This window comes from Nocardia sp. NBC_01327 (genome assembly GCF_035958815.1).
Taxonomy (GTDB): Bacteria; Actinomycetota; Actinomycetes; order Mycobacteriales; family Mycobacteriaceae; genus Nocardia.
Window position 1 is genome coordinate 2,880,245 of record NZ_CP108383.1, and the last position, 115,343, is coordinate 2,995,587.

99 protein-coding genes (2 of these 99 running past the window's edge) are annotated in these 115,343 nt (G+C 67.2%); 58 read left to right on the plus strand and 41 right to left on the minus strand.

Annotated features, from left to right (window positions below; translation table 11 throughout):
- A protein-coding gene (locus tag OG326_RS12735; RefSeq protein WP_327144836.1) for an Lrp/AsnC family transcriptional regulator crosses the window boundary here: on the plus strand, positions 1 to 440 show its 3' end. It extends 622 nt beyond the left edge of the window; only the last 440 of its 1,062 coding nucleotides appear in the window; the start codon falls outside the window, past its left edge; it ends in the stop codon at positions 438 to 440.
- On the opposite strand, the gene OG326_RS12740 is transcribed toward OG326_RS12735, so the two are convergent.
- The gene (locus OG326_RS12740; RefSeq protein ID WP_327144837.1) at positions 403 to 936 is read right to left on the minus strand and encodes a helix-turn-helix domain-containing protein; all 534 of its coding nucleotides are present in this window, start codon (positions 934 to 936) and stop codon (positions 403 to 405) included. The genes OG326_RS12735 and OG326_RS12740 overlap by 38 nt on opposite strands.
- A 58-nt stretch (positions 937 to 994) precedes the next feature.
- Between OG326_RS12740 and OG326_RS12745 the strand changes: the two genes are divergently transcribed.
- On the plus strand, positions 995 to 2,296 hold the full coding sequence (locus OG326_RS12745) for an alpha/beta hydrolase (protein WP_327144838.1): 1,302 nt from the start codon (positions 995 to 997) through the stop codon (positions 2,294 to 2,296).
- Between the two features lie 7 nt (positions 2,297 to 2,303).
- On the opposite strand, the gene OG326_RS12750 is transcribed toward OG326_RS12745, so the two are convergent.
- The 4 genes from OG326_RS12750 to OG326_RS12765 form a co-directional block, all read right to left on the minus strand.
- Entirely contained in the window at positions 2,304 to 3,215 is a 912-nt protein-coding gene (locus tag OG326_RS12750; protein ID WP_327144839.1) for an SDR family NAD(P)-dependent oxidoreductase, read from the minus strand.
- 57 nt (positions 3,216 to 3,272) lie between these two features.
- The gene (locus OG326_RS12755) at positions 3,273 to 4,274 is read right to left on the minus strand and encodes a Gfo/Idh/MocA family protein (RefSeq protein ID WP_327144840.1); all 1,002 of its coding nucleotides are present in this window, start codon (positions 4,272 to 4,274) and stop codon (positions 3,273 to 3,275) included.
- A gap of 118 nt (positions 4,275 to 4,392) precedes the next feature.
- On the minus strand, positions 4,393 to 6,045 hold the full coding sequence (locus tag OG326_RS12760; RefSeq protein ID WP_327144841.1) for a sulfatase-like hydrolase/transferase: 1,653 nt from the start codon (positions 6,043 to 6,045) through the stop codon (positions 4,393 to 4,395).
- A gap of 93 nt (positions 6,046 to 6,138) precedes the next feature.
- The gene (locus tag OG326_RS12765; protein WP_327144842.1) at positions 6,139 to 7,560 is read right to left on the minus strand and encodes an MFS transporter; all 1,422 of its coding nucleotides are present in this window, start codon (positions 7,558 to 7,560) and stop codon (positions 6,139 to 6,141) included.
- 86 nt (positions 7,561 to 7,646) lie between these two features.
- On the opposite strand from OG326_RS12765, the gene OG326_RS12770 reads away from it, so the two are divergent.
- A complete protein-coding gene (locus OG326_RS12770; RefSeq protein WP_327144843.1) occupies positions 7,647 to 8,411 on the plus strand; it encodes an ArsR/SmtB family transcription factor in 765 nt (254 codons plus the stop codon).
- An 18-nt stretch (positions 8,412 to 8,429) separates the two neighbouring features.
- Here the strand turns inward: OG326_RS12770 and OG326_RS12775 are convergent, their stop codons facing one another.
- Positions 8,430 to 9,974: an acyl-CoA synthetase gene (locus OG326_RS12775; RefSeq protein ID WP_327144844.1), complete on the minus strand. Its 1,545-nt coding sequence runs from the start codon at positions 9,972 to 9,974 to the stop codon at positions 8,430 to 8,432.
- Between the two features lie 216 nt (positions 9,975 to 10,190).
- Here OG326_RS12775 and OG326_RS12780 point away from each other — a divergent pair, with 216 nt between their 5' ends.
- The 8 genes from OG326_RS12780 (at position 10,191) to OG326_RS12815 (ending at position 17,488) form a co-directional block, all read left to right on the plus strand.
- Positions 10,191 to 11,375, plus strand: a complete 1,185-nt coding sequence (locus OG326_RS12780) for a lipid-transfer protein (RefSeq protein WP_327144845.1) — start codon at positions 10,191 to 10,193, stop codon at positions 11,373 to 11,375.
- Positions 11,376 to 11,377: 2 nt separating this feature from the next.
- Entirely contained in the window at positions 11,378 to 11,836 is a 459-nt protein-coding gene (locus tag OG326_RS12785) for a MaoC family dehydratase N-terminal domain-containing protein (RefSeq protein WP_327144846.1), read from the plus strand.
- Positions 11,833 to 12,243 carry a MaoC/PaaZ C-terminal domain-containing protein gene (locus OG326_RS12790; RefSeq protein WP_327144847.1) on the plus strand — a complete coding sequence of 137 codons (411 nt, stop codon included), beginning with the start codon at positions 11,833 to 11,835 and terminating at the stop codon, positions 12,241 to 12,243. The genes OG326_RS12785 and OG326_RS12790 overlap by 4 nt, the downstream gene beginning before the upstream one ends.
- A 95-nt stretch (positions 12,244 to 12,338) precedes the next feature.
- Positions 12,339 to 13,169 carry an SDR family NAD(P)-dependent oxidoreductase gene (locus OG326_RS12795; protein ID WP_327144848.1) on the plus strand — a complete coding sequence of 277 codons (831 nt, stop codon included), beginning with the start codon at positions 12,339 to 12,341 and terminating at the stop codon, positions 13,167 to 13,169.
- 11 nt (positions 13,170 to 13,180) lie between these two features.
- Entirely contained in the window at positions 13,181 to 14,332 is a 1,152-nt protein-coding gene (locus OG326_RS12800; RefSeq protein ID WP_442790952.1) for an acyl-CoA dehydrogenase family protein, read from the plus strand.
- 43 nt (positions 14,333 to 14,375) lie between these two features.
- Positions 14,376 to 15,563, plus strand: a complete 1,188-nt coding sequence (locus OG326_RS12805) for a TetR/AcrR family transcriptional regulator (RefSeq protein ID WP_327144849.1) — start codon at positions 14,376 to 14,378, stop codon at positions 15,561 to 15,563.
- 237 nt (positions 15,564 to 15,800) lie between these two features.
- Complete coding sequence (locus tag OG326_RS12810) at positions 15,801 to 16,508, plus strand: hypothetical protein (RefSeq protein WP_327144850.1); 708 nt, start codon at positions 15,801 to 15,803, stop codon at positions 16,506 to 16,508.
- A 266-nt stretch (positions 16,509 to 16,774) separates the two neighbouring features.
- Positions 16,775 to 17,488 carry a hypothetical protein gene (locus tag OG326_RS12815; RefSeq protein ID WP_327144851.1) on the plus strand — a complete coding sequence of 238 codons (714 nt, stop codon included), beginning with the start codon at positions 16,775 to 16,777 and terminating at the stop codon, positions 17,486 to 17,488.
- A gap of 85 nt (positions 17,489 to 17,573) precedes the next feature.
- Here the strand turns inward: OG326_RS12815 and OG326_RS12820 are convergent, their stop codons facing one another.
- Together OG326_RS12820 and OG326_RS12825 are read right to left on the minus strand one after the other, a co-directional pair.
- Positions 17,574 to 17,885, minus strand: a complete 312-nt coding sequence (locus OG326_RS12820; RefSeq protein ID WP_297608755.1) for a hypothetical protein — start codon at positions 17,883 to 17,885, stop codon at positions 17,574 to 17,576.
- Between the two features lie 120 nt (positions 17,886 to 18,005).
- Positions 18,006 to 18,272: a DUF2631 domain-containing protein gene (locus OG326_RS12825; protein ID WP_327144853.1), complete on the minus strand. Its 267-nt coding sequence runs from the start codon at positions 18,270 to 18,272 to the stop codon at positions 18,006 to 18,008.
- A gap of 111 nt (positions 18,273 to 18,383) precedes the next feature.
- Between OG326_RS12825 and dxr the strand changes: the two genes are divergently transcribed.
- Positions 18,384 to 19,532, plus strand: a complete 1,149-nt coding sequence (dxr, locus tag OG326_RS12830; protein WP_327144854.1) for a 1-deoxy-D-xylulose-5-phosphate reductoisomerase — start codon at positions 18,384 to 18,386, stop codon at positions 19,530 to 19,532.
- A 22-nt stretch (positions 19,533 to 19,554) separates the two neighbouring features.
- Positions 19,555 to 20,757 carry a M50 family metallopeptidase gene (locus OG326_RS12835; RefSeq protein WP_327144855.1) on the plus strand — a complete coding sequence of 401 codons (1,203 nt, stop codon included), beginning with the start codon at positions 19,555 to 19,557 and terminating at the stop codon, positions 20,755 to 20,757.
- Here the strand turns inward: OG326_RS12835 and OG326_RS12840 are convergent.
- Positions 20,741 to 21,427, minus strand: coding sequence for an endonuclease V (locus OG326_RS12840; RefSeq protein WP_327144856.1), 687 nt, complete (start codon positions 21,425 to 21,427; stop codon positions 20,741 to 20,743). The two genes, OG326_RS12835 and OG326_RS12840, sit on opposite strands and share 17 nt — an antisense overlap.
- A gap of 206 nt (positions 21,428 to 21,633) precedes the next feature.
- Here OG326_RS12840 and ispG point away from each other — a divergent pair, with 206 nt between their 5' ends.
- The 3 genes from ispG to OG326_RS12855 all read left to right on the plus strand — a co-directional run bounded on the left by ispG (position 21,634) and on the right by OG326_RS12855 (position 25,611).
- Complete coding sequence (ispG, locus tag OG326_RS12845) at positions 21,634 to 22,767, plus strand: flavodoxin-dependent (E)-4-hydroxy-3-methylbut-2-enyl-diphosphate synthase (RefSeq protein WP_327146462.1); 1,134 nt, start codon at positions 21,634 to 21,636, stop codon at positions 22,765 to 22,767.
- Between the two features lie 69 nt (positions 22,768 to 22,836).
- A complete protein-coding gene (locus OG326_RS12850) occupies positions 22,837 to 23,700 on the plus strand; it encodes a GNAT family N-acetyltransferase (protein ID WP_327146463.1) in 864 nt (287 codons plus the stop codon).
- Positions 23,701 to 23,823: 123 nt separating this feature from the next.
- Positions 23,824 to 25,611, plus strand: a complete 1,788-nt coding sequence (locus OG326_RS12855) for a penicillin-binding transpeptidase domain-containing protein (protein ID WP_327144857.1) — start codon at positions 23,824 to 23,826, stop codon at positions 25,609 to 25,611.
- Between the two features lie 20 nt (positions 25,612 to 25,631).
- On the opposite strand, the gene OG326_RS12860 is transcribed toward OG326_RS12855, so the two are convergent.
- From OG326_RS12860 to OG326_RS12895, 8 genes are all read right to left on the minus strand, one after another.
- On the minus strand, positions 25,632 to 25,838 hold the full coding sequence (locus tag OG326_RS12860; RefSeq protein ID WP_327144858.1) for a hypothetical protein: 207 nt from the start codon (positions 25,836 to 25,838) through the stop codon (positions 25,632 to 25,634).
- A gap of 208 nt (positions 25,839 to 26,046) precedes the next feature.
- Complete coding sequence (locus OG326_RS12865; protein ID WP_327144859.1) at positions 26,047 to 26,559, minus strand: peroxynitrite isomerase; 513 nt, start codon at positions 26,557 to 26,559, stop codon at positions 26,047 to 26,049.
- 129 nt (positions 26,560 to 26,688) lie between these two features.
- On the minus strand, positions 26,689 to 27,510 hold the full coding sequence (locus OG326_RS12870) for an ABC transporter permease (RefSeq protein ID WP_327144860.1): 822 nt from the start codon (positions 27,508 to 27,510) through the stop codon (positions 26,689 to 26,691).
- Between the two features lies 1 nt (position 27,511).
- Positions 27,512 to 28,345 (minus strand): ABC transporter permease, encoded by an 834-nt coding sequence (locus tag OG326_RS12875; RefSeq protein ID WP_327144861.1) that lies wholly within the window; start codon positions 28,343 to 28,345, stop codon positions 27,512 to 27,514.
- A complete protein-coding gene (locus tag OG326_RS12880) occupies positions 28,342 to 29,349 on the minus strand; it encodes an ATP-binding cassette domain-containing protein (protein WP_327144862.1) in 1,008 nt (335 codons plus the stop codon). The genes OG326_RS12875 and OG326_RS12880 overlap by 4 nt, the downstream gene beginning before the upstream one ends.
- Complete coding sequence (locus OG326_RS12885; protein WP_327144863.1) at positions 29,346 to 42,497, minus strand: non-ribosomal peptide synthetase; 13,152 nt, start codon at positions 42,495 to 42,497, stop codon at positions 29,346 to 29,348. Before OG326_RS12885 ends, OG326_RS12880 begins: the two co-directional genes overlap by 4 nt.
- A gap of 33 nt (positions 42,498 to 42,530) precedes the next feature.
- Positions 42,531 to 42,926 (minus strand): AMP-binding protein, encoded by a 396-nt coding sequence (locus OG326_RS12890; protein WP_327144864.1) that lies wholly within the window; start codon positions 42,924 to 42,926, stop codon positions 42,531 to 42,533.
- Between the two features lie 154 nt (positions 42,927 to 43,080).
- Positions 43,081 to 43,941 carry a helix-turn-helix domain-containing protein gene (locus tag OG326_RS12895; protein ID WP_327144865.1) on the minus strand — a complete coding sequence of 287 codons (861 nt, stop codon included), beginning with the start codon at positions 43,939 to 43,941 and terminating at the stop codon, positions 43,081 to 43,083.
- Positions 43,942 to 44,203: 262 nt separating this feature from the next.
- On the opposite strand from OG326_RS12895, the gene OG326_RS12900 reads away from it, so the two are divergent.
- Entirely contained in the window at positions 44,204 to 44,563 is a 360-nt protein-coding gene (locus tag OG326_RS12900; protein ID WP_442791029.1) for a DUF4254 domain-containing protein, read from the plus strand.
- A gap of 281 nt (positions 44,564 to 44,844) precedes the next feature.
- Positions 44,845 to 45,207 carry a hypothetical protein gene (locus OG326_RS12905; protein WP_327144867.1) on the plus strand — a complete coding sequence of 121 codons (363 nt, stop codon included), beginning with the start codon at positions 44,845 to 44,847 and terminating at the stop codon, positions 45,205 to 45,207.
- 110 nt (positions 45,208 to 45,317) lie between these two features.
- Here OG326_RS12905 and OG326_RS12910 read toward each other — a convergent pair whose 3' ends face one another.
- The 6 genes from OG326_RS12910 to OG326_RS12935 all read right to left on the minus strand — a co-directional run bounded on the left by OG326_RS12910 (position 45,318) and on the right by OG326_RS12935 (position 51,403).
- A complete protein-coding gene (locus OG326_RS12910; RefSeq protein WP_327144868.1) occupies positions 45,318 to 46,115 on the minus strand; it encodes an ABC transporter permease in 798 nt (265 codons plus the stop codon).
- Between the two features lie 2 nt (positions 46,116 to 46,117).
- Positions 46,118 to 47,008, minus strand: coding sequence for a 2-aminoethylphosphonate ABC transporter permease subunit (locus OG326_RS12915; RefSeq protein ID WP_327144869.1), 891 nt, complete (start codon positions 47,006 to 47,008; stop codon positions 46,118 to 46,120).
- 166 nt (positions 47,009 to 47,174) lie between these two features.
- Positions 47,175 to 48,359: an ABC transporter ATP-binding protein gene (locus OG326_RS12920; protein WP_327144870.1), complete on the minus strand. Its 1,185-nt coding sequence runs from the start codon at positions 48,357 to 48,359 to the stop codon at positions 47,175 to 47,177.
- A gap of 26 nt (positions 48,360 to 48,385) precedes the next feature.
- On the minus strand, positions 48,386 to 49,453 hold the full coding sequence (locus OG326_RS12925) for a 2-aminoethylphosphonate ABC transporter substrate-binding protein (protein ID WP_442790953.1): 1,068 nt from the start codon (positions 49,451 to 49,453) through the stop codon (positions 48,386 to 48,388).
- 121 nt (positions 49,454 to 49,574) lie between these two features.
- The gene (locus tag OG326_RS12930) at positions 49,575 to 50,261 is read right to left on the minus strand and encodes a phosphonatase-like hydrolase (RefSeq protein WP_327144871.1); all 687 of its coding nucleotides are present in this window, start codon (positions 50,259 to 50,261) and stop codon (positions 49,575 to 49,577) included.
- A 26-nt stretch (positions 50,262 to 50,287) separates the two neighbouring features.
- Positions 50,288 to 51,403 (minus strand): TIGR03364 family FAD-dependent oxidoreductase, encoded by a 1,116-nt coding sequence (locus OG326_RS12935; protein ID WP_327144872.1) that lies wholly within the window; start codon positions 51,401 to 51,403, stop codon positions 50,288 to 50,290.
- Positions 51,404 to 51,501: 98 nt separating this feature from the next.
- Here OG326_RS12935 and OG326_RS12940 point away from each other — a divergent pair, with 98 nt between their 5' ends.
- Together OG326_RS12940 and OG326_RS12945 are read left to right on the plus strand one after the other, a co-directional pair.
- Positions 51,502 to 52,233, plus strand: coding sequence for a GntR family transcriptional regulator (locus tag OG326_RS12940; RefSeq protein ID WP_327144873.1), 732 nt, complete (start codon positions 51,502 to 51,504; stop codon positions 52,231 to 52,233).
- Between the two features lie 228 nt (positions 52,234 to 52,461).
- Positions 52,462 to 52,965: a hypothetical protein gene (locus OG326_RS12945; protein ID WP_327144874.1), complete on the plus strand. Its 504-nt coding sequence runs from the start codon at positions 52,462 to 52,464 to the stop codon at positions 52,963 to 52,965.
- Between the two features lie 55 nt (positions 52,966 to 53,020).
- Here the strand turns inward: OG326_RS12945 and OG326_RS12950 are convergent, their stop codons facing one another.
- A complete protein-coding gene (locus tag OG326_RS12950; RefSeq protein WP_327144875.1) occupies positions 53,021 to 54,034 on the minus strand; it encodes an LLM class flavin-dependent oxidoreductase in 1,014 nt (337 codons plus the stop codon).
- Positions 54,035 to 54,186: 152 nt separating this feature from the next.
- On the opposite strand from OG326_RS12950, the gene map reads away from it, so the two are divergent.
- The 3 genes from map (at position 54,187) to OG326_RS12965 (ending at position 57,445) form a co-directional block, all read left to right on the plus strand.
- Positions 54,187 to 55,050 (plus strand): type I methionyl aminopeptidase, encoded by an 864-nt coding sequence (map, locus tag OG326_RS12955; protein ID WP_327144876.1) that lies wholly within the window; start codon positions 54,187 to 54,189, stop codon positions 55,048 to 55,050.
- Positions 55,051 to 55,168: 118 nt separating this feature from the next.
- Positions 55,169 to 56,776, plus strand: coding sequence for a cobyric acid synthase (locus tag OG326_RS12960; protein ID WP_327144877.1), 1,608 nt, complete (start codon positions 55,169 to 55,171; stop codon positions 56,774 to 56,776).
- 105 nt (positions 56,777 to 56,881) lie between these two features.
- Positions 56,882 to 57,445, plus strand: a complete 564-nt coding sequence (locus OG326_RS12965; RefSeq protein ID WP_327144878.1) for an alpha/beta hydrolase — start codon at positions 56,882 to 56,884, stop codon at positions 57,443 to 57,445.
- Here the strand turns inward: OG326_RS12965 and OG326_RS12970 are convergent.
- On the minus strand, positions 57,425 to 58,474 hold the full coding sequence (locus tag OG326_RS12970) for an alpha/beta hydrolase (protein WP_327144879.1): 1,050 nt from the start codon (positions 58,472 to 58,474) through the stop codon (positions 57,425 to 57,427). The genes OG326_RS12965 and OG326_RS12970 overlap by 21 nt on opposite strands.
- A gap of 173 nt (positions 58,475 to 58,647) precedes the next feature.
- Here OG326_RS12970 and mqo point away from each other — a divergent pair, with 173 nt between their 5' ends.
- The 6 genes from mqo (at position 58,648) to OG326_RS13000 (ending at position 65,677) form a co-directional block, all read left to right on the plus strand.
- On the plus strand, positions 58,648 to 60,171 hold the full coding sequence (gene mqo, locus OG326_RS12975; RefSeq protein WP_327144880.1) for a malate dehydrogenase (quinone): 1,524 nt from the start codon (positions 58,648 to 58,650) through the stop codon (positions 60,169 to 60,171).
- Positions 60,172 to 60,209: 38 nt separating this feature from the next.
- Positions 60,210 to 60,662: a GNAT family N-acetyltransferase gene (locus OG326_RS12980; protein WP_327144881.1), complete on the plus strand. Its 453-nt coding sequence runs from the start codon at positions 60,210 to 60,212 to the stop codon at positions 60,660 to 60,662.
- A gap of 110 nt (positions 60,663 to 60,772) precedes the next feature.
- Positions 60,773 to 62,869, plus strand: coding sequence for a magnesium chelatase subunit D family protein (locus tag OG326_RS12985; RefSeq protein ID WP_327144882.1), 2,097 nt, complete (start codon positions 60,773 to 60,775; stop codon positions 62,867 to 62,869).
- A gap of 213 nt (positions 62,870 to 63,082) precedes the next feature.
- A complete protein-coding gene (gene cobO, locus OG326_RS12990; RefSeq protein WP_327144883.1) occupies positions 63,083 to 63,703 on the plus strand; it encodes a cob(I)yrinic acid a,c-diamide adenosyltransferase in 621 nt (206 codons plus the stop codon).
- Entirely contained in the window at positions 63,697 to 65,178 is a 1,482-nt protein-coding gene (locus tag OG326_RS12995; RefSeq protein WP_327144884.1) for a cobyrinate a,c-diamide synthase, read from the plus strand. The genes cobO and OG326_RS12995 overlap by 7 nt, the downstream gene beginning before the upstream one ends.
- 109 nt (positions 65,179 to 65,287) lie before the next feature.
- Positions 65,288 to 65,677, plus strand: a complete 390-nt coding sequence (locus tag OG326_RS13000; RefSeq protein WP_327144885.1) for a cobalamin biosynthesis protein — start codon at positions 65,288 to 65,290, stop codon at positions 65,675 to 65,677.
- 115 nt (positions 65,678 to 65,792) lie between these two features.
- Here OG326_RS13000 and OG326_RS13005 read toward each other — a convergent pair whose 3' ends face one another.
- Both OG326_RS13005 and OG326_RS13010 read right to left on the minus strand, forming a co-directional pair.
- Positions 65,793 to 66,893 carry a hypothetical protein gene (locus tag OG326_RS13005; RefSeq protein WP_327146465.1) on the minus strand — a complete coding sequence of 367 codons (1,101 nt, stop codon included), beginning with the start codon at positions 66,891 to 66,893 and terminating at the stop codon, positions 65,793 to 65,795.
- Positions 66,894 to 66,907: 14 nt separating this feature from the next.
- Positions 66,908 to 68,044 (minus strand): phosphotransferase family protein, encoded by a 1,137-nt coding sequence (locus tag OG326_RS13010; RefSeq protein WP_327144887.1) that lies wholly within the window; start codon positions 68,042 to 68,044, stop codon positions 66,908 to 66,910.
- Positions 68,045 to 68,369: 325 nt separating this feature from the next.
- Between OG326_RS13010 and OG326_RS13015 the strand changes: the two genes are divergently transcribed.
- From OG326_RS13015 to OG326_RS13030, 4 genes are all read left to right on the plus strand, one after another.
- Positions 68,370 to 69,719, plus strand: a complete 1,350-nt coding sequence (locus OG326_RS13015) for a DoxX family protein (RefSeq protein ID WP_327144888.1) — start codon at positions 68,370 to 68,372, stop codon at positions 69,717 to 69,719.
- A gap of 42 nt (positions 69,720 to 69,761) precedes the next feature.
- Positions 69,762 to 70,169: a PPOX class F420-dependent oxidoreductase gene (locus tag OG326_RS13020; RefSeq protein WP_327144889.1), complete on the plus strand. Its 408-nt coding sequence runs from the start codon at positions 69,762 to 69,764 to the stop codon at positions 70,167 to 70,169.
- A gap of 67 nt (positions 70,170 to 70,236) precedes the next feature.
- A complete protein-coding gene (gene cobA, locus OG326_RS13025; protein ID WP_327144890.1) occupies positions 70,237 to 71,493 on the plus strand; it encodes a uroporphyrinogen-III C-methyltransferase in 1,257 nt (418 codons plus the stop codon).
- 151 nt (positions 71,494 to 71,644) lie between these two features.
- Positions 71,645 to 73,105, plus strand: coding sequence for an MFS transporter (locus OG326_RS13030; protein ID WP_327146466.1), 1,461 nt, complete (start codon positions 71,645 to 71,647; stop codon positions 73,103 to 73,105).
- Between the two features lie 10 nt (positions 73,106 to 73,115).
- Here OG326_RS13030 and OG326_RS13035 read toward each other — a convergent pair whose 3' ends face one another.
- Positions 73,116 to 74,042 (minus strand): SMP-30/gluconolactonase/LRE family protein, encoded by a 927-nt coding sequence (locus OG326_RS13035; RefSeq protein WP_327144891.1) that lies wholly within the window; start codon positions 74,040 to 74,042, stop codon positions 73,116 to 73,118.
- A 540-nt stretch (positions 74,043 to 74,582) separates the two neighbouring features.
- Here OG326_RS13035 and OG326_RS13040 point away from each other — a divergent pair.
- Together OG326_RS13040 and OG326_RS13045 are read left to right on the plus strand one after the other, a co-directional pair.
- Positions 74,583 to 75,218, plus strand: a complete 636-nt coding sequence (locus OG326_RS13040) for an HD domain-containing protein (RefSeq protein ID WP_327144892.1) — start codon at positions 74,583 to 74,585, stop codon at positions 75,216 to 75,218.
- Positions 75,219 to 75,477: 259 nt separating this feature from the next.
- Positions 75,478 to 76,986, plus strand: a complete 1,509-nt coding sequence (locus tag OG326_RS13045; protein ID WP_327144893.1) for an HNH endonuclease signature motif containing protein — start codon at positions 75,478 to 75,480, stop codon at positions 76,984 to 76,986.
- 927 nt (positions 76,987 to 77,913) lie between these two features.
- Here OG326_RS13045 and OG326_RS13050 read toward each other — a convergent pair.
- Positions 77,914 to 78,750, minus strand: a complete 837-nt coding sequence (locus tag OG326_RS13050) for an alpha/beta fold hydrolase (RefSeq protein WP_327144894.1) — start codon at positions 78,748 to 78,750, stop codon at positions 77,914 to 77,916.
- 70 nt (positions 78,751 to 78,820) lie between these two features.
- Between OG326_RS13050 and OG326_RS13055 the strand changes: the two genes are divergently transcribed.
- Entirely contained in the window at positions 78,821 to 79,261 is a 441-nt protein-coding gene (locus OG326_RS13055; protein ID WP_327144895.1) for a MarR family transcriptional regulator, read from the plus strand.
- Positions 79,262 to 79,371: 110 nt separating this feature from the next.
- Positions 79,372 to 80,514 carry a metallophosphoesterase gene (locus OG326_RS13060; RefSeq protein ID WP_327144896.1) on the plus strand — a complete coding sequence of 381 codons (1,143 nt, stop codon included), beginning with the start codon at positions 79,372 to 79,374 and terminating at the stop codon, positions 80,512 to 80,514.
- A gap of 103 nt (positions 80,515 to 80,617) precedes the next feature.
- On the opposite strand, the gene OG326_RS13065 is transcribed toward OG326_RS13060, so the two are convergent.
- The 4 genes from OG326_RS13065 to OG326_RS13080 form a co-directional block, all read right to left on the minus strand.
- The gene (locus OG326_RS13065; RefSeq protein WP_327144897.1) at positions 80,618 to 82,030 is read right to left on the minus strand and encodes an NAD(P)/FAD-dependent oxidoreductase; all 1,413 of its coding nucleotides are present in this window, start codon (positions 82,028 to 82,030) and stop codon (positions 80,618 to 80,620) included.
- Positions 82,031 to 82,261: 231 nt separating this feature from the next.
- Complete coding sequence (locus OG326_RS13070; protein WP_327146467.1) at positions 82,262 to 83,731, minus strand: gamma-aminobutyraldehyde dehydrogenase; 1,470 nt, start codon at positions 83,729 to 83,731, stop codon at positions 82,262 to 82,264.
- Positions 83,732 to 83,753: 22 nt separating this feature from the next.
- Positions 83,754 to 85,124, minus strand: coding sequence for an aspartate aminotransferase family protein (locus tag OG326_RS13075; RefSeq protein WP_327144898.1), 1,371 nt, complete (start codon positions 85,122 to 85,124; stop codon positions 83,754 to 83,756).
- Positions 85,125 to 85,135: 11 nt separating this feature from the next.
- On the minus strand, positions 85,136 to 86,626 hold the full coding sequence (locus OG326_RS13080; protein ID WP_327144899.1) for a CoA-acylating methylmalonate-semialdehyde dehydrogenase: 1,491 nt from the start codon (positions 86,624 to 86,626) through the stop codon (positions 85,136 to 85,138).
- Positions 86,627 to 86,897: 271 nt separating this feature from the next.
- Here OG326_RS13080 and OG326_RS13085 point away from each other — a divergent pair, with 271 nt between their 5' ends.
- The 4 genes from OG326_RS13085 (at position 86,898) to OG326_RS13100 (ending at position 90,953) form a co-directional block, all read left to right on the plus strand.
- The gene (locus OG326_RS13085) at positions 86,898 to 88,496 is read left to right on the plus strand and encodes a PucR family transcriptional regulator (RefSeq protein WP_327144900.1); all 1,599 of its coding nucleotides are present in this window, start codon (positions 86,898 to 86,900) and stop codon (positions 88,494 to 88,496) included.
- 41 nt (positions 88,497 to 88,537) lie between these two features.
- Complete coding sequence (locus OG326_RS13090; RefSeq protein WP_327144901.1) at positions 88,538 to 89,056, plus strand: VOC family protein; 519 nt, start codon at positions 88,538 to 88,540, stop codon at positions 89,054 to 89,056.
- Entirely contained in the window at positions 89,053 to 90,009 is a 957-nt protein-coding gene (locus tag OG326_RS13095; RefSeq protein WP_327144902.1) for a MerR family transcriptional regulator, read from the plus strand. Before OG326_RS13090 ends, OG326_RS13095 begins: the two co-directional genes overlap by 4 nt.
- A gap of 371 nt (positions 90,010 to 90,380) precedes the next feature.
- Positions 90,381 to 90,953, plus strand: a complete 573-nt coding sequence (locus tag OG326_RS13100) for a methyltransferase family protein (RefSeq protein WP_327144903.1) — start codon at positions 90,381 to 90,383, stop codon at positions 90,951 to 90,953.
- 17 nt (positions 90,954 to 90,970) lie between these two features.
- Here the strand turns inward: OG326_RS13100 and OG326_RS13105 are convergent, their stop codons facing one another.
- Positions 90,971 to 91,813 carry an SCO6745 family protein gene (locus tag OG326_RS13105; RefSeq protein ID WP_327144904.1) on the minus strand — a complete coding sequence of 281 codons (843 nt, stop codon included), beginning with the start codon at positions 91,811 to 91,813 and terminating at the stop codon, positions 90,971 to 90,973.
- A gap of 272 nt (positions 91,814 to 92,085) precedes the next feature.
- On the opposite strand from OG326_RS13105, the gene OG326_RS13110 reads away from it, so the two are divergent.
- From OG326_RS13110 to OG326_RS13125, 4 genes are all read left to right on the plus strand, one after another.
- The gene (locus tag OG326_RS13110; RefSeq protein ID WP_327144905.1) at positions 92,086 to 93,474 is read left to right on the plus strand and encodes a purine-cytosine permease family protein; all 1,389 of its coding nucleotides are present in this window, start codon (positions 92,086 to 92,088) and stop codon (positions 93,472 to 93,474) included.
- Complete coding sequence (locus OG326_RS13115) at positions 93,471 to 93,929, plus strand: nucleoside deaminase (protein ID WP_442790954.1); 459 nt, start codon at positions 93,471 to 93,473, stop codon at positions 93,927 to 93,929. The genes OG326_RS13110 and OG326_RS13115 overlap by 4 nt, the downstream gene beginning before the upstream one ends.
- Positions 93,926 to 94,885 (plus strand): isopenicillin N synthase family dioxygenase, encoded by a 960-nt coding sequence (locus tag OG326_RS13120; RefSeq protein ID WP_327144906.1) that lies wholly within the window; start codon positions 93,926 to 93,928, stop codon positions 94,883 to 94,885. Before OG326_RS13115 ends, OG326_RS13120 begins: the two co-directional genes overlap by 4 nt.
- A 92-nt stretch (positions 94,886 to 94,977) precedes the next feature.
- On the plus strand, positions 94,978 to 95,655 hold the full coding sequence (locus tag OG326_RS13125; RefSeq protein WP_327144907.1) for an NADPH-dependent F420 reductase: 678 nt from the start codon (positions 94,978 to 94,980) through the stop codon (positions 95,653 to 95,655).
- A gap of 147 nt (positions 95,656 to 95,802) precedes the next feature.
- Here the strand turns inward: OG326_RS13125 and OG326_RS13130 are convergent, their stop codons facing one another.
- Positions 95,803 to 96,162 carry a DUF4189 domain-containing protein gene (locus tag OG326_RS13130; protein WP_327144908.1) on the minus strand — a complete coding sequence of 120 codons (360 nt, stop codon included), beginning with the start codon at positions 96,160 to 96,162 and terminating at the stop codon, positions 95,803 to 95,805.
- A 151-nt stretch (positions 96,163 to 96,313) separates the two neighbouring features.
- Positions 96,314 to 96,784, minus strand: coding sequence for a nuclear transport factor 2 family protein (locus OG326_RS13135; RefSeq protein WP_327144909.1), 471 nt, complete (start codon positions 96,782 to 96,784; stop codon positions 96,314 to 96,316).
- 45 nt (positions 96,785 to 96,829) lie between these two features.
- Here OG326_RS13135 and OG326_RS13140 point away from each other — a divergent pair, with 45 nt between their 5' ends.
- The 5 genes from OG326_RS13140 to OG326_RS13160 all read left to right on the plus strand — a co-directional run bounded on the left by OG326_RS13140 (position 96,830) and on the right by OG326_RS13160 (position 101,227).
- A complete protein-coding gene (locus OG326_RS13140; RefSeq protein WP_327144910.1) occupies positions 96,830 to 97,903 on the plus strand; it encodes an NAD(P)H-dependent amine dehydrogenase family protein in 1,074 nt (357 codons plus the stop codon).
- A complete protein-coding gene (locus OG326_RS13145; RefSeq protein ID WP_327144911.1) occupies positions 97,900 to 98,391 on the plus strand; it encodes a carboxymuconolactone decarboxylase family protein in 492 nt (163 codons plus the stop codon). The genes OG326_RS13140 and OG326_RS13145 overlap by 4 nt, the downstream gene beginning before the upstream one ends.
- A 150-nt stretch (positions 98,392 to 98,541) precedes the next feature.
- Entirely contained in the window at positions 98,542 to 99,225 is a 684-nt protein-coding gene (locus OG326_RS13150; RefSeq protein ID WP_327144912.1) for a PadR family transcriptional regulator, read from the plus strand.
- 161 nt (positions 99,226 to 99,386) lie between these two features.
- Positions 99,387 to 100,424: an ABC transporter ATP-binding protein gene (locus OG326_RS13155; protein ID WP_327144913.1), complete on the plus strand. Its 1,038-nt coding sequence runs from the start codon at positions 99,387 to 99,389 to the stop codon at positions 100,422 to 100,424.
- Positions 100,421 to 101,227, plus strand: coding sequence for an ABC transporter permease (locus tag OG326_RS13160; protein ID WP_327144914.1), 807 nt, complete (start codon positions 100,421 to 100,423; stop codon positions 101,225 to 101,227). The genes OG326_RS13155 and OG326_RS13160 overlap by 4 nt, the downstream gene beginning before the upstream one ends.
- A gap of 7 nt (positions 101,228 to 101,234) precedes the next feature.
- Here OG326_RS13160 and yaaA read toward each other — a convergent pair whose 3' ends face one another.
- Entirely contained in the window at positions 101,235 to 101,978 is a 744-nt protein-coding gene (gene yaaA, locus OG326_RS13165; RefSeq protein WP_327144915.1) for a peroxide stress protein YaaA, read from the minus strand.
- An 82-nt stretch (positions 101,979 to 102,060) separates the two neighbouring features.
- Here yaaA and OG326_RS13170 point away from each other — a divergent pair, with 82 nt between their 5' ends.
- The gene (locus tag OG326_RS13170) at positions 102,061 to 103,818 is read left to right on the plus strand and encodes a proline--tRNA ligase (RefSeq protein WP_327144916.1); all 1,758 of its coding nucleotides are present in this window, start codon (positions 102,061 to 102,063) and stop codon (positions 103,816 to 103,818) included.
- 79 nt (positions 103,819 to 103,897) lie between these two features.
- Here OG326_RS13170 and OG326_RS13175 read toward each other — a convergent pair whose 3' ends face one another.
- The 3 genes from OG326_RS13175 to OG326_RS13185 all read right to left on the minus strand — a co-directional run bounded on the left by OG326_RS13175 (position 103,898) and on the right by OG326_RS13185 (position 106,440).
- On the minus strand, positions 103,898 to 105,340 hold the full coding sequence (locus OG326_RS13175) for a three-helix bundle dimerization domain-containing protein (protein WP_327144917.1): 1,443 nt from the start codon (positions 105,338 to 105,340) through the stop codon (positions 103,898 to 103,900).
- 120 nt (positions 105,341 to 105,460) lie between these two features.
- A complete protein-coding gene (locus OG326_RS13180; protein WP_327144918.1) occupies positions 105,461 to 105,895 on the minus strand; it encodes a ferritin-like domain-containing protein in 435 nt (144 codons plus the stop codon).
- Positions 105,892 to 106,440, minus strand: coding sequence for a hypothetical protein (locus OG326_RS13185; protein ID WP_327144919.1), 549 nt, complete (start codon positions 106,438 to 106,440; stop codon positions 105,892 to 105,894). The genes OG326_RS13180 and OG326_RS13185 overlap by 4 nt, the downstream gene beginning before the upstream one ends.
- 294 nt (positions 106,441 to 106,734) lie before the next feature.
- On the opposite strand from OG326_RS13185, the gene rimP reads away from it, so the two are divergent.
- The 7 genes from rimP (at position 106,735) to OG326_RS13220 (ending at position 114,051) form a co-directional block, all read left to right on the plus strand.
- On the plus strand, positions 106,735 to 107,403 hold the full coding sequence (gene rimP / locus OG326_RS13190) for a ribosome maturation factor RimP (RefSeq protein WP_327144920.1): 669 nt from the start codon (positions 106,735 to 106,737) through the stop codon (positions 107,401 to 107,403).
- Positions 107,400 to 108,428 carry a transcription termination factor NusA gene (nusA, locus tag OG326_RS13195; RefSeq protein ID WP_327144921.1) on the plus strand — a complete coding sequence of 343 codons (1,029 nt, stop codon included), beginning with the start codon at positions 107,400 to 107,402 and terminating at the stop codon, positions 108,426 to 108,428. The genes rimP and nusA overlap by 4 nt, the downstream gene beginning before the upstream one ends.
- A 129-nt stretch (positions 108,429 to 108,557) precedes the next feature.
- Positions 108,558 to 108,893: a YlxR family protein gene (locus OG326_RS13200; RefSeq protein ID WP_327144922.1), complete on the plus strand. Its 336-nt coding sequence runs from the start codon at positions 108,558 to 108,560 to the stop codon at positions 108,891 to 108,893.
- Between the two features lie 108 nt (positions 108,894 to 109,001).
- Positions 109,002 to 112,118 carry a translation initiation factor IF-2 gene (infB, locus tag OG326_RS13205; protein WP_327144923.1) on the plus strand — a complete coding sequence of 1,039 codons (3,117 nt, stop codon included), beginning with the start codon at positions 109,002 to 109,004 and terminating at the stop codon, positions 112,116 to 112,118.
- 140 nt (positions 112,119 to 112,258) lie between these two features.
- Entirely contained in the window at positions 112,259 to 112,549 is a 291-nt protein-coding gene (locus OG326_RS13210; protein WP_327146468.1) for a DUF503 domain-containing protein, read from the plus strand.
- A 26-nt stretch (positions 112,550 to 112,575) separates the two neighbouring features.
- Positions 112,576 to 113,022 (plus strand): 30S ribosome-binding factor RbfA, encoded by a 447-nt coding sequence (gene rbfA / locus OG326_RS13215; RefSeq protein ID WP_327144924.1) that lies wholly within the window; start codon positions 112,576 to 112,578, stop codon positions 113,020 to 113,022.
- A gap of 33 nt (positions 113,023 to 113,055) precedes the next feature.
- Complete coding sequence (locus tag OG326_RS13220) at positions 113,056 to 114,051, plus strand: DHH family phosphoesterase (RefSeq protein ID WP_327144925.1); 996 nt, start codon at positions 113,056 to 113,058, stop codon at positions 114,049 to 114,051.
- A gap of 95 nt (positions 114,052 to 114,146) precedes the next feature.
- On the opposite strand, the gene OG326_RS13225 is transcribed toward OG326_RS13220, so the two are convergent.
- Positions 114,147 to 115,343 carry the 3' portion of an outer membrane protein assembly factor BamB family protein gene (locus OG326_RS13225; protein ID WP_327144926.1) on the minus strand. It continues 660 nt past the right edge of the window, so only the last 1,197 of its 1,857 coding nucleotides appear in the window; its start codon lies beyond the right edge, outside the window; the stop codon is at positions 114,147 to 114,149.

Genomic DNA, 115,343 nt, shown 5'->3' on the forward strand with positions numbered 1-115,343 from the left:
CGACCGAGGGTCAGGTCCGCCGCCAGCTCGCCGCACTCACCCGCCGGGGCATGCTGAATTTCCGCACCGATTTCACGCGCAGCGAAGGCGGGTGGCCCGCGGAACTGGTGCTGTGGCTTACGGTTCCGCATCATGAGCTCCAGAACGCCGGTGCGGACATCGGACTCTGGCCGGAGACAAGAATCTGCGTCTCCATTATCGGATCCGCCAACTTGCTGGTGATGGCCCAGGTGCACCGAATCGCCGACCTGTCAGAGATTTTGGATCGAATCCACCGCACCTTTCCCACGGTGGTGGTGGCCGATCAGCGGCTGGTGCTGCGCCCGTGCAAATCGTGGGGCCGCATGCTCGACAGCGACGGGCACGGTCACGCGGTGATCCCGGTCGACCCGTGGGCGCCGCTCACCGATCGTCCTCGATCGGAAACAGCACCGGACTGAGCAGGTACTGGGCGCGATCGGGTGCCGGTGTATTGCCCAGCTGCGGTGCGATCGCGGCGCGCATGCCGTCGATCAGCGCCTCGAGTTCGCTCGGACTGAGCCAGAGTGCGTGCTGGCGGTAGCCGACCAGATCGGTCAGCGGATTCGCCTGATCCCGATCGAGATAGGCATTGAACTCGGCCAGCAGCGCCGCCATGGCCACGGCGAACGTCCGCCGATGATCGTCCAGCGAGGCGGCCGCGAGCGTATCCGCATCGATCGACGCGTGTTCCTGGCGCAGCACGTACCGGCGTTCCACCGCGCCGCGCACCCGCTGCTCATCGGCCACCTCCAGGATTCCGCCCGCCGCGAGCACATCGACCTGCCGGTAGACGGTGGCCTTCGAGGCGTCCGGAATCCGGGCGCACAGCTGCGAGGTTGTCAGCGTCCGGCCGCCGCGCAGGGCGTGGACAATGCGCAGCCGCACCGGATGCGCCAGGAGTTCGAGGGTGTCCATGGTCCAACGATCTCATACGTGCTACCTTTCTCATGAATGAGAAAGGTAGGGGATTCCGATGAGCGTCGAACCGGGTGTGATCGCCACCGCTGTTGTCGAGATGGCCCGCGAGGGTCGATTCGCCGAGATCGAGAAGTTGTTCGCGCCGCGGCTTCGCGCGGTGGTCTCCGCAGAGTCGCTGCGGGTGGCGTGGGCGTCCGAGGCCGGGCGGTTCGGAACGGTGAGCGCTGTGGGCGAACCGGTCAGCGAGCCGATCGATGCGGAACTGGTGCGCGTGAGTGTTCCGGTGACCGGGGAGCGCGGCGGAATGACCGTGGTCATGTCGGTCGATGCGGCGGGACTGCTCAACGGATTTCGGCTCGCACCGCCGCCCGGCTCGGCATGGGAACCGCCCTCCTACGCCCGATCGGCGCGGTTCACCGAATACGAGGTCACCCTCGGGGAAGGATCACTCGCGGTGTCCGGCACGATCAGTGTGCCGCGCGGGCGCGGGGGCAAGCCCGGCGTCGTATTGCTCAGTGGCGGTGGGCCTTTCGATCGTGACGAGACCAGCGGGCAGAACAAGCCGCTGAAGGATCTCGCCTGGGGGCTGGCAAGTCGCGGCATTGCGGTGGCGCGGTTCGACCTCGTCACGTATGCGCATCCGGGCCTGGTCGCCGATCTACCCGGGTTCACCATGACCGATGAATATGTGCCGTATGCGGTCGCCGCTGTTCAACTGCTGCAACAACATCCGGCCGTCGATCCCGCACGTGTCTTCGTGCTCGGGCACAGTATGGGAGGCAAAGTCGCCCCGCGTGTCGCGGCCGCCGAACCGTCGATCGCGGGGCTGGTGCTGCTGGCCGCCGACGCCACTCCGATGCAGCGTTCGGCCATCCGGGTGGCGCGCTATCTCGCGGCGCTGAATGCCGGTGAGGCCGATGAGTCGGCCGTCGCGATGATTACCGAACAGGCTGAGCGCGTGGACAGTCCGGAGCTGTCGGCCTCGACGCCCGCCGCCGAGCTGCCGTTCGGCCTGCCCGGCGCGTACTGGCTGGATCTGCGCGGCTACGACCCGGTTTCGACAGCGGTGGAGCTGAACAAACCGATGCTGATTCTTCAAGGGGGCCGTGACTACCAGGTGACGGTCGAAGACGATCTCGCCCGGTGGCAGGCCGGTCTCGGCGCGCGTCCCGACGTCACCATCCGCGTCTTCGACGCCGACAATCACCTGTTCTTCCCCGGTGCGGGCCCTTCGACGCCCGCCGAATACGAACCGGCACAACACATCGACCCCGCTGTGATCGCTCAGATCGCAGAGTGGCTGGCACCGGCCCGGGGAAGGTTCGGGCGGCTCCTGGCGGTTTTCTCCCGCAGGTGACCGCGGGTCAGTGCCGCACCTTCTCGATGAGTTCGACGCTGGTGTCCCACAGATCCGCGGCGAGAGCGAGATCGTAGGAGTCGTCCGAGGATCGGATCTCCCGCCGTCCCGAGAAGTACCGCCCGGTGGTTTCCGCCAGTGCGGGATCGAGCACCAGCCGGGCGAGCGCGGCGGCGGAGCGCTTCGGCGTATGAATATTGAGTCCCGGCACCAATGTCATTGCGGGCAAAAGGAATCGCCACGCCAGCCGTTGAATGCCGGGATAGTCGCGGCCCAGTCCGGTGCCCGGCATGAGTCCTGGATCGAAGGCATTGACGGTGATCGGCGGCATGTCCTCCCCTCTCCGCCGCGCCATCTCATAGGTGGTCAGCACATTGCAGAGTTTCGAGGTGGTGTACCGCCGCCGACCCGCCGCTGCGGCCGCTGCCCCCTGGTCCTCGGGATAGGCCAGTGCCATCGCGCTGCTGTAGTCCGGCGCGGGCATGCCCGTGGGCTTCTTCGGATCGTGAGTATCGCTGGCGACGAAGACAACTCGCCCGGGCGTCGCCAGCACCGGTAGCAATTCCTGCACAAGCAGAAAGTGCGCCAGATGATTCACCCCGAAGGTCTGTTCGAACCCGTCCGCGGTGAACGTGATCCCCGAAACGATCTGCATCCCCGCATTGCAGACGATCGCGTGCAGCGGCGGCAGACCCGATCGCGTAATCGCGTCGGCAAACCGCCGCACACTGTCGAGCGAACCCAGATCCAGCGGCAGCCCCACCGCATTCTCCCCGAGTCGATGAGCCGCCGCCGCAACCGTTTTCGAATCACGCCCGGTGATCACCACATGCCGTCCCGCATCGAGAATCGCCGCGGCGGTCCGGTAACCGAGGCTCCCGGTACCGCCGGTAATCAGGACAGTCTGTTGGTCGGTCATCAGATCTCCTGGGGGGCTGGGGCATTCAGTTGTCGTGCGTGATCGATCGTACCGGCGTCAGCTCGGCAGGCGCAGCGGCAGACCTGCCGCCTGATAGATGGCGTCGATGACGGTCATATTGTCGACCGAGTCCTGCGGGCCGGTTTTCACCGGTTCGCCGTGCAGGACCGCGCCGGCGAAGGCGTCGAGTTGGAAGGCGTAGCTGGGCCGGTGGGTGAAGCGTTCGCGGCGTTTGCCGCGCTGGGTGCGGACGGTCAGCCAGTGGGGGAGTTGGGGCGCAATGGGATTGACGATGTGCAACTCGCCGTGCTCGCCGACCACCTTGACGCTCATGCGCAGCAGGTCCGACGACCACAGCGAACAGCGGATCAGGCCGGTGTGCCCGGACGGGAATCGGAGCTCGGCGGTCATGGCGCGATCGACCTTCGGATCGCGCAATTTCGCTGTGGCCGAGACGACTTCGGGATTCTCGCCACCGAATACGCGCGCCATATGCACGGCATAACAACCGGCGTCCATCAGCGATCCGCCGGCCAGCGCATAGTTGTATCGAATATCGGAGAACTTCGGCAGCGGAAAGCACATGGAGGCCTCCACCCGCACCAGCTTGCCCAATTCCCCCGACGCGATGATCTGCTCGGCCATCACATTCATCGGGTGATACCGGTAATGGAACGCCTCCATCACCACCCGCCCCGAATCCGCGGCCAGCGCCGCAACCTCCCGGGCCTCCTCGGCATCGGCCGTGAACGGCTTCTCGCACAGCACATGCTTCCCGCCCTCCAGCGCCGCCCGAGTCCACCGCCCATGCAACCCATTAGGCAGCGGAATATAAACAGCATCCACCCCCGGATCCCCGATCAGCGCCTCATAACTGTCATACGAGGTCTCGATCCCATACTTACGAGCGAACGCCGCCGCCCGCGCCCCATCCCGCGCCGCCACCGCCCCCACCACCACATCGGGATGCCCCTTGGCCGGATTGACGACCGCCATCGGAGCAATCCGCGCCGCGCCGAGAATCCCGATCCGCAGCGGTGATCCCGCACCATCATTCATCGTCGCACCATAACACCGGCGTATCCGCCGGGACGGTGCCTGGCCACCGCCGCTGAATCCCCGTGAATCGCAGCAATTTCCGTGTGAAGGGCGGCGGCGGATCGGCAGCTTCCGCCGGTCAGTGGGGGGTGGCGAAATCGTCGAGGAAGTCGCCGAGGCGTTCGGCTTTGGTGGCTAGGTTGCGCTGGGAGTCGAGGTAGTCGGCTATGCCCTGGTCTTGGGCGTCTTTCAGGTAGGCGGGGAGGGGCTGCTGGATTTCGGTTTGGATGACGTGGTCGAGGAGTTGGGAGGTGGTGGTGCGCAGGGGGTTTGCGGTGGCGGCCTGGTTGTCGAGTTCGAGTGTGCCGTTGTCGGTGGAGTAGTCGTAGAGCTCGAATTCCTGCTCTTGGTTCGGGTCTATCTGGATGCGGCCGTCGACCCAGGTCGAATAGGAGGCGAATTTGGCTTCGGGGGTGCGGACCATGGCGACGTGGCCGGGGGCATTGCGGTCGAACAGGATTGCGGCCTCTTCGATGGTCGCCTCATCGGTGGTGTGCGCGATCCAGGGGCGGCCGGCCGCGCCGGAATCGCGGCACAGGGCGGCCAGGTCGAGGCGGTCGCGCAGGTGTTCGTAGCGGCCGTCACCGCGCCAGGCGTTGCCGCCGGTGGCGATGGACAGCAGCAGCGGGGCGAGATCGACGCTGGAGGTCAGCTGGTTGCGGAGACCGGTTCCGGCGGTGGGGCTGTAGTAGCCGCGCGGATCGTGCACATAGAGCGGGACGCGGATCGCCTCGTCGTACGCACCGCCGCCCTTACCGTGCAGACCGTGCGAACCGGCGTAATCGCCGTGGTCGGAGGTGAAGACGATGACGGTATTGGCCGCGACATCCGGTCGCGAATTCAAGGTGTCGAGCACTCGCCCGATCTGGATATCGACCTGCTGCTGCAGCCACAGATACAGATTGCGCATATCGATCCAGGCCTGCCGGGCGTCCGGCGTACCGTACGGCGCGAGTCCGAATGCGGCGGTCGACACCTGCACCAGGGCCGTTTGCAGACGTGGTTTCCCGGCGAGCTGCTCGGGGGATTCGAAATTCGGCGGCAGCTCGGTCACCCACTGCGGGATATTCAGATTCGCCTGGTCACGGCGCGTCCAGCGCGGCCAGTACTGGATATCGTGCGGATTCACCAGTGATACCGTGGTGCACCACGGCGCGGTACCGGCATCGTGCTCGAACCAATCCGCGAACTGATCGACGATTTTCGGATCCATCTGCAGCCCTTGGCCCGGCGCACCGTTCGGGGAGGGGTAGGTGCCGCCGCCGAATCCGTAGGCGTCCAGCGCGCCCGGTGTGCGATCCGGATAGTGCCCGAGATGCCATTTGCCCCACCAGGTCGACTCGTAACCGTGATCGCGCAGCATCGAACCCCAGGTCGGGAATTTCGGCGACAGCGTCGATTCGGAGACCACCATGCATCCGGTCTGATGGGTGTACAGCCCGGTCACCAGCGCGCCACGCGAGGCGGTGCAATCGTTCGCGGCGGTGTAGTGCTGTTCGAAGGACACTCCGCCCTGCCGGATCCGGGCGAGATTGGGCAGCAGCCCGTCCAGCGCCCGCTGATCCGGGAACCAGACCGGTGCGCGCATCTCATCGACGAGCACCACGAGAATATTCGGCTTGTCCCGGTCCACATCGGCGCGAGCGCGACCCGCCGATGCGGCGGTCGCCGCGGCCGCCGCGGTGGTCGCCGCACCTGCCAGGAAACCTCTTCTGCTGACGGAACCGAGCACTGTGCCTCCCAGGACGATCGAGCGGGCGGCCGAATGGAATCGCTGATGGCGGCCCGACGCAGAGCAGCCTAGGTTCGGCGGCGGGCGAAACCATCACTCCACAGGGGGAACTCGGGTCCCTCGTACGGGGGACACGCCGTCCGCCGAGCCGTGTCGCCGTCCGATCCCATTGAGCGTCACGGCGAATGCCACCGCCCAGAGCACCGCGGCGACAACCGCGAGCACGGGGATCGCGTGCAGAAAACCGGGCGTGCCCGGCGCTCCGGCGATGGCGCCGAAAAGCGCTACGCCACAGGCGGTTCCGATCTGCCGAGCGGTATTCGACACGCCCGTCGCCAAACCGGACCGGTCCGACGGCGTGGCACGGACGACGGCCGCGACCACCGAGGTGGTCACCAGCCCCGCACCGACACCGAGCAGCGCGAATCCGGCCAGCAGCCAGCCGATTCCGGAGGACGGACGGACCTGCGTCAGCAGCAGCGAACCCAGTACGGCCGCACCGCAGCCGAGGGCGATGGCGGTGCGGGGCCCGCGCCGCGCGGTGAGACGCCCGGACACCGGGGCCAGCGCGACCAGCGGAACGGCGAGCGGCAGCACCGCACACCCCGCCGCGAACGGCGAATAGTGCAGCACATCCTGCAGATACAGCATGCTGACGAACAGCAGCCCGTTGAAGACCAGATTCATGGTCAGCGCCACGACATTCGGACTCAGAAAGTCTCTGCGCCGCAACAGATCCCACGGCAGGATCGGATGCGCACTGTGCCGCGCCGACCGCAGCGCGATACCGAGCGCGGCCACCGTCACGAGCGCCGAGACCGCCGAGAGCGTCGGATTCGAATGGTGTCCGGCCGAGATGACCGTGAACACCAGCCCGCTCAGACCCACGACAAATCCCGTCAATCCGACGATATCGATCCCGCCCGCCTGCCGATCGGCGGGCCGCGCGGGCACCACGACCGGAATCGCCACCAGCGCAAGGACGATCAGCGGCACATTGATCCAGAACACCGGCCGCCAGCCCAGCCCGCTGACCAGCAGTCCGCCCAGCAGCGGACCCGCGGGCAGCGCCAGCGACGAGATGGCGGCCCAGGTCCCCAGCGCCTTCGCCTGTGCGGCCCGATCCGGGAACGCGTCGACCAGCGCCGCCATGGTGCTGGGCAGCAGCAGGGCGCCGCCGATGCCCTGCAGCACCCGCCCGCCGATCAGCACCCCGATTGTGGGTGCCAGTGCGCAGATCAGCGAGGCGGCCCCGAACACCGCGAATCCGATCAGCAGGATGCGGCGATGTCCGAAGCGGTCGCCGAGAGTGCCGCCCGCCAGCAGCAGACCACCGATGGCGACCGCATAGCCGTCCACCACCCACTGCAGCGTGGCGGAGTCCGCGTGTAGTTGATGGCCGATGCTCGGCAGGGCCACGTTCACAATGGTCACGTCCAGCAGGACCAGGAACATGCCGGCGCACAGCACCGTCAGCAGCCGTCCGGGCCGCACCCTCGGGTCGGATTCTGTCATCGCGCGAGTCGATGTACTCATATCCCCAGTGTTTCCCCGAAACACTTCGTCCCCCGTCGAAGTGTGGTCGCGGCAGACTGGAGGGTATGAACGCACAGACTGCTGCACTCGGCTTCGCCGATATCGCCGGTGTGGGCGAGCTACTGGCCGATGCCAGCCGCGCCCGGGTCCTGATGGCCCTGCTCGACGGCCGCGCACTGCCCGCCTCGGTGCTGGCCGCGGAGGCCGGCGTCTCGGCGTCCACGGCCAGCGCGCATCTGTCCCGGCTCGTCGCGGGCGGGCTGCTCACCGTGGAGCCGTCGGGGCGTCATCGCTACTACCGGCTGGCCGGACCCGAGGTCGCGACGGTCCTGGAGGCGGTGGCCGCGCTCGCGCCCATCCGCCCGGTGCGCTCGCTGCGCGAATCGACCCGCGCCGCCGCCATGCGCAGCGCCCGCAGCTGCTACGACCACCTGGCCGGAAAACTGGGCGTCGCCGTCACCGCCGCACTGCTCGAGCGAAATGCGCTGACCCGCAATGACGGTGGCGTGCACACCGAACGCGCACCGTCCGACCCGATCGCCGCGCCCCTGCACGAGCACCCGTACGAACTGGGCCCGGCCGCCGAGCCGATATTCACCGAACTCGGCGTCGATCTGAACCAATTGCGTTCCCGCCGTAGGCCACTGCTGCGTTTCTGCGTCGACTGGAGCGAACAGCAGCATCATCTGGGCGGCGCACTCGGCGCGGCCGTGCTGACCCGCATGGAATCCGCCGAATGGCTGGAGCGCCACAGTTCCCGGCGGGCACTGAAGATCACGCCCGCCGGGACCCGGGCGCTCGACCGGATCCTCGGCGTCGGCATCGAATGACCGCTCGCGGCCCGGCGATCAATGCACCTGCCGGTCGCTCTCGCCCCAATACTGCTTGCGCAGTTCGCGTTTGAGAATCTTTCCGGCCCCGGAGACCGGGAGCGCCTCGACCACCTCGACGGTGCGCGGAGCCTTGTAACCGGCGATCAGTGTCTTGGCGTGTTCACGGATCTGCTCGGTCGTGACCGAAGTACCCGGCACGCAGACGATTACGGCGTGCACCCGCTCGCCCCACTCCGCATCCGGTACGCCGATCACCGCGCAGGCGGCCACATCCGGGTGTGCGGCAACGGCATTCTCGACCTCGGCGGAATACACGTTCTCGCCGCCGCTGACGATCATGTCCTTGATCCGGTCGACCACATACAGGTAGCCGCGATCGTCCATATAGCCGCCGTCACCGGTGTGCATCCAGCCGCCACGCAGTGCGTCGGCGGTCTCCGCGGGCTTGTTCCAATAGCCGAGCATCACATGATCACCGCGCACCACGATCTCGCCGACCGTACCGCTGGGCACCGGAATATCGTCCGGATCGACGATGCGGACCTCCGCATGCGGTGCGGCCCGGCCGGCCGAACGCAGCAGTCCCGCAGCATGATCGGCCGGACCGAGCAGGGTCGCGACGGGTGCGACCTCGGTCATGCCGTAGGCCTGGGTGAAGCTGGCATTGGGGAACACCTTCATCGCCCGCTCCAGCACGGCCTGCGCGATCGGCGAGGCGCCGTACATGATCGCCTCCAGGCTCGACAGATCGAACTCGCCCACCCGGGGATGGTCGACGACCAGCTGGATCATCACCGGAACCAGCAGGGTATCGGTAACCCGATGCACCGCAACGGCATTCAAGGTCGACACCGGATCGAACGACGGAATGATCACGTGCGTGCCGCCGAGCAGCACCTCGGCCATCCAGCCCGCCAGATCGGCGAGGTGGAACATCGGCGCCGTATGCAGGTAGGTGCCGCCGGGCTTGAACAGGTATCCACTGGCGATCGAACCCAGTGCCGAGGCGTACATATTCGCGTGCGAGAGCATGACGCCCTTGGGGAATCCGGTGGTACCGCCGGTGTAGAAGATTCCCGCCAGCTCGTCACCACCGCGCCGCGCGTCCTCGATGGGCGCGGAGTTCGCGATGAGGTCCTCATAGGACAGCGTGCCCTCGGGGGCCGGCCCGTTGCCGCAGTGGATGATCGTCGCCACTGCGGGGGAGCCCTGCTGAATGGCGGGCAGCGCGGCCGCGAAGGCATCGTCGACGAACAGCACGGTGGTGCCGGAATCCTCGAAGCTGTACACGATTTCGGGCACACTCCACCGGATATTGACCGGATTGAGCACCGCATTCGCCCACGGCACCGCCAGCAGATATTCGCTGTAGCGATCGGAGTTCAGCCCGAGCATCGCGACCCGATCACCGTCGCCGACCCCGAGTGCGCGCAGGGCTCCGGCCAGCCGGGCAACTCGATCGGCCACCTCCCGGAACGTCCGGGTCCGGTCCCCGTCGATGGTCATGATCCCGTCGGGGTTCTGCTGAACGGCCCGGTGCAGGCCCTGCGTGAGGTACATGGATGCGATCTCCGGATCCGGTGGGTTGCAGCCGTGACTGCGTCGTACATTATGTGAACAGTAGGTAGTGTAACAACGATCACAGATGGCGGCGCAACCCCCAGTTTTCCGGTGGCTATTCCGCGATAAACAGCGGTATGTGATCGACGGCTTGTGCATGTGGTGCTGCGTGAGGTTCACTAAGTGAATCAGCACTAGTAAGTCCAGGAGGTCTTGATGAGTAGACGCGTAGTGGTGGCGGGTGTCGGGATGATTCCCTTCACCACACCCAGCCGGACCGAGCCGTACGACGTCATGGGCGAGACGGCGGCCCGCAAGGCGCTGGCCGATGCCGGCGTCGACTACAGCCGGGTGCAGCAGGCGTACGTCGGATACGTGTACGGCGACTCCACCTCGGGGCAGGCGGCGCTGTACGGGCTCGGGCAGACCGGGATTCCGATCGTCAATGTCAACAACAACTGCTCGACCGGATCGTCGGCACTGTTCCTGGCCCGCCAGGCGATCGAGACCGGTGCGGCCGAGTGCGTGATCGCGCTCGGCTTCGAGCAGATGATGCGCGGGGCGCTCGGTTCGATGTGGAGCGATCGGCCGACCCCGTTCGGGCGCTTCGACACCCAGACCACGCAATTGCAGGGCTGGGACGAGCAGGCGCCCATGGCCGCGCAGTACTTCGGCGGTGCGGGACAGGCGTACGCCGACAAGTACGGCATGGATCCCGCGGTGTTCGCACAGATCTCGGTGAAGGCGCGCAAGCACGCGGCCAATAACCCGTACGCGGTGTTCCGCGATCCGGTGACCGTCGAGGAGGTGCTGGGCTCACCGCAGATCTTCGGCCCGCTGACCCGACTGCAGTGCTGCCCGCCGACCTGCGGCGCGGCCGCGGCGATCCTGTGCTCCGAGGAGTTCGCGAAGGCCAACGGCCTCAACACTTCCGTGGTCATCAAGGCGCAGGCGATGACGACCGACTACGAGTCGACCTTCACCACCGACATGATGCGGGTGGTCGGCTACGACATGGCCAAGGCCGCCGCCGATCAGGTGTACGAGGCCGCGGGTGTGAGCCCGTCGGACATTCGCGTCGTCGAACTGCACGACTGCTTCACCGCCAATGAACTGCTCACCTACGAGGGCCTGGGTCTCACACCCGAGGGCACCGCGGAGAAGTTCATCGCCGACGGCGACAACACCTACGGCGGCCGGGTGGTGACCAACCCGTCCGGCGGCCTGCTGTCCAAGGGGCACCCGCTGGGCGCGACAGGTCTGGCGCAGTGCGCGGAACTGGTGTGGCAGTTGCGCGGTCAGGCGCAGGCGCGCCAGGTCGAGGGCGTGAACCTGGCTCTGCAGCACAATATCGGGCTCGGCGGCGCGGCCGTCGTCACCCTGTACGAGAAGGTGAGCTGAGCATGGCCATCGATCCCGCGATTGTCGGAACCGAGCTTCCGGCAACAACTTTGACCGTCGACGCCGGACGGTTGCGCTTCTTCGCCAAGTCGATCGGCGAGACGAATCCGGTCTACACCGATGCCGAGGCGGCGAAGGCGGCCGGGTATGCGGACCTGCCCGCGCCCCCGACCTTCCTGTTCTCGATCGAACTCGAAAACCCGGACCCGTTCACGTTTCTCGCCGAAGCGGGCGTCGATCTGCGGTTCGTCCTGCACGGCGAGCAGACCTTCACCTATCACTCACCGGCCGTCGCCGGTGACGTGCTGACCGCCCGGCCGCGCATTACCGACGTCTACAGCAAGAAGGGCGGCGCGCTCGAATTCCTGGTCAAGGAAACCGCCGTCACCCGCGCGGACGGGTCGCCGGTCGCGGACCTGAAGTCCGTCATCGTCATCCGGAATCCGGGAGCAGGAAAATGACCGCATCACACACCGTCGAGGTAGGTACCGAGCTGCCGCCCTTGAAGATTCAGTCGATCTCGCGCACCACGCTGGCCCTGTTCGCGGGCGCGTCGGGTGACCACAATCCGATTCACATCGATCTCGATGTGGCGAAATCCGCCGGGCTCGCCGATGTCTTCGCGCACGGCATGCTGTCCATGGGCTATCTCGGCCGGTTGCTCACCGATTGGGTTCCGCAGCAGTCGATTCGCTCCTACAGCGTGCGGTTCGCCGCCATTACGCCGGTGCACGGCATCCCGACCGCCACGGGCCGGGTCACCGCCGTCGAGGAGGTCGACGGCGAACGCCGCGCCACCCTCGAACTCGCCGTAACTCTGGACGACGGCACGGTCACCCTCGTCGGTGACGCCGTCGTCGCCCTCTGAGCGTCATTCATCCACACCGCATTCATCCACACCGCATTCATCCACACCGCATTCATCCACACCGCATTCATCCACACTGAAAGGTTATGTCTCCCATGGGAACTCTTGATGGCAAGGTCGCCATTGTCTCCGGCTCCGGCCGCGGCATCGGCCGTGAGATCGCACTGAAGCTCGCCTCCGAGGGCGCCAAGGTCGTGGTCAACGACCTCGATGCCGATCCGGCCAAGGACACCGTCGCAGCCATCGAAGCCGCAGGCGGGCAGGCGGTTTCGTGTGTCGGCAGTGTCACCGACGTCGATTTCGGCGAGCGTTTCGTGCAGGCCGCCGTCGACAATTTCGGCGGCCTGGACATCATCGTCAATAACGCCGGCTACACCTGGGATTCGGTCATCCAGAAGATGACCGACGAGCAGTGGGACGCCATTCTTGACGTCCACCTCAAGGCCCCGTTCCGGATTCTGCGCGCCGCACAGCCGGTCATCGCCGCCGCGGTGAAGAAGGCCAAGGCGGCGGGGGAGCCGGTCCCGTGCCGCAAGGTCGTGAACATCTCCTCCATGGCCGGCACCGGAGGCAATGCGGGACAGGCCAATTACTCCTCCGCCAAGGCGGGCATCACCGGCCTGACCAAGACCCTGGCCAAGGAGTGGGGCCGCTACAACGTCACCGTGAACACGGTCGCCTTCGGCCTGATCAAGACCCGGCTCACCGAGGCGCCCGCCGGCGGCGACAGCACCATCGACATCGAGGGCAAGAAGCTCAAGGTCGGCGTGAACCCGGATCTGCTGTCCGCCATGGAGCAGATGGTCCCGCTCGGCCGGGCGGGCACCCCGGCCGAAGCCGCCGGTGCGGTCTACCTGTTCTGCCTTCCCGAATCCAACTACGTCAGCGCGCAGACTCTGCTCTGCGGCGGCGGCTTCAATATCTAGGACGGCACTACGTGACCACCCCTGTGTACCGCTCGCCCTGGGTCGATGACGAGATCACCGCCCTGAAGGATATGGCGACCAAATTCTTCGACGCCGAATTGCTGCCGCACCACGAGCGATTCGCGGCCCAGAAGTACGTCGATCGCGAATTCTGGAACAAGGCGGGCGATCTCGGACTGCTCTGCGCCTCTATTCCGGAGGAGTACGGCGGAGGCGGGGGCACCCTGGCCCACGACTTCGCCATCTTCGACGCCCAATACGGGCTCGGGGACACCGGTTTCGGCAATATGGTGCACAGCGGGCTGGTCGCACACTACCTCCTCGCCTACGGCACCGAGGAGCAGAAGCGGCGCTGGCTGCCCGGTATGGCCAGCGGCGCGATCGTCGGCGCCATCGCCATGACCGAACCCGGCGCGGGCTCGGACCTGAAAGCCCTGCGCACCACCGCGGTTCGCGATGGCGAGCACTACCGGCTCAATGGCGCGAAAACCTTCATCTCCAACGGCAAGCACGCCGATCTGGTGATCGTGGTGGCCAAGACCGATCCGGCCGCCGGGGCGAAGGGCATCTCGCTGCTGGTGGTCGAGACCGCCCATGCCGAGGGATACCGCGTCGGCCGGCTGCTCGACAAGGTCGGCATGAAGGGCCAGGACACCGCCGAACTCTTCTTCGACGAAGTGCGCGTGCCGGTTTCGCACCGGCTCGGCGACGAGGGCGCGGGCTTCGGTTATCTCATGAAGCAGCTCGCGCACGAGCGCCTGATCGTCGCGGTCTGCGCGGCCGCGGCAACCCAGGCCGCCGTCCGGCTGACGGTGCACTACACCAAGGAGCGTCAGGCCTTCGGCGCACCGCTGTTCGATATGCAGAACACTCGCTTCGAACTCGCCGAATGCGCCACGCTCGCACAGGTATCCCGCGTTTTCGTCGACAACTGCATCGAACGCCATCTGCGCGGTGAACTCGACGGCGCCACCGCGTCCATGGCGAAGGCGTACAGCACCGATATTCAGGGGCAGGTCGTCGACCGCTGTGTCCAGCTCTTCGGCGGCTACGGCTACATGCTGGAGTACCCGATCGCCCGCATGTACGCCGACGCCCGCGTCCAGCGCATCTACGCGGGCGCCAATGAAGTGATGAAGGAACTCATCGCCCGTTCGCTCTGAACGCGGCGGGACGAGTGACGGCACGGACCGGTAGAGGAGCGGTATGACGAGCGGCCCGGAGGCGACCACTGTCATCGGGCCTGCCCGTGGCACCCGCCCGGCCAATCGGCGCGAGCTGATCGTCCGGGCGGCCTCGGAGCTGTTCTACCGCAAGGGTTATGCCACCGTCGGTATGGGCGAGGTCGCCGCGGCGGTGGCCATCGGGCCGTCCGCGCTCTATCGCCACTTCCGCGGCAAACAGGATCTGCTCGCCACCGTGCTCGGTACTGCCCTGACCACCATCGACGCCGCCCTGGCGGAGACCGCCGCGGACGATATCGGCGCGAGCCTCGCCGCCGAAACCCTCGCGCACCGGCATGTGGGAGTGCTGTGGCGGCGCGAGGGCAGGCATCTGTCCGCCGAGCACCGGGCCGCGTTCCGCACTCTCACCCAGCGGATCCTCGCCCGCCTCACCGAGCTGGTGCGCGAGCGCCGCCCGGAGCTGAACGCGGTGGAGGCGGATCTGCTCGCGCGCTGTGCGCTGGCGGTGGCCGACAGCATGTCGTTCCACAGTCTGTCGCTGCCCGAACCCGGATTCACCGCGCTGCTGGACGAACTCGTCTCGGCGGCGGTGGACACCCCGATCGCGCTGCCCGAGGTCGCCGCGAATCAGGCCGGGAAGAAGCGTCTTTCGATGACCAGATCACGGCGCGAAGCGATTCTCGCCGAGGCGGCGAAACTCTTCGCTCGCCAGGGTTTCACCGGTGTGAGCGTGGACGATATCGGGGAGGCCGTCGGCATCACCGGGCCCAGCGTCTACAACCATTTCCCCGGCAAGGCCGATATCCTGCTGGCCGTGGTGTTCCGCGGCAACGAGTGGCTGCGGATGGATATGAGCCGCGCCTTCGCCCGGGCCTCCGACGCCGGTGACGGACTGGACCGGTTGTTGCGCAGCTATGGCGGCTTTGTCGCGGAGAATCCCGATCTGGTCCAGATCCTGGTCTCGGAGACCATGCATCTGCCCGACGCCGATCGGCACCGCGCCCGCGCCGCGCAGCACTCGTACATCGCCGAATGGGTGGGCCTCGCCCGCCGCGTGCATCCGGACTGGGATCCGATCGGCGCCCGTGTCCGGGTGCAGGCCGCGCAGACGGTATTGAACGAACTCGCCCTGACCACTCGCGTTCGAGCGGTGCCGGGCGCGGATGCGGCCGTACTGGCCGTCGGCGCGGTTCTACTGGCGATCCGATAGCCGATCAGCACTGAAGTGAGGCAGATCATATGTCAGAAAACCGGCCTATAACCGACTGAAAGTTTGTTCAGCAGTGCGGTTTTCGAGTCGTTTGACGTAGATCACTCTGATTTTCGGGCTCTTATCGACTTCTCAGCTACTCATCAGTAATCGCCTTGTTGGACACTTGACTAGAAGGCTTCACAAGCCTTCCGCTGCTGATAGGGGCAGTGTCCGCGCGACGAAAGCAACGATGTCATGAAGTTCAGCAAAGCTGCCGCGACCTCGGCCATGGTCATCGCGGCTCTCGGTATCTCCGCCGGCGCTGTACATGCCGCCCCGGCCCCCGCACCCGCGATCCCGGGTGTCTCCGACATCGTGAACGGCGTCAACCAGACGATCGATCAGCTGGTCCCGTCCATTCACTGGAATGCCGAGATCCAGGGCGATTCGGTGGTGCTGACCACCGATGCCGGTTCGCTGACCACGGTGAACGACCAGTTTCAGATGCTCGACAACAAGGGTGGTCTGGTGACCGCCTTCCCGCTCAGCTTCATCAAGGACGGCCTGCAGTATCCGATCAAGGCCGCCATCGACGGCCTGCGCGCCACGCTGACCCCGAATCTGGATCCGGCCGCCGCCCGCGCGGTCGACCTGCCGGTCCACGAGGTCGTGCAGCAGAAGGCCTTCGACGATGCCGTCGGCGCGGCCGGTGCGCAGTTCGGCGTCATCACCGCGATCGGCACCATGGTCGGCACGCTGGTCGGCGCCATCGGCGGTTGTGCCCTGGGCGCGTTCCTCGGCACTCCCGTACTGCTGCCGGGCTGGATCGGCGGCTGCATTACCGGCGCGCTGATCGGAATCCCGCTCGGCGCTGCGGCGGGTCTGGTCCTGACCGGCGTTCCGGCCGCGATCGTCGTCGGCATCGGTTTCTTCCAGAGAATCAACGATCCCGCGAACCAGTAGCGGTTATACCTGGGCAAACTGAGGGCCCGTTCGCCATCGAATCGGTGGTGGCGGGCCCTTTTCGTGCGCCGATGAGTCGACTCATTCCTGTGAAAAAGACCTGCTGCACGTTAAACGTAACGAAAACCGGCTCACTGACTCCATACCGCTATGGGACGGCAACATCACGGAAACATCACGGAACGACTCTTATCTCGGGTGCTCGACGAGAACCCGCACTCCTCGAAACGAGGTAGTGCGTCCGCTGCAGAAAGCGACGAAAAGTTATGCGCTTCAAGAAGTTCGCCGCCACCTCGGCCCTGGTCATCGCGGCTCTCGGTGTCTCTGCCGGCACGAGCTACGCGGACGTTGCGCCGGCTCCGGCCGCCGCGACCGCGATTCACTATGACACCAAGATCGAGGGCTCGTCGGTCGTTCTGAAGACCGATATCGGCTCGCTGACCACAGACGACGGTCAGCTCCAGGTGCGCGATCCCCAGGGCGGTGTGGTCACCGCGGTTCCGCTGAACTTCGTCAAGAACGGCCAGCTCTTCCCGGTCGCGGCGCAGATCGACGGCAATACCGCCACCCTGACCCCGAACACCGATCCGGCAGCCGCGCTGCCGCTGGATCCGGCCGCCCCGCTCATCAAGCCGGTCGACGCCACCGCGAACCCCAACTTCAACCAGGCGCTGAGCAACCTGTCCAGCACGGTCTCCGTGGGTGTTGCCATCGGTAGCCTCATCGGCACCGTGATCGGCGCGGGCATCGGTTGCCTCGCGGGCGGTCTCATCCTCGGTGCGGGCGCCACGGTTGCCACCATCGGCACCCTGACCGTTCCGGGCGCCATCGGTGGCTGCCTTGTCACCGGTGCGGCCGCGGCCGCCATCGGCCTGGTCGCGGGCACCATCTTCATCGGTGGACCCGTCGTCGCCGTCGGCCTGTTCCAGTTCTTCACCGATCTGGCCACCCCGCCGGCCCCGGCTGCTCCGACCAGCTAGTACCTGAGTAGCACTCAGCCACAACAGACTTCGGGCCGGATCGCATATGCGATCCGGCCCGAAGTCTGCTGCGAAGCGGTGGTTGCTACGACCCGACCTGGCACACGCCGTTGAGGATGGTCGAGGCATTGCCGACGCTGGCGACATCACCATTGGTCAGCGCGTGTGCGTAGTTGGCGATGGCCTGCTGCTCCTGGCCGCTGGCGTCGATGGCGAGCAGCTGATCGGAGATGGACTGCGTCAGAGCGGCGTCCGGGCCGAGGCTGCGATTGTTGTTGATCACGTCGCTGGCCTGGTTGCAGGCGGGGGACATGGCGCTGGCGGTGCCGGTGGGCAGCACCAGCAGCGCGCCGACGGCGGCAGCGGCCAGCAACGTGGAGGGCAGGATCTTGCGCATTCGTTTCACTCCCAAAACTCGTGTGCGTGTGTGCCACCCCGAGTTTGCCTGATGGTCAGGAGAAAACAACCACGGCCCCGCGAAAAAGTCTGCGAGGCCGGGTATTTGCGTGCGTGCGAACTAGCGCGGCTTGCGCTGCAGCAGGGAGTCGCGGATCAGGATGCCGGCAATGGCGACGGCGAATCCGACCAGGTAGATGTCCTCGATCTTGCCCTTGTGGTTACCGATCAGCATGGCGAGCAGAATGACGACGACAACCCAGCCGGCGGTGCGGAAGGTGCGACGCGACTCGCCGCTCCAGCCCCATGCGGCGGACGGAACCTCGGCGGTGTCGACCTTGGTGACGACTCCGGCGCTGTGGGCGGATTCCAGTTCCGTGGCGGCCACTTTCGCTCCTTATAGGGCTCGAATCGAATGCTGGCCCTTATCGTGACATACGACCCAGTGTCGTAGCCAGCAGGGTGGCGGCACAGCGGGTCGTTTTCGGAGCAGGGGAGAATGGGGCGCGTGTCCGACGTCGTGAAAGTTCTGCTGCTGGGCAGCACCGGTTCGATTGGTACCCAGGCGCTGGAGGTGATCGCCGCCAACCCCGACCGCTTCGAAGTGGTCGGATTGGCCGCACGCGGTGGCAATACCGAACTGCTCGCACAGCAGATCGCGGCCACCGGGACCCGCAATGTGGCGGTGGCCGACGAGGCGGCCGCGGCGAAACTGGGTGTGGCGCTTGCCGGCCCGGATGCGGCCACCGAACTGGTCCGCCGCACCGATGCGGACGTGGTGCTCAACGCACTGGTCGGGTCGCTGGGTCTGGCGCCGACGCTGGAGACCCTGCATTCGGGACGGCGGCTCGCGCTGGCCAATAAGGAGTCGCTGGTCGCGGGCGGCTCGCTGGTCACCCGGGCCGCTAAGCCCGGACAGATCGTGCCGGTGGACTCCGAACATTCGGCCATGGCGCAGTGCCTGCGCGGCGGCCGCGCCGACGAGGTGGCCACCATTGTGCTCACCGCCTCGGGCGGCCCGTTCCGCGGTTGGACCGCCGAGATGCTGGAGTCGGTGAATCCGGCTGAGGCCAAGACACATCCGACCTGGTCCATGGGGCCGATGAACACCCTGAATTCGGCCTCGCTGGTGAACAAGGGCCTCGAACTGATCGAGACGCACCTGCTGTTCGGCGTGCCCTACGACAAGATCGACGTGACCGTGCACCCCCAGTCGATCGTGCACTCCATGGTCACCTTCGTCGACGGCTCCACCCTCGCCCAGGCCAGCCCGCCGGATATGAAATTGCCCATCGCGCTGGCGCTGGGCTGGCCGGACCGGGTGCCGGGCGCGTCGGCCGCCTGCGACTTCAGGACCGCCTCGACGTGGACCTTCGAACCGGTGGACAACGAGGTCTTCCCCGCGGTCGAGCTGGCGCGTCAGGCCGGTAAGGCGGGCGGTTGCGTGACCGCTACCTACAACGCCGCCAACGAGATCGCGGTGCAGGCCTTCCTCGACAGAGTGATCCGATTCCCCGAGATCGTGCGCACCGTGGCGCGGGTCGTAGAGTCTGCCGACCGGTGGACCGCGGAACCCAGTACCTTGGACGAGGTGCTCGCGGCCGATACGTGGGCGCGAGAGACGGCGCGCACGATCGTGCGCGGCTGACTTCAGGAGGGTTCGGAACCGCATGGTCTACGCGATCGGCTTCGCACTGTTCGCCCTCGGTATCACCGTATCGGTCGCACTGCACGAATGCGGCCACATGTGGGCGGCGCAGGCGACCGGTATGAAGGTGCGCCGCTACTTCGTCGGCTTCGGCCCGAAGGTGTGGTCGTTCCGCCGGGGTGAAACCGAATACGGCCTGAAAGCGTTGCCGCTGGGCGGTTTCTGCGATATCGCCGGTATGACGGCGCTCGACGAGCTCGAGCCCGAAGAGCTGGACCGCGCCATGTACCGGCAGAAGACCTGGAAGCGCATGGTCGTCATGTTCGGCGGCATCGCGATGAACTTCCTGCTCGGCTTCCTGCTCATCCTGCTGCTGGCCGTGGTGTGGGGCCTGCCGCGCTTCGATCAGCCGCCGGCCACCCAGCTCGGCGCCATGAGCTGCGTCGCCAATCAGGCTGCCGACCAGTCGGTGCTGCCCTGCACCGGCGACGGTCCGGCGCAGCAGGCCGGATTGCAGCGCGGCGATATCGTGACCGCGGTCAACGGCACCTCGATCAAGTCCTGGCAGGATTTCCGCGACCAGACCGAGAAGCAGACCGGTCCCTTCACCTACACCGTGAAGCGTGACGACAAGACCCTCACCATCCCGGTCACGCCGCAAATGGCGGTCACCTACCCGACCAAGGACGGCGCCCCGAAGTCGGTCGCCAAGGTCGGTGTCGGCCAGGACTTCTACAGCCCCGTCAAGCACAACGTCCTGTCCGCCATCCCCGCCTCGGTCGCCTTCACCGGCCAAATCGGTTACCGCACGGTGCAGTCGCTGGCCCAGATGCCCGCCAAGGTCGTCGACCTCTGGCACGCCGTCACCGGTGGCGTCCGCGATCCGGAAACCCCCGTCTCGGTCTACGGCGCCAGCAAGATCGGCGGCGAAACCGCCCAGCACGGCCTCTGGTCCCTCTTCGTCCTCACCCTCGCCAGCCTGAACTTCTTCCTGGGCGCCTTCAACCTCCTACCCCTGCTCCCACTCGACGGCGGCCACATGGCAGTGGTCATCTACGAAAAGATCCGCAACCTCTTCCGCGGCCGCAAGGGCCTCCCCGACGGCCCCCCGGTCGACTACCTGAAACTGCTACCCGCCACCTACGTAGTCGTAGTAATAGGCGGCGCCTACATGGTCCTCACCCTGGTCGCCGACATCGTCAACCCGGTCAAGCTCTTCCCGTAACGCCTTCGGCGAGCAGTTGACGGCAGAGGCGGTCTGCGCGGCGGGTGGTTTCGGGCTGGCGGTATTCGGGGGTCAGTGAAAGTACTTGGGCGCAGGCTGTTTCCAGGTCGATCAGGTGGCCGATGGAGACGAAGACCGGTTTGACGTCGGTGCGGGTGCGGAGGGCGCGGCCTACGGGGTCGCCGTCGATGGTGATTTCGGTGGATGAGCCGCGCTCCGGGGCGGGCATCTCGTAGTCGCCCCAGGCGTTCTTGGCCACGCCGATCGTCGGGAGTCCGGTCAGCAGACCGAGGTGGCAGGCGAGGCCGAAGCGGCGGGGATGGGCCAGGCCCTGGCTGTCCGCGATGAGCAGATCCGGTGTGATGGTGAGGTTTTCGAGAGCTGTCAGGGTGGTGGGGAGTTCCCGGAAGGCGAGCAGGCCGGGGACGTACGGAAAGTCCGTGGTGCCCCGGGCGGTCGCGATGTCGACGGTCTCCAGGGTTTCGGCATCGAGCACCACGATGGCGGCGACGACATTGCCGTCCTCGTCGTAGGCCGAATCGAGCCCGGCTATCGTGCGGAAATGCGGTGGGCGCGGATTCGCGGCGCTGACGCGAGGGCGTAGTCGATCTTGAAGGGCGCTGGCCTCTTCCGGGTTGCGAGGCCAGGGATCGGTGTTCGCTACCTTCACAACGCGCACCGTATACCTTCACGCCATCTGCAACGAATAAGAAGAGCAGGCCCCGGCCGATTCCTGGCTGAGCGCCCGGCGCGGGTACCGTTGTCGCCGCCGTCACAGGGCGACCGGTATCCGAGCCTCGGTAAGCTCGGAACCGGAACGGGTGAGGACAAGACGAAAGCAGGCAACCGATCGTGAGCAGTGCCATCACATTGGGGATGCCGTCCGCACCGGCGGCCGTCCTCGCACCACGGCGTAAGACCCGCCAGTTGATGGTGGGCAAGGTCGGCGTCGGTAGCGAGTTCCCCATCTCGGTGCAGTCCATGACGACCACCAAGACCCATGACATCAATGCGACGCTGCAGCAGATCGCGGAGCTGACCGCGTCCGGCTGCGACATCGTGCGTGTGGCCTGTCCCACGCAGGAGGACGCGGAAGCGCTCCCCATCATCGCCAAGAAGTCGAAGATCCCGGTGATCGCCGATATCCACTTCCAGCCCAAGTACATCTTCGCGGCCATCGACGCCGGATGTGCTGCGGTGCGCGTGAATCCGGGCAATATCAAGGAATTCGACGGCCGCGTCAAAGAGGTCGCCAAGGCGGCCGGCGCCGCCGGCATCCCGATCCGCATCGGCGTGAACGCGGGCTCGCTCGACAAGCGCATGATGGAGAAGTACGGCAAGGCCACCCCCGAGGCGCTGGTGGAGTCGGCGCTGTGGGAGGCGGGGCTGTTCGAGGAGCACGGTTTCGGCAATATCAAGATCTCGGTCAAGCACAATGACCCGGTCGTGATGGTCGAGGCCTACCGGCAGCTCGCCGCCGTCTGCGATTACCCGCTGCACCTGGGTGTCACCGAGGCCGGTCCGGCCTTCCAGGGCACCATCAAGTCCGCGGTCGCGTTCGGCGCGCTGCTGTCCGAAGGCATCGGCGATACGATCCGCGTCTCGCTCTCGGCCCCGCCGGCCGAGGAGATCAAGGTCGGTGACCGGATTCTGCAGTCGCTGAACCTGCGTCCCCGCAAGCTCGAGATCGTCTCCTGCCCCTCCTGCGGCCGCGCCCAGGTGGATGTGTACACGCTGGCGGACCAGGTCACCGCCGGTCTGGACGGTCTGGAGGTCCCGCTGCGCGTGGCCGTCATGGGCTGCGTCGTCAATGGTCCCGGTGAGGCGCGCGAAGCCGATCTGGGCGTGGCCTCCGGCAATGGCAAGGGCCAGATCTTCGTCAAGGGCGAGGTCATCAAGACCGTTCCCGAACACCTGATCGTGGAGACCCTGATCGAAGAGGCCCTGCGACTGGCCGAGGAGATGGGTGAGGCCGCCGGCAGCGGTTCGCCGGTTGTCAGCGCCGGATAAACGACTGGTCGGCGTGCGGTCCGGCGCAATAGTGCGGCACGTTCTCACAAATTCTGGCAGGCTGTGAACGTGCGGAGTGTGCTGGAGCCGACTCGCCGGGGCAAAGCCTCCGGCGCTCAACAGCTCGCGAACCGCGATCTGACACAGGTTTTGCGCGTACTCGACACCGATCCGGTGGCGAGTTGCATGGTCGCGGCGCGGTTGCAGGACTACGGTCTGGATTCGCGCGGCGCCTACGGGGAACTGTGGAGTCGCGGCGGGCCCGAGGCGTCCCTATGTTTCTCGGGCGCGAATCTGGTGCCGCTGCGCGGCAATAGGGCCGATCTACGTGCCTTCGCCGAGCGAGCGGTCCGCGGTCCGCGGGTGTGCTCCTCGGTGGTGGGCCGCCGCGAACTGGCACTGCCGCTGTGGGAGTTGCTCTCCGATCACTGGGGTCCGGCCCGGGATCTGCGCGCCGATCAACCGCTGCTGGCCATGGAGAAGACGGCCGCCATCGCGCCGGATCTGCGGGTCCGCCGGGTGCGCCCGGAGGAACTGGACCGCTATCTTGTTGCCGCCGTTGCCATGTTCACCGAGGAGATCGGCGTCGATCCCCGCGCCGGAGACGGTGGCCGCGGTTACCGCCGCCGGGTGGCGGGCCTCATCGAATCCGGCCGGGCCTGGGCGCGATTCGAGGACGGCGAGGTGATTTTCAAGGCCGAGGTGGGCGCCATGTCGCGGCGCACCGGCCAGATCCAGGGTGTGTGGGTGCATCCGGAGCATCGCGGGACCGGTGTGGGCACCGCCGGCACGGCCGCGGTGGCGAATGTGGTGGTGGCCTCCGGTCGCACCGCGAGCCTGTATGTGAACTGCTACAACGAGGTTGCGCGCGCCGCCTATGCGAAGGTCGGGTTCCGGCAGATCGCGACATTCGCGACAGTGCTGCTGGATTGACGCGCCCTGTGCCGTTCGCCGCGGCCGGTAAGTGATCCTCAGCTCTGTGAAGTCTCCCTGAAATCCTTTCCGGCCCAGTGTGTCGCGCATGTTTGCCAGTAGTTGGCTCTACGATCTGTGCCGATGTCCACACGGGTCTTCACCATGCTGATCGCCGCCGCGGTGTCGGTTGCCGCAGTGGGTTGCTCCTCGGGACCACAGGGTCCCGCGCAGGCCGCCGACGCCTTCCTGTCCGCCTTCGCCGACCATGATGTGCAGGCGGCCGCCGACCTCACCACCCAACCCGAAAAGGCCGGTCCCGCACTGGCTTCCGCCTGGGATCAACTACAGGCCGAGAAGCTGACGGCCACCTCCGGCGATACCCGGGTCACCGGCGACACCGCGATAGTCGACTACACCTACGAGTGGAAACTGCCCAAGGATCGCGTCTGGAACTATCACGGACAGCTCCAGATGGGCCGCACCGAGGGCCGCTGGTCGGTGCGCTGGACGTCTGCTGACATCCATCCGCAGCTGGGCAATACCCAGACGCTGCAATTGCGTGCGCTGCCCGCGCCGCGCGCGCGGGTGAACGAGCGCTCGGGCAGTGATGTGCTGGTGCCGGGCGCGATCTACCGCATCAATTTCAACCGCGCCGCCGCCTCCGATCCGGTCGCGGTCTCCAATGCGCTGGCGGGGGCGCTGCAGCAGTTCGATGAACGGCTCACCGCCGAGGCCATTCTCACCGCCGCCCGCAAGGCCGACGGCGCCTACAACGTCGCCGTTCTGTCGGAGTGGGAGTACCAGGAGGTGAGCTCGGAACTGGTCGGTCTGCCCGGTGTCACCTTCGGCCGCCAATGGGATCTGGTGCCCACCGACCGGCATTTCGCCCCGGACCTGCTCGCGCAGATTCGCAAGACGGTGATCGACGAGGTGGACGGCAAGGCCGGCTGGAATGTGGTCACCGTCAATTCCAATGGCGCCGATACCGATGTGCTGAAGGAGGTCGATCCCCAGACCTCCCCGTCGTTCTCGCTGAGCGTCGACCGCAATATCCAGAATGCCGCGCAGCATGCCGTGGACGCGCGCGAGGACCAGGCCATGATGGTGGTGATCCAGCCGTCCACCGGTGCGGTGCTGGCCATTGCGCAGAACGCGGCCGCCGATACCGACGGTCCCGTCGCCGCGTCCGGTCTCTACCCGCCGGGTTCCACCTTCAAGACGGTCACGGCCGCCGCCGCCATGAAGGCGGGCCACATCACGCCGGATACGGTGGTGCCGTGCCCGGGCCGGATTGTGGTGGGGGAGCGCACCATTCCGAACTACGACTTCTTCTCACTCGGTGACGTGCCGGTGGCGACCGCGTACGAGCGCTCCTGCAATACCGCGTTCGCGAAGATCGCCTCGGAGCTGTCCGGCGATGAGCTGCAGACGGCAGCGTCGACGCTGGGTCTGGGTCTGGACTATTCGGTGGTCGGTCTGCCGACGGTCTCCGGTTCGGTGCCGCAGGACGATGATCTGGTGCAGCGCGCCGAGGACGGCATCGGTCAGGGCAAGGTGCTGGCGAGCCCGTTCGGTATGGCCATGGTGGCCGCCTCGGTGGCGCGCGGTTCGGTCCCGGTGCCGTATCTGATCTCCGGTCATCCGACGCAGGTCTCCGGCGATCATCCGGAGCTGTCGGCCGATGTGGTGAACGGGTTGCGGCTGATGATGCGCAAGGTGGTGCTCGGCGGTACGGCCGAGCGCATTGCGGATCAGGGCGAGGTCTACGGCAAGACCGGTGAGGCGGAGGTGGACGGCGGTTCGCACGCCTGGTTCATCGGCTACCGCGGGGATATGGCCTTCGCGACGCTGGTGGTGCGCGGCGGCAGTTCCGACAATGCGGTGGCGGTGACCCGCGACATGCTCACTGCCCTGCCGTCGGGGTACTGAGCGTCACCACCGGGTGAGCTTCAGCGGTAGACGGGGGCCTGTGCGAGATGGACACAGGCCAGCGGCTGGATTTCCCCCGAGGCCGGATCGGCGATGTAGTGCTGCTGGGCGAGTGTGCGGGCGGCGGGCGGTCCGACGCTGGAGGCGTCCCCGAGGATTTCGGTGACGCCGGCGCCGGCGAGGATCATGCCGGCGGTGGTGATGAGCAAAAGGGCCGAACGCTTCATGGTCCAACTCCCTTGTTTAGGGGGATGAGTAGGCGTTCCGAACGGTCAGTTTCGGAATACCGGTGCTCATTAAGGTTGGCTGATTGTTTGCCACCGTAAGGAACGGTAATCCGACAGTCGCGTTCGATGCAACCCGCAGGTGTGATCCCGCACACTTATCAAAGGAAAGTGTCGCAGGTCACGAATGGTTGGACGCTGTAGAAGTTTTTCAGTTCTCCCGCTGCATGGTTGATGCCAGATGATGCTGCAGCGGTTGCTCGACCGCCGCCATGCGCAGGGTGTAGCTGAGGGTGTTACCGGTCAGCATGATCGTGCGCCCGAGTGCGGTCACCGCTTTGGCGCTGCTGCTGAGGCCGATCGAGGTGGAGTCCAGCTCGAGGCGCAGGCCCTCGTCCTCGGCGATCAGACTGCCCTCGCAGATCTCGGTGATGCCGGTCGGATGCGCGAGAATCAATTCGACCCGGTCCCGCGGCAGCGCGCGCAGATATCCGGTCTCGCTGTGCATGGGACGCCCGTCGTCGGCGGCGCGAGTGCGCTGCCGATAGGTGAGGAAGGGTCGGCCGACATGACCGAAGTGCACTTCCTCCAGATACTCGAAATTATTGATGGTCGGATATTCGCCCTGTCCGCGTCCGCGCCAGGTACCCAGCAGCGGTGCGAGATGAGCGATATCCGGATGGGGCGCAACGGGTGATTGGGGTTCGAGCACGGCGGCCAGCATAGTGCGCCCCGCAACCTCCGGCGCGCGCTCGACGCGCCGCAGGTCCGGTATTTAACGAAAGGGGGCTGGATGGGGGGATTGTGTTGCGCCCTTTGGGGGTACGAGATCCGGACATCGCACGCAAAGGGGTCATCGGCGGCTGGCCCGGCGGTAACCGTAGGCCGCGGGAACGGCGAAAACGATGATCATGCCGAGTGACCAGATAATCGTGAGCATGAGCGGACGGGCCAGCGCACCGCCCTCCGCGAGCGAGCGCATGGTGTCCACCGCGACGGACATGGGCTGGTTGCGCACCACCGGCTGAATCCAATTCGGATACGCGCCGAGCGGGACGAAGCCGGTGCTGAAGAACATGAGCAGCGACGACAGCAGCGCAACACCCTCCACCAGTGTGGATTTGGCGGTGAACACCGCAATCGCGGTCACCATGGTGGCGAAGGCCAGCCCGAACAGCACCGGCAGCCACAGGAAGGCGAAGGCGGCCAGCGGTCCCTGGTGGAATCGGAAGCCCAGCAGCATGGCGAAGCCGATGATCACGACGGTGCCGCAGAAGATGCGGCAGCCCTCGGCCAGAATGCGCGCGGCCAGTCCGGAGCCGCGATGCACCGGCAGCACCCAGAACCGGGCCAGCAGTCCGGCATCGCGCTCCCGCCCGAGCATGACGCCGCTGGCGACGGTGCCCGACAGTGCGCCCACCAGCGTCACCATGGGCACCGATCCGTAGAGGGCGCTGTGGCCGGAGAACTTCTGAATCTGGCTGCCCACAACGATATTGAGCATCATCAGCAGCAGGCACGGGACGATCAGGGTTTCGAGCAGCGTGATGGGGTCGCGGCCCCAGCGCAGCAGCAGCCGCTGGGTCTGAATCCAGGTGTGGCGCAATAGCGCCGGGGCCGAGGATTCGGGCGGGCGGAGGGTGTCGGCGTCGGTGTGTTCGGCGAGGGTGGCCATGTCACGACCTCTTCATATTCAGCCGGACGGTGCAGATGAGTGAGAATACGATGATCGCGGCCGCCCACAGCAGCGGTGGTGTCATGAGCGACCAGGTCACCTCACCGGCATTCCCGCGGGTGTCACCGCCGAGCGCACGCAGCCCGTAGGCGAATTGCGAAGCGGGCTGATTGCGCACGAAAGCCTGTACCCAGTGCGGGAATTGGCTCGCCGGTGCGAGCCCGGTGGAGAGCATGCCCAGGATCAGCGGCGGCAGCACCAGCATCTGGGTGGTGGCCTCCGGGCTCTTGGTCACGGTGCCGATCACATCCGCGCCGATACTGAAGGCGATGCCGATGAGCATGGCGAACAGCAGGAAGCCGAGGGTGTGCGAGGCGGGTCCGTGGAAGCGGAAGCCGATCACGTACACACTCACCACCGCCGAGGCCAGCCCGACGAGCATGCGAAAGAGGTTGGCCGCCATACGCGCCGCGGTGGGGATGAGCGGATGCATGGGCATGGCGTCGAAGCGCCGATCCAGTCCGGACACCATATCGGTGGCGGCGCGGAAGGCGGCGGAGATGGCGGTGAACGCGGCCGCCTGCAGCATGACGATGGGTGTCATGAACTGCGCATACGAGCTGAATCCCGTTCCCGCGAAGGACATTACGCGATTGAGCGGAATGTAGAAGCTGATGGTGAAGGTGATCGGCGCGAGCACCGCGGTAATGATCTCACCGGTGGTGATCGCGGGCACGATGAGCCGGATGGTGAGCACCCACCACTGCCGCAGTGTGGCCGGGGTGGCCCGGGCGCTGGTGAGCCAGACCGCGGGTGCGGCCGTCCCGGCGGTCACGACTGCGCCTCTTCCGCGACGACCAGTTCGGCCGGATGGCCGGTGAGCTGCAGGAAGACCTCGTCGAGCGAGGGCCGCCGCAGCGCGATATCCACCAATTCCATTCCGGCACTGTCGAGTCGGCGCAGCGCCTCGGCGAGTGTCTTCGCGCCCTCCGGTGCGGGAATCGCCAGTCGATCCGAATCTCCGGTCAGGGCGACCCGGGTCGAATCGGGGATCAGATCGCCGAGGGCTCCGGCGATGGCGGGCAGATCCTCCATGCGCAGCGGCACGATCTCGCAGTAGCTGCCGCCGGTCCGCGCCTTGAGCTCATCGGGCGTGCCGCTGGCGATGACCACCCCGTGGTCGATGACGATGATCCGATCGCAGAGGGCGTCGGCCTCCTCCAGGTACTGCGTGGTGAGCAGCGTGGTGATGCCGTGCTTGCGGAAGCCGCCGACCAGATCCCAGACCCCTTGGCGGCTACGGGGATCGAGCCCGGTGGTGGGTTCGTCGAAGAATACGACCTCCGGCCGCACGACCAGTCCGCACGCGATGTCGATGCGCCGCCGCATACCGCCGGAGTAGGTGCCGACCCGGCGCTTCGCGGCGGCGGTGAGATCGAATTCGTCGATGAGTTCATCGGCGCGGGCGCGGGCGGCGCGCTTGCGCAGTCCCATGAGCCGCCCGAACATGACGAGGTTCTCGTATCCGCTCAAAGCATCGTCGAGCGCGGCGAATTGGCCGGTCAGCATGATGCTGCGGCGCACCTCGGCGGCCTCGGCGACCACATCGTGCCCCGCGACCGAGGCGCGCCCGGCATCGGGTGCGATGAGCGTGGAGAGAATATTGACGGTGGTGGTCTTCCCGGCGCCATTGGGTCCGAGAATGCCGAGTACCTCACCGGGCGCGGCGTGGAAGGTGATGCCGCGCAAGGCCTGTACCGCGCCGAAGGATTTCTCGACGCCTTCGACGATGACGCCGTCACCGGCTTCCGATGGCACCGCGCTGCTGTTTGTGGTCATGGTGTCCCTCCGAGGTTTTCGTCGAGGATGCGGGCGATCGCCGCGAGCGCATGGGGTGCGGTCAGTTCCTCGTGAGCGACTTCGATGTCGTGATTGGTGATGTCTCCGGTGATCCACGGTCGCCAGCCGGCGGGCCCGAAGATCTCCGAGGTGTCGACGGTGGCGCTGAAATACAGTGCGTCGCCGTGGAATACCGGCCGCTGATACCCGGTGCGGGTGCGGGCGGAGGCGTTGTAGGAGGCGGCCATGCGCTCGAGGGTGGCGGCGTCGATCAGCGAGATGCCGCCCATGCGCTCGCGAATGAGTTCGGCGGCCTCGTCGGCGGTGGCCTCCGCCGGCACGTCCTCGATGCCGAAGACCCGGCCGAAACTGGCCACGAAGGAACCGGCGGTGAGCCTTTCGATGCTGTCACCGTCGATATCGGTGCTGTCCGCGTCGAGCAGCGTCAGAATGCCGATCCGAGCCCCTGCTTCCTGGAGTTTTGTGGCGACGGCATGTGCGATGAGACCGCCGAAGGACCAGCCGAGCAGATGGTACGGGCCCTCCGGTTGCAGACGCCGGATTTCCTGCACGTAGCGCTCGGCGAAGTCGTCGATGCTGTCCGCGTGCGGTGCGCCGGACAGATCAGGGGCCTGCAGACCGTAGACAGGACGGCCGGGGCGCAGGGCGTCGGCCAGTCCGAGGTAGGTCCACGCCATGCCGGAGGACGGGTGGATGCAGAAGAGCGCGGGTTCGTCGCCGCCGAGCCGAATGGGCAGCACCACGTCCAGGCCCAGCCCCGGCGGTGAATCCTGTTGTGCGGCAGTGAGTGCGGCGCGCGCCTGTGCGGCCACATACCGCGATTCCGCCTCGGCGGCCGTGCCGGCCGCCGGGGTATCGGCGAACCAGGCCGCGGCGGTGAGTGTTTCGATCCACAGCCAGGCCAGGGCCGCGACCTTCGATCGTGGCACCAGCTTTTCGGGATAGCTGAAACTCGCCTGCAACCGGTCCCCGGCGACCACGGCATTGATCTCGATCTCGGCGGTGACCGGCACATCCGGGTTCTCCGTCGCGTGCAGATCCCCGAACTCGTCGGTGGGCAGCCAGCCGAGTCCCTCCAGCCCGGCCGGAATGTCGGCGGCGGCATAGCGACCTAGATAGTTGAAGCCGATGCGCCCCGGCAAGTGCTCCGGCAGCGCCCGCGCGGTCTCCTGATCGAGATAGCGCAGCAGGCTGAAGCCGATGCCCTTGTCCGGCACGGCGAGCAGCTGATGCTTGACCGCGCGAATCGCCTCGCCCATGGCGGGACCGCCCTGCAGCGCGTCGTCGATATCGATGCCCGGCAGCCGCAGTTCCACGGGATAGAGGCTGGTGAACCAGCCGATGGTGCGCGAGAGATCCGCGCCGGGCACGATCTCCTGCTGCCGCCCGTGGCCCTCCATGCGGATCAGCACCGAATCGTCATCGCTGCGAATGCGCCAGTGCCGCACCGCGAGGGCGAGGGTGGCCAGCAGCGCGTCCTCGACACTGCCGCCGAACAGGGCGGGCAGGGTGGTGAGCAGGGCGGTGGTGACCTCGGCGGGCGCTTCGACGTCGACGGCGCGCACGGTGCCGAGGAGGTCGATCGCGGGATCGAGTTCGCGGCGGCCGATCGGGGGATCGGGGGTGGTGGCGACCTCGCGCCAGTAGTCGAGTTCGGCGGTGCGGGTGGCGCTGTGGGCCTCCTCCCGCAGCGCGTGCGCCCAGCGGCGCATGGACGTGCCGATCTCCGGCAGCACGGGGGCCGCGCCGCCGGAGATCTGGGCCCAGGAGGCGATCAGATCCGGTATCAGGATGCGCCAGGACACACCATCTATTACGAGATGGTGGGCCACCAGGATCAATCGTCCGGAGCGACCGGTCGGTCCCGCCGGATCGAGCCATACCAGCTGCAGCATGACCCCGGCCGCCGGATCGAGCCGCTGCAGCGCCGAATCGAGTTCGGTCGCGGCGTACTCGCGCAGCTCACTGGTACCGGCGGCATCGAATTCCACCCGGTGCAGCAGTGCATCGACATCGACGGCCCCGGGTTCCCGGGTCCGCAGCCGCCACTCACCGTCCGCAGCACTGAGCTGGGCACGCAACATATCGTGGTGATCGACCACCGCGCCGACCGTGGCGACCAGCTGTTCACGTGTGATCCTCGCCGGCATCTCCAGTACGGCGGTCTGTGCGAACCGGCCGAAGTCACCGCCGCGCTCGATCATCCAGCGCATGATCGGCGTGAGCGGCATATCGCCGACACCCCCGCCCGGCAGCTCCTCGAGGACGACGGCCTCGCCCGCCGCATCGGCCAGTGCGGCCAGCGCGGCGACGGTGCGGTGCTCGAAGATCTGCAGCGGTGTGAGCTCCAGTCCGTGCAGTCGCGCCCGCGAGACCAGCTGGATGGCCAGAATGCTGTCCCCGCCGAGCGCGAAGAACGAATCGTGCACGCCGACCCGTTCGCGCCCGAGCAATTCCGCCACCAGCGCGACCAGCGTGGATTCGGTACCGGTGGTCGGCGCCCGGTATTCGGTCTCGGCCTCGAATACCGGCTGCGGCAAGGCTTTCCGATCGAGTTTGCCGACGGCATTGAGGGGGATGGCATCGAGCACCACGAAGGCCGACGGCACCATATAGCCGGGCAGCCGATCGGCGGCATGCGCGCGCACGGCGGCGATATCGAGCTCCGCATCGTGCGCGGGCAGCAGATAGGCGGCCAGTGCTGTGGCCCCGCCCGGTCCCGGAACCCCCAGCGTCACAGCGAATTCGACGTGGTCGGCGCGGGTCAGCACCGCGTCGATCTCACCGAGTTCGATGCGCTGGCCGCGCACCTTGACCTGGAAGTCGGTGCGGCCCAGATATTCCAGCCGGGGCGCGGTGAGCGCACCGATCCAGCGCACCAGATCGCCGGTGCGGTACATGCGTTCGCCCGGCTCGCCGTACGGGTCGGCGACAAAGCGGCCCGAGGTCAGGCCCGGGCGCGCATGGTAGCCGCGAGCCAGTGCGGGCCCCGCCAGGTAGAGCTCACCGGCCACACCCAGGGGTACCGGCCGCAGCCGTTCGTCGAGCACCACGGCGGCCGCACCGCGGATCGGGCGGCCGATGGTGACCTGCCGATCCGCCCGCAGCACATCCGAAGTTGTTGCCCAGATGGTGAATTCGGTCGGACCGTAGAGGTTCACCAGCATCCGGTCCGCCGCCCAGCGGGCGACAAGATCGGGTCCGATCGCCTCACCGGCGACGGCGAGCACGCGCACGCTCGGCACCGCGGCCGGATCCATGGTCGCCAGTGCGGAGGGTGTGATCACCAGGTGGGTGACCTGCTGTGTGGCAATGAGTTCCGCCAGCGCGTCACCACCGAACACCTCCGGCGGCGCGACCACGGCGGTACCGCCGGCGCCGAACGCCATGAGCGCCTCGAAGGCCGAGGCGTCGAAACTCGGTGAGGCGACCTGCAATACCCGTGACTTCGCATTGAGCCCGAGCATGTGGTGCTGGGCCCGCACCAGATCGGCGATCCCGCGATGCGAGACCGACACGCCCTTGGGCGTTCCGGTCGATCCGGAGGTGTAGATCAGCCAGGCGGGGTGATCCGGGTGTATCTCGCGATAGGTCTCTTCCCACGGCGCTTTCGCTCGTCCCGGAGTCGCGGGCTGATCCAGCTGCACCCAGCGAATGGTGTCGGGCAGCAGCGGCCGGTGCACGCTGGTGGTCAGTCCGAGCACCGCACCGGAGTCGGACAGCATGTGATCGATGCGATCGAGCGGATGGCGCGGGTCGATGGGCAGGAAGGCCGCACCGGTCCTGGCGATGGCCAGCAGTGCGATGAGCAGCTCCGCGCTGCGCGAAAGCGCCAGGGCCACCACGGTTTCCACATCGGCCCCGGCGGCCGTGAGCTGTTCTGCCAGCCGGTCGGCGGCGGCCTCGAGCTCGCCGTAGGTGGTGGTCCGCCCGTCGGCCACAATGGCCGGGCGATCGGGGTGGAAGGCCGAGGCGGTCGTGAGGATCTCGGCGAGCGTGCCGGTGCCGCCGGTGCGCGGCCCGCGCAGCGGCACCAGTGCGGCCCGTTCGGCCGTGGCCAGCAGATCGATATCGGAGATCCGGATATCGGGATCGGCGGTGATGGCGGTCAGCAGCTGCTCCCATCTCGCCACCAGCTGCGCGGCGGTGGCCGCCTCGAACATATCGGTGGCGTAGGTGAGGGTTCCGTCCAAACCGCCCGGTGCCGCACCGGGATTCGGGTCGCGCAGATCGAAGGTCAGATCGAACTGGGAGGTGTCCCGGTCGAACGGTTCCACCGTCACCCGCAGTCCCGGGAATTCCAGGGCGGGGGTGCTGAAGTTCTGCAGGGACAGCGAGACCTGGAAGAGCGGATGGTGTGCCGTGGAGCGCGGCGGATCCAGCACCTGCACCAGGCGTTCGAAGGGCACCTCGGCGTTCGCGAAGGCGTCCAGGTCCGAAGTCCGTACGGTGGACAGGAATTCGCGGAAGCCGCGTCCGGTGTCGACCGGTGTGCGCAGGGCGAGCGTATTGACGAACATGCCGACCAGATCGTCCAGTGCGGCCTCGCCGCGCCCCGCCACGGCGGTGCCGATGAGGACGTCCGGCGTGCCCGCGAGCCGTGAGAGCAGCACCGCCAGCGCGGCATGCACCACGATGAACAGGCTGGATTCGGTCTCGGCAGCCAAAGCCGTGAGGGCACTGTGCAATTCGGGACGGAGGGTGAAGGCCAGATCGGCGCTGCGCATGCTCTGCACCGCCGGTCGCGGCCGATCCGCGGGCAACTCCAGGGCGTCCGGCGTCGCGGCCAGCCGCTCCGACCAGTACCGGATCTGCTGTGCGGCAGCGGAGTCCGGGTCCTGCTCGTCGCCGAGCAGCTCGCGCTGCCAGATCGAGTAGTCCGCGTACTGCACCCGCAGCGGCGGCAGCGCGTGGTCCGCCCCGCTACTGCGCGCCAGGTACGCGGCCATGAGGTCGGTGGCCAGCGGCGCCATGGAGGTGCCGTCCGCGCTGACGTGGTGCACCACCAGCACCACCACATGTGTCTCGGACTCCGGCGTGATCCGGAAGAATCCGATGCGCAGCGGCGATTCCCGGGTCAGATCGAATCCGGCGCCGGTGACCGCCGCGATCCGATCGGCCAGTGCCGCACCGTCTTCGGTCTCGACGACGCGCAGTTCGGGCGCGGCCGACTCCGCGCCGACCACCACCTGCCGTGGTCCGTCGGCATCGGCCGGATAGATGGTGCGCAGCGTCTCGTGCCGGGTCACCACATCGATGACGGCCTGCCGCAGCGCCGGTACATCCAGTGCACCCGTGAGCCGCAGCGCGACGGAGATATTGTAGGCCGCCGACTCCGGATCCAACCGGTTCATCACCCACATGCGCTGTTGCGCAGGGGAGAGCGGAATCCGATCGGGCCGGATGCGGGCCGCCAGCACGGGCCGTCCCGTGCCGTCCCCGGCGGGCACCACCCGCGTCGAGAGCTGGGCGACGGTCGGTGCGTCGAACAGATCACGCAGCGCAATGGTCGCGCCCAGTGCGGAATTCACCCGCGCCACCACCCGGGTCGCGCTGAGCGAATTGCCGCCGAGTTCGAAGAAGGATCGATCGATACTGACCTTCTCCACTCCGAGCACCTCCGCGAACACCTCGGCGACCGCGGTCTCCACGGCGGTGCGCGGCGCCAGATACCGCTCCAGCAGACTCGCGAAATCCGGTGCGGGCAGGGCATTCCGGTCGAGTTTGCCGACCGGGGTGAGCGGCACCTCATCGAGTTCGATGAGGTAGCTCGGCACCATATATCCCGGCAGGGCCGCGGCGACGCGGGTGCGCAGCAGTTCGGTATCCAGATCGTGCTCGCCGAGTCCGACCACATAGGAGACCAGTACGGTCTGCCCGCCGGGCCCGGGGCAGCCGATGGTGGCGGCGTATTCGACCTCGTCGTCGGCGCTCAGCACCGCGTCGATCTCACCGAGTTCGATCCGCAGCCCGCGAATCTTGACCTGGAAGTCGCTGCGCCCCTGGTATTCCAGCTCGAGCCGGGTCTGCGCGCCGTGTTCGGTCTCTACCCACCGCACCATATCTCCGGTGCGGTACATGCGCGCTCCGGGAGGTCCGTACGGATTGGTCACGAAACGTGTTGCGGTGAGCGCGAATCGGTTGAAGTATCCGCGCGCGAGCGCCGGCCCGGTCAGATACAGCTCCCCGGTCGTGCCCACCGGCACCGGTCGCAGCCAGGTGTCGAGCACCATGGCCGCGGCCCCGCGAATGGGCGTGCCGATGGTGATGGACTCCCCGCTCCGGAGTTCGCCGGGCCCGGTGGCCCAAATGCTGAATTCCGTTGGCCCGTAGAGGTTCACCATGCGCCGGCCCGGCGCCCAGGCCGCCACCAGCTCCGGTCCGGCCGCCTCGCCCGCCACCGTCAGATTCCGCAGATCGCTCAGTCCGGCCGGATTCATCGTGGCCAGCACCGACGGTGTGATGACCGCATGGGTCACCCGCTCGGTCCGCAGCAGCTCTTCGAGTTCGGGGCCGCCGTACACATCCGGCGGCGAGATGACCAGCCGCCCGCCCATGCCGTGCGCCATGAGCATTTCGTGCACCGAGGCGTCGAAGCTGGGGGAGGCCACCTGCAGCGTGCTGCACTCTTCGTTCAGATCGAGGAAGGTCTCCTGCGAGGACACCAGATTGGCCAGACCGCGATGGCTGAGCAGGACGGCCTTGGGTTTACCGGTGGAGCCGGAGGTGTAGATGAGATAGGCGATCTGGTCCAGATCGATGGGCCCGCCGCGCTCCGCATCGGTGATGGGCGCGTCCGAAACCGTCATGACCCGGCGAATGGTGTTGAGATCGTCCAGCAGCAGCCAGTCGATACTGCCCGGCAGTGTTTCACCGACCGAGCACACCGTCACCCCGATCGGTGCGCGCGAATCGGTGAGAATGTGCTCGATGCGCTCCACCGGATAGTTGGGATCCAGCGGCAGGAACGCCGCCCCGGTCTTGGCCAGCGCCCATACCGCGACCACCGATTCCACCGAGCGGGTCAGCGCCAGCACCACGAAGACCTCGCGGCCGACACCGCGGCGCAGCAGCATGCGGGCGAAGCGATTGGACCAGGCGTCGAGATCGCGGTAGGTCATGGTGAGGGTGCCGGAGCTGAGGGCGATCCCGTCCGGCGCGACTCGCGCTCCGGCGCCGAGGATTTCGGCCAGCGTGCGCATGGGCACCGGTCCGGCGCCGCGCACCGGAAGCAGGGCCCGCCGCTCGGCGGGATCGCAGTGCTGCAATTGCGCCACCCGCAGTCCGGGCCGGTCCGCGATCTGCCCGAGCAATTGCGCGAAGCGCTCCAGCAGTCGCCGCGCCTGCGCCTCGGGCAGCTGAGCGGTCATGAACTTCACGGTGAGCTGCAGACTTTCGGCGCCGTCCGGTGCGCGCTGCGGAATCACCATGAGATTGAGCGGATAGGGCGTGGCATCGGTACCGGAGACGTCCAGGATGCGCATACCGGCGATATCGAGCGCCTGGGACAGGGTCTCACGATCGATCGGGTAGGACTCGAAAACGGTGAGGGTGTCGAAGAGTTCGGACAATCCGATCGCCTGATGAATGGCGGCCAGCCCGACATGCTGATGGTCGAGCAGCCGGGTCTGCTCCGATTGCACCCGGGCCAGCAGTTCGGCCACCCGTTCGGCGGGATCTAAGCGCACGCGCACCGGCAGGGTATTGATGAAGAGCCCGACCATCTCCTCGATACCGGCCAGCTGCGGCGGCCGCCCGGACACGGTCCCGCCGAACACCACATCGGTGCGCCCGGTGACCATAGCCAGCAGCAGCGCCCAGGCGGACTGCACCGCCGTGTTCACGGTCGCACCGGCCGCTCGCACGGTCGTCTCCAGCCGTGCCAGCGCCTCCGGACCGAAATCGACTGTCACCATGCCGGATTCGGTACTGGAGATCTCCGCCAGGGACGGGACGGCGCGGGTCGGGGAATCCACGCCCGCGAGGGCCTCGGTCCACGCGGCCAGGGAGGCGGCCTCATCCTGCTCGCCCAGCCAGGCCAGGAATTCGCGGTACGAATGCGCGGGCGCGGCGGTGAGTTCGTGCCCGGTGACCGCGGCGAGGTATCCGGCCAGCAGCTCGCGCACCACCAATGGCGTGGACCAGCCGTCCAGCACCAGATGGTGATTGGTCATGAGCAGCGTGTACGCCTCGGCATCGGTGCGAATCAGGCTCAGCCGCAGCAGCGGCGGGCGCGCGAGATCGAACCTGGTGCCGGCATCGACGGCGATCAGGCGCGTCAACTCGCGCTGTCGCTCGTCGGCGTCCTCGATATCGGTGAGATCGACTTGCTGCCAGGGTATTTCGGCGGCACCGACCACCAGCTGGCGCGGTCCCGCCGCCGTTTCGGCGAAGGCCACCCGCAGCACCTCGTGCCGATCGAGAATGCTCTGCGCCGCATTCCGCAGCCGCACCGCGTCCACCCGGCCCGCCAGCGACAGCTGGGTCTGCACCGTATAGCCGTCGGCGGTATCGGTGTCGTACCGGGCATGGAACAGCAGCCCGTACTGCAGCGGCGACAGCGGCCACACATCGGTGAGCTGCGGATAGTCGCGCTCCCACACCTCGAGGTGCGGCTGCGTCACGGTGACGAGCGGGAAGTCCGACGGGGTGTGCCCGCCCGCGCCGGCCCGGCGGGCATGGGTGGTGAGCGCGGTCAATGCCGCCGCCCACAGTGCGGCGAAGTCGCGGACCTGAGTTTCGGTGACCAGTCGCGCGGCGTAGGCCCAGGTGATTTCCAATCCGGCGTCGGTGTGGAAGGCATTGATATCGACGGCCGCCGCGAGGGGTGCGTGATCGTCGTGGGTCGCCGCGAAACGGCGTGGCAGCCACGGTGTTCCGCCGCCCTCCTCGGTGCTGCCCGCCCCGGTGCGCCCCAGATAGTTGAAGCTGAGCTGCGGAACGGGCGCGGCCGCCAGCTCGGCGGCCGTCTCGGGATTCAGATAGCGCAGCATGCCGTATCCGACGCCCTTGTCGGGGATGGCTCGCAGCTGCTCTTTGACGGCCTTGAGCGCTGCTCCGGCGGCGGGACCGCCACGGAACGCCTCGTCGAGATCGATCCCGCCGAGATCCAGTGCGACCGGATACACGCTGGTGAACCAGCCGACGGTGCGGGAGATATCGGCTCCGGGCAGAATCGATTCCTCGCGGCCGTGGCCCTCGAGTGTGAGCAGGGTGCGGTGGCTCCTGCGCCATCTGCCCACCGCGAGGGCGAGAGCGGTGAGCAGTGCGTCATCGGCGCCGCAGTGGAAGCGCTCGGGAATGAGTTCCAGTGCCGCCGAGGTTATTTCGGCATCGATGGTGGTGCGCAGCTGCTCCATGGTGGCGGCGGTGTCGTGCGCGGGATCCAGTGCCCGCGCACCCAGCGCCGGATCGGGTGTCGCCAGAATCTCCTGCCACAGCGGCAATTCCGATACCCGCTCGGCGGCCTGCTCCTGCTGCGCGTGCGCCCAGCGCCGGAAGGAGGTGCCGATCGGCGCCAGTATGCCGCCGGAGCAGGCGGTCACCAAGTCGGGCAGCAGAATTCGCCAGGACACGCCATCGGTGACCAGATGATGCAGCACGATCCACAGCAGCGGATCGCGGTCCTCCCGCTCGAGGAGCACGAACCGGGCCACCACCCCGGCGGACGGATCGAGCAGATCCGCGGCGCGCTGCAATTCGACTTCCCCATCGCTATCGGCGGGTGCGCGAACCACCTCGATGAGCGCACCGGCCTCCACCGAACCGGGCTTGTCCACGAGCCATTCCCATTCGGACCCGGCCTGCTGGGTCAGCGTGCTGCGCAAGAGATCATGCCGGTCGAGCAGGGCCTGCACGGCCGCTCGCAGCTGGGACCGGTCGATATCGCGCGGCAGTCCGAGGAGCACCGCCTGGGCGAAGCGCGGCCAGCTGTCACCCTGATCGAGCATGGCGGCCACGATCGGAGTCAGCGGCACCCGGCCGATACCGCCTCCGGGCAGCTCCTGCACGACCGGCGCGGTCGCGTCCGTGGCCGCTCTGGCGAGCGCGGCAACCGTCTTGTGCTCGAAGACATCTCGCGCCCGCAGCCCCAATCCGGCGGCCTTGGCGCGCGCCACCAGCTGAATGGCGACAATGCTGTCGCCGCCGAGGGCGAAGAAATTATCGTCCGCGCCGATGGCGTCGGTACCGAGCACCTCGGCGAAAATCGCTGCGAGCGTGCGCTCCCGCTCGCCCTCGGGTGCGCGGCCGGTGCGGGTGCGCGCGCCGAATTCCGGCTGCGGCAGCGCCCGCCGATCCACCTTGCCGGCCGGGGTGAGCGGCAGCGTGTCCAGGACCATGACCACCGACGGCACCATATGCGACGGGAGCTGCTGGGCCACAGTCGCTTTCACCGCCTCCGCATCGACGATCGCCTCCGGTGCGGGCAGCACGTACGACACCAGCGCGATGGCTCCGCCCGGTGTGGTCGCGCCCACCGTGATGGCGGTCGCCACTCCGGCGTGCTGCGCGACCGCGGCATCCACCTCGCCCAGTTCGATACGGAACCCGCGCACCTTCACCTGGGTATCGCCGCGCCCCGCGAACTCGAGCTCGAAGCGCCCGCTTCGCCGCCGCCACCGCACCAGATCTCCGGTGCGATACATGCGCTCACCGGCGACGAAGGGATTCGCAACGAACCGCTCGGCGGTGAATCGGATGCGCTGGTGGTAACCGCGCGCCAATCCGGCGCCGCTCAAATACAACTCACCCGTGACTCCGGGCGGCACCGGCCGCAGCCAGGGGTCGAGGACAACCGCGCCGACCCCGCGGGCGGGTGCGCCGATGGTGATCGGTTCACCCGGTGTCAGCGGCGCGCTGAGCGTCGCGGTCACGGTGGTCTCGGTCGGTCCGTAGCCATTGAGCACCGCGCGCCCGGCCCAGCGCGCGGGCAGCTCCGGCGGGCAGGAATCGCCGCCGACGACCAGGGTCCGCAATCGCGGCAGCGTCGCCACCTCGAGTGAACCCGCCACGGCCGGAGTCACATTCAAATGTGTGACCTCCAGCGCGCGCAGTACGCGCGCCAACTCCTCACCGGCGTAGGCTGCGGGCGGCACCACCGCCACGGTCGCTCCCACCGCGAAGGCGACCAGCAGCTCCTCCACCGAAATATCGAAACTCGGCGAAACGGCATGTGCCATCACCGCATCCGAGCGCACGCCGAAGGCGGTGCCGGAACCGGTCACCAGATTCGACAGTCCGCGGTGCGTCACCCCGACGCCCTTGGGCAGTCCGGTGGAACCGGAGGTGTAGATGAGATAGGCGAGCTGGTCGATCCGCACCGGTGCGAGCCGGTCGGCATCGGTGACCGGACCGGAATCGACTGCGGCGAGCGCCGTTTCGGCGGCGTCGTCATCGATGACCAGCCATTGCACCCGGTCCGGCAGGGCTCCGCGGGCCGCGGCCACCGTCACTCCGGCCACCACCCGGCTGTCGGTGATCATGTGCTCGATGCGATCGGTGGGATATCCGGGATCGATGGGTACGAAGGCCGCACCGGTCCGCGCCACCGCGCACATGGCCAGCACCGACTCCGCCGAACGCGGGATCGAGATGGCCACGGCCCGTTCGGGTCCCGCCCCCGCGGCGATGAGCACTCGGGCCAGCCGATTGCTGTACTCGCTGACCTCCCGGTAGGTGAAGGCGGTCCCGTCGGCTCGCATGGCGATCGCGGACGGATCGACCTGCGCTCCGGCGTCGAGAATATGGGGCAGGGTGTGCGCCCGGGTACCGATCCGGCCCTGCGCGGGCACCAAGTCCCGGCGTTCCGCCGCGGACAGCGCGGTGACCCCGGCCAGCGGCGTGCTCTGCCCGCCCGCCAGGAATCGGTGCAGGAACTCCAGGAACCGCGCGTGCAGCGTGGCCAGTTCGGTGGCGTCGTAGCGATTCGGATTGGCCTGGAAGTCGATATGGGTCTGCTCCCCGCCGGTGCCGGGATAGACATTGACGAACAGATCGTCGATGAGGCCCGATGTCAGCACATGCAGCTGCCCGGTCACCCCGCCCAGCCGGATGCGGGTATCGGCCAGCATGAGATTCACCGTCGGACCGAAGCCGGCGATCTCGTCCATGGCCCAGCCCAGATCGCGGATGATGTCTTCCTGCCGGTACCGCTGCCGCCGCAGTGCGGCCACCAGTTCACCCTGGGTGGCCCGGATCAGCGCGCCCACGGTGGCGCCCGGCTGCGGATGCAGGCGCAGCGGCACCACATTGGCGACCATGCCGCCGGAGCGGCGCAGGGCGGCGGTGGTGCGGCCGGAGACCGGCAGGCTCAGCACGATTTCGCCGCTGCCGGTCATGGCGCCGACAAACGCGGCGAAGGCCGCCACCACCACGGGTGCGGGACTGGTGGACAGTTCGGCGGTGACGGCCTCGAGCGCGGCGGCGGTCTCCGCGGGCAGTGCGCCGCTGAGCAGTCGGGGATGGGCGTCGACCGCTCCCGCACGACCGCCGAGCTGCCGCGGTTCGGCCATACCGTCCAGATGCTGCTTCCAGTACTCCCGATCCGCGCCGAGCTTGTCCGAATTCCGGTAGGCGACATCGGCTTCCACTATGTGCTGCAGTGGTTCGGCCTTGCCCTCGGGTACTTCCCGCCCGGCGGCGATGGCGTTGTAGAGCTCGGAGGTGCGCTGCAGCATGGTGAGTGCGCCGACGCCGTCGAGCAGGATGTGATGCAGCCGCGAGTACCAGAACCAGCGCTCTTCGGCCAGCCGCAGCATGGCCACGGTGCACAGCCGGTCCCGGGTGAGGTCCAGCGGTGCGGTGTATTCCGCCCGCATCCACGCCTGCGCGGCGGCGTCCGGATCGGGCGCATCGCTCAGATCGACGGTGAGAATGCGATCGTCGAGGGTGGTATCGACGAGTTGCCATGGCAGTTCGTCGATTTCGATGAGACGCAGATAGCCGGTGCCGAACTCCCGCCCCGCCTGCCGGGCCACCCGGCCGAGCAGGTCCACATCGACCGGGCCGATGAACTCGACGTACTGGGCGATGGAGATGGGGGTGTCACGGGCCAGCTGCTGGGCGAACCAGATGCCACGTTGTGCAGCGGACAGAGCGAAGGCTGAGGTGGCAGAGCTGGAAGCCATGAAACATCCTGCGGGCTGGGGAGATTCGGCAGATCAGGCGGCGGCCGGAAGTGCCGGATGGAGCTCCGCGGCGGTGAGGGGCGCGTCGGAACCGGTCAGGTACTGCACCAGCGTGGAGCGATCGTCGAGCACCAGCCAGCGGCCGGTATCGATAGTGTGCTCCATGCCGGCCTTGGTGGTGATGCCGAAATCGGCCCGCGAGGCGGTGGTTTCGGTGGTGCGGGTCGCCGGGGTGGCGCCGGTCTTGATGATGGCCAGCCGGGCCACGATCGACTCCAGCTGCGGGGTGTGCACGATGGCGACGTGATCGCCGGGGCGGACGCCGCGGCGCACGAGCATACGAGCCAGGCGATTGCTCCAGCTGTCCAGTTCGGCCTGGGTCAGTTCGGAATCGGTGGTGGTGGCGGGCGATTCGACCGGCTTGCACATCGGTAATCATCCTCTCGGAGCTGCGGCTGCGTGGTGCTGTTGGCTATGTATCCAACTGTCGCCGCATTCGGCCGCCCCCGACAGCAACCTCAGTGCTGTCGATCACCGCTCCGAGGGGGGTGAGGTGTACACCCTGGGGTGGGTGGTGGCGCGGTTACTCCAGGTCACGCATGGTGTCGGAGATCATGTCGATGGAATCGCGCGGGCTCAGGGCCATGGCCCGCAGCTGATCGAACATGACACCGTAGCGGCGGACCTCGGGATGCCCCTCGATCAGTTCGTCGCTCGCGATGCCCTCCACGTACACCAGCTCCGGATCGGCGGGATCCGGAAAGTCCAGCAGCGTAAAGGATCCGAGCATGCCGGGGTGCGCGCCGGCGTCGAAGGGGAGGATCTGCAGGATCACATTCCGCTTCTCGGTGTGGTAGCGCAGCCGCTCGAACTGCTCCCGCATCACCTCCTTGCCGCCCACCAGTCGCCGGATGACGGCCTCGTCCAGCACCACCCACAGCTCCAGCGGATCATCCTTGGTGAGCACCCAGGATCGTTCCTCGCGCGCTCGAATGCGTTGCTCCACCACCTGATCGGAGATCTTGGGCATGGTGGTCTGGTAGACGGCGGTGGCGTAGGCGGCGGTCTGCAGCAGGCCGGGGACGTACGAGGCCTGGAAGAACCGCGCCGAGAGCGCCTCGGCCTCGAAATTGATGTACGCGCCGTAGACCTCGGACACCGCGTCCTCGAAGGACCTGGCCATACCGGGCTTGAGCGCGTCCACCAGCAACTGCAAGGCATCTGAACGCTGGGGCTCGGGAATCTCGTAGAGCTCCAGCATGGCCGTCAGGGTGCGGCGCTGTGGCCTGGCCTGTGCGGTCTCGATGCGGTACAGGGTGGTGACGTTGATACCGGTTTTGGCGCTGACCACCTCTTTGCTGAGTCCGGCTGTTTCACGCATCTCGTGAAGCATCGCCGCGAGTCTGCGCAAACGGACAGTAAGCACAGTTCGCTTGCCCGCCATGACAACCCTTTCGTCTTGCGCACTAGCAAGAACGCACTGTTGCGTTCTTGCATTTGTAAGAGCATGATTCGGCTAGCCTATTCGTGAACAACCGATCCGATGACCGGTATAGCTGATTTCGGAGACCAATCATGTTGGTGCGATTAGTGATGCTGTCAGGTACGTGTGGGGCGAGCCGATGACCATGTCGATAGCCGGCGTTCTGCCGACTGCCCCGCAATTGCTCTGCGCCTTCCAGGGGCGGCGATTTCAAGATCGAGTTCTGCTCCGGTCCGCGCACGCTCTCGCCGAACTGCACGAACGCCGAGCCGAGATCGGGGATTCCATGCTTGTTGCCGAGATCGATTGCCGGCGCATCGAACTCGTCGACGATATCAATGACTGGGTGGAACAGGAACTGCCACAGCACCGCAGCGGCGCCCTGCTGCACACAGAGAGTCTGGGGGCGGTCGTCGACCGCATGGCCAGGAGCTGGGTAGAAGCCAATCAGGTGATCGATCACGACGGTGCGGGCAGCGATAACACCCATAAACACTGGTACCATCTGGCCGAGTTGGTCGACGGTTACACTGATCTCGTAATCGACGTGGCCGGAGGCCGCCGCCGTTTACCAGAACAGTGATTCCAAATGCATTGACACAATTAATGCATTGGTACGGAGCCATTGTCACCAGCGGTGACGTCAACAGCCGTTCAGACGTCGCCCGCCATTAGACGGCGGGCGCAACGGGGCGCCCCGCCCGGTGTGCCGCGTGGTCGACTGGCGCGGCACACCCGCTCCGCCTCTTGTCTGTCATCCACTTCTTTGCCATCCACGATGTCGCTTTCCCTCCATGCCCGAGCTGACTTCGCGAAATTGCGAGTGAAATCAGGCATTTCACATTAAATGGACGGAGTTCGATCATGAATGCCGGAGAGACCACGGCTGATGCGCTGTACGACCAGGCGGCGGGCGGCGCCTTCCGCATGGATACGGCGCTCGCCCGCAAGTGTGCCGCAACCTTCTTGCGATTCGCCGATGCGCTGGACCCCCCACTGGACCACTCCCGCCGAATCCACACCCTCAGTGGCTTCGGCTCCTTCGATTCGTCCCGTCAACTACAGCACGGCTTCGAATCCAAAGCGGCAGAGTTGACCGAAACCCTTACCACCCTGCGCGATTCGGCCCTCCACCTGGCCGCCGCCCACCTCCTCGCCGCCGGCCTCATCCAGACCTCCGACGACACCCACGCCCGCACCCTCCTGGCGACCGCCGCGGGCCTGTAAAAACTTCAGGCCGATCCCTCCCTGAAGAAATAGCCGGACCGGTGCCGACCCTTCGGCACCGGTCCAGCTGCATTGCACTACACCCATTTCGCGGCCCGCGCGGCCGAGTCTCAGCGCAGGGCTGCGCGGCCGCGGAGGCGGCCGAGGATGATCAGGGCGATGAGGGTTACCGCTACCAGGAGGGTGGTGCTGGCGGCGGCGTTGAAGACCTCGCCGCGGTCGGTGGCGGCGAAGATGCTGACGGGGAGGGTTTTCCAGGTGGCGGGGTAGACCATGATGGTGGCGCCCAGTTCGCCCATGGAGAGGGCTACGGCCAGGCCTGCGGCCGCGCCCAGGGCGGGGAGGAGGAGGGGGAGGGTGATGCGGAAGAGGACTCGGGCGGGGCCGGCGCCGAGGGATTCGGCAGCTTGCTGGTAGCCGGGGTCGAGGCGGTCCAGGGCGGCGGAGACGCCGCTGAAGGCGTAGGCCAGGACCAGGACCGTATGGGCCAGGATGACAATCCATTTGGTGCCGCCCAGGAGCAGGGGGCGCTCGTTGAAGGCGATGAGCACGCCCAGGCCGATGGCTACCGAGGGCACGGCCACGGGGACGTGGAAGACCGCATCGGTGCTGCGGCGCAACCACTGTGGGGCCTCGCGGGAGGCCAGAGCCGCCCAGGTGCCCAGCACCAGGGCGAGAAGTCCGGCCAGCAGTGCGGTCTGCAGGCTGACCGACAGGCTGGCCGATTCCTCGCCCGAGAGCACATGATCGAAATTCGCGAAGCCGAGATGCGATGGCAGCGGGCCGGTCCAGCGCCCGGCCAGCGCGGCGGCCACCACGGTGGCGATGGGCGCCACGAAGACGACGATCACAACCAGGGCGAAGACGCCCAGTACCGCGAGACGTCCGCGGCGAGTCCACACCAGCATGGTCAGCTCTCCTGTCGGGTACTGGTCAGGCGGGCGAAGAGCAGGCGGTAGCCGAGGTACAGCGTCAGCGACAGCAGCACCTGCACCGAGGCCAGCACGGCCGCGCCGGGAAGATCGAAGGTGACGATGCCGCGCGTGTAGATGAGCGCGGGCAGCGTGATGACACCCTTGGCGCCGGTGAAGAGCACGATGCCGAATTCATTGAGCGTCAACAGCAGTACCAGGCTCCCGCCCGCGGCGAGTGCGGGCCACGCCTCCGGCAGCACCACCTGGCGCAGCACCCGCCAGGGTGTCGCGCCGAGGCTGGAGGCCACATCCAGCTGCTCCCGGGGCAGCTGCGCGAACGCCGCCAGCAGCGGACGCACCACGAACGGGGTGAAGAAGGTGATCTCGGCGAAGATGACGCCCCACGGCGTGGACAGGAAGTTCAGCGCCGGTTCACCACTGCCGGTGAGCTTTTCGATCAACGCGTTGACCGCGCCCGCCGTCCCGTACAGGAAGGTGAAGGCGAGCGTCACCAGGAACGACGGTAGTGTCAGCACAGTATCGATGAGACGTCCCACCAGCTGCGAACCCGGAAACGGGATGAAGGCCAGCACGATTGCCAGGAACGTGCCCAGCAGCAGGCATCCGATGGTCGAGGACACCGCGATGGTGACCGTGCGCCACAGCGCATTTCGCACCGACTGCTCGGCCAGCACGCTCGTCCAGGTGCCGGCGCCGCGCCCGCCGTCCTTGGTGGTGGTGGATTCCCACAGCACGCGCATGATCGGATAGACGGCCATGAACAGCACCACCAGCACCGGCGGCAGCGTCCACAGGATCGGCCGCAGCGAGCGCCGCGGTGCGGGGGACTCCGCAGGGGCGGCGGGAGTTTCGAGTACAGCGGTCACGCCTGACTCCTATCGCGTGCGGCGGCGACTCCGGCGAAAAGTTCGGACCACACGTCCCCCCTCACGGGACGCGTGGCCGTAGTCGAACGACGGTCACGTGCTGGCGGGCCGGCACCCTCCAGGTCGTTCGAGTCAAAGGGCCGACGGCGCGGCAGTGCGCTCGAGTTCATGCGCGCACCCCGGAATCAGCTGCGGCAGAGCCGGTTCCGATGGCGGGCGGAATCAGCACACCTGCCGGGTCGGGGAAGCGCACGCCCACCGCATCACCGGCGGCCAGCTCGGTATGCCCGGGAACCTCGGCGGTGAACTCGACCGGAATACCGGCGACGGTGAGATGCAGGCGGGTGACCGCACCCTTCCAGACGGCGGCGTTCACGGTGCCGTGCAAGGCATCCCGCTCGGTGAGCGCGACGATCTTCACGGTGTGCGGGCGTACACACAGCTGCGCATCGGCATTGGGCACCCAGTCCGGACGGCCGACAGCCGGCTGCGGCGCTTCCGCCTGCAGCGTGTGCTCGCCGACGGTGACCAGGGCCGCCGTACCGGCGACGTGCCGCACGGTGCAGGGCAGCAGATTCGCGCCGCCCAGGAAGGATGCGGTGAAATCGGTGGAAGGCTGCTGCCACAGCTTGTGCGCGGTATCGATATCGACCAGTCGCGCATCGCGCATGACGGCGATCCGGTCGGCCAGCGCGAGCGCCTCCGCCTGATCGTGGGTGACATACAGCATCGCCGTGTCCGGCAGGGCCTTTCGCAGCTCCTGCAGCTCACCCAGCATGGATTGGCGCAGCTGCGCGTCCAGCGCGGCGAGCGGCTCGTCGAGAAGCAGCACCTTGGGCCGGATGGCCAGCGCCCGGGCGATCGCCACCCGCTGCTGCTGCCCGCCGGACAGCTCCCGCGGCAGCCGTTTGGCATAGGAACCCATGCCGACCATCTCGAGCGCCTCGGTCACCCGCGCCGCGATCTCGTTGCGCGGCACATGATGTGCCTTGAGCCCGAAGGCCACATTGTCGTGCACCCGCATATGCGGGAAGAGCGCATAGGACTGCACCACCACTCCGATACCGCGCTTGGCGGGGGAGAGGTCGGTGACATCACGGCCGCCCAGTCGCACCGCGCCCGAGGTCGGCCGGACGAAGCCGGCCAGGGCCTTGAGCGCGGTGGACTTGCCGGAACCGCTGGGGCCGAGCAGGGCAACCGTTTCTCCCGCGGCGACGCGCAGGTTGAAATCGGCGAGTGCGACGGTGGTTTTACGGCCGCGGCCGTAGGTCACACCGACCCGGTCGAACACGATGGCCGGTTCGATGGCGGCGGCATTCGCCACGGTGGATGTCGTCAACGCGGAAGACATGGTTGCTGCTCCTGGGGTTGATTCAGTTAGCTGCCGGTGGCCTTCGAGTACGCGGCGACATCGGCATCGAGGGAGTCGAGGACCGCGGTCCAATCCGGGTGCAGGACAGTCACATTGCGGACGACCGAGGCCGGGTTCACGGTGCCGGCGGCGGCCGGGGCGGCCTGGATGTCGGTGCGGGCCGAGACGGCCATGGCATCGGGCAGGGTCTTCTGCGTGTCAGCGGACAGCAGGAAGTCCATCAGCTTCTTGGCGCCGTCGGAATGCGGTGCGCCCTTGGCCAGACCCATCAGGTACGGCAGCGCGACGGTGCTCTGCTTACCGTCGGCGGTGGCCGGGAAGAAGACGTTGAACTTGGAGCTGTTGTCCTTGATGGTCGCCAGGTTCATCTGCACATCGCCATTGGCGACCAGCAGCTCACCCTTGTCGACCTTCGCCTGCAGCTTGCCGGTGGAGGAGGACGGGCCGACATTGTTGGCCTGCAGCTTGGTCAGGTAGTCCAGCGCGCCCTGCTTGCCGTAGAGCTGCTGCAGCAGGATCAGCACCGCGGTGCCGTCACCGGCCTGGCCGGGGGTGGAGTACTGGACCTTGCCCTTGTAATCGGGCTTGAGCAGATCGTCCCAGGTCACATTGGTGGCATTGACCGAGGGGTTGGCGATGAAGCAGAGGTAGTTGCCGGCCAGCGTGACCCACTGACCATTGGCGTCCTTATCGGCCGCGCCGAAGGCGGCGAGGTCGACGCCGCTGTTCTGCAGCAGTCCCGACTTCTCGGCCTTCTGCATGAACGGCGGCAGCGTGACGATGAGGTCGGCCTGCGGGTTGGACTGTTCCTTCTCGACCCGGTTGACGACCTCGCCGGAACCGGCCTCGACCAGATTGACCGCGATACCGGTCTGGTCCTTGAACTTCGCGAACTGGGTCTTGTACCAGTCGCCGACACCGTCGGCGGAGTAGACGGTGACCGTCTTGCCACCGCTGGAGTCGCTGCCGGTGCCGCCGCAGGCGGTGAGGCTGAACGCGACCGCGGTGGCGGAGGTGAGGATCAGAGCGGTACGGGCGATGGTGCGTGCGAGGCGGTTGTTCGTATTACGCACGGTGACTGCACTTTCGGTAAATGGACAGAGCCAGTTCGTGGGACGGGTCGATCGAAGGGGTGGGACTGTGTTATTCACTGCATCCGCCGCCCGGTGCGGAATCGCCTCGGGCGGCGGAAACTCAAGCGCGTTCGGCCAGCAGGAGCTGCGCGAACTCGGTGACCGACGGCACCACATGGGTGGCGCCCGCGGCCCGCAACTGCTCCTCGTCGTGCGCGCCGGTCAGCGTGCCCGCGACGATCCGGGAGCCGGCGGCCAGGCCGGTGGCGATATCGCTGGTCGTATCGCCCAGCACCGCAACACGATCCACCGCATCGATGCCCAGTCGCAGCAGGGCGGTGAGCACCATGTCCGGATAGGGGCGGCCGCGACCGGCATCGGAGGGAGCCAGGGTCAGGTCGGCGATATCGTTCCAGCCCAGGGCGTTCAGCAGTTTGTCCTGGGTGCCGCGGCTGAAGCCGGTGGTCAGCGCCACCTTGATGCCCGCGGCGCGCAGTGCCGAAATGGCTTCGGCCGCACCGGCAATCGGGGTCACACCCGCATCGGCGAATTCGGAGTACGCGGTCTCGAAGGCGATATTGGCCTGCTGCGCACGCTCCTCGTCACCGAGGATGGCGCGAAAGACGGTGATCTTGGACTGACCCATGGTGTCGATCACGTACTGCCGGGCGGCTTCGCGCTCCGGACCCTCGAGCGCAATGCCCGCGGAGGTCGCGGCCTGCTCGAAGGCGCGGATGACCAGGCCGTCGTCTTCGACGGTGGTGCCCGCCATATCCAGCACCGCGAGGTCGATCTGCTTGTCGGACAAGGAATTTCCTTACAGTTGACGGAAGTTCAGAGATTGAGCAGGTCGGCGGTCTCTTCGCCGATCGCGGGGCCGAGGGTCATACCGCGCCCACCCGGACCGGTGATCACCCAGACGTTCTCGTCGGCCTGCGCGCGGGTCACGATGGTGCCCGGATCGATGGACTGGCTGTAGACGCCCGCCCAGCGCCGCACGACCTGCGGCAGTTTGCGGCCGAGCAGCTCCTCCGCCACGGCGGTGAGGTGCTCGTAGGGGGCCTCGTCCACATCGAAGGCGAACGGTTCGTCGTATTCGTGGGTGTCACCGATGGTGAGCCCACCGTGCAGGCGCTGCACGCACAGCAGCTGCATCTTGTGCTGTGCGGCCGTGAAGGGCTGCGCCTCTTCACGATTGAGCCGATCCAGCTCCGCGCCGGCGAAGGCCGGGTAGTAGCGGAAGCTGTCGCCGTCGGCCACGGCGGTGGTGAGCGGTTCGCCGAGCGGAGCGGTCTGCATCATCTGCAGCCGCACCCGGCGCACCGGAATATCGCCGACCAGTTCCCGGGTGAGGCCGGTGTGCGCCGCGCCCGGGCAGACCAGCACCAGATCACCCTCGTGGCGGCGACCGCGATCGTCCACCACGGCGGAGCCGGTGACGGTGCGCGCCTCGGTGCCGGCGAAGAAGGTGTAGCGCCCGGTGGCCTCCATATAGCGGCGCAGTGCGGGCAGCGCCTGCCGGGACTCCACCGCGGCATCGGTCGAACAGTGCAGTCCGGCAAGGAATTTGCCGCGCAGGGCCGGGTTGACGGCGCGTACGCGCTCCGCGTCCAGCAGTTCGAAACCGCGCTCGGTGGCCGAGGAGTCGCGCATGGCGGCCTCGGCCACGGCCAGTTCGGTTTCGGTGCGCACCAGGGTGATCGAGCCCGCGGGCCGGAAGCCCACGCCCGGCACCTTGCCGCCGATCTCCTCCCACAGTTGCCGGGAGCGGAGTGTGATCTCCAATTCGCTGGTGCTGCGCCCGGATACCCACACCAGACCGAAGTTGCGGACGGTGGCGCCGCGCGCCTCCGCCTCCCGCTCCAGCTGGACCACTTCGTGGCCGCGTCCGATAGCGGCCAGGGCGTGGGCGGTGCCGATAATGCCGCCGCCGATGATGACCAATCGCATGCGACCTATCGTGGCCAATGGTCTAGACCTACGGGTGTTTCGTGTGCAAACGCTAGGTTAACAATTGGTATAGACCAATCGTGGGTATGCTTTGGGGCATGGACACGACGGAAGTCGCCTTCTCCGCCGCCGAGGCGCGCATCCCGAAGTCGTACCGGGTGCGCACCGAGCTGGAGTCGCTACTGGGCGAACTGAACGAGGGCGATCCGCTGCCCTCGGAGCGCGATCTGGCGCTGCGCTGCGGGGTGGCGCGCGAGACCGTGCGGCAGGCGCTGCGGGAGTTGCTGGTGGAGGGTCGTATTCGCCGCCAAGGTCGCGGCACGGTGGTCTCGCGCCCGAAGATGGTGCAGCCCTTGACTCTTCGGTCCTATACCGAAGGCGCGCTGAAGTTCGGCCGCGCCCCCGGCCGCCTGCTGGTCGAATGGACCGATATCCCCGCGGATCCCGATACGGCGCAAGATCTGGCCATCGCTCCCGGAACCCCCGTCATGCATCTGGAGCGAATCCTGCTGGCCGACGGTGAACGCATCGGGCTCGAGAGCACCTTCATGCCGCTCGAACGCTTCGCCGTGCTCCGGGAGTTCTACAACCCCGAGACCTCGCTGTACGCCGCCACCCGTCAGATGGGCGTCGCCTACGCCTCGGCCACCGAACGCATAGAGACCATGCTGGCCTCCCCGCGCGAAGCGGCGCTGCTGGAATGCACCACCGCCCTGCCCATGCTGCTGCTGCACCGCCGCAGCATCGATACCGACGGCGTCCCGATCGAGCGGGTCCGCTCGCTCTACCGCGGCGATCGCATCGCCTTCCAGGCCAAGCTCACCGACTAGCGATGCCCGGTGCACACCGGCTGGTGATACCCGATGTGGTCACGATGTGACAGACACGGCTCGGTGGTCGTGGCACGTATCCGTAAGCGACGCTAACCTCGAAATCGGGACAATCACGGCTTTCACCCGTTGCCACGGCGGCAACGGGTTGTTGTCTATCCCACCCACGTTCACTGGGTCTGTGCTCGAAAGGTACTGAAGAACAACGAGTTTGGAGTCAAGACGGTTATGACGACGCCTTCCGCATCCGCGACCACCATGCCCATACCCCGGAGCGCGCTGCCCGCTGCTCAACCCGGCCGCAGCGCATGGCAACGGGGATCGCTGTGGTGGGACGCGAAATCCGTTCTGGTGACCCGCCCGACCGCGCCGGGCCGCCTCGTCACCATGGCGCACCTGGTCGTTCCCGCCGAATACGGCCGGCTGAACTTCCTGCTCTCCTCCTACGACATCGAAGCCGAACAGCTGGGGCAGGATCGCCGGGTGATGATCCAGCCAGGAGACTGGCGCGGCCGCCCGATGGTCGGCAGTCGCCAGCAGTACGGCAGCGTCCACATCGTCCGCGACGATTTCCTGGTGGAGCGGGCGCATGAAGGCATGCGCATCAAATACGGCGCGCGAAATGCCCTGGCGCGCATGGCGCACCGCTTCAAACAGGGCACCGCCCCCTACGGAGACCTCGTGGCCTTCGTCGAGGTGCACCCGCACCGCCCACTCATGATCGAGCCCTGAGCGATCAGGCGGGAGAGGCGGCGCCGAAGGTCTGCGCGTCTCTCCGTCGGATGATTCACCGCACCTGCGGGGCCACCTTCTCGCCGAGCAGTTCGATATTGCGGAGCACCTTCTCGTGTGGGAGCGTGCCGACGCTCGTGTGCAGCATGAAGCGGTCGAGGCCGAGAGTGTCTCGGACATCGGCGATCTTGCTTGCCACGTAGTCGGGCGTACCGACAAAGAGTGAGCCGCTCTGTGATCGCAGACCTGCGAATTGCTCGCGGGTCATCGGTCCCCAGCCTCGTTCGCGGCCGATGCCGGTCATGGCGCGGGCGTACGGCGCGTAGAAGTCCGCGACCGCCTGCTCATCGGTTTCGGCGACATACCCGTGGGCGTGCACCGCGATCGGCTGCGGTTCCTGGCCGCCCTCCTCCAGTGCGCGGTGGTACAGGTCCACCAGCGGCTTGAAGCGCGCGGGCTCGCCGCCGATGATGGCGATGGCCAGCGGCAGGCCCAGAAGCCCTGCGCGGACGACGGATTCGGGGCTGCCGCCGACGGCGATCCAGACCGGCAGCGGCCGGTTCTCGGTCCGCGGGTAGATGACGGCGTCCGTCAGCGGTGCGCGGAACTTGCCGGACCAGGTGAGCGGACCCTCCTCGCGGATCTTCAGCAGCAGCGCCAGCTTCTCCTCGAAGAGTTCGTCGTAGTCGGCCAGGTCGTAGCCGAACAGCGGGAAGGATTCGATGAAGGAGCCGCGGCCTGCCATGAGTTCGGCACGGCCGTTGGACAGCCCGTCCAGGGTCGAGAAATTCTGGTACACGCGTACCGGATCATCGGAGCTCAGTACCGTCACCGCGCTGGTGAGCTGAATCCGCTCGGTGCGCGAGGCGATGGCCGCCAGCACCATGGCGGGCGAGGAGGCGGCGAAATCCTCGCGATGGTGCTCACCCACGCCGTAGACGTCGAGTCCGGCGGCCTCGGTGGCCACGCCCTCCTCGACGACCTGGCGCAGTCGCTCACCTGCGGTGGGCACCGGCCCGTCGCCGCCGACGGGATGAGTCTCGGCGAATGTCGTCAGTCCCAGTTCCACGGCTCTACGTCCCTTCCAAATTTGTTTCCAAGTCAACCTGAAGCTTAAACGGACCGTGGTCCGGAAACATTCCACGCCTGTCCGAGCGGGTTCACCGCCGGGACTTCCCCGCTGAAGGAGAGTCGCCCGCATCGGGCGGATAGTCTTGTTCCATGTCAGTGCGCACCCGCCAACCCCTCGTTCCCGGCACCCAGTCGCCCATCCGCGAGGTGCCGAAATCCATCGAGCGGCCCGAGTACGTATGGAAGAAGACCGCCAACGAGGGCCATGAGCCCTGGGTGCAGACGCCGGAGACCATCGAGGCCATGCGAATCGCGAGCAAGCTCGCCGCGCAGGCGCTCGAGGCGGCGGGCAAGGCGGTCGCTCCCGGCGTCACCACCGATGAGCTGGACCGCATCGTGCACGAATACCTCATCGACAATGGCGCGTACCCGTCGACGCTGGGCTACAAGGGCTTTCCCAAGTCCTGCTGCACCTCGCTGAACGAGGTCATCTGCCACGGCATCCCCGACTCGACCGTCATCGAGGACGGCGACATCGTCAATATCGATGTCACCGCCTACATCGGCGGCGTGCACGGCGATACCAATAAGACCTACTTCGCCGGCGATGTCGACGAGGAGGCGCGCCTGCTGGTCGAGCGCACCGAAGAGGCCACCATGCGCGCCATCAAGGCGGTGCGGCCGGGCCGGGCGCTCAATGTGATCGGCCGCGTCATCGAGTCCTATGCCAATCGCTTCGACTACGGCGTGGTGCGCGACTTCACCGGCCACGGCGTCGGCCCGACCTTCCACAGCGGCCTGGTGATCCTGCATTACGATCAGCCCGCCGTGGAGTCCCAGATCGAAACCGGTATGACCTTCACCATCGAGCCCATGATCAATCTCGGTGGCATCGACTACGAGATCTGGCCCGACGGCTGGACCGTGGTCACCAAGGACCGCAAGTGGACCGCCCAGTTCGAGCACACGCTCGTGGTGAACGAGAACGGCGCGGAGATCCTGACTCTCCCGTGACCTCCGACCCCGTCATCCCCGCGTGCACCTCGTCCCCCGTCATTCCCGCGTGCTTGTGGCGGGAATCTCGCGGTGGATCCCGGCCACAAGCACGCCGGGATGACGAGGGGCCGGGCGCGTGAAGGGCGCACTGCTGATCGCCGGTACCACTTCGGATGCCGGGAAAAGCGTTGTGGTGGCGGGGCTTTGCCGCATGCTGGCCCGGCGCGGGGTGCGCGTGGCCCCGTTCAAGGCGCAGAACATGTCGAACAACTCCGTCGTCACACTGGACGGCGGGGAGATCGGGCGGGCGCAGGCCCTGCAGGCGCGGGCCTGCGGACTCGAGCCGAGTGTGCGGTTCAATCCGGTGCTGCTGAAGCCCGGCAGCGACCGGCGCTCGCAGCTCGTGGTGCGCGGCCGGGCGGTGGACACCGTCGGGGCGAAGGATTACTTCCGGCATCGCACCGAGTTGCGCGCGGTGGTCGCCGAGGAATTGGCTTCGCTGCGTGCGGAATTCGATGTGGTGATCTGCGAGGGCGCGGGATCGCCCGCCGAGATCAATCTGCGGGCAACGGATCTGGCGAATATGGGTCTGGCGCGCGCCGCCGGGCTGCCGGTCCTGCTGGTCGGCGATATCGATCGCGGGGGAGTGCTGGCGCATCTGTTCGGCACCGTCGCGATTCTGGAACCCGAAGACCAGCAACTGATCTCCGGCTACATCATCAACAAGTTCCGCGGCGACGTGGACCTGCTGCGCCCCGGCATCGATCAGCTCACCGAACTCACCGGCCGCCCCACCCTCGGTGTCATCCCGTTCGCCGAGGATCTCTGGATCGACGCCGAGGACTCGCTGAGCACCATTGCCGACGCCCCGGTCGGCCGCTCCCGGCCGCCGCTGGGCAAGGACTGGCTGACCGTCGCCGCCATCCGACTGCCGCGCATTTCGAACTCCACCGATATCGAGGCGCTGGCCTGCGAACCCGGCGTCTCGGTCCGGTGGGTCACCGATCCCTCCCGGCTGACCGGAGCCGACCTGGTGGTCCTGCCCGGCAGTAAATCCACCGTGAGCGATCTGGAATGGTTGCGCCGCACCGGAATCGCCGCCGCCCTGCAATCCCGCGCGGCCACCGGCGGCCCGATCCTCGGCATCTGCGGCGGTTACCAGATGCTCGGCCGCACCATCGAGGATCACGTCGAATCCGGCGCGGGCACGGTCGAGGGCCTGGGCCTGCTCGATCTCGAGATCGAATTCCACGACCCGAAAGTGCTGCGCCGCAGCGCGGGTCACGCGCCGGGGTATGCGGGCGCCGCGGATGTTCCCGCAGCCGGCGATAGCCGCCTCGAGCCCGGTGAGGGTATCGCCACACTCCGCTCCGGTCATCCTCCGGGTATCCCGGTGCACGGCTACGAGATTCATCACGGCCGGGTTCGTGCCACGGGTGATCGACCCTGGCTGGAATTGAACGGCGCACCCGAAGGCAGTGTGCGCGATGCCGTCTGGGGTACGCACCTGCACGGCGCCCTCGAATCCGACGAATTCCGCCGCGCCTGGCTGCGCGAGGTCGCCGATCGTGCTGGTCGGTCCGATTTCCTTGTCGCCGACAATGTTTCGGTGGACCAGGTGCGCACAACCCAGCTCGACCTGCTCGCCGACCTCATGGAGAAGTATCTCGATCTCCCGGCTCTGGAGCGACTGATCGATGCGGGTGCGCCCGCGAATCTGCCGACCCTCACGACGACTCGGTGATTTTCATGAACGATCGGCATTTCTGCGTCCCGATGGTGATGCCGGTCACAGCAATCCGGGCGACTCGCGTTCGGGACTTTCGCGCGCCCTGTAGCGTAATTCGTTATGGAATCTAGGCGGATCACGGTCGGTGACCGCGTATGGGCCGTGCGGGTCGGAGGCACCGAATCTCGTCACCATGTGCTCCTGCTCCCCGATGCGGGCGATCCGGCCGACGTATACGACGGGGTCTGTGAACGACTGCAGACCTCGGACCTGCGCACCATCGTCATCGAACCGGCGGACGGGCTCGACAGCGCGGCGGTCTTCGGCATCCTCGACGAACTGAAGGTGCCCTGGGCGAATCTGGTCGGCAGCGGCACCGGCGCGGATCTGGCCTGGCAGCTCGCGGCCCGCGGTTTCGGCCGCTTCATGAGCCTCATCGCGGCCGGTAGCGGGCATCCCGCGGCCCCCGGTGCGGACGGCGCGATCGCCGACGCCACCTGCCCGCCGGTGGAGATCCCGACCACCCTGCTCGCCACCAAGCGCCTGCCGCGCCCGGCGGCCGAGGCCTCCGGGCGCTACGTCTACGGCGAATTCCGCCTGGTCCCGGTGGACGTCACGGATGTGGCCGCCGAAGCGGGCCACGAACTCGCCACCGAAATCGTGCTACGCACCAGCTTCTGGTGACTTCGCCAGCCATTCCAGCCACGAATCGAGCTCCTCGAACGCCTGGGTGCGCGGCTTTTCCGACGACAGGAACACGTCGTGCCGCGCCCCCTCGATCGGCACGATATTGGTGCGCTCGCCGAGGCAGCCCGACCAGCGCTGAATCTGCTTCACATCCAGCACCACGTCCGCCACATCGGCGGCCGGACCGTACTTGCTCATGAAGCGGGTCAGCTTCGACCGCAGCACCAGCGCGGGCACTCCGATATCGAGCCCGCGGTGCACCCGCAGATGCCCGCGCCGGATGGCGCGCAGCCAGCCCGCGTGAATGGGGAAGCCGGTCAACGGCTTCCAGTCCAGGTTGTAATCCCACTCACCGGATGCGGTGCGGTGCAGGCTGTCTCCGTAGGTGGAGATCTTGCCCAGCGGCAGCTGCGCCATGGCGCTCAGGCGCCCGATGCCCTGCAGCAGCGCGGTGCTCAGCGGATTGCGGTAGTACGACGGGCCCTGCAGATCGAACCACGGGCTGTTGAGCACCAGGCCGGTAATGCCCTGTGCGCGAGCTCCTCCCGCGGCCTGCAACCGGTTCAGCCACAGCGAGGTGACCAGCCCGCCCGTCGAATGCCCCATGACGAGCACCGGCAGCCCGGTCTCCTCGCGAATGATGCGCAGCGAGCGGTTCAGCTCCACGTCGTAGAGCGCGAGATCGGTCACGAAGTGCGGCGTCTGCCCCTCGCGGGTGGAGCGCCCGCACTTGCGCAGATCGAGCGCGTAGAAGGCGAACCCCTGCGCGGCCATGTGCTCGGACAGATGCTCCTGGAAGAAGTAATCGGTGAACCCGTGCACGAACAACACGGCGCTGGTGGCGACCGGCTGATCGCCGGGCGTATAGCGGACCAGCGTGGCGAAGGCGTCGCCCTCGCCATCGGGATCCGGGCCCAGCGGCAGCGTGCGCTGCTGATAGTCCGGCCCGAGCACATCGGGCTGCCACGCGCCCGTGGCCTGGGTCGGAGCGGATGAGGCGGCGGTGGATGACGTATCAGAGGTCACCTGCTCAAGATAATCCCCAGCGGGCGGAAAGGGAGCTTGGAGGTATCTCTCACAATTGGGCTTTTCGTTGCGGGATTTCGGCGTGTCCAGGGGCACAATCGAACCTAGGTGAACGACGGGTAACCTAACTGCCGCTGGGTTGCCTCACACAGACAAGGAAGTCGATCAACACCGTGTCGAACGCTGCCACGATTGAAAAGACCGATGTAGTCCTCATCGGTGCCGGCATCATGAGTGCCACCCTCGGTGCATTGCTTCGACAGGTGCAACCGGACTGGACCATCTCGCTGTTCGAGCGGCTCGACGCCGCCGCGGCCGAGTCGAGTGACCCCTGGAACAACGCGGGCACCGGCCACTCGGCCCTGTGCGAGTTGAACTACACGCCGCAGAATGCCGACGGCTCGGTGGAGATCACCAAGGCCATCGACATCAATGAGCGGTTCCAGGTCTCGCGCCAGTTCTGGTCGTATTCCGCGGAGAACGGCGTTCTCGCCGATCCGTCGAACTTCATCAACCACGTACCGCACGTGAGCTTCACGCACGGTGCGGACGGAGTGGAGTACCTGCGCAAGCGCCAGGACGCGCTGTCGCGGCACCCGCTCTTCGAGGGCATGGAGTTCATCGATGACGCCGACGAGTTCGCGCGCCGACTACCGCTCATGTCGAAGGGCCGGGATTTCTCCGATCCGGTCGCGCTGAACTGGACCGACTACGGCACCGATATCGACTTCGGCGAGCTCACCAAGGAGTTGCTGGCCTATCTCGGCGCTTCGGGCGCCGATATCGCCTTCGGTCACGAGGTCAAGAACCTGACCAAGCAGTCGGACGGCTCCTGGCTGGTGAAGGTGCGCAATCTGCGCACCCGCAAGACCCGTGTCATCAATGCCAAGTTCGTGTTCGTCGGCGCGGGCGGCGGCGCACTGCCGCTGCTGCAGAAGTCCGGCATCAAGGAGATCGCCGGATTCGGCGGCTTCCCGGTGTCCGGTCTGTTCCTGCGCTGCAAGAACCCGGACCTCATCAAGCAGCACGAGGCCAAGGTCTACGGCCAGGCTTCGGTCGGCGCGCCGCCGATGTCGGTGCCGCACTTGGACACCCGTGTCATCAATGGTGAGCGCGGCCTGCTGTTCGGCCCGTACGCGGGCTGGACGCCGAAGTTCCTCAAGGATGGCAAGAACACCGACCTGTTCAAGTCGGTGAAGCCGAACAACCTGTTCTCCATGCTGGGTGTCGGTGTCACCGAGATGGGCCTGGTCAACTACCTGGTCGGTGAGCTGCTCAAATCGCAGGCGGGTCGGGTCGAGGCGATGGAGGAGTTCCTCCCGCGCGCCGACGGCAATGACTGGGATCTGATCATCGCCGGTCAGCGTGTGCAGGTCATCCGCCGCAAGGGTGCGGGCGGCGTGCTCGAACTCGGTACCGCGGTCGTCGCGGCCGAGGACGGCACCATCGCCGGTCTGCTGGGTGCGTCCCCGGGCGCGTCCACCTGTGTGAGCGCCATGCTCGACGTGATGAAGCGGTGCTTCCCGGGCGAATTCGCTTCGTGGGAGCCGAAACTCAAGGAAATGGTGCCGTCCCTGGGCGTCAAGCTCTCGGAGAATCAGGCGCTGTACCGCGAGGTCTGGGAGTGGTCCAACAAGGCCCTGCGCCTGGATCACGACAAGACGCCGAAGCATTCCGGGGTCACATCTCACGCGTAGTTGTGGCATTGCACGCGTAGGTGTGATAGCAACAATCGATGATGTCAACGGTTGCTCTCAAACGGTCATGGGCCCTGGATCTGGACACCAAGACTCTGTACAGGCTGTTGAAACTTCGTGTCGAAGTGTTTGTCGTCGAGCAGAAATGCGCATACCCGGAGCTCGACGGTCTGGACCTGCTTCCGGAAACACGGCATTTCTGGCTCGACGACGAGGGTGAGGTCATCTGCACCCTCCGGCTGCTCGAAGAGCACGATGACGGCGTGAAGTCCTTCCGGATCGGGCGACTGTGCACCACCCCGCCCGCGCGCGGCCACGGCTACACCACCCGCCTGCTGCAGGCGGCGCTGGCCGAGACCGGCACCGGCGCCACCGTGCGCCTGAACGCGCAGACCTACCTGGTCGATATGTACACCAAGCATGGATTCAAGGTGGACGGCGAGGAATACATCGAGGACGGGATACCGCACCTCCCTATGCGCCGAGGCTGACGCGACCCCCGCAACCACAATGGTTGCGGGGTTTTCTTTTTCACGGGTGCGAACCCGCCTGGCCCGGGGTACCTCCAGCCGGTGCGCGCGGCGCGCATAGAGTTGACCGCGTGTCCGTCTCCTCTGTGGCTTACTCCGAATCCAAGCGCGCGGTCTCCGATGTCGAGGCCGGATTTCCGTTCTCGGCGGTGGTCGGGCAGGAGCGGTTGCAGCTGGCGCTGATTCTCTGTGCCGTGCATCCCGGAATCGGCGGGGTGCTGGTGCGCGGGGAGAAGGGGACCGCGAAGTCGACCGTGGTGCGCGCGCTGGCGCAATTGCTGCCGCCTGTGGTCGACGAGAGCGGCGCGCGGCCCGCCCGGCTGGTGGAATTGCCCGTAGGCGCCACCGAGGACCGTGTGGTCGGATCCCTGGATCTGGAACGGGTGCTGCGCGACGGCGAACAGGCGTTCAAGCCCGGGTTGCTCGCGGCCGCCCACCACGGCGTGCTCTACGTCGACGAAGTGAATCTGCTGCACGACCATCTGGTGGACGTGCTGCTCGATGCCGCCGCCATGGGGCGCGTGCATATCGAGCGCGACGGCGTCTCGCATTCGCATCCGGCGCGATTCGTGCTCGTGGGCACCATGAATCCCGAAGAGGGTGAACTGCGGCCGCAGCTGCTGGACCGGTTCGGCCTGACCGTGGACGTGGTCGCCTCCCGCAATGTGGATGTGCGCATGTCGGTGGTGCGCCGCCGGCTCGATTACGAGGCCGATCCGGCCGGGTTCGCCGCCGGTTACGCCGGGGCCGATCGTGAAGTGGCCGAACGCATTCTGACCGCTCGCGACCGGATCGGCGAGGTCACGCTGGACAATGTCGAACTGCGCCGGATCGCCGCGCTGTGCGCGAGTTTCGATGTGGACGGCATGCGCGCGGATCTTGTTGTCGCCCGCACCGCGACCGCGCACGCCGCCTGGCGGGGCAGCGCCGCGGTGACCGAGGAGGACGTCCGGATCGCGGCGGAACTCGCACTGCCGCACCGGCGCCGGCGAGATCCGTTCGACGAACCCGGGATCAGTGAAGAGCAACTCGACGAGGCCATGCAGCAGGCGGCCGACGAGGCGAACCGTGAGACGCAGGACGGCGGTGCCGACGACCTGGGAAAAGGTAATGCGGCCCCGCAGGATGATGCGGGGTCGCAGGTAGCAGGTTCCCCCGAGCCTGAGGATGATCCGGACGGTCCCGGCGGTGGTGCGGATTTGCCTGCGGGCGAAGCGGATTCGCTGCAGCAGCCGGATAACGGCCCGGATGCGCCTGTGGGCGACCAGGATTCGCAGCCTGACCAGCGGCCTGCCGATTCGAACCAGGATTCCTCCGGCGACCCGGACTCGGCGCGCCCGGCGCGGGATGGGCGCTCCGGCATGCCTTCCCGGTCGGTGGCCAAGCCGCCGCGCTGGGAGGTCCCCGGTGTCGGCGAGGGCGCACCGGGCCGTCGCTCGCGTGCCCGCACCCGCCAGGGCCGTGTTGTGCGCGCCACTCCCGAAACCGGTACCGGCCTGCACCTGCTCGGCACCATCTTCGCGGCCGTTCCGCATCAGCGCGCCCGGGGCCGGATCAGCGGCCCCCTGGAATTCGCCGCCGCGGATCTGCGCGGAGCGTATCGCGAAGGGCGCGAAGGCAATCTGGTCGTCTTCGTGGTCGACGCCTCCGGCTCGATGGCTGCCCGCGACCGGCTCTCCGCCGTCACCGGCGCCATCGTCGCACTGCTGCGCGACTCCTACCAGCGCCGCGACAAGGTCGCCGTCATCACGGTGCGCGGCGCGGATGCCGAACTGGTGCTCCCGCCCACCTCCTCGGTCGATATCGCCGTCCGCCGCCTCGCGGATCTGCGCACCGGCGGCAAAACCCCACTCGCACAAGGCCTCTTGAAGGCCCGTGAAGTCATTGCCCGCGAACGCGTCCGCGACCCGCACCGCCGCCCCATGCTCGTTGTGCTCACCGACGGCCGCGCCACCGGCGGCCCCGACCCGGTACCCCGCGCCCGCACCGCCGCCCGCCTGCTCGCAGGCGACTCGGTCACCGCCATGGTCGTCGACTGCGAACGCGGCATGATCCGCCTCGGCCTCGCCCGCGACCTGGCCCGCGAACTCCGCGGCGGCTACCTGCAACTGGCCGAACTCACCGGCGCTTCAGTAGCCGGCGTCGTCCGCGCGACCCGCGCCGCCTGAGTCCGCCGCATACCTACTCGCCGGGTCGTCCGCGTGAGGTTGGTCAGCCGATCATCAGGAACTGGTGGCGGCATCGGCCGAGAACTGCGCGTCATCAGTTCCTGATGATCATGAGCTCGCTGGCCGGGCCGCGACCGGGGGCGGTGACCGGGTATGGCACCGTAGATTCCCGACGGCCGCACTCTGGCCGCGTGAGGAGAAGGAGCGCAGACGATGCCCCAGGGCGTGCCACTGCCGGAGACCATTCCGGATGACGGACTGACCACGCGGCAGCGCCGCAATCAGGCCGTGCTCGCCATCCACACCGGGCCGGGCAAGGGGAAGTCCACTGCCGCGTTCGGGATGGCCTTGCGCGCTTGGAACCAGGGCTTCGATGTGGCTGTCTTCCAATTCGTGAAGAGCGCCAAGTGGAAGGTGGGCGAGGAGGCGGCCTTCCGCACCCTCGGCAAGTTGCACGAGGAGACCGGCGCGGGCGGCGCGGTCGAGTGGCACAAGATGGGGGAGGGCTGGTCCTGGACGCGCAAGCAGGGCAGCGATGAGGATCATGCCGCCGCCGCGCTCGCGGGCTGGCAGGAGATCTCGCGCCGCCTCGCCGCCGAACAGCACCGCTTCTACGTGCTCGACGAATTCACCTATCCGCTCAAGTGGGGCTGGGTGGATGTGGACGAGGTGGTCGAGACGCTGCGTAATCGTCCCGGCAATCAGCACGTGGTGATCACCGGCCGGGATGCCCCGCAGGCGCTCATCGAGGTCGCGGATCTGGTCACCGAGATGACGAAGGTCAAGCATCCGATGGACGCGGGCCGCAAGGGCCAGCGCGGTATCGAATGGTGAGTGTGCCCGCGGTGGTGGTGGCCGCGCCCGCATCGGGCAGCGGTAAGACCACTCTCGCCACCGGACTGATCGGGGCGCTGCGCCGGGCCGGGCACCGGGTGGCGCCGTTCAAGGTGGGGCCCGATTACATCGATCCGGGCTATCACGGACTGGCCGCCGGTCGGCCCGGGCGCAATCTCGACCCGGTGCTGTGCGGGGCCGAGCGGGTGGTCCCGCTGTACCGGCACGGCAGCGCGGGATGCGATATCGCCGTGGTCGAGGGCGTGATGGGCCTGTTCGACGGGCGCATCGACGAGCACAACACCGAACCCGTCGCCGAGGGCTCCACCGCGCAGATCGCCGCCATGCTGGGCGCACCGGTCGTCCTGGTGGTGGACGCGCGCGGGCACAGCCAGAGCCTGGCGGCGCTGCTGCACGGATTCGCCACCTTCGACAGCGGAATCCGGCTCGGCGGAGTCATTCTCAACCGTGTCGGCAGTGAACGGCACGAACAGGTCCTGCGCGCCGCCTGCGCCCGCGTCGGCCTGCCGGTGCTGGGGGCGCTGCCCCGCCTGGACGAATTGTCCGTGCCGTCAAGGCATCTCGGCCTGGTGCCCGCCGTGGAGCACGGCTCGGCGGCGCAGTCCGCGGTCGATGCCATGACCGATCTTGTTGCCGCGCATATAGATCTGGCCGCCGTCGCCGCCCTGGCGAGTTCCAACATCGCCGGACCGGCATGGGATCCGAAGGAGGAACTGCGTCTGACGTCCGAAGCGGCGGGGATCGGCGCTGTCTCCGAAGGCATTCCGGCCTTCGCAGGTCTTCCGGCGAGTCCGGCGGCCGGTGGCCTGGGCACGCCTCCCGCTGAGGGCCCCATCATCGCCGTGGCAGGCGGAGCCGCCTTCACCTTCGGCTACGCCGAACACCGCGAGCTTCTCGAAGCGGCGGGCGCCCGCGTAGTGGTCTTCGACCCCCTGCGTGACGAACTCCCCTCCGGCACAGCGGGTCTGGTCATCCCCGGCGGCTTCCCCGAGGAGCACGCCGCCTCCCTGGCCGCCAACACCCACCTGCTCACCACCATTGCCGACCAGGCGCGCCGCGGCCTCCCCATCCACGCCGAATGCGCCGGCCTCCTCTACCTCACCCGCTCCCTCGACGGCCACCGCATGGCCGGCGTGGTCGACGCCGACGCCGAATTCGGCCCCCGCCTCACCCTCGGCTACCGAGACGCCGTGGCCCTCACCGACTCCCCCCTCTGGCAAGCCGGAGAACGCGTCCGAGGCCACGAATTCCACCGCACCCGCCTCACCGCCCCCTCCCCGGACGCCCTCGCCTGGGCCTGGCGCGCCCCCTCCGGCGAAACCATCCGCGAAGGCGCAATCCTCCACAACGTCCACGCCTCCTACCTCCACACCCACCCCGCCGGAAACCCCCAGGCCATCACCCGCTTCGTCTCCACCGCAGCCGATTTCGCCCAGGACAATGTCCTCGCGTAAAGACCGGCCACAGCGGTCATGAATCTCCTCGAGACGGCATATTCCGCTGCGCCGACATGGTCTGTGACCGCACCGGCCGCGCTGGACCCCACGGGGCCGGGACCTGCGAATGCCTGAACGCCACGGCGGGACCACGCTGCCGCAGCTCGCGGTGGGAGTGGGAATGCGTTCCGGGGCAACGGCTTCCGCGATCGTCAGCGCGGTGCGAGACGTGCTCGGGGATGCGGTCATCGGATGCCTGGCGACGGTGGATCGGCGGGCGGCGGAGCCCGGGCTGGTAGCTGCCGCCGCGGAGCTCGGGGTGCCGGTGGTGGTGTTCGAGGCGCAGGATCTCGCGGCGGTACCGGTGCCGCACCCCTCGGCGCGCGCAGCGGAGGCCATCGGCACGCCCAGCGTCGCCGAGGCCGCCGCACTGCTTGCCGCCGCGAGCGACCGGCTGATCGTGGCGAAGCGAGTGATCGGCGGAATCACGCTGGCAGCCGCGGTGATTCGGCACTGAACTCTGAGTAGCTCTCGAACGGCGAACCGCCGCGCTCGCCGACTGGTTGGGTCGTCGGCGGGCGCGGCGGCGGTGCGGATCATTCACAGGGAGTGGATGATTCGCGGTCTGGGGGTTAGGGCGAGACCGAACCCCAGTCGGCGAAGCCGGTGGGGTCGTGGCGGCCGAGGCTGCCGTGTTCGAACAGGCCCCAGCCTTCGGCGTCGCCGCAGCGGGCTTTGCCGACGTGGTCGATGACGCTGAAGGGGATGCGGCCGGCGATGGCCGGGTCGGTCAGGTCGAAGCTCTTGCTCTCGGACCAGTTGCGGCCCTTCCACTGTCCGTGCTGCCAGTCCGGATCGCCGCCGTAGCCGCAGCCGACATTGAGGGCGATATGGGTGCCGGCCTCGACCTCGACCTCGAGCGGCTTGCCGTCGGGTGTGGTGAGGTCCAGTCGCAGCGAGGTCGGAATGCGGGTGCCGGACTTGTACTTCAGATTGACTCGCGGCCAGCCCAGCTGCTCGATGCGCCCGTCGTGCCAGATGCGGGTGGCGTCGTTCAGGGTGCGGAAGCCGTTGGGCTCCTCCTGCACGATGACGATGATCGAATAGTCGTCGAAGCGCAGCGGCACGTACAGCCACCAGAAGCCTTCGGACGGTTCGGAAGCCACGCGACCCGCCGGATCGGATTCGCCGACCGGCCGGATGCCCCAGGAGCGGTCGCGGGTGCCGGTCCAGTTCGCCGGATCGACGGTGAAGTCGGTGCCGTCGACATGCAGTGTGCCGGACCAGGATCCGACCTGGGCGAAGCGCTGCGCATCGATCATGGCCTTGTTCATGCCGGTGATGATGGTGTGCGCCTCCTCCTGTACGACCGGGAACGCGCCGTCCCAGGTCATATCGAAGGACAGGTCCTCGTGCTCGCAGATCACCCGCAGCTTCTGCAGCGGCTCGATGATCTCGATCCGGTACCCTCCGACCGCGAGGTCCAGGCCGCGCTGGTCCAGCGCATCCGAGAACCGCACCGCGTGCTGGGTGTCGCCGCGCCGCACGGTGGCGAAGGCGTCGGTCACACCCAGGTTCGGGTAGACGCCGAACCCGGTGATCAGCATCAGGTCGCCGCTGGTGTCGATGGCATTGAAGTAGCTGCGGTCGTAGAAGTTCTTATCGCTGCTGACCACCCGCGCCATCGGCAGCGGCGCCTGGTGGATGGGGAATTCGTCCAGCGGGCCGATCATGGGTTTCATATCTCTCAATCCCAGGCGTAGGTGCCGTCGAGCATGGCCTCGAGCAGCGGTCGGTGCATGACGTAGTCATCGCGATCGTCGGTATCGGTGTCCTCACCGAAATGGATCATGCGGCGCTTGATGCGGCCCATCACGATGCCGTGGCGCAGCGCCGCGTACATCAGGTACCAGTCCAGATCGCGGACCGCGTGCCCGGTGGCCTCCTCGTACAGCTTCTCGACATCGCTGCGCCGCAGGAAGTCCGGCAGTCCGGGCTGATCGAAGCGGGTCGCGATGTCCTGGAAGAAGCGGTGGATCAGGATGGGCCAGGCCACATCGAGTTCACGCGGGCCGATGGCCGCCATCTCCCAGTCGAGCACGGCGACCAGATCGCAGTCGTCGGTCTCCTGGAACATGATATTGCCGGGCCGGGCGTCTCCCCAGTTCAGCACATCCGGGCCCGAGTCCTCCGGCCAGTTCTGCTCGAGCCACTCGAAGGTGCGCTCCAGCAACGGAATACGGAATCCGTCCCGGGCGAGCGCCCAGTCGTACCACTGCTTCTGGGCCTCGAAGTGCCGGCGTAGCGCCGAGCCCTCGCCATCCAGCATGGGGAAGCGCTGCTCGGGATTCTCGATGCCGTGCACCTTGGCAATGACCTCGACGGTCTTGCGGGTGATCTCCAACCGCTGTTCCGGCGTGGCGTCGAAGACCCAGCCGAAGAACACATACGGCGGATTGTCTTCGCAGACACGGCCGTTCACGCGCCGCATGACGAAGAACGTGGAGCCGAGCACCTTCGGATCGGTCTCGATCCAGCACAGCTCCGGCACCGGAGCGTCGGTGGCCTCGGCGACTCCGGCCATGATGGCGTACTGGGTTTCCAGATCGTACTTCTCGAAGACCGGGAAGGAGCTGTCCTCCGGCGCCAGGCGCGCGACGTAGGAGCCGCCCGCGGGCTGCCCGTTCTCGGTCCATTCGGCGTCGAAGAGCAGCGTGGTGCTGGACATGCCGCCCGCCTGCGGCTTGGTCAGCGATGTGACGCGGGGCGCCTCGTCGGCTACGACCTTGGTGGCGAGCCAGCTCGCCAATTGTGCCGCGAGTTGATCCTCGTCGCGGTCGGAGACGGTGAGTTCCCATCTCTGGTTGGGGTCGTCGGCCGACATGTCTATTCCTCCTGGCATGGAAAGGCAGGCGTGTCAGGCGCGGTTCGGGCGGGCCGGAAAGGGCCGCTGTGACCCGCACAACACGGTGCCGAGAAATGTAACGTGTTCCAGTTCGATTGTGCAGGGGTTGCGGGGTCGAGTACCGGTGAATGGGATGACCGCTCGACGGGAATTCCGGCCCGGCGGTAGTGCTGGCACGTCATCAGCCTGGGGGCTGGCACGTAATCCCGCAGAGGTATGCCGGAGCTCCGGAAAAGGGGGATAACCCGGAGGCGTCGAGCCCGTATTCGAACTACGGTCGAAGTTCGGAGCGAGGGGATGTGCGATGAGCGTTCGAACAGTCGGTGCGGCAACGGATTTCGAGGATCTTCCACCGGTGCGGAACCGTGAGTGGCGACCGGCCCCGCGGATTCTCTTCCGCTTCGTGATCGCCTATTTCACCCTGTTCTGCGTGCTTTACCCGCAGCCGCTGTTCGCCTTCTTCGGCATCGTCCAGAAGTGGCTGCCGGATGATCTCATGCAGCGGTACGCGGACCTGCCCGGCCCATTGATCCGCTGGACCGGGCGCACGGTGTTCGACCATCCGGGCGTGCAGCTGAATTTGGATTCCGGCAGCGGCGATCAGTTGTATCTGTGGATCGAGGTCTTCTGCATTCTGGTCGCCGCGGTGGTGGTGGCCGCGGTATGGAGCGTGCTGGACCGCAGGCGGACCGAATATCGCACCGCGGCGGGCTGGTTCCTGCTGTTCTTCCGGGTCATGCTGGCCGGTCAGATGCTGAATTACGGCTTCGCCAAGGCGATCCCCCTGCAGATGCCGGTCCCCGCCCTGGCGACCCTGGTGCAGCCCTACGGCGACTTCAGTCATATGGCGGTGCTGTGGAATCAGGTCGGCGTCTCACCGGTGTACGAGAGTCTGCTCGGCCTGGCCGAGATCACCGGCGGCGTGCTGCTTCTGCTGCCGCGCACCCAGCTGGCCGGCGCGCTGCTCAGTCTGGTGAGCATGGCGCAGGTGTGGGTACTGAACATGACCTTCGACGTCCCGGTCAAACTGCTGGCGTTCCACCTGCTGCTGCTGTCGATGGTGGTGCTGGCCCCGGATGCGCGGCGGCTCACCACCGCACTGCTGGGCGGCGCGGCCGGGCCCTCGACCGCCCCGACCCCGTTCCGGACGCGGCGATCGCGGCGGATCTCCGATATCGCCCTGGTGCTGCTGGCGCTCTGGTTCGTCCTGGGGCAGGCGGTCGGGGCCTGGGACGGCTGGCACAGGTACGGCCCGGGTCGGCCGCAGTCCGAGCTGTACGGCATCTGGAATGTCGCCGAGTTCACCAGGGACGGGCAGCCGGTGCCGCCGCTGCTCACCGATGAAACCCGGTGGCGGCGAATGGTGTTCGAAGATCCTGGCGTGGCGATCTATCAGCGCATGGATGACGGTATGGTCCCGGTCCTGACCGAATTCGACAGTGGCGCACACCGTCTCACCCTGCGTGCGTCCTCGGGCCCGGAAACCTTGGCGAGCTTGACCTACGAACGGCCCGCTCCGGATCGGCTCACGCTGACCGGCGAACTCGAAGGCCATCCGGTGACGCTGGCGCTCACGCTGGTCGACTCGGATCGAATGCCGATCCGCCAGGGCGGATTGCATCTGGTGCAGGACTACGCCAACGGCGTGAAGTGACACTCGGGAATCAGCTTGCGGCGCAGTCTGTTCACACCATCCGTGACCACACTTCCCGAGGGACTCAAGAAGCATATCGACGAGTCGAAGGTATTCGCCTCCGTGGCGACCGTCGGCCCGAAGGGCCAGCCGCACCTGACCGTCGCCTGGCTCGACCGTGACGGCGACGATCTGATCTACTCCACGTCGGTCAGTCGGCAGCAGTACAAGAACCTGGTGCGTGACCCGCGAGCCACCGTGCTGATCAGCCCGCCGGAGAACCCGTACGTCTACGCCGAGATCCGCGGCACCGTCACCGTAGAGCCGGACCCCGACCGCGCGCTGCCGGACCGCCTGTCGCTGAAGTTCACCGGGCAGACGTACGGCGAGTTCATGCCTTCATCTCGCACCGACCCCGCCGAGCGGGTGACGGTCCGCATCACCCCGACCAAGATCCACAGCGGCATCTGAACCCGAGCGCATCCCAGCCGCGAGGCGATTGTTCCGGTTTTCCGGCCACACCGTAGGCTCAATCCTCGTGCCGAACACGTCAGCCGCATCCGAAGACCAGCCCGTAGGCGACCCGAACTACCTGGTCGGGCTCGATCTGAACGGGCGCCGCGTGGTGGTGGTCGGCGGCGGGACCGTGGCGCAGCGCCGGCTCGGACTGCTCATCGCCTCCGGTGCGGATGTGCACGTGATCAGCCGCGAGGCCACCCCGGCGGTCGAGGGCATGGCCACCTCGGGGCAGATCTCCCTCGAATTGCGCGAATATGCCGACGGCGACCTCGAGGATGCCTGGTACGCGCTCGTGTGCACCGATGAGCCCGAAACCAATGCGGCCGTGGTGGCCGAGGCGACGCGGCGGCGCATCTTCTCCGTGCGTGCCGACAATGCCCGGCTGGGCACCGCTGTCACTCCGGCCACCGCGCGCTACGACGGGATGAGCCTGGGTGTGCTCGCAGGTGGGCAGCATCGCCGTTCGGCCGCGGTGCGCACCGCGCTCCTGGAGGCGCTGCAATCCGGTGTGGTGACCGATGATTCGGGTCCGGTGGCCGCGGGCGTGGCGCTCATCGGCGGCGGCCCCGGCGATCCGGACCTGATCACCGTGCGCGGCCGCCGACTGCTGGCGCGCGCGAATCTTGTTGTCGCCGACCGCCTCGCGCCGCCGGAACTGCTGGCCGAACTCGGCCCCGACGTCGAGGTCGTGGACGCCGCCAAGATTCCGTACGGTCGCGCCATGGCCCAGGAGGCCATCAATACCGCGCTCATCGAGGGCGCCAAGGCCGGAAAGTTCGTGGTCCGCCTCAAGGGCGGCGACCCGTACGTCTTCGGCCGCGGCTACGAGGAATTGGAAGCCTGTGTCGAAGCCGGTGTTCCGGTGATGGTTGTGCCGGGCGTCACCAGTGCGATCTCGGTGCCCGCCCTGGCCGGTATCCCCGTCACCCACCGCGGTGTCACCCATGAATTCGTCGTGGTGAGCGGGCACGTCGCCCCGGACCACCCGGACTCTCTCGTCGACTGGCCCGCCCTGGCGCGGCTGCGCGGCACCCTCGTGCTGCTCATGGCCGTGGAGCGCATCGACAAATTCGCGACCGCACTGCTGGAGGGCGGTCGCGCCGCGAATACCCCGGTGACCATCGTGCAGGAGGGCAGCCTGCGCACCCAGCGCATCGTCCGCGCCGACCTGTCGACCGTCGCCGAGCAGGTGCGCGCGGAAGCCATTCGCCCCCCGGCGATTATCGTCATCGGCCCCACCGCCGGATTCACCGCCGGCGATCCCGGCGTGCTCTGACCGGGGTATCGCTCGCTGTGCGCGCATTGCCCCCTGGACAACAGTGCGGCCCCCGGGCCGCTGTGCTGAGCCGATCGCGCGGGAACGAGATCGGTTCGGTGCCTCCGGCATCCATTACAGTGTCGGAGTGCTCGATAATCCCGCTGCGACGATGCAGTATCCGGTGACCAAGCGGGCGTTCGGGCTCGCGATTCTCGTATTGAGCGGGCTGCAGTTGATGGTCGTGCTCGATGGCACCGTCATGATTCTGGCGTTGCCGCGGGTACAGGAACAACTGGGTCTGTCCAGTGCGGGCAGCGCCTGGACCGTCACCGCGTACGGTCTGCCGTTCGCGGGTCTGATGCTGCTCGGTGGTCGACTAGGGGACTCCTTCGGCCGCAAGCGCATGCTGATTCTCGGCGTCGGCGTCTTCACGGTGGCTTCGGCCCTCTGCGGCACTGCGCAGAACGAGGCCTGGCTGATCGCTGCCCGCGCACTGCAGGGCACCGGTGCGGCCATTGCCGCGCCGACCGCATTCGCCTTGGTGGCCACCACTTTCGCGCCCGGCCCGGTCCGAAACCAGGCCATCGCGATTCTCGGTTCCATGGTGGGCATCGGCTCGGTGGGCGGTCTGGTGGTCGGCGGTGCGCTGACGCAGGTGGATTGGCGCTGGATCTTCTGGATCAATGTGCCGATCGGCCTGCTCATCGTGCTCGGTGCGATCTACGAGCTGCACGACACCGAACACCAGCGCATCTCCCTGGATATTCGCGGCGCGGTACTGGGCACCCTGGCCTGCGCGGCCATCGTGTTCGGCGCGACCGAGGGTCCGCAAATGGGCTGGGACAGCCCGATTATCATCGGCTCGCTGCTCGGCGGACTGGCGCTGCTGATCGTGTTCGTCTTCGCCGAACGCAGTGTCGCCAATCCGCTGCTGCCATGGTCGCTGTTCGACAGCCGCGATCGCGTGATCTCCTTCGCGGCCATCTTCCTGGCCTCCGGTGTGCTGGGTGCGACGACGTTCTTCGTGGCGCAGTTCCTGCAGAATGTGCTCGGCTACAGCCCGCTCATGGCGGGTCTGGGCAGTATCCCGTTCACGCTCGGCGCGGGTGTGGGCACTGCGGTGTCGTCCAAGGCCGTGCAATATGTGCAGCCGCGCTGGCTGCTGTTCGGTTCGGCGATCGTGCTGGCGGCCGGGCTGTTCTTCGGTTCCACCATCGACAGTTCGGTGCAGTACTTCCCGACGCTGCTCGGACTGCTGTGCGTGGTCGGCTTCGCGGTCGGCATGGTCATCGTGATCCTGCCGCTGTGCGTACTGGTCGGTGTGGACATGGCGCATATCGGCCCGCTGTCGGCGGTCGGGCAGATGTTCATGAATATGGGCACGCCGTTCGCGGTCGGCCTGCTGAGTCCGGTGGCGTTGTCGCGCACGCTGTCGCTGGGCGGCACCACCGGCAAGGTCACCGAAATGACCTCCACGCAGATCGATGCGCTCGGTAGTGGTTACACCCTGGTGTTGTTCGTCTGTGCGCTCGGCACGGCCTTCATGGGTTTGCTGTCGCTCTCACTGCGCTACACACCGGAGCAGCTGTCCCAGGCGCAGCACGCCCAGGACGCCGCGCAGAAGTCGTAGGGGACCCGCGTCACCCGTCCTGGGGGACCCGGGTCACCGCGATCGCCGATTCGCTGAGGCTGCCGAGATAGAGGGCGCCGTCATGTTCGGCGGCGGCGGTCACCATGGCGTAATCGGTGCCCTCGCGCTGCAGATCGTGCACGAGCGTGCCGTCGAAGTCGAAGGCCATGGCCCAGACGGTGCGGGCCGGTTTCGGTTGCAGCCGTTCGGGAATCGCCCACGAGATCTGCCGCAGGATGCCCGGGAGCGGAAGCAGGGTGTCCAGCAAGGGATTTCGCGGTGAGGCGAGCGATACCCAGATCAGGCCATCGCTGCCGAGATACATATTGTCCGGGAAGCCAGGCAGGTTCTCGACGAGGCGGTCGCAGGTGCCCGCCTGCGGGCCGGACAGCCGATACCGGGTGACGCGGTACGCGCCGGTCTCGGCGACCAGTACGCAGGAGCGGTCCGGTGCGAGCACCACGCCGTTCGCGAAATCCAGTCCGTCGATGAGGGTTTCGACCCTGCCGTCCGGATTGCGGCGCAACAGGCGCCCGGTGCCGGAGTGCTCCATGATGTCGCCCATCCACTGCCGCAGCGGCCAGCGACGCGAGGACTCGGAGAAGTAAATGGTCCCGTCGCCGTCGGCGACCACATTGCTGGTGAAATTCAAGGCCTCCCCGTCCACCTCCGCCACCAGCACCTCGATCGCACCACCCGGCTTGTCCAGCCGCAGCAGCCCACGCTCGGCATCGCAAATCAGCAGTGCCCCCTCGGATTCCACATGCAACCCGAGCGGCCGCCCACCGGTATCCCCGATCCGCTCCACCGCCCCGGTCACCGCATCGACCGCCAGAATCGCCCCACCCTCGACCCCCGTCAGCAGCCGCCCATCAGCCCCGATCACCACGTCCTCCGGCCCCCGCCCAGGCAATTCGAGCAACTGCAGCGCAGGCATCACAGGCGTACTACGGGTTTCGCGCGCGCGAGCAGTGGCATGCGGCGGCGTCCACCGGTGAGGTTGCATCGACATGGATTCCAGTATCTGCCAACGCAACGCACAGCGCGAGGATGAAGGCACTCGCCACCCGCTGCGCGAGGATGAAGAGATCCGTCACCTCGCCGCGTGGGAAGGGGCCGTCACCTCGCCGTGTGGGAAGAGGCCGTCACCTCGCCGTGTGGGAAGAGACCGCCACCTCGTCGCGTGAGCAGAGACCGCCACCTGTCGCGCGAGGGTGCCGCCTGGAGTAGTGGAAGCGCGGCAGTCCGAACTTCCCCTTGGGGTGCAGCGCCGGACACGTGTGGGCGGCAACGCTATACGGGTGCGGGACCGGGGTGCTGCTGCACGTGTGGGACAAGCGTGTTGCAACACGGTGTGGGACGAGCGTCCGGCAGCGCGGTGTGGGATGGGGGTGCTGATATGCGGCCGGGGCACAGTGGCGAAGAGCACCGTGATTCAGGGCTGTTGTCGCGGCGGGACATTCGGCAGACTGCGTAGATGGGGACGAGTTTGGACGCAGAACTGCTGGACCGCTGGACCGAGCTGGCTGGACCGTCGGCGCGGGCGGTAGGGGAGGACCTGGTACGCCGGTACAGCGAACCGCACCGGCGCTATCACACCGTCGAGCATCTGGCCGCAATGCTGAACATCATCGACGACCTGGCCGCCGACGCCGCCGATATCACCGCCGTGCGCTACGCGGCCTTCTTCCACGACGCCGTGTACTCGGTGGAGGGCGGCGACAATGAGGAAGCCAGCGCCGCGCTCGCCGAAACCGCCCTGCCTACACTGGGTGTGAACGCCGAGTTGGTAGCCGAGGTCGCCCGCCTGGTCCGCCTCACGGCCGGGCACCACCCGGACCCGTCCGATCGCAACGGCGGTGTCCTCTGCGACGCCGACCTGGCCATCCTCGCCGCCGGCGAATCCGCCTATGCCGCATACGCAACCGCGGTCCGCGCCGAGTACGCGCACGTCCCCGACGAGCTGTTCCGCAAAGGCCGGGCAGCAGTCCTCCAGGGCCTCATCCAACAGCAGCACCTCTTCCGCACCCCCACCGCGCGCGCCCGCTACGACAGCGCGGCCCGCACCAACCTCGCCGCCGAGCTGAAAACCCTCGCCGACCCGGACGACTGACCCGCCGATGCCCCGAGCGGGCTCAACCGTCAATGCGTCTGCGCGTCAGCCACAACCGAAACAGTCCGTTCGGCCACACCGAGCACAACTTGAGACATGTTGTCGTCCGAGAACTCTTACCAAATGCAAAAGACAAAGACGCCCGGACATGACGAAGCAAAACAAGACGACGAAAGATAAAACCGCGAAAGTCTGAATATCCTTATATCACAACGGAATTCGCCTTTCCGAGTCTGTTTACCCGGAGTAGAATAAAGGCATGGAATCAAGGGAAGAAACCGCAATCACGACCGGTGCAGCCGCACTGGTCGCGGCGGTCGATTCCCTCACCGCGTTGTCGTTGATTCCGTTGCCCGACACCGACATTGTCGAGTTGATGCAGCAGATCGAGACCAGCACCCGCCGGTTGGCGTCGGTGCAACGGGACCTGATCGTGCAAGCGTGCGCCCGGTCGTTGCCCACCAAGAACGGTTCCGGGAGCCCGGCCCTGTATTTGCAAGCGGTGCTGCACATCTCGCACGGGGACGCGATCAACCGGTGGCGCACCGCCGAAGACCTCGCCGTGTGGCATCGGGTCGGTGACGAACCCGATCCGGCCCCGGTCCTGCCGTGTTCGGCCCAGGCTCTCGATGACGGGGCGATCTCTCTCGATCATGTGCGGGTGATCCGGCAGGTGATGAACCGGTTGCCCAGCAAAGTCCCCGCCGAAGCTCGCGCCTATGCCGAAGAAGAACTGGCCCGGCAAGCGCGCGCGTTGGATCCGACGCATCTGCCCAGGATCGGGGAGCGGATCCTCGGTTACCTCGACCCGGACGGCAAACTCACCGACGATGACGACCGCCAGCGCTTGCGCAGCGCGAGTGCGAGTCCGCAACGCTACGACCTGATGTCCACCCTCACCGTCGAACTCACCCCCGATGCGCGTGGGGCCTTCGATGCGGTCATGGCCAAGTTGGCGCGTCCGGGCATGTGCAATCCTGCGGACAAGGAAAGCCCGTGGGCCGAGGACGAGGACAACCCGATCCCCCGGGACGTACTGGAGGCCTGCGCCGCCCGCGACGAACGCACGAAGGTCCAACGCCAGCACGATGCGTTGCTGGCGGTGCTGCACCCGGACTTCAACCCGGCCAAGCTCGGCTCCCATCGCGGGCTGCCGGTCTCGACCATCCTCACCATGAGCATCGAAGATGTGGAACGCGTGGCCGGGGTGGCCACCACCGCGACCGGTGGGACGGTGCCGGTTCCCGAGGCGTTGAAGTTGGTGGCCCGCCGGTCCAAGACGTTCGTGCTGGTGAAGAACAAGGACGGCATGCCCCTGCACCTGGGCGAAGCGCGCCTGGCGAATCCGGCGCAGCGGTTGGCGTTGATCGCCACCGAACGCGGCTGCACCCGCCCCGGTTGCTCCGCTCCGGCGAGCATGGCCGCCGTGCATCATGTGACCGAGTTCTGCAAGGGCGGGCGCACCGATATCGAGAACCTGACCCTGGCGTGCGATCACTGCCACGCCCTCGTCAAAGACGGCCCACGCGGGTGGAAGACGATCAAACTCGGTGCGGATTCAGACTTCCCGGGCCGTACCGCGTGGATCGCTCCTGCCCATGTGGACCCGTCCGGGACTCCGCAGGTCAATCATCTGCACCATCCCGACGAGTTGATGGCCGAGGCTCCGCCGTCGCTGCGGCCTGGCAGGGTGTGTCGTGCCTGGGGGTTGTCCCCGGTGCGGTACCGGGTGCTGCGTCGGGTCGCCACACCGCCACCGCGACAATAGGTTTCCCGCCCCGTGTCACCGACAGGATTATCCTGTCGGTGCTACAGGTCGTTGCCTATCAGGGTATTTCGAGACCGGCTCGCCTGCGGAACCTGAACCATGCACCTCGATCGAGCCCCGTGCTGACCAACCCTGCCCGGGAGGCAAGAAACCCAGGTGCACCGACCGTTTCGGCATAGAACCCGTCGGCTACCGGGGATCGAACAGCGGGTGTCTCAGCGGCACAACGGTTATCGGGTCTGTGCCGTGCGGATACCTGCTGTGCGGTCGGAGCACAGGGCTTCCCTGCCCCTGCCAGGCCGACCCGTCCCCCTGCAGCTGTTGCCCGAGTGGGCCTTTCGGGTTCTTGATCTCGTCCCTGTGTTCCAGGCGTCCTTCGTCTTTTCGTGTTTGTCTCGGAAACCGGACCACAGCCGGTCTTCCGGCTGGTACCGCGGATTCCCTCGTGACCGCGGAAGGTAAATCGGGTACCCCACCCGACGCCACCAGCACAGCCATCTCGGGCCCTGCCCGCACCCCGTGACCCAACACTGCCTCTCGGCACAAGCAACCCAGGTGCACCGGCCTCATCTCGGCCTCGAAACCCCCTGAAGCGGGCACCACACAACCCTTCTCTCCGACCACACAGCAGGTGTACGCACGGCATAGAACCGATAACCGCTGTGCCGCTGAGACACCCGCTGTTCCATCCCCCGGGGCCGACGGTTTCTATGCCGAAACAGCCGGTGCACCTGGGTTTCTTGCTGCCCGGGCAGGGTTGGTCAGCAGGGGGTGCGGGCAAAGCCCGAGATGGCCGTGCTGGGCGCGTTGGGAGGGGTACCCGATTTACCTTCCGCAGTCAGGAGCGGACCTGCGGTTCCAGCGGGGTCGACCGGCTGTGGTGCCGTTCTCGAGACGAAAACTAAAAACCGACTTGGTGGGCTGACCTCAGGAGTGGGTGGTTGTGATCAGGGTGCGTACCTGGTCGGCGTAGGCGGTGGGGTGGGTGAGATTTCCGTTGTGGCCGCCGGGGAATTCGGCGACGGGGGTGTTCAGGAGTTTGCTGAGTTCGGTTGCGCATTTGCGGTCGAAGACCTGGTGGGGGGTGTGGCGGCCCTGGGCGGGCACGATCTGGACTTCGGTTTGCTGTAGCGACAGGGCGTCGAGCCAATCCTCGCGGACGGCCGTGAAGTCGTGCTCGATGAAATAGCCGAAGTTGGCGGCTCTTTCGGCGGTGATGGGTATCGGGCGCACGTTCGGTTCGATTTCCTGATCGGCGGGATTGATACCGAGGGTGCGCGCCATGGGTGCGAGCGCCGCCTGCCAGCCCTCGGCCCGGTACACCTGCTGGCAGTGTTCGAGCTCGCGCATATGCAGGGCGCGGTCGGTGGCGGCCAGCAGCCACGGTGAGACCGGTTCGTGCGCGATGAGCAGCTGAAGCTGTTCGGGATGCGTTGTGGCCATGTGCAATCCGATGGAGGCGCCCAGGCTGCAGCCGAGCATGCGCACCGGCCCGTCGGCGACCTCGGACAGCAGGCGGTGCACATCGTCCGCGTGTGTCGCGACGGTGACGGTCCGGGAGTCGTGAATTCGACTGTGCGACAACCCTCGTCGGTCGTAGGTGACAACGGTGAAGTCGCTCTCCAGTCGTCGCACGAGATCCTCGCTGCGCCGTGCGTCGCCCTCGCCGCTCTGTGAGATGAGCAGCATCGGCCCGGCGCCGCGAATCTCGTAGTAGAGCTCGGCTCCGGGGACCTGCAGGGTGGCGGTTTCGATCGTGTTCATGCCACTGACCATAATCCATCAATCCTGATACATCAATACTGATGTATCAGGATTGATGTACCGTGAGCCCATGAATGGAGTCGAGCTGTTCCTGCTGGGGCGCACGCTGATGAAGCTCGGTGAGCAGTCGCTGCCCGAGGTCGCACAGCGCGGCAGTCACCGCGGGGTACTGGTGGCGCTCAGCGACATCCTCGACCACCCGGGCACCACCATCAGTGAGATCGCCGCCCGCACCGGATTGCCGCAGAGCGCGGTCTCGAACGCCGTGGCGCGGTTGAAGGAATCCGGGTCCATCACCACGGCCCCGGATCCGCGCGACGGCCGCCGCACCCTCATCAGCCGTGCCGCAGAGGTGTCCGAACGTGTCACGCAGGTGCGCGCGACCACCATTCACGATGCCCTCGCCCGTGCCCTCGGAACCGATGACGCGGCCGCTGTCGAGGAGGTCGCCGCCGCACTGTCCCTGCTGTCGGAACGCTTGCGGGTACGCCCGGCCGATCCGGCGTCCTAGCCCGAACCGCTCGTGCGGCCGCGGTCGGCGGGTGCAGGTATCGTCGGTGCGGGGGATCGACGGCGCTGGATACAAGGTCCGTGCCCCTTGCCCCATGAGGACGGACTCTGTTGAACAGAATTCCCCGCCAGGTCATATTCCTGGCGATTCCAGCGCTGCTATTCCTGCTCCCGTGGTGGGTGCTCGTCTACACCACCACCTCGGGGGCGGCCTGCTGGGCATTGTCGGCGCTGTTCGTACTGGGCTATATCGGTCTGCCCGCCGCCATGTTCACCGGGCACGGTCCGAAGCAGTCGGATACCGCCGCGCTCATCGGTGATACCGGGCTGGGTGTGATGTGGGTGCTGTTCACCTGGTCTGCCATCGGCGCTGTGGCCCGCACGATACTGATCCTGGCCGGTGTCGACGATCCGGCGCGTTCGCGCATCGTTGCCGTTGGCGTGCTTGCGATTTCGGCCGCCCTCGTCGCCTGGGGCATCTACGAGGCCCGGCGCATCCCGCGGGTGCTGACCGTCGATGTGACCATCCCCAAGCTCGCACCCGGACTCGACGGGTTGCGGGTAGTGGTGGTCACCGATACCCACTACGCCGCCACCGACCGCCTGCGCTGGTCGGAGCGAGTAGTCGAGGTCGTCAATGCGCAGAAGCCGGATATCGCCTGTCACGCAGGTGATCTCGCGGACGGCTCGGTGATAAAGCGTCGCGCGCAGGTCGATCCGCTGGGCAAGGTCGAAGCCACCCTGGGCCGCTTCTACATCACCGGCAATCACGAATACTTCGGCGATGCGCCCGGCTGGATCGAGCATATGGCTGGCCTGGGCTGGCAGCCGCTGCACAATCAGCACGAGATTCTCACCCGCGAGGGCGACCGCCTGGTCATGGCCGGCATCGACGATCCGACCGGCGTCGCGCTCACCGGACACGGTCCGAACCTGCCCGCCGCGCTCGCCGGTGCGGACCCGGAACTTCCGGTGATCCTGCTGGCCCACCAGCCCAAGCAGATTACCGATGCGGTGGAACACGGTGTCGCACTGCAGATCTCCGGCCATACCCACGGCGGCCAGATCTGGCCCTTCCGCTATCTGGTCCTGCTGGATCAGCCGGTGGTGGCCGGTCTCAGCCGCCATGGCGACACCCAGCTCTACACCAGCCGGGGCACCGGCTTCTGGGGTCCGCAGCTCCGTGTCTTCGCCCCCAGCGAAATCACCGTCCTGGTCCTGCGCAGCCCCGAACTCGCAGGCGCTGCGGCATAGGCCTCTTCGAATCCGACGGCAGCCGTAGGGGTATCGGCATTGCGGAAGCGGCGACCCGAACGTTTCGGGTCGCCGCTCAGCTGTCTTCTGCCGAAGTCCGGCCTCAGCTGTCGAAGCCGAGTCCGGTCAATTCCATTGTCTTGAGCCAGAGGTTGCGGCGGCCCTGATGGGCGTCGGCGCGGGCCATCGACCAGCGGGTGAGTTGAATGCCCGCGGAGCGAAGGGGTTCCGGGGGTAAGGGGAGGGGGCGGGAGCGGACCATGCGGAGGCGGGTGCGTTCGGTGTCGAGGTTCCAGAGGCGGTCCAGCATGACTTCCGCGCCGAAGCGGGTCGCGCCGACGCCGAGGCCGGTGTAGCCGGCGGCGTAGGCGAGTTTGCCCTTGAAGGCCGAGCCGAAAAAGGCGCAGAAGCGGCCGCAGGTGTCGATGATGCCGCCCCAGCGGTGGGTGAAGCGCAGGCCGTCCAGTTGCGGGAAGGTCTGGAAGAAGTGCTGGGCCAGGGTTTCGAAGGTGGCCTCATTGCATTCCAGGCCGGGCGCGATCTTGCTTCCGAAGTGATAGATCGCGTCGTAGCCACCGAAGAGAATGCGGTTGTCGCTGGTCAGACGGTAGTAGTGGAAGCGGTACGAGGCATCGCCGAGCCCCATGCGGCCGACCCAGCCGATGGATTCCAGCTGCTGCGAGGTCAGCGGTTCGGTCATGAGCGCGTAGTCGTACACGGGCACCACGTGGCGGGACACCTTGGCCAGCGGCCCTTGAAATGCGCTGGTGCACAGTGCGACCCGGGGCGCCCGCACCTCGCCGTGCGGAGTGTGCAGGTCCAGTGCGCCCGGCGTCTTCGAAATGCGTTGCACCGGAGTGCCTTCGAAGATCCGCACGCCCTTCTCCAGGCAGGCGCGGCGCAGCCCCCAGGCCAGCCGGGCCGGATCGAGCATGGCCACACCGTCGCGATCCCACCGCCCGCCGAGATAGGTGGGGGAGTGCACCATATTCTGCGCGCCCCGCGCATCCAGCAATTCACTGCGATAGCCGAGATCGACTGCCGCATCATGACTTTCCTGCAGCCACTCCAGTTCGTGCGGTGCGGTGGCGACCTCCATCTCGCCGGTGCGCTCGAAGTCGCAGTCGATATCGTAGCGGCGGATGGCGTCCTCGATCTCGTCGAGGTTCTTCCGGCCCAGCCGCTCCAGATCGCCGATCTCGTCGGGGAAGCGGTCCACACCGTTGGCGAGTCCGTGCGTGAGACTGGCGGCGCAGAAGCCGCCATTGCGACCGGAAGCCGCATGCCCGCACAGGCCGGATTCGATGAGCACCACATCGAGACCCGGATCTCGCTCCTTGGCCAGTAGCGCGGTCCACAGTCCGCTGTAACCGCCGCCGATGACGGCCAGATCGGCATCGGTGCCGGTGGTCAGCGGATCGGTCGAGGACGGGCGCTCGGGCCGGTCGGTCCAGAACGGCGTCGGCGCTGCTTCGGAGAGTGCCGACGCCAACAGTTTGCTTCCTTTGGCCTGCATGGCCGATCAACTCCTTCTCTCTTGCCGCACGGTCCAGCCGCGCGGCCCAACGACATTTGTGTTGGTCTCAGGGAACGCGAAAGCCGCCGGCGGTCGATACGACCGGACCCGGCGGCTCGCGGGAAAATCAGCTGGTGGCGGCGCGATCGTCCGAGCGGCGGCGATTACGCAGCTGCCCGGCGATATCGAGGAAAGGCCACATGAGAGGGAGAATAGCCCAGAACCGGGCTATCAGGCTCGGAAGACCACGTCGTGCCAGGGTTTGTGCGCGGCGGCGGTGATATCCGACATGACATGTTTGATATTGGTGTACTCGTCGAATGAGTAGGCAGACATATCCTTTCCGAATCCGGACGCCTTGTATCCGCCGTGCGGCATCTCGCTGAGGATCGGAATATGGTCATTGATCCACACGCAACCGGCCTGGATCTCCCGGCTCGCGCGCTGGGTCCGGAACACATTTGTCGACCAGGCCGAGGCCGCCAGGCCGTACGCCGTATCGTTCGCCAGCGCTATGGCCTCGTCATCGGTATCGAACGGCAGCACCACGAGCACCGGCCCGAAGACCTCGTTCTGGACGATTTCGGAATCCTGCGCGGCGCCGGTGATCAGCGTCGGCTCGAAATACGCGCCACCGGCGGCGGTGTGCTCCGGAATTCGGCCGCCGCGCACCACTTTTGCACCGTATTCGCGGGCCCGATCCACCATGCCGATCACTTTGTCGCGATGGGGGAGTGAAATCAGCGGTCCCATATCGGTTTCGGGATCGTCCACCGGTCCCAGCGTCACCCGATCCATGAGGTCGGCCACCCGGCTCACGAATTCGTCGAACAGCGGTCGCTGCACATAGGCGCGGGTGGCCGCGGTGCAATCCTGCCCGGCATTGATGAGCGATCCGGCGACCGCGCCACGGGCGGCGGCCTCGAGATCGGCATCGTCGAAGACCACGAACGGCGCTTTACCGCCGAGCTCCAGATGTATGCGCTTCACGGAACCGGCTGCGGCCGCGGCCACCTGCCTGCCCACCACCGTGGATCCGGTGAACGACACCATCGCGACCTGAGGATGTTCGACCAGCGCCTGACCCGCGACGGGTCCGATACCGGTGAGCACATTGATCACGCCCGGCGGTACGCCCGCCTCCGTCGCGAGCTCCGCGAACAGCAGTGAGGTCAGCGGAGTGAGCTCGGAAGGCTTGAGCACAATGGTGTTTCCGGCCGCGACCGCCGGCAGGATCTTCCACCCCGCCATCTGCAGCGGATAGTTCCACGGCGAAATGGACCCGATCACCCCGAGCGGTTCCCGGCGAATGGTGGAGGTGTGATCGGCCGAGTACTCCGCCGAGGCCTTGCCCTCCAAATGGCGTGCGGCCCCGGCGAAGAACGCGACATTGTCGATCGTGCCCGGCACATCGAACTCCTGCGCGAGCCGAATCGGCTTGCCCGCATTGCGGCTTTCGACCGCCGCCAGCTCCCCGGCGTGATCGCGCAGCAGCCGCACCCAGCGGTGCATGACGTCCGAGCGCTCGCCCGGCGTCATCCCCGCCCACAGCGGGAAGGCCGCGCGGGCGGCGGCGACGGCTGACTCCACATCCGCCACTGACGCGCTCGCGCCGGAGGCGATGACTTCTCCGGTCGAGGGTGCGGTGATCTCCAGTGGTGCACCGGATCCGGCGCACCGGACCCCGTCGATGAATTGCAGTTCCTGGGAACTCACTGCGCTCCTAGCTGACGAGATGGGAATCGGCGACGGACAGCGCCTGATCCAGAATGGCCAGACCCTCCTTCGCCTCACCCTCGGTAATGGTGCACGGCGGAACGACGTGCAGTCGATTGAAATTGACGAACAGCAGCAGACCGGCGGCCTTGGCGGCGGCGACGGTCTCGGCCATGGCCGGGCTGCTGCCGCCGTACGGCGCCAGCGGCTCCCGAGTGTCGCGATCACGCACCAGTTCCAGCGCCCAGAACACACCCAGGCCGCGAACCTCGCCGATGCTCGGATGCCGTTCGGCGAGTTCGCGCAGTGCGGGCCCGAGCACGTTTTCGCCGATGGACGCCGCGTTCTCGACAATGCCCTCGTCCTGCATGGCATTGATGGTGGCCACCGCGGCCGCCGTGGCGAGTGGATGTCCGGAGTAGGTGAGCCCGCCCGGATAGGCGCGGTCGTCGAAGGTCGCCGCGATATGCGGTGCGATGGCCACACCGCCGAGCGGCACATAGCCGGAATTCACGCCCTTGGCGAAGGTGATGAGATCCGGCACCACCTCGGCGAAATGCTCTATGGCGAACCACTTTCCGGTGCGCCCGAAGCCTGCCATCACCTCGTCGGCAATGAGGACGATGCCGTGCCGGTCGCACAATTCCCGCACGCCCGCCATATATCCGGGCGGCGGAACCATGATTCCGGCGGTGCCGGGCACCGATTCCAGCACGATCGCGGCAATGGTGCTCGGACCCTCCATGAGGATCGTCTGCTCGAGATGCTCGAGCGCCCGCTGCGACTCCTCGGCCTCGGTGCTCGCATGGAATCGCGTGCGGTACAGGAACGGTCCGAAGAAATGCACAACGCCGGCATTGCCGTGATCGTTCGGCCAGCGCCGCGGGTCGCCGGTGAGATTGACCGCCGTCTCGGTGCCGCCGTGATACGAGCGGTAGCGTGAGAGCACCTTGTAGCGCCCGGTGTGCAGCCGCGCCATGCGCACCGCGTGCTCGACGGCATCCGCGCCGCCATTGGTGAAGAAGATCCGATTCAGCTCGCCGGGTGTGCGCTCGGCGATCAGCCGGGCGGCCTCCGAGCGGGCGGCATTGGCGTGCGGCGGCGCGACGGTGCACAGCTTGGCCGCCTGCTCCTGAATCGCCGCGACGACCTTCGGATGCTGGTGGCCGATATTGGTATTCACCATCTGGGAGGAGAAGTCCAGCAGCCGGGCGCCCTCGCCGTCCCACACGTACGAGCCCTGTGCGGCGGTGATGACCATGGGTTTCAGCTGCGCCTGCGCCGACCAGGAGTGGAAGACGTGCTTGCGGTCGAGCTCGTACGCGCGGGCGGCCTCCGCGCGGGCGGCCTCGGGAGTCGAACCATTGGGAAGTGTCATCACAATTCCGATCAGTTGTTCTGCGGGAAGCCGAGATTCAGGCCGCCGTGACTGGGATCGAGCCAGCGGGAGGTGACAGCCTTGGTGCGGGTGAAGAAGTGCACGCCGTCGATGCCGTGCGCATGGGAATCGCCGAAGAGCGAATTCTTCCAGCCACCGAAACTGTAATAGGCCATGGGCACCGGGATCGGGACGTTGATGCCGACCATGCCGACCTCGACCTCGTTGTGGAAGCGCCGGGCCGCGCCGCCGTCATTGGTGAAAATGGCGGTGCCATTGCCGTACTGATTGGTATTGATGAGCGCCAGCGCCTCGTCGTAGGTGTCCACGCGCACCACCGACAGCACCGGGCCGAAGATCTCGTCGGTGTAGACGCTCATCTCGGGGGTGACATTGTCGAGAATGGTGGGGCCCAGCCAGAAGCCGTCCGCCGCACCGTCGGCCTGCACCGTGCGGCCGTCGAGAACGACTGTCGCACCGGCGGATTCACCCGCGGCGATGTAGGAGGCGACCTTGTCTCGGAGGGCCTCGGTGACCAGCGGGCCCATATCCGAGCCCTTGGTGCCGTCACCGGTGCGAATGGTCTCGGTGCGCTGGGCGATTCGCGCCACCAGGTCATCGGCGATCGGGCCGACCGCGACCAGCGCGCTGATGGCCATGCACCGTTCGCCCGCCGAACCGAAGCCCGCGTTCACGGCGGCGTCGGCGGCCAGATCCAGATCGGCGTCGGGCAGCACCACCATATGGTTCTTCGCGCCGCCGAGCGCCTGCACCCGCTTGCCGTGCGCGGTGCCGCGCTCGTAGACGTATTTGGCGATCGGGGTGGAGCCGACGAACGAAACCGCCTTGATCGCAGGGTTTTCCAGCAGTTCGTCCACCGCGACCTTATCGCCCTGCACCACATTGAAGACGCCGGCGGGCAGTCCGGCCTCCTCCCACAGGGCGGCGGTCCACAGCGCGGCCGAGGGGTCCTTCTCACTCGGCTTGAGCACCACGGTGTTGCCGGCGGCAATGGCCAGCGGGAAGAACCACATGGGCACCATGGCCGGGAAATTGAACGGCGAAATGATCGCGACCGGGCCCAGCGGCTGGCGAATGGAGAAGATGTCCACCTTGCTGGAGGCGTTCTCGGTGTAGCCGCCCTTGAGCAGATGCGGTATGCCGCAGGCGAATTCGACGACCTCCAGACCACGCGTCACCTCGCCCAGCGCATCGGAGAGCACCTTGCCGTGCTCGGCGGTGATGATCGCCGCGATCTCCTCCTTGCGAGCGTTGAGCAGCTCGCGGAAGCGGAACAGCACCTGCGTGCGCTTGGAGAGCGAGGCGTCGCGCCAGGCCGGGAAGGCCGCGGCGGCGGCATCGACGACCGTTCGCACGTCCGCGGCGTTCGCCAGCGAGACCTGCCCGGTGACCACCCCGGTCGCGGGATTGGTCACGGGCGCGGTGGCCGTGCTGGTGCCGGTGAATGATTTGCCGTCGACCCAGTGCGCGATGGTCTGCATATCTCCTCGATTCGATGGATGGAACTGGCTTCGCATATGGAGATGGGCCCGGCCCCCGTCACCGGCATGACTGGGGTCGGGCCTCGGAGGTGGGCGCAGCCGCCCGTGGCCACCGGAGGCCACGGTCAGGATGAGGACCTGCCGCGACCGCCGATGCCGGAGAAGCCGTCGGGCGGGACTGCGGTGGCCCGATCCCTACTCTGCATGAAGATCGTCGCCGCACACCCCGACGTTTTGTACGGTGTTTCGGCATTGGTATTACGATTCGTAGGTGCTCCTCTCCGTTGCCGATGTCCTGGCGATCCCCGTGGTGCGCGCCGGGCACCCGGAAATCGTCGGCGGCGGGTCGCTGGACCGGCCCGTGCGGTGGGTGCACGTGAGCGAACTGTCGGATGTCGCGAAACTTCTGGTGGGCCGGGAACTGATCCTGACCACCGGGCAGGCGCTGTCGCACAGCGATGCCGCGACCGTCGAGTATCTGGAATCCCTGGCCGCCGCCGGGGTCTCGGGCCTGGTCGTCGAATTGGGCACGTACATCAGCGAATTGCCGCCGATCGTGGCCGCGACCGCCGACCGGCTGCAGCTGCCGATCGTTGCGCTCGGGGAGGTGGTGCGATTCGTCGAGGTCACCGAGGCCGTGCACCGCGTCATCGTGGCCGACCAGTACTCCGAACTGGAATTCGCCCACAGTGTGCACGAGACCTTCACCGATCTGAGCGTGCGCCGCGCGTCGCTCGCCGAAATCGTCAAGACCGCCGCGGGTCTGCTCGATGCCTCCGTGGTGCTGGAGGATCTCACCCATCGGGTGCTCGCCTCCACCGCGCGCCACACCGCCACCTCGACGCTGCTCGACCACTGGGAGAGCACCTCGCGCCTGCTGCCCGACCACGATGCGAATGTGGTGCCCGTGGGCCCGCACATGCAGCGCTGGGGCCGGCTCATCCTGCGCTCCAGCCGGGTTCCCGATGCCCGTGCCCGCATGGTGCTCGAGCGTGCCGCGCAGACCCTGACGCTGCACCGCATGGTCGAGCGCGACCGCTTCGGCCTGCACCGGCAGGCGCAGACCGGTCTCATCGACGACATGATCAACGGCCGTCTCAGCGATGAGCGTGACGCCCTCGCGCTCGCGGCCACCCTCGGCCTGGCGCGCCGGGCGCGCTACATCCCGCTCGCCATCGACGTGGCCGCCGCGATCGAATCCGATCCCGTTGCCCACCAGCGTCGTACCGCCGCGATTCTCGACGCGGCGCTGCACGGCGTGGCTCTGGCCAAGGCGACCGCCCTGGCCGCACCCGATCACGGTAATCGGGTGAATCTGGTGCTGGCGGTCTCTCGCACCGGTGATCTCGACACGGTTCTCACCGCCGTCTGCACCCTCATGCTCGGCGAGATCCGCCGGGTACCGGGCGTCGACCGTGCCGTCCTGGGCGTGGGCGCGGAATCCGAGTCACTTCTGGACACCGCCCGTGAACTCTCCCAGGCCGCGCACGTCGCCGAAGTCGCACTCTCCCTGGCCTCTTCCGCGCCCCGCCCGTTCTATCGCAGCGGTGACGTCCGGCTGCGCGGCCTGCTCTCCCTGATCCGCGACGAACCCGGCGTGCAGCGTTTCGCCGAAACCGAACTCAGCGCCCTGCTCCGCTACGACATCCGCCAATCCGCCGACCTCACCCGCACCCTGCGCCAATTCCTCGATCTGGCAGGCAATAAGACCGAATTGGCCAAGCGCCTGAACATCAGCCGCCCCACCCTCTACGACCGCCTCTCCCGTATCGAACGCATCCTGGACGTCGACCTCGACGACGGTGAGACCCGCACCTCCCTGCACACCGCCCTGCTCATCCGCGACCTCACCGTCCCCGGCGAGCCGTAGCGGCTTGACCCTGACGCAGCGTGAGGCTCGACGATCGGGGCATGAGCGAATACACCAGCCCCGTTCCCCTGCCCGCGCTCGATGCGGTCGCCCCCGAGCTGTACCGCGGCTACTACGGCATGCCGATGTTCCTCATCGTCCCGACCGCCGATCTCGCGGCATCGCTGGATTTCTGGACGCGCGGCCTCGGATTCATCGATATTTTCACCGTGCCCGATCGGCTGATCCACCTGCGGCGCTGGGCATTTCAGGATGTGCTGCTCGTACCGGGGGAGCCCGCCGCCGAGGCGTCCGCGCTGCGGACGAGTTTCGCCTGTGTGCTCGGCCAGATCGAGGAGATCGCCGAGCGCTGCGCGCGGTTGCGGCCCGGGTCCGCGGGCGAGCCGCAGGAGATGCCGTGGAACTCCCGCGAATTGACCGTCATCACACCCGAGAACGTGCGCGTCGTCATGACCGCCGCCCGCCCGCTGGACCCGCGCAGCCCGCAGGCCGACCACCTGCGCGCCATCGGCTTCGAGGTGCCGGAGATCGCCGAGGCGCCGGAGATACTGAACCGATGACGGGAGATTCCGACGCACCTGTGGCAGGAGACGCGGCGCCACAGTCGGCAGGAGACGCGGCGGCACTGTCGGCAAGAGACTCGGCGGCACTGTCGGCAGGAGACGCGGCGGCACAGTCGGCAGGGGATTCCGGCGTGCACGTGGACATCGGCGACCAGGCTCCCGCCGGGACTCTCACCGTAGGTCGAGCGGCCGCTCTGGTCGGAATCAGCGTCCGGACCCTGCATCACTGGGATGTCATCGGCCTGGTCCAGCCGAGCGACCGCACCTGGTCCGGCTACCGCCTGTACGCCGCCGACGACATCGCCCGCATCCACCGGGTACTCATCTACCGCGAACTCGGATTCCCCCTCGCCGATATCGCCCGCCTCCTCGACGATCCCGCCATCGACGCCCGCACCCACCTGCGCCGCCAGCGCTCCCAGCTGCTCGACCGCATCGCCCGCCTGCAGCAGATGGTCGGCGCGGTCGATCACATGCTCGAAGCCTCCGGCACCGGAATGCAATTGACTCCCGAACAGCAGGCCGAGATCTTCGGCGACGACTGGCAGCCCGGCTGGATCGGCGAGGCGCAGCAGCGCTGGGGCGAGAGTGCGCAGTGGGCGCAGTACACGGAGCGAGCCGCAGGAATGAGCCCGGAGGACTGGCGGGCGGTCACCGCCGAAACCGATGCGCTGCAAGAGGATTTCGCCGCCGCACTACGCAACGGCGTCCTCCCCGGCTCGGAAGCGGCGAACGCACTGGCCGAGCGCCACCGCGCCCTCTTCACGCGCTACTACTACGACTGCACCCACTCGATGCAGGTCTGCCTGGGCCGAATGTTCGTGGCAGATCCCGGCTTCGCGAAACACTACGACGCCATCGAGCCCGGCCTCCCGATCTGGTTGCGCGACACCCTCTTCGCGAACGCGGCCGCACACGGCATCGACCCGGAGTCCGCCACCTGGGAGTAGTCCCCATCGGTCGAGTGCCGCCCCGGGAATGCGATCGATGGTGCTGAGCAACCGAATTCGCCCTACCTCAACGGTGGATTCGAGGGTTCCGGAGCTGTCGGCTGCCAGCCGGTCGGGGACGGCCAGGTGGTATCGAGCGACTGCTGATCGGCATAGCGCTCGAGGATCAGGAAACGGCCGGCTCGATCGGCTGCCCTGACCCATCCGAGACCTGCAGACCGGGGCAACTGGAGAACTTCCGCGGGCCATCGTGCACGCCCTGCCATCCGGCGCATATCGGGGGTCTCATCAGGGAACTTCCCGATGTGCATCGGCGAATGGGGTGCTTCCCTTGATGGGCAGGTCAGTGGTCCGAACGAGGGGAGACAATTGTGAACGCCGCCGTCGTCACCAGCTGGATATGGCTGGCACTCGAACTAGGGCTGCGCATACGCGACAGAGTGCGGCATACGGGTTCCACCGCCCGAGATCGCGGAACCAGGTTCACGATCTTCCTGCTGATGTTCCCGTCGGTCCTGGTGGCCAGCATCGTGGCAGGTGTGCTGTCCTCGAACAGTCCGCTGCGCTTCCCCGGTCCGCAACTGGTCTGGGAGGTAGTCGGTGTCATGGTGATGTGGCTGGGCCTGATCGTGCGGATATGGGCAATTGCGGTGCTGGGCAAGTCATTCCGCACCACGGTCGAGGTCGATGCCGATCAGTCGGTGGTGGACCGGGGGCCGTACCACTGGATCCGCCACCCCTCCTACACCGGCGTTCTGCTCATCACCCTCGGCTTCGGCATCGCCGCCGACAACTGGATCTCCCTGCTCGTGGTGACGATCATTCCGACCTACGGCCTGATGCGGCGCATCGATGTCGAGGAGAAGGCCCTGGTCGAGACCATGGGGCGGCCGTACGAGATCTATCGATCCACCACCAAGCGCCTGGTCCCCGGCATCTGGTGAAATGCGGCCGGAGAGCGTCAGATCGGGTTGGCGCCCATGGGGTTCGGGTAGGGGACCGCACCGCTGTGTGCGACGGCCTTCGCGGCCGGGGTGAGGGCCGCGAGGGCTGCCGCGATATCGGGGATATCGCGGTAGGCGGTCATGGCCAGCTCGTCGGTGCGGGATTCGACGTGGATGCGCAGGTTCCGGCCGGTATCGGTAATCCCGCTGTCATCGAGCAGACCGCGGGCTTGCAGGCGGTTGCGGGCTGCGGCCCAATCGGTTTCGGTCCAGCCGCGATTGTCGCGCCACATCTGCTCCGGTGCGCCGGTGTCGGCGGAGAAGAGAACATGGGCTTCGCAGCCGTCGATGCCCTCGGCGAGCAGGCACCCGACATGACCGTCGCCGCGATGCTCGCGCAGCGCGGTGGCGGCCTGCCAGAGCGCCTCGGCGGGATCGGCCGGGATGGGAAGGTCGCGATTGGCCGCGAAGAGCGCGCGGCCGGGCGCGGGTGCTCCGGCGACGGCCGCCTGGAGTGCGGGCAGGGCCTCGTCGGTGACAGCGGCGAGATCGGGCACCAGGGCCTGAAGCACCTCCGCGGCGGCGGTACGCCGGGTGGTCAGGGCGATCTCGGGGGTGGCGAAGGTCCACGCGTCGGGGATCGCGCGCCGGATCATCGCCGGGTGGAAGTTGTAGAACGTCGCTTCGATCACGCCTGGTCCGACAGCGCCCATCGGCGCGGAGCGGGCGGCGAAATAGCCCATCCAGTATCCGCGGAAGCCGGCGGCCTTGTTGGCGGCCGTGCAGCTCGGAGCGAAATAGGTCACCGCGTGCAGCGGTTCGAGCACCCGCCACATCGCGCGGGCGAAGTCGTTGTCCATTCCGTCACACTACTTACTAGGTTCATTCAACTAAAGTCAGATCGCCGGATGATTTCCCGCAATCCTGAGGACCGCCGGATTGTGCTGCGCCGCAGGCGGATTGCCACTCCGACGAATCGTAAGATTGCCCGCTCGTTTTCGTGCTCAGTGTAAAGTGTGTGACCTGGGTCACTATATTGATTTCCGCTGGTAACGCTGTTTCATATTCAGGCAACAATCAGGCCCCCACAATCCTCACAGGTCAAGCGACCGAGATTTGAGGAGTTGTATCTATGGCATCGACCCGGACCGAGGCGGCGTACAGCGATCGGCTGATTGCCGTCGAGCCCGGCGGCGACGACTACATCCCCGACAGCGCGCGGCACGGTACGCCCCGAAAGCTGTTCTGGACGTGGATGTCTCCGAATATGGAGTTCGCGACGATCTTCGTCGGCGTACTCGCCGTGACCGCCTACGGAATGAACTTCTGGCAGGCGAGTCTGGGTCTCGCGATCGGCATCGGTCTCGGCGCCGTCGCGCACTATCTGCTCTCGGCGCGCGGCCCCCTGCACGGTGTGCCGCAAATGGTGCTGGGCCGCTTGGGATTCGGCTATCTCGGCAATGCGCTGCCCGCCGGATTCATGGCCATCATGTGCGGCGTCGGCTGGTTCGCCACCAATAGCGTCAGCGGTGCGTTCGCGCTGAACTCGCTGACCGGTCTGCCGAAACTGCCCTCATTGCTCGTCATCGTGCTGGTGCAGACCGCGTTCGCATTCTTCGGGCACAATCTGGTGCAGGCTTTCGAGCGAATCGCCTTCCCGCTCTTGGCGATCGTCTTCGCCATCGTCACCGTGGTGATCTTCAGCAAGGCCGATCTGGGTGCACCCGCACCGGCAGGGGGAGCGGGCGGTATGGGCGGCTTCCTGCTGACCGTCGGCACCGCGTTCGGCTACGGCGCGGGCTGGAATCCCTACGCCGCGGACTACTCCCGCTACCTGCCCTCCACCGTCTCCCGGACCGCGACCGGCCTCTGGGCCTCCGCGGGCCTGTTCCTGTCCTGCGTCTGGCTCAGCGTCGTCGGCGCCGCCTCGGCGACGGTGGCCGCCACGGCCGAGGGCAGCCCGACCGATGTGTTCACCGCGAATCTGCCGACCGCACTGGCGAAGCTGACCCTGCTGGCCATCGCGGTCGGTGCGGTGGCGGCCAATGCGCTCAATGTGTATTCGGGGGCAATGGCTTTCGTCACCATGGGCTTCAAGTTGCCGGTGCGCACTCAGCGGGCATTGGTCTCGGCGGTCTTCGGCGTGGTCGGCTTCCTGGTCGCGTGGTGGGCGCTGCCCGACGCCGCGGCCAATTACGAGGCCTTCCTGCTGATCGTCGCCTACTGGATCGGCCCGTGGCTCGGCATCGTCTTCGCCGACGAGTACCTGCGGCGCGGCCAGCGCATCGACCACCTGCTCTACGACCGCTCGTACACCAACTGGGGTGGCGTGGCGGCCTTCCTGGTCGGCCTGGTGGTCTCGGTGGTGCTGTTCTCCAACCAGGCCAAGTTCGTCGGCTATGCGGCCAAGGCCTGGCCGCAACTCGGCGATATCACCTTCTTCGTCGGCTTCCTGATCTCCGGCGCGGCATATCTGCTGCTCAACCGTGCACGGATCGCGCGCGTGGCGGTGGCAGCATGATCGGCATGATCACCGCAAAAGATCTGCTGGTCACCGCCTACGACGAGGCACAGCTCGGACTCGCCGAGGGCGGCATTCCGATCGGCGCCGCGCTCTTCGATTCGGAGGGAAACCTGCTCGGCCGCGGCCACAATCGCCGCGTCCAGGCCGGAGATCCCAGCCTGCACGCCGAGACGGACGCCTTCCGCAATGCCGGTCGCCGCCGCGACTACCGCGACACCATCATGGTGACGACCCTCTCGCCCTGCTGGTACTGCAGCGGCCTGGTCCGCCAGTTCGGTATCGGCGCGGTGGTGGTGGGCGAGTCGATCACTTTCACCGGCGGTCACGAATGGCTTGCCGCACACGGGGTCTCGATCACCGTGCTGGACGATCCGGCCTGCGTGGACATGATGGAACGCTTCATCGCCGACCGGCCGGAACTCTGGAACGAGGACATAGGAGTAGCGGAGTGAATGCCATCGCGACCGTCGATATGAACCGCTGGCGCGCGGGCGGCCCGGACGCCGCGCAGGTACTGCGCGAGGTCGACGCGGGCATGCAGCGCGCCGGATTCCTGCTGGTGCGCGGACACGGTGTGCCGGAAGGACTTCCGGGCGCATTGCGCGCCGCCGCCCGCCGCTTCTTCGCCCTCCCCGGGGAGGTGAAGCAGCGCTACGGCACCGCCGTGGGCGGCCGCGGCTGGATCGGTCCCGGCCTGGAGGCCAACGGTTATTCCGAGGGCACCGAAACTCCGCCCGATCTGAAGGAGACCTTCGCCGTGGGCGCGGACACCCGCACCGGCGATACCCTCGTCGACGAGGTGTGGTTCCTGGATAACGTCTGGCCGGACGAGGTGGTCGAACTGCACGCGCTGTCCACCGCCTACACCGCCGCCATGCGCACGCTCTCCGATGAGCTGCTCGCCCTCTTCGCCGCCGCACTCGAGTTGCCGCACAACCCTTTCCAGGGTGTGACCACCCGCCCGACCTGGACCTGCAATATCAACTGGTACCCGCCCCTGACACACCTCGGCGCACCCGAACCCGGCCAGTTCCGCATCGGGCCGCATACCGATTTCGGCACCGTCACCGTGCTCGACCGGGAGCCCGGAGCGGGCGGCCTGCAGGTCTACACCGATGCAGAGGGCTGGGCGGACGCACCCTTCGACCCGTCCGCGCTCACCGTCAATATCGGTGACCTGCTGGCACATTGGAGCGGTCAGCGCTGGCCGGCCGGTCGCCACCGGGTGCTGCCCCCGCAGGAGACCGCCCCCGACGAGGATCTGGTCTCGCTCATCTATTTCTACGAACTCGATCACGATGCCCGCGTCACCCCGCTGGCGCCGCCGATCGGGCGCCTCGCAGGTCTGGAACCGGTGGTCTCCGCCGAGTTCCTGCGCACCCGATTGGACGCCATCACCCTCGGCTGAGACCACCTGGCGAGTTCCTGCGGCCGTCGGGAGTGTGGCGGCCGCAGGGGCGAACGGGAACATCCGCCGACGCGCGGGGGTTGGCACGGATCATGACTACGGTGGGATTGATCGGAAGCGGCAATATCGGCGGGACGCTGGCCAGACTGGCCGTCGCCGCCGGGATCGATGTGGTGCTGAGCAATTCCCGGGGGCCCGAGACATTGGCCGATCTGGTGCGGGAGCTGGGGGAGCGGGCGCGCGCCGGAACTCCGGAGGAGGCGGCCGCGGCCGGAGACATCGTGGTGGTGACGGTTCCGCTGAAGGCCTATCGCGACGTACCGGCGGACCCGCTGGTCGGCAAGGTCGTCATCGATACCAATAACTACTACCCCGAACGCGACGGCGAGTTCCCGGATCTGGAGGCGGGGACGGCCACCAGCAGTGAACTACTTCAGCGGCATCTGCCGCGGTCACGGGTTGTCAAGGCGTTCAACAACATCTACTTCAAGCATCTCGCGGTGCTGAGTCGCCCGGCCGGCGCGTCCGATCGGACAGCGCTGCCCATCGCGGGCGATGATTCCGAGGCGAAAGCCGCTGCCGCACAGTTCATCAATGCCCTGGGCTACGACACGGTCGATATCGGCGGCGCGAGCGACAGCTGGCGGACTCATCCCGATACCCCGGCCTACGGTGCGCCGTACGCGGTGGCGGCTCCCTTCTGGGAGAACGACGCGGCCCCGGCCGATGCCGAGACGGTGCGCAAGGCGGTCGACGCCGCCGAGCGGTGAATCACTGAAATCCATCGGCCGAATTGCCGGGCCGGACACTGCGACATCCCCTCGGATGCAGTGCTGTCCGGGCCGGGCAACCCGATTCTCTTCCCCCGGGGCCAGTTCCGCGACAACGGTGTCAGGTCCGTCGCGCGGCGCCGCGGATCAGTCGTTGCAGATGGCCGCGCGCACGATGGTGGAATCGCCGTACCAGAGCGCGGAACTCTCCGCCTCCGCCGGGGTGCTGCCGTATCCGCCGGTGTACTTGTTCATGCTCGCCGAGTAGGCGACCGAACCGCAGCCCGTGAAGGAGGCGACGGTCGAGCAGTCGCTGTAACCGCACTTGGCCTCGGCGGCCTGGCTGGCGGCGGACTCGGAGTCGTAATTCCAGGCCCAGCCCAGATCGCCGTCGCCGGAGACGGCAATGGCGCCCCAGTTGGCGGAGGCCGACGCCGGTGCGGCGGGCAATACGTTGGCGAGGGCGGCGAACGCGATACCGGCGGTACCGAGAAGGATCTTGCGCATGAGTGTTCCTAGCTGTGTGTCGAACCGATAGTGCAGCCGGCCGAACGAATTCGGCCGTGCGCACCACTATCGTGTGCGGCACCGACACGCGTTAACCGCTAGGTGAACACGCAGAGGGGAAGGCGCTCAGCGCTTTTCCCGTCCGGGAAGATCAGTTTCCGGCCCACCGATTGGCCGTGATCTCGTACCCGGGCAGGCCCGCGGTGGACACCTTGGACTCGTAGATCCGCACGTAACCGGTGCTCGTGATCCGCCAGATGCCGTCCTCGCGGCGGTAGGTGTCGTTGTAGTACGCGGCTCCGCGAATCAGCAATTGATAGTCGGGGACTATGACCGTGTCCTCCAAACACCAACTGCCGGTGGCGGTATCACCGTCGACCTCGATCTCCGGGTGATTGGCCACGTGCACGGTGATGATGTTCCCGCTCAGCGCGCCCTGCATATAGTCGACAATCTGGTCCCGACCTGCGAATTCGAGCGGCATACCGCCCGACGGCGACCCGTAGGAACCGATCACGTCGGTGCTGAGCGTCTCGCCGAAATCCTTCCACTGCTTGAGGTCCAGCGTCCGCAGATAGCGGTACTTGAGTGTGCGAATCTCCTCGACTGCGTTCAAATCCATAGTGAATTGGACCACGACCAACCAAGCATTTGCTACCCTCCCGAAATGATACCCACCCTGGTCTGGGGCACCGGCAATGTCGGCCGTGCCGCCATCCGCGCGGTGGCCGCGCATCCGGCGCTGAAATTGACCGGTGTGCTCGTGCACAATCCGGCGAAGGTGGGCCGCGATGCGGGTGATCTCGCCGGGCTCGACACCGAACTGGGGGTGGCGGCGACCGACGATATCGCCGCCGCGCTCGCCTCCGGGCCGGGCGCCGTGGTGTACGCGGCCTCGGGCGATATCCGGCCCGATGACGCGCTCGCCGATATCCTGCGCGCACTGCGGGCGGGCGCGGTGGTGGTGACACCCGCGCTCTACGCCCTCTACGACCAGCGCAATGCCCCGGCAGAACTTCGTGAGCCGGTGCTCGCCGCCATCGCCGAGGGTGGCGGATCGCTGTTCGTCTCCGGCGTCGATCCGGGCTGGGGCAACGATGTGCTGCCGCTGCTCGTGAGCGGGCTCGGCAGCACCGTGGATGTGGTGCGCTGCCAGGAGATCTTCGACTACACCACCTACGACCAACCCGATTCGGTGCGCTATCTGGTCGGCATGGGCCAGCCCATGGACTACGACCCGCCCATGCTCATGGCCTCGGTGCCGACCATGGTGTGGGGCGGGCAGATTCGGCTCATCGCGCGCGGACTCGGCGTCGCCGTCGAGGAGATCCGCGAGGTGGTCGAGCGGCGTCCGCTCGAAGCCACCGTCAGCACCGAGCTCATGGGCGAATTCGAGGCGGGCACCCAGGGTGCGATCCGTTTCGAGGTGCAGGGCATTGTCGACGGCCGCCCGCGCATCGTCATCGAACACATCACCCGCATCCACGCCTCCTGCGCCACCGATTGGCCGCTGCCGCACAGCGGCGCCGGCGCGCATCGCGTGATCATCGAGGGCCGCCCGCGCATCGAGGTCACCATCCAGGCCACCGATGAGGACGGCAATCACTCCGCGGGCGGAAACGCCACCGCCGTAGGCAGATTGGTCGGCGCCATCGACTGGCTCGTGGCCGCCGAACCCGGCCTCTACGACGCCCTCGACATTCCCCTGCGACCCGGCACTCTCGGAAGGAACCAGCCGTGATCATCGACATTCCCGAAGGCAAGGACCCCATCGGCTACGTGTGGGGTGAAATGGTGCCCGGCATCGGCACCGCCGCCGCCGCGTTCTCCCTCGCCGTCTACTCGCACACCACGCTGGGACTGCGCGAATTCGAGGCCGCCCGGCTGCGCATCGCGCAGATCAACGGCTGCCTGTTCTGCCTGGACTGGCGCACCGATCGTGACGGCGAGAAGGTCGGGGAATCCTTCGAGCAGGACGTCACCGACTGGCGCACCACCGAATCCTTCGACGACCGCACCCGCCTGGCCGCCGAATACGCCGAGCGCTACGCCCTGGACCACCACAATCTCGACGATGAATTCTGGGCCCGCATGTTTGCCGCCTACTCCCAGGCCGAAGTGGTGGAACTGTCCATGTGCCTGGGCTCCTGGCTGGCCTTCGGCCGCCTCAATCATGTGCTCGGCCTCGATGCCGTCTGCGTACTCCCCGGTCATCCCGCGGGGCAGTAGCAGTCGATGAGCGGTGTCGTCCGGCCCTACCTGGACGACACCGCTCGATTCTTTATCCGGCCCTGCCCACCGGAGCCTTGCCCGCTGGTCGGAGCGGGGATACTCTGATGAGAGTAATCAATACTCTGGTCAGAGTATGCGGAGGTGGGCATGGCTGGGAAACGAGCGTTTCGCCGTGTCAATCCGTTGTCGCTGGCGGTACTGGTGCAGCTGTGGGAGCGGCCCATGCATCCGTATCAGATGTCGCAGACGCTCAAGCAGCGCGGCAAGGACGACAGTGTGCGGATCAATTACGGTGCGCTGTACGCCGTGGTGGAATCGCTACTGCAGCAGGGGTTCATCGACGTCGTCGGGGCCGAGCAGGAGGGGAATCGGCCCGCGCGCACCGTGTACCGGATCACCGATGACGGCATTGCCGAAATGCGGGACTGGTTGCGCGAGTGGGTATCCGAGGCCGAGAAAGAGTATCCGCGGTTCATGGCCGCGCTGTCGTTTCTGCCGGTGCTGGGCCCCGATGAGGCCGCCGATCTGCTGAACCGCCGAATTGCCGTGCTGGACAAGCGGATTGCCGCCATCAATGACACCAAGATCGCCACCGAGAGCTGGCTTCCCGAACTTCTCATTATCGAGGGGCTCTACGAGCTGCGGATGCTGGAGGCCGATCGGGAGTTCACGGCCGGGCTGGTGGTCCGCATCCAGACGGGCGAGCTGGGCGGGATCGCGGGCTGGCGGCAGATATACGAACTGTCGCAAAAGTTTCCGGGCGGCCGGATACCGCCGGAGGAGAGCGACAAGCTCATGGAGGAATGGGGGTTACCGACACCACCCACGTGATCGACCATCCCGATACACGACAACGGCCCGGGTGCGCTAACACCCGAGCCGTCGCCGGATCCGAACGATCGGCGGCGTAGACCGCTGATGCTCGAACTGCACTCACAGCATATCTGCCGGTCTCGCGGTCGTTCGAATCCCCGAACCACGAGGACCGAACCATGTCTTTTTCTTCCCACCCACCTGCTACAGCCATGCCCGCGGTCGAGGTCAGCGACCTCGTCAAGGTCTACCCCGGCGGACGGCGAACCCCGGAAATCCGGGCGCTGGACGGCCTGACCTTCGCCATTGCCGCCGGCACCGTCTACGGAATGCTCGGGCCCAATGGCGCGGGCAAATCCACCACCACCAAGATCTGCACCACCCTCGCACGCGCCACCTCGGGCACCGCGCGGGTGGCCGGATTCGATGTCGGCGCCGATGCGGGCGCCATCCGCCATCGCATCGGCTACGTCTCCCAGGGCTCGGGCGCGGACCCGCGGCAGACGCCCTTCGAGAATCTCGTCATGGCCGCCCGGCTGCACGGGATTTCCCGGCGCGACGCCCTCGGGCGGGCCGCCGGACTGCTCGAGCAATTCCAGCTCACCGAGGCGCGGGATCGTAAGGTGGCCAAGCTGTCCGGCGGTATGCGGCGCAAGCTGGATGTCGCCGTGGGGCTGGTGCATACGCCGGCGGTGCTGTTCCTCGATGAACCCACCACCGGACTCGACCCGCAGGCGCGCGCCGAAATGTGGTCCGAGATCCGGCGATTGGCCACCGAGGCGGCGCTCACCGTGGTGTTGACCACGCACTATCTGGAGGAGGCCGATGAGCTGTGCGACCGCCTGGTCATCATCGATCACGGCCGCGCCGTCATCGAAGGCACTCCGGCACAGCTGAAGTCGACGCTCGACGGCGACACCTTGACAGTGGAGCTCATCAACCCGGACGTGGCCGCGGTGCGTGCGGTCGGCGAATCGATCTCCGCACTGCGCGATGTGGTGGTCGAGACCGATGGACCCGGCGGCCGCATGATCGCCCGCACCGACGATCCGTCCGGCGTGGTCGGCCGGGTGATCTCGGAATTCGACGCTGCCGCAATTGCATTCGGTGCGGTGTCGGTGTCACGCCCGACCCTCGATGATGTGTATCTGCACTATGCGGGCCGCTCCTACCGGTCCGGCGCGGCCCATGGCAAGCGGGCGGAGGTGGCAGCATGAGCACCCTGACCGCCTACGAAACCCCTTCCGCCGGATGGTTCGTCGCCGCCGGGCAGATCTTCCGCCGCTGGTCGATCAATACCCTGCGCGAATCCTGGGGTGTGGCCGCCGCACTGCTGCAACCCATTGTCTGGATTCTCTTGTTCGGCCAGGTCTTCAAATCGGTCGGCAGTATTCCGGGATTCGGCTCGGCGAACTACATCACCTTCCTGGTGCCGGGCGTCCTCATGATGACCGTGCTCTACTCCGGCGTGTGGGCGGGCACCTCCTATATCGAGGACATCGACAACGGTGTGATGAATCAGCTGCTCACCGCGCCGATTTCGCGCAGCGCGGTGATCGCGGGCCAGCTCGCCGTCCAGCTCGTCATCGGCATCGTGCAATCGGCGCTCGTGCTCGGCATCGGATTCCTCGGCGGCGCACGGTATCCCGGCGGTATCAACGGAATGGCGCTCGCGCTCGCGGCCGCCACCCTGCTGGCGGCGATCTTCTGCGCCGGGTCGGTGGCCCTCGCGCTGACCGCGCGCAGTCAGATCGCCTTGATCGGCATGTCGCAGCTGATCATTCTGCCCGCGACCTTCCTGTCCTCGGGCATGATGGCCACCGCCCTCATGCCCGGTTGGGTGCAGGGCATTTCGAGGTTCAACCCGGTGTCCTGGGCGGTCGATATCGGCCGCAGCGGACTCGCGGGCGCGGCGGACGCGGGATTCGTGGCCGCCCACCTCGGGTACCTGCTGGCGCTGGCCGCCCTCGCGTTCTGGTGGGCCGTCTCCGCCTTCCGGAGTTATCAGCGCACACAGTGACCGGCGGCTAGGTGAGTACGAGAAGTTCGGTCGGCGAAGCGATTTCGATGCGCAGGCCGAACTTCTCGGCCACCCGGGCCAGGCCGTTGATATCGGTCGGCTCGGAACGGGCGAGGACCAGCGCGCGGGCCAGCAGACCCTTGTGGTGCTTATTGAAATGGCTCACCACCGTCCGGCTGCCGTCGGGACGCTCGGTGAGCACGGCGGCGGTGATCGCACCCGGAATGCGGCCCAGGTTCTGGTAGGTGCCCGACCGCAGATCGACGATCAGCTGCCCGTCGGTCTCCTCGCGCAGCGCCTCCGGCAGCACCTGCTTCCACACCGATTGCAGTGTCGGCATACCGGGCAGCTTCGAACCGCCCGAAAGCCGGTACGCCGGAATCGGATCGCCCGCCCGGACCACACCGAACAGCGCCGACCCGATGGCGAGGCGCGCATTGGCCTTGGTGCGCTGGGCGGTGGTGAAGCACGCGGCATCGAGCGCGTCGTAGAGCACGCCGGTGTACCGGTCCAGCGCCGCCCGCGTCGGCGAGGTGCGCAGCGCGGCATTGCGCGCGATCTCCGCGTCAGCCCCCTTGCCCAGTGCCAGCGCGGACCGCGAGGCCTCCGGATCGGCGGCCAATTGGATCAGCTCGGTGACCAGCTTGTCGCGAACCGCCGTGAGCTGCGGCATCGCAAGGGTGTCCAGGTCCAGGGGACGGCCCGAACCACCGTCGGACTTGGTTTCTGAGGGAGGCAGCAGCACCAGCACAGGCGAACACGGTAGTGCACGCGAGCGAGCGAGCAGTGAGGCACTGTGGGCATCGGCCGAGCAGCGGCTATCGTGTGGAGCCGTGATCACCCGCCTCTCCCACCTCTTCCTGCGCACCCTGCGCGACGATCCCGCCGATGCCGAGGTGCCCAGCCACAGGTTGCTGGTCCGCGCCGGATATGTGCGCCGCATCGCGCCCGGCATCTACTCGTGGCTGCCGCTCGGCCTGCGCACGCTGCGCAAGATCGAGAACGTCGTCCGGGAGGAAATGGACGCCATCGGCGCCCAGGAGATTTCGCTGCCGGCGCTGCTGCCGCGCGAACCGTACGAGACCACCAACCGGTGGACCGAATACGGCGACGGCCTGTTCCGGCTCAAGGACCGCAAGGGGCAGGACTACCTGCTCGGCCCCACCCACGAGGAGCTTTTCGCGCTCACCGTGAAGGGCGAATACAACTCGTACAAGGATCTGCCGGTCACCCTGTACCAGATCCAGACCAAGTACCGCGACGAGGCGCGTCCGCGCGCCGGCATTCTGCGCGGCCGCGAATTCATCATGAAGGATTCGTACTCCTTCGACCTCGATGAGGACGGGCTCAAGAAGAGCTACAGCGCGCACCGCGAGGCGTACCAGAAGATCTTCGAGCGCTTGGGCGTGTCGTATGTGATCGTGGCCGCCACCTCCGGCGCCATGGGCGGATCCGCCTCCGAGGAGTTCCTGGCCGACAGCCCCGTGGGTGAGGACACCTACGTGCTCTGCCGCGAATCCGGTTATGCCGCAAACGTCGAGGCAGTGATTACCGCCGCACCCCCCGAGATCCCGCTCGAGGGTCAGGCCGAGGCCGTGGTGCACCAGACCCCCGGCACTCCGACCATCGCGTCGCTGGTGGAGTGGGCGAACAGCGCGGGCATCGCCGAGCAGCTGGGCCGCCCCGTCACCGCCGCCGACACTCTGAAGAACGTGATCGTCAAGCTGCGCTACCCGGACGGCAAGACCGAGATCCTCGGCGTCGGCCTTCCGGGCGACCGCGAGGTCGACGAGAAGCGGCTCGAGGCCTCGGTCGAACCCGCCGAGGTGGAGCTGCTCGGCGATGCGGACTTCAAGGCCAACCCCTTCCTGGTCAAGGGCTACATCGGCCCGAAGGCGCTGCTGGCCAACGGTGTTCGCTACCTGCTCGACCCGCGCGTCGTCTCCGGCACCGCCTGGATCACCGGTGCGGACGAGTCCGGCAAGCACTATGTGAACCTGGTCGCCGGTCGTGACTTCGTCGCCGACGGCACCATCGAGGCCGCCGAGGTCCGGGACGGCGATCCCTCGCCCGACGGCCGTGGCGTCCTGGAGGCCGCGCGCGGCATCGAGATCGGCCACATCTTCCAGCTCGGCCAGAAGTACACCGACTCCTTCGAGGTCGACGTGCTCGGCGAGAACGGTAAGCCGGTGCGCCTGACCATGGGCTCCTACGGCGTCGGCGTCTCCCGCATGATGGCCGTCATCGCCGAGCAGATGCACGACGAGAAGGGCCTGCGCTGGCCCCGCGAGGTCGCGCCGTACGACGTGCACGTGGTCATCGCCAATAAGGACGACGGCGCGCGCGAGGGTGCGGAACAGATTGTGGCGGAACTGAACTCGCACGGTCTCGAGGTGCTCTTCGACGACCGCAAGGCCTCCCCGGGCGTCAAGTTCAAGGATGCCGAGCTGCTCGGCATGCCGCTGGTGGTCGTCATCGGCCGCGGCTGGGCCGAGGGCAAGCTCGAACTGCGCGACCGCTTCGCCGGCACCAGCGATGAGCTCCCGGCCGAATCGGCCGTGGCGTCCATTGTCGCCAGGGTGCGCGGCTGACCCGTAGTCGGCGAAACAGCAAGCCGCGCATCACACTCGGTGATGCGCGGCTTTGTTGTTTCGACCCGGTCGTTTCCGCTCAGTTGTAGGCCTTGGCGACATCGTCGAGCAGATGCTCGAGGGTGTCGTAATTCGGCGGATCGACCACATTGATGAGGTTCGTATCGACCGGAACCTGGTGTTCGGCGGTGACTTTCGTGAACAGGCTCGGATCATTGGGCCGGAAGCCGTGTTCGGCCGCGAGCCGCTGCAGATCCGGATCGGTGGTCAGCAGCTTGCCGATCCGGTCGCCCCTGTCGTTCAGCGGCACCACGGTGTGCTGGGACAGGACGGTCGGCTTCGGATACATCAGCACCATGTCCGGCTTCAACTGGCCGTGCACGGCGGCGTCCACGTACTGGGCTTCGTAGACCCAGGCCATCGGCACCGGGCCCATCCCATTGGCGAGGTAGTCCTTGAACGGTCCGTCGCTGCTGGACTCGGTGTAGCCCTGGCGGGTGAACAGACGCGAAATGCGGGACACCGCATAGTCTTCGGCCTTGGTCCCGCGCACGATGGTGTTGTCATTGGCGACGTAGGCCGTTACCGCCAGGTACATCGCGGCGGAGTTGGAGGTCCGCGGATCGGTGGTGGCCACCAGCACATTCTTGCGGACCGGATAGACGGTGTTACCGGCCAGCTGATCCCACTGCGTGCCCTGCTCGGCGAGGGCGAGGTACTTCTCGACGTCGAATGCCGTTGTCGCGCCGGGCTGCACGATTCCGGCCTGGGTCAGCAGATCCGCGATCGGCTTGAAGGTGGCGATGACCATGGGGGAGGAGAACGGCGTGTACTTGCCGCTCACCCCACGTTCGCGCTGGATCCGCTCGGCGGCCGCGGCACTCGACGGGAAGGCGAAGTCGTACTTGGCCAGATCCACCGAGGTGGAGATCTGCCGTGATCCGGCCGGATCGACCTGCACCTGCAGTCCGTGTTTGGCCAGCGCCTGCGCGACCTGCGGATCGTCGAAGAACGCCATCTTCTCCGAGCCGACCACACCGTGCACCGTCGTCAACGGCACCGGCCCCGCGCTCACCGGCCCCGAATCCGGCTGCTGCACAGCGACAACAGCCACCACCGCGATCACCGCGAGCACGGCGCCCGCACCGATCAGCACGGTCCGGCGCGGCAGGGCCGCCGTCCGTCCGCCCAAACCCTTGGCGGCCGAACCCAATCGGTCCAAGGTGTCGAACAGATGACGGCCGGCCGAATTCGAATTGTCGCCCAATGGAATTGCTGTCGTATTCGCTGAAACCGATTGTTCGATATCGGTTTCCGTCGCGGCCGGATCCAACTCCCGCCGCGCAATCCGCTCGATCAGAATGGGAACGAAATCACGCACCGAATGCCCGTCGAACCGTCGCCGCACCGTACCCACCACGGCCTCGACGCGCTCCTTCGAATGCGCCTCGCCATAGTCGTCTACCAGGCGATTCGTCAGCGCACGCAGTGCTTTTTCTTCCCGGGCAGTATCGACCGCCACAGTCTCTCCTCGACTCACATCGGAATTGATTGCGCGGCAGGGATAATGCACCTGGCCACGTCGGTCCGACCTTACCGGTATTCACCGACTAGTTCGGACCGAGTGAATCGAGAAGAATTGTCAGGGCTGGCCGGGAAAGGCGACCGTGATCGGGTTGGCGCCGAGGATGGACTGCCAGGTGGCCAGCCGTAGAGCGGTTTCGGTGAGTGCGTCGAGCGCGATGTGCCGGATTTCGGGGGTGTCGGCCCGCTCCACCGCGGAGCGCCATGCCGCCGCCGTATCGGACTCGACGGTCACCGCGAGTTTGGCGGCCGGAATCGGGTCGTCGACGACGAACGGCGTCGTATAGGCGGCGGCGGGCGCCGGGGCGTTCGCGCCGAGCGATTTCAGGGTGTCGATGGTCGCATCACGCCGGGCCCGGTGCGCCGCAGTGGATTCGGCGACGAGCTTGTCGCGGTCGTGATTGGCGAAGGCGGCAATGATGCCGTACGCGTACACAGCGGCGTACTCGGCGCTCAACGCATCGGTGAGCGCCTGCTGATCGGGTGTGGTCATGCGAGCAGCACCCCCGCGTGGGTGGCGCAGGCGGCGCTGATGGAACCGAGCAGGCCCGCGCGGTAGCCGGTGAGCGTGACCGACAGATCGGCGGCGGCACGCTGGGCCTGAGTCAGGTTGGTGCGCAGCTGATTCACCGATGGCGGCGGCACCGCCACGGTGGGGGTGACCGGCGCGACCCGGCGGCTGGGCGTGGTGCCGTCACCGTAAACGCCTATGGCGCGGTCGATTTCGGTACGCAGCGCATCGGCATGCGCACCGCGCTGGGTGGCGATCGTCTGCAGCGGCCCGGCGAGTGTGGGGTTGACGGCGATGGCGGCGCTCGCGACGGCGGCATCGGTGCGCGCCGACAGTTCCTGTGCCAGCAGCGGATCCGGAGGTTCCGGGGCGTCGTCTTTGGCGCAGGCGGTCAGCGTGCCGGCCGCCGCGACGGCGAAAACGCCGCCACCGGCCAGGCGCAGCACGGCACGGCGGTCCACGGTGCGAACGGGGGGCTCGGGCGTGAGCGGAACGCCGCCTGTCTGGCGGCTCTGACTGCGGGGCACGGGTACATGGTGCCAGCCGCCGGAGCGCGCCCGCCGCGCCAGGGCCGTCCGATAGGCTGTGATCTCGATCGATATGCCGCAGGAACGGGCGCGTCGGCACTGGACACGCCGCCGTTCCGGTAGCGCCGACCATGCCGAAGTCGAGAGCATCGGCTGGTCCTTTACACTCTTTCCGCGCGTTACGCTAGACCTTCGGTGCGCTAATTCGCCGAACTCTGGACAGCACCACCGCCGCACCACACAGCCGCACCACACAACTGCAACCCGTGACAACTGAACCAGGAGCCGCCCCAGATGCCGATGCCGACCGAGGACAGGGTGAGCCAGCTCGTTGCTGGGCTCGTCGAACGCCGGGGATTCGACCTCGAGGGCGTTTCGATTTCGGCCGCCGGTACCGCGCATGCCAAGGTGAAGGTGACAGTCGACAGTGACGAGGCCGCCCCACTGAACGCCGTCGCAGAGCTGAGCTCGGAAGTTTCGGCGGCGCTCGACGAGGCGGGCGACTTCGGCGAGACCCCGTATCTGCTGGAGGTCACCACCCCCGGCATCGATCGACCCCTCACCGAGCTACGCCACTGGCGGCGTGCCCGCGGCCGCAAGGTGAAGGTCACGCTCCGCCCGGGCGTCGAATCTCCGGAGGAGAAGGGCAAGGCGCGCTTCGAGGCTCGCGTGGGGGCCGCCACCGAGACCGAGGTGGCACTGGTCCTCGGCGGCAAGCGGAAGCCACACCGGGTGACGGTGCCGCTGGCCGGAATCGAGTTCGCCGTGGTGCAGGTGGAGTTCTCTCCGCCGGGCATCGCCGAACTCGAGCTAGCCGGGGGAGTCGCACCGGGCCGTCCGCGGCCGGGTGCGCAGGAGGTGCCCCTGGACGACGGCGCGGCAGACGAAGCACCGGACGACGAAGCACCCGAAGACGAAGACGAAGCAGTATCCGATTCACCGACCGAAGGGATCGTGGAATGAACATCGAAATCGAAGCCCTGCGCGCGATTGTCGCCGACAAGGGGATCTCGATGGAGACCGTGATCTCCGCGATCGAGTCCGCGTTGCTCACCGCTTATCGGCACACCGACGGCCACGAGGCCAACGCCCGCATCGACATCAACCAGAAGACCGGCGTCGTAAGGGTGATGGCCCGCGAGGTCGACGCCGACAGCAATGTCATCTCCGAATGGGACGACACCCCAGAGGGTTTCGGCCGCATCGCCGCCACCACCGCCCGCCAGGTGGTGCTGCAGCGGCTGCGCGATGCCGAGAACGAGAAGTCCTTCGGCGATTTCGCCACCCATGAGGGCGACATCGTCGGCGGCGTGATCCAGCGCGACGCCCGCATGAACGCGCGCGGCACCATCGTGGTGCGCATCGGCAGCGAGGCGAACGGCACCGAGGGCGTCATCCCGCCCGCCGAGCAGGTGCCCGGCGAAACCTACGAGCACGGCGATCGCATCAAGTGCTACGTGGTCGGCGTCTCGCGTGGCCCGCGTGGCCCGCAGATCACGCTCTCGCGTACCCACCCGAACCTGGTGCGCCGCCTGTTCGCGCTCGAGGTGCCGGAGATCGCGGACGGTTCGGTCGAGATCGTGGCCGTGGCCCGCGAGGCCGGGCACCGCTCCAAGATCGCGGTCCGCTCCACCGTCTCGGGCGTGAACGCCAAGGGCGCGTGCATCGGCCCGATGGGTCAGCGCGTGCGCAATGTCATGAGCGAGCTGGCCGGCGAGAAGATCGACATCATCGACTACGCCGAGGATCCCGCGACTTTCGTCGGGAATGCGCTCTCCCCGTCGAAGGTTGTCTCCGTCACGATTGTCGATCCCGACGCCCGCGCGGCCCGGGTCGTGGTGCCGGACTTCCAGCTCTCGCTGGCGATCGGCAAGGAGGGCCAGAATGCCCGCCTCGCAGCACGTCTCACCGGCTGGCGTATCGACATTCGCAGCGACGCGGCGCCCGATGTGGCCGGGTCGGTGCGTTCCGAAGCGCACCGCAGCTGACCCACGGGCGCCACACCGGGGTTGATCTTGTAGCACGAATCGGCCCCGGTAGGTCCCGAGATTTGTGAAACAGACCCCGCGGATGACAGCTTGGTAACTTCCCAGGGGTACGGATGCGGAGATCGGGACATGTCAGCGGTAGAGTGGGAGCAGGCTCAGCGCGAGTCTCCGGCTTCTTTGCGCGCTGGACGGGTGCAATCAAGATCAGCACCTGTGCGGACCTGCATCGGATGCCGGAAACAAGTGCTAGCCGCTGAACTATTGCGGGTCGTGGCGCAGGAGACTGTGGTTGTTCCCGATCCGAGGCGTAGACTGCCCGGAAGGGGTGCCTGGTTGCACCCCTCTTCGCTTTGTCTGAGCCAAGCAGTTCGGCGCCGAGCATTCGGCAGAGCACTACGAGTGTCCGGACATCTGGATATCTCAGCCCTGGAGCATTACGTAGAGAACAGGCACGAGCACTCATGAGCACACCGTGAAGCACCAACGATGATCGACCATCGGAATTAATCTGGGGTCGTGCGGGCCTCCCTTCCCAAAAGGGTTGTCGCGCTCGGCCTCTCAGTGAGGAGAGCAGTGGCAGGCAAGGCCCGCGTGCACGAGTTGGCTAAAGAACTCGGTGTCACGAGCAAGGAACTACTCGCAAGGCTCAAGGAGCAGGGCGAGTTTGTGAAGTCCGCGTCGTCGACGGTGGAAGCACCCGTCGCACGTCGCCTGCGGGAGTCCGTCGCCCCGAAGAGCACCCCGGCGAACGGTTCCGCAAAGCCGGCCGCCGGTAAGCCCGGCGACCAGGCCCCGCGTCCGGCTGCGAAGCCGGTCCCCGGCGCATCCTCGGGACCCCGTCCCGGTGCGCCCCGTCCGTCCGCTCCGGCCCCGGCAGCTCCGGCTCCGGCAGCGCCCAAGGCTCCGGCCGCTTCCGAGCAGGCCGCCCCGGCGGCCAATGCCGAGGCGTCGGGACCGCGTCCCGGTGCGCCCCGCCCGGCCGCGCCCGCTCCGGCTCCCAAGCCGGCCGTGCGTGAAACCCCTGCTCCCGCAGCAGCTTCCGAGGCTCCGGCCGCGGCTGCCGCACCGCAGCAGCAGGGTCAGCGTCCGACCCCGGGCGCTCCGCGTCCGGCCCAGCCGGCTCCTGCCGCCGAGGCGCGTCCCGCGGCTCCGCAGGCTGCCGCTCCGGCACCGAGCGCGGCCCCGCGCCCGGCCGGTCCGAAGCCGGGTCCGAAGGCCCCGCGCGTCGGTAACAACCCCTTCTCCTCCGCTCCCGAGCGGCCCGCGCCGCGTCCGGCTCCGGGCCAGGCCCAGGGTCAGGGCGGCGCTCGTCCGGCCCCCGGCCAGAGTGGTCCGCGTCCCGGCCCCGGCCAGAGCCCGCGTCCCGGTCAGGGTGGCCCCCGTCCGGGTGGCGCCCAGGGTGGCGGTCGTCCGGCTCCGGGTCAGGGTGGTCCGCGTCCGGCCGCCGGTCAGGGCGGTCCCCGCCCCGGTGGCCCGCGTCCCAACCCCGGCTCCATGCCTCCCCGCCCGAACCCGGGTGCCATGCCCTCGCGTGCCGCACGTCCGGCGCCCGGCGGCGGTCGCCCCGGTGGTCCGGGTCAGGGTGGTCCGCGTCCCGGTGGCGGCGCAGGTCGTCCGGCCGGCGCCGGTGGTCCGTACCGCGGTGGCCAGGGCGGCGCCCCGGGTACCGGTGGTGCTCCGGGTGCCGGTGGCGGCGCAGCAGCGGGTGGTTTCCGCGGGCGTCCCGGCGGTGGCGGCGGTGGCCGTCCCGGTTCCGGTGGTGGCCGCGGCGGTGCCGCGGGTGCCTTCGGTCGTCCGGGTGGCGCGGTCCGCAAGGGCCGTAAGTCGAAGCGGGCGAAGCGCGCCGAGTACGAGAGCATGCAGGCTCCGGCCGTCGGTGGCGTGCGTCTGCCCCGCGGCAACGGCGAGGTCATCCGCCTCGCCCGTGGCGCCTCGCTGTCCGACTTCGCCGACAAGATCAACGCCAACCCGGCCTCGCTGGTCCAAGCGTTGTTCAACCTCGGTGAGATGGTCACCGCGACCCAGTCGGTGAACGAGGAGACCCTCGAGCTGCTGGGTTCGGAGATGAACTACGTCGTGCACGTGGTCTCCCCGGAGGACGAGGACCGCGAGCTGCTCGCCAACTTCGACCTCACCTACGGCGAGGACGAGGGCGACGAGGACGATCTGCAGTTCCGTCCGCCGGTCGTGACCGTCATGGGCCACGTCGACCACGGTAAGACCCGACTGCTGGACACCATCCGCCAGGCGAACGTCCGTGAGGGCGAAGCTGGCGGTATCACCCAGCACATCGGCGCCTACCAGGTGCTGACGCATGTCAACCAGCTCGATCGACTGATCACCTTCATCGATACACCGGGCCACGAGGCGTTCACCGCCATGCGTGCCCGTGGTGCGAAGGCCACCGATATCGCGATCCTCGTGGTCGCGGCCGACGACGGCGTCATGCCGCAGACGGTGGAGGCCATCAACCACGCGCAGGCCGCGGATGTGCCGATCGTGGTGGCGGTCAACAAGATCGATAAGGAAGGCGCGAATCCGCAGAAGATTCGCCAGCAGCTGACCGAATACGGTCTGGTCGCCGAGGAGTACGGCGGCGAGACCATGTTCGTCGACATCTCGGCGAAGCAGGGCACCAATATCGAGCAGCTGCTCGAGGCGGTCGTCCTCACCGCGGATGCCACCCTGGATCTGCGGGCGAACCCGGACATGGACGCGCAGGGTGTGGCTATCGAAGCCCACCTCGATCGCGGTCGTGGCCCGGTGGCCACCGTCCTCATCCAGCGCGGCACGCTGCGCGTCGGTGACTCGATCGTGGCGGGCGACGCCTACGGCCGAGTGCGCCGCATGGTCGACGAGCACGGCGAAGACGTCGTGGCGGCCCTGCCGTCGCGTCCCGTCCAGGTCATCGGTTTCACCTCGGTGCCCGGCGCCGGCGACAACCTCCTCGTTGTCGAGGAAGACCGCATCGCTCGCCAGATCGCGGACCGTCGTAATGCGCGTAAGCGCAATGCGCTGGCCGCACGCAGCCGCAAGCGCATCTCCCTGGAAGATCTGGATGCCGCTCTGAAGGAGACTTCGGAGCTGAACCTGATCCTCAAGGGCGACAACTCCGGTACCGTCGAGGCCCTCGAAGAGGCGCTGCTCGGTATCGATGTCGGCGAAGAGGTGCGTCTGCGCGTCATCGACCGCGGTGTCGGTGGCGTCACCGAGACCAACGTCAACCTGGCGTCGGCGTCGAACGCGATCATCATCGGGTTCAACGTCCGGGCCGAGGGCAAGGCGACCGAGCTGGCGAACCGCGAAGGCGTGGATATTCGCTACTACTCGGTCATCTACCAGGCGATCGACGAGATCGAGAAGGCTCTCAAGGGTCTACTCAAGCCGATCTACGAAGAGGTCGAACTGGGCCGGGCGGAAATCCGCGCGATCTTCCGTTCGTCCAAGGTCGGCAATATCGCCGGTTGCTGGGTCACCTCCGGGTCGGTCAAGCGCAATGCCAAGGCGCGTCTGCTGCGTGACAACGTGGTTGTCGCCGAGACGGTCACCATCTCCTCGCTCCGTCGTGAGAAGGATGACGCCACCGAGGTCCGCGAGGGCTTCGAATGCGGTATGACGCTCACCTACAACGACATTCGTGAAGGTGACATCGTCGAGGCCTACGAGCTGCGCGAAAAGCCGCGCGACTAGTAGGTGCGACAACCTGCCGGGTCGGGAGCGATCCCGGCCCGGCAGGGTTGTGTACCACCAGATTCCGACGCACTCGTGCGCACGCCGTGGAGCGCGTCGGCCATTCCAGGTAAGTGCGTGCGCATTACATGACTGAAAAACTGTTTGTGGGAGCGCTCGAGTTCGACATACTTCTCGGCGACGTACATTCGCTGAAGGAGAAGCGCTCCGTCATCCGCCCGGTCATAGCCGAGCTGATCAAGTTCGGTGTGAGCGCCGCAGAAGGCGGCGATCACGATCTGTATCGGCGTACGTTGCTGGGCGTCGCAATGGTCGGTGTGGGCATGGACCACCTGACCCAGGTGCTGGACAAGTGCGAACGGCACGTGGCAGCACGCCCGGAGTTACAGTTGCTGGCGGTACGCCGCCGCGTCTTCGGACCCGAAGACTGAATCTAACCAGTGAGGAGGGCACAGCCATGGTGGATCAAGCCAGGGCACGCCGACTCGCCAAGCGGATCTCCTCGATCGTGGCCACCGCGATCGAGTACGAGATCAAGGATCCGCGACTGCGGTTCGTCACCGTCACCGATTGCAAGGTGACCGGTGATCTGCGAGAGGCCACCATCTTTTATACGGTGATGGGCGAAACGCTCGACACCGAGCCCGATTACACCGAGGCGTCGGCCGGACTGGAGAAGGCCAAGGGCATTCTCCGTTCCAAGGTCGGCGCGGGTACCGGCGTGAAGTTCACGCCGTCCCTGGCGTTCAAGCTCGATACCGTGCCCACCGTCGCGAAGGAGATGGAGGAGTTGCTGGCCCGGGCCCGCGACGCCGACGCTCGTGTCGCACAGGTCGCGGTGAATGCGACCCACGCCGGCGACGCCGACCCGTACAAGGTCGACGACGACAAAGACGAAGACTGACCTGCGGATCTTCTGCGGGGGAGGAGACCGCCGGTGACGGAACCGGTCGATCTGGCCGCGGCGGTGTCGGTACTCGACACCGCCCGATCGGTCACGGTGCTGTGCCATGTCCAGCCCGATGCCGACACCATAGGCAGCGGGCTGGCTCTGGCGCAGGTGCTGCGCCGGCGGGGAGTGCCGGTGCAGGTGTCCTTCGCCGAGCCGTCGGAGCTGCCGGTGTCCATGCGCGGGCTGCCCGGCACCGAACTGCTGGTGCCGGCCAAGCAGGTCGTGCGTGAGGTCGATGTGCTGGTCGCGGTGGACTGCGGCAGTGCCGGTCGGCTGGGTGCGCTCGCGGACCGTCTCGGCGGCGCACGCATCAGCCTGGTGCTGGACCATCATCGCTCCAACACCCGCTTCGGCATGGTGAACGTCATCGACGAAAACGCTGAATCCACAGCGGGTTTGGTCGCCCGGGTGCTGGACGCCTGGGGTGAACCGATCGACCGCGACATCGCGTACTGCCTCTTTGCCGGTCTGGTCACCGACACCGGCTCGTTCAAATGGGCCCGGCCCGGTTCCCACGCTCTCGCCGAGCGTCTGCTGGCCACCGGTATCGATGGCGCCGGGATCACCCGGACCCTCATGGACACCCACCCCTTCGCCTGGCTGCCCATGCTGTCGCGCGTGCTCGCCTCGGCGGAGCTGGATCGCGAGGCCGCGAACGGTGCCGGCCTGGTCTACGTCTTCGTCCGCCGTGAGGACACCGTCGGTGTGCGCTCGGAGGAGGTCGAGAGCATTATCGACCTCATCCGCACCACCTCCGAGGCCCAGGTGGCGGCCGTGTTCAAGGAAACCCGCAGCACCTCCGGGCAGTGGACGGTCTCCCTCCGCTCGCACGACAGTGCCGACGGCTCACCGGGAGTCGACGTCGCCTGCGTCGCAGGAGCTTTGGGCGGCGGCGGCCACCGCTACGCCGCCGGCTACTCCACCACCGGCAGCCCCGGCGAACTCATAGAGAACCTGACCCGAGAGCTCGCTCAACCCTGAATCCGGCTGCGGCCCCCGCGATCGCCCCGCCGGGCCCATCGAGCACGCCATTCGCGAGGTTCGCTGCCGCCTGAATGGCGTTGCGGTCCGGGCGATTACCTCACCGAGCCGAAACCCACCAGCTCTGCGGACTGATCCTCCACGCACAATGCCAGTGTCGCGCCGGGCGCGGCCATAAGCTGCGTGAAGTCACATGTGCGGTTATCGGAGGCGATCGGCCGGTCCGCTGCCGGTCCGCCATTGTCGCGGCTCCATGACTGCAGGCTGGATCGGGGATTGCCTTCGGTGCTGCCGTAGCGGAATACGGCGACGATTTCCGCCGGTAGGAAGAGTAGCGGGCTGTCGTGATCCGGCTCAGGCCCGGTCAAAGTGTATTTTTCGGCGCCCTCGGGGAGTTCGAGGACGGGGAGACGATCGTGGTTGTAGCCATCATCGGTGTGGGTCGATTTGTCGACCAGCGCCTCGGTGCCGGCCTGGTCGCCGCCGATGGGCAGATAGTCTTTCTCGTCGGTGACCGGTGTGGTGGCGAGTTGCTGGGGCATCGCGAAGACGATGTGGTGTGTGTCGTTCATTTCGAGCCACCATATGACGACGACACCGCCGAACCGTTTGATAGACGCCACCGACTCCGGGGCGTTCGTCTCCGCGCTTCTGCCGACTTCGCGTGTCCCGATCACTACACCCGTTCGGGCGTCCCGGACTGTTGAGGTGAACCAGAATTCGCTGTGATTCGTGCAGCGGGAGATCTGATACACCACTGTCTCGGTGGCGGCGACGTCGGACTTGGACGGTTTACATTCCGGAGTGGTCGTATCCGCTGACCACAGCCGAAGCCCGCTGCGCGAGTCGTAACCCGTGATCCGGTTGTCGCCCACCAGGATCAAGGCCTCGGAATCGGTCCGGAGCTCGCTGCCGGGAAACTCCCACGACACTCCGGGCACAGTGTCGCGGGTGAAATCCGAACCCTGCCAGAGGATTTCCCCGGTCGAGGCGTCGAAGGCGATCCAGCCCAACTGATCCCACAGCGCGAGGACCATCGCTCCGTTATCGAGCGGCCGCAGCGTTCGCGGTATGTAGGCCGGGCCGAACCGGCCGTCGCGTTCGACGTTCCGTCGCAGGTAGTGCCAGCGGGGCAGGCCGGTCGAACCGTCATAGGCCGTCAAACCCTGCGCCGAGGCGATGACGAATCCCGCGCCCGCGGGCACCACGTCATCGGCAGCCGTTTCGCCGAAATAGTTGGGCGCTACCGGAATCGGTATCCGGTAGCGCTCCGCGCCGAGCCGGTCCGGTAC

Excerpts from the sequence above, each read along its gene's own strand:
- OG326_RS12745 (WP_327144838.1), top strand. The coding sequence starts at position 995 with ATGAGCGTCGAACCGGGTGTGATCGCCACCGCTGTTGTCGAGATGGCC.
- OG326_RS13055 (WP_327144895.1), top strand. The coding sequence starts at position 78,821 with ATGAATGGAGTCGAGCTGTTCCTGCTGGGGCGCACGCTGATGAAGCTC.
- OG326_RS12870 (WP_327144860.1), bottom strand. The coding sequence starts at position 27,510 with ATGGCCACCCTCGCCGAACACACCGACGCCGACACCCTCCGCCCGCCC.
- OG326_RS12805 (WP_327144849.1), top strand. The coding sequence starts at position 14,376 with ATGACGAGCGGCCCGGAGGCGACCACTGTCATCGGGCCTGCCCGTGGC.
- OG326_RS13155 (WP_327144913.1), top strand. The coding sequence starts at position 99,387 with ATGTCTTTTTCTTCCCACCCACCTGCTACAGCCATGCCCGCGGTCGAG.
- OG326_RS12945 (WP_327144874.1), top strand. The coding sequence starts at position 52,462 with ATGACGACGCCTTCCGCATCCGCGACCACCATGCCCATACCCCGGAGC.
- OG326_RS13075 (WP_327144898.1), bottom strand. The coding sequence starts at position 85,124 with ATGACACTTCCCAATGGTTCGACTCCCGAGGCCGCCCGCGCGGAGGCC.
- OG326_RS12895 (WP_327144865.1), bottom strand. The coding sequence starts at position 43,941 with ATGGCGGGCAAGCGAACTGTGCTTACTGTCCGTTTGCGCAGACTCGCG.
- OG326_RS12865 (WP_327144859.1), bottom strand. The coding sequence starts at position 26,559 with ATGCTGGCCGCCGTGCTCGAACCCCAATCACCCGTTGCGCCCCATCCG.
- OG326_RS12835 (WP_327144855.1), top strand. The coding sequence starts at position 19,555 with ATGGTCTACGCGATCGGCTTCGCACTGTTCGCCCTCGGTATCACCGTA.
- OG326_RS13015 (WP_327144888.1), top strand. The coding sequence starts at position 68,370 with ATGAGCGTTCGAACAGTCGGTGCGGCAACGGATTTCGAGGATCTTCCA.
- OG326_RS12775 (WP_327144844.1), bottom strand. The coding sequence starts at position 9,974 with ATGTACCTCACGCAGGGCCTGCACCGGGCCGTTCAGCAGAACCCCGAC.
- OG326_RS12750 (WP_327144839.1), bottom strand. The coding sequence starts at position 3,215 with ATGACCGACCAACAGACTGTCCTGATTACCGGCGGTACCGGGAGCCTC.
- OG326_RS13140 (WP_327144910.1), top strand. The coding sequence starts at position 96,830 with ATGATACCCACCCTGGTCTGGGGCACCGGCAATGTCGGCCGTGCCGCC.
- OG326_RS12890 (WP_327144864.1), bottom strand. The coding sequence starts at position 42,926 with ATGTGCAAGCCGGTCGAATCGCCCGCCACCACCACCGATTCCGAACTG.
- OG326_RS13030 (WP_327146466.1), top strand. The coding sequence starts at position 71,645 with ATGCAGTATCCGGTGACCAAGCGGGCGTTCGGGCTCGCGATTCTCGTA.
- OG326_RS13125 (WP_327144907.1), top strand. The coding sequence starts at position 94,978 with ATGACTACGGTGGGATTGATCGGAAGCGGCAATATCGGCGGGACGCTG.
- OG326_RS12785 (WP_327144846.1), top strand. The coding sequence starts at position 11,378 with ATGGCCATCGATCCCGCGATTGTCGGAACCGAGCTTCCGGCAACAACT.
- dxr (WP_327144854.1), top strand. The coding sequence starts at position 18,384 with ATGGGGCGCGTGTCCGACGTCGTGAAAGTTCTGCTGCTGGGCAGCACC.
- OG326_RS13160 (WP_327144914.1), top strand. The coding sequence starts at position 100,421 with ATGAGCACCCTGACCGCCTACGAAACCCCTTCCGCCGGATGGTTCGTC.
- OG326_RS12965 (WP_327144878.1), top strand. The coding sequence starts at position 56,882 with ATGGAATCTAGGCGGATCACGGTCGGTGACCGCGTATGGGCCGTGCGG.
- OG326_RS13010 (WP_327144887.1), bottom strand. The coding sequence starts at position 68,044 with ATGTCGGCCGACGACCCCAACCAGAGATGGGAACTCACCGTCTCCGAC.
- OG326_RS13000 (WP_327144885.1), top strand. The coding sequence starts at position 65,288 with ATGCCTGAACGCCACGGCGGGACCACGCTGCCGCAGCTCGCGGTGGGA.
- nusA (WP_327144921.1), top strand. The coding sequence starts at position 107,400 with ATGAACATCGAAATCGAAGCCCTGCGCGCGATTGTCGCCGACAAGGGG.
- OG326_RS13095 (WP_327144902.1), top strand. The coding sequence starts at position 89,053 with ATGACGGGAGATTCCGACGCACCTGTGGCAGGAGACGCGGCGCCACAG.
- OG326_RS12820 (WP_297608755.1), bottom strand. The coding sequence starts at position 17,885 with ATGCGCAAGATCCTGCCCTCCACGTTGCTGGCCGCTGCCGCCGTCGGC.
- OG326_RS13005 (WP_327146465.1), bottom strand. The coding sequence starts at position 66,893 with ATGATCGGCCCGCTGGACGAATTCCCCATCCACCAGGCGCCGCTGCCG.
- OG326_RS13040 (WP_327144892.1), top strand. The coding sequence starts at position 74,583 with ATGGGGACGAGTTTGGACGCAGAACTGCTGGACCGCTGGACCGAGCTG.
- OG326_RS12940 (WP_327144873.1), top strand. The coding sequence starts at position 51,502 with ATGGACACGACGGAAGTCGCCTTCTCCGCCGCCGAGGCGCGCATCCCG.
- OG326_RS12920 (WP_327144870.1), bottom strand. The coding sequence starts at position 48,359 with ATGTCTTCCGCGTTGACGACATCCACCGTGGCGAATGCCGCCGCCATC.
- OG326_RS13105 (WP_327144904.1), bottom strand. The coding sequence starts at position 91,813 with ATGGACAACGACTTCGCCCGCGCGATGTGGCGGGTGCTCGAACCGCTG.
- OG326_RS12765 (WP_327144842.1), bottom strand. The coding sequence starts at position 7,560 with ATGACAGAATCCGACCCGAGGGTGCGGCCCGGACGGCTGCTGACGGTG.
- OG326_RS13200 (WP_327144922.1), top strand. The coding sequence starts at position 108,558 with ATGTCAGCGGTAGAGTGGGAGCAGGCTCAGCGCGAGTCTCCGGCTTCT.
- OG326_RS12755 (WP_327144840.1), bottom strand. The coding sequence starts at position 4,274 with ATGAATGATGGTGCGGGATCACCGCTGCGGATCGGGATTCTCGGCGCG.
- OG326_RS13065 (WP_327144897.1), bottom strand. The coding sequence starts at position 82,030 with ATGCAGGCCAAAGGAAGCAAACTGTTGGCGTCGGCACTCTCCGAAGCA.
- OG326_RS13035 (WP_327144891.1), bottom strand. The coding sequence starts at position 74,042 with ATGCCTGCGCTGCAGTTGCTCGAATTGCCTGGGCGGGGGCCGGAGGAC.
- rimP (WP_327144920.1), top strand. The coding sequence starts at position 106,735 with ATGCCGATGCCGACCGAGGACAGGGTGAGCCAGCTCGTTGCTGGGCTC.
- OG326_RS13180 (WP_327144918.1), bottom strand. The coding sequence starts at position 105,895 with ATGACCACACCCGATCAGCAGGCGCTCACCGATGCGTTGAGCGCCGAG.
- OG326_RS12935 (WP_327144872.1), bottom strand. The coding sequence starts at position 51,403 with ATGCGATTGGTCATCATCGGCGGCGGCATTATCGGCACCGCCCACGCC.
- OG326_RS13080 (WP_327144899.1), bottom strand. The coding sequence starts at position 86,626 with ATGCAGACCATCGCGCACTGGGTCGACGGCAAATCATTCACCGGCACC.
- OG326_RS13135 (WP_327144909.1), bottom strand. The coding sequence starts at position 96,784 with ATGGATTTGAACGCAGTCGAGGAGATTCGCACACTCAAGTACCGCTAT.
- OG326_RS13115 (WP_442790954.1), top strand. The coding sequence starts at position 93,471 with ATGATCGGCATGATCACCGCAAAAGATCTGCTGGTCACCGCCTACGAC.
- OG326_RS12790 (WP_327144847.1), top strand. The coding sequence starts at position 11,833 with ATGACCGCATCACACACCGTCGAGGTAGGTACCGAGCTGCCGCCCTTG.
- OG326_RS12770 (WP_327144843.1), top strand. The coding sequence starts at position 7,647 with ATGAACGCACAGACTGCTGCACTCGGCTTCGCCGATATCGCCGGTGTG.
- OG326_RS12880 (WP_327144862.1), bottom strand. The coding sequence starts at position 29,349 with ATGACCACAAACAGCAGCGCGGTGCCATCGGAAGCCGGTGACGGCGTC.
- OG326_RS13110 (WP_327144905.1), top strand. The coding sequence starts at position 92,086 with ATGGCATCGACCCGGACCGAGGCGGCGTACAGCGATCGGCTGATTGCC.
- OG326_RS12855 (WP_327144857.1), top strand. The coding sequence starts at position 23,824 with ATGTCCACACGGGTCTTCACCATGCTGATCGCCGCCGCGGTGTCGGTT.
- rbfA (WP_327144924.1), top strand. The coding sequence starts at position 112,576 with ATGGTGGATCAAGCCAGGGCACGCCGACTCGCCAAGCGGATCTCCTCG.
- OG326_RS12810 (WP_327144850.1), top strand. The coding sequence starts at position 15,801 with ATGAAGTTCAGCAAAGCTGCCGCGACCTCGGCCATGGTCATCGCGGCT.
- OG326_RS13045 (WP_327144893.1), top strand. The coding sequence starts at position 75,478 with ATGGAATCAAGGGAAGAAACCGCAATCACGACCGGTGCAGCCGCACTG.
- OG326_RS12885 (WP_327144863.1), bottom strand. The coding sequence starts at position 42,497 with ATGGCTTCCAGCTCTGCCACCTCAGCCTTCGCTCTGTCCGCTGCACAA.
- OG326_RS13090 (WP_327144901.1), top strand. The coding sequence starts at position 88,538 with ATGAGCGAATACACCAGCCCCGTTCCCCTGCCCGCGCTCGATGCGGTC.
- OG326_RS13150 (WP_327144912.1), top strand. The coding sequence starts at position 98,542 with ATGGCTGGGAAACGAGCGTTTCGCCGTGTCAATCCGTTGTCGCTGGCG.
- OG326_RS13050 (WP_327144894.1), bottom strand. The coding sequence starts at position 78,750 with ATGAACACGATCGAAACCGCCACCCTGCAGGTCCCCGGAGCCGAGCTC.
- ispG (WP_327146462.1), top strand. The coding sequence starts at position 21,634 with ATGCCGTCCGCACCGGCGGCCGTCCTCGCACCACGGCGTAAGACCCGC.
- OG326_RS12780 (WP_327144845.1), top strand. The coding sequence starts at position 10,191 with ATGAGTAGACGCGTAGTGGTGGCGGGTGTCGGGATGATTCCCTTCACC.
- OG326_RS13130 (WP_327144908.1), bottom strand. The coding sequence starts at position 96,162 with ATGCGCAAGATCCTTCTCGGTACCGCCGGTATCGCGTTCGCCGCCCTC.
- OG326_RS12980 (WP_327144881.1), top strand. The coding sequence starts at position 60,210 with ATGATGTCAACGGTTGCTCTCAAACGGTCATGGGCCCTGGATCTGGAC.
- OG326_RS12740 (WP_327144837.1), bottom strand. The coding sequence starts at position 936 with ATGGACACCCTCGAACTCCTGGCGCATCCGGTGCGGCTGCGCATTGTC.
- OG326_RS12905 (WP_327144867.1), top strand. The coding sequence starts at position 44,845 with ATGAATGCCGGAGAGACCACGGCTGATGCGCTGTACGACCAGGCGGCG.
- map (WP_327144876.1), top strand. The coding sequence starts at position 54,187 with ATGTCAGTGCGCACCCGCCAACCCCTCGTTCCCGGCACCCAGTCGCCC.
- cobO (WP_327144883.1), top strand. The coding sequence starts at position 63,083 with ATGCCCCAGGGCGTGCCACTGCCGGAGACCATTCCGGATGACGGACTG.
- OG326_RS12815 (WP_327144851.1), top strand. The coding sequence starts at position 16,775 with ATGCGCTTCAAGAAGTTCGCCGCCACCTCGGCCCTGGTCATCGCGGCT.
- OG326_RS12910 (WP_327144868.1), bottom strand. The coding sequence starts at position 46,115 with ATGCTGGTGTGGACTCGCCGCGGACGTCTCGCGGTACTGGGCGTCTTC.
- OG326_RS12795 (WP_327144848.1), top strand. The coding sequence starts at position 12,339 with ATGGGAACTCTTGATGGCAAGGTCGCCATTGTCTCCGGCTCCGGCCGC.
- OG326_RS12995 (WP_327144884.1), top strand. The coding sequence starts at position 63,697 with ATGGTGAGTGTGCCCGCGGTGGTGGTGGCCGCGCCCGCATCGGGCAGC.
- OG326_RS12860 (WP_327144858.1), bottom strand. The coding sequence starts at position 25,838 with ATGAAGCGTTCGGCCCTTTTGCTCATCACCACCGCCGGCATGATCCTC.